Annotated in this window: 102 protein-coding genes and 1 pseudogene (1 of these 103 only partly in view); 45 read left to right on the top strand and 58 right to left on the bottom strand. The window is 64.5% G+C overall.

The features are described from left to right. The 4 genes and pseudogenes from Q0030_RS27755 to Q0030_RS27740 form a co-directional block, all read right to left on the bottom strand. Positions 1-333 (bottom strand): annotated as a pseudogene (locus tag Q0030_RS27755) (OmpA family protein); the annotation flags it as partial. Between the two features lie 361 nt (positions 334-694). Then, positions 695-1,081 carry a VOC family protein gene (locus Q0030_RS27750; protein ID WP_298374279.1) on the bottom strand — a complete coding sequence of 129 codons (387 nt, stop codon included), beginning with the start codon at positions 1,079-1,081 and terminating at the stop codon, positions 695-697. Positions 1,082-1,265: 184 nt separating this feature from the next. Then, positions 1,266-2,123, bottom strand: coding sequence for an FkbM family methyltransferase (locus Q0030_RS27745; protein WP_298374276.1), 858 nt, complete (start codon positions 2,121-2,123; stop codon positions 1,266-1,268). Positions 2,124-2,482: 359 nt separating this feature from the next. Then, positions 2,483-4,585: a hybrid sensor histidine kinase/response regulator gene (locus Q0030_RS27740; RefSeq protein ID WP_298374304.1), complete on the bottom strand. Its 2,103-nt coding sequence runs from the start codon at positions 4,583-4,585 to the stop codon at positions 2,483-2,485. A gap of 379 nt (positions 4,586-4,964) precedes the next feature. On the opposite strand from Q0030_RS27740, the gene Q0030_RS27735 reads away from it, so the two are divergent. The 3 genes from Q0030_RS27735 to Q0030_RS27725 all read left to right on the top strand — a co-directional run bounded on the left by Q0030_RS27735 (position 4,965) and on the right by Q0030_RS27725 (position 9,993). After that, the gene (locus Q0030_RS27735; RefSeq protein WP_298374273.1) at positions 4,965-5,252 is read left to right on the top strand and encodes a FeoA family protein; all 288 of its coding nucleotides are present in this window, start codon (positions 4,965-4,967) and stop codon (positions 5,250-5,252) included. After that, positions 5,249-7,123, top strand: coding sequence for a ferrous iron transporter B (locus Q0030_RS27730; RefSeq protein WP_298374270.1), 1,875 nt, complete (start codon positions 5,249-5,251; stop codon positions 7,121-7,123). The genes Q0030_RS27735 and Q0030_RS27730 overlap by 4 nt, the downstream gene beginning before the upstream one ends. 113 nt (positions 7,124-7,236) lie before the next feature. Next, positions 7,237-9,993, top strand: a complete 2,757-nt coding sequence (locus tag Q0030_RS27725) for a bifunctional acetate--CoA ligase family protein/GNAT family N-acetyltransferase (RefSeq protein ID WP_298374267.1) — start codon at positions 7,237-7,239, stop codon at positions 9,991-9,993. A 22-nt stretch (positions 9,994-10,015) separates the two neighbouring features. Here the strand turns inward: Q0030_RS27725 and Q0030_RS27720 are convergent, their stop codons facing one another. From Q0030_RS27720 to Q0030_RS27700, 5 genes are all read right to left on the bottom strand, one after another. Beyond that, positions 10,016-10,801, bottom strand: coding sequence for a succinate dehydrogenase iron-sulfur subunit (locus Q0030_RS27720; protein ID WP_050402509.1), 786 nt, complete (start codon positions 10,799-10,801; stop codon positions 10,016-10,018). Positions 10,802-10,819: 18 nt separating this feature from the next. Then, positions 10,820-12,661 (bottom strand): succinate dehydrogenase flavoprotein subunit, encoded by a 1,842-nt coding sequence (sdhA, locus tag Q0030_RS27715; protein ID WP_298374265.1) that lies wholly within the window; start codon positions 12,659-12,661, stop codon positions 10,820-10,822. A gap of 3 nt (positions 12,662-12,664) precedes the next feature. Next, on the bottom strand, positions 12,665-13,039 hold the full coding sequence (sdhD, locus tag Q0030_RS27710; protein ID WP_298374301.1) for a succinate dehydrogenase, hydrophobic membrane anchor protein: 375 nt from the start codon (positions 13,037-13,039) through the stop codon (positions 12,665-12,667). A gap of 14 nt (positions 13,040-13,053) precedes the next feature. Next, positions 13,054-13,452: a succinate dehydrogenase, cytochrome b556 subunit gene (sdhC, locus tag Q0030_RS27705; protein ID WP_298374263.1), complete on the bottom strand. Its 399-nt coding sequence runs from the start codon at positions 13,450-13,452 to the stop codon at positions 13,054-13,056. Positions 13,453-13,681: 229 nt separating this feature from the next. Continuing rightward, positions 13,682-14,602 (bottom strand): LysR family transcriptional regulator, encoded by a 921-nt coding sequence (locus Q0030_RS27700; protein WP_298374261.1) that lies wholly within the window; start codon positions 14,600-14,602, stop codon positions 13,682-13,684. A 134-nt stretch (positions 14,603-14,736) separates the two neighbouring features. Between Q0030_RS27700 and Q0030_RS27695 the strand changes: the two genes are divergently transcribed. Beyond that, positions 14,737-15,597, top strand: a complete 861-nt coding sequence (locus Q0030_RS27695; RefSeq protein WP_298374299.1) for a sulfite exporter TauE/SafE family protein — start codon at positions 14,737-14,739, stop codon at positions 15,595-15,597. A 6-nt stretch (positions 15,598-15,603) separates the two neighbouring features. Here Q0030_RS27695 and Q0030_RS27690 read toward each other — a convergent pair whose 3' ends face one another. The 3 genes from Q0030_RS27690 to Q0030_RS27680 form a co-directional block, all read right to left on the bottom strand. Continuing rightward, positions 15,604-16,092: a hypothetical protein gene (locus Q0030_RS27690; RefSeq protein ID WP_298374258.1), complete on the bottom strand. Its 489-nt coding sequence runs from the start codon at positions 16,090-16,092 to the stop codon at positions 15,604-15,606. Positions 16,093-16,241: 149 nt separating this feature from the next. After that, positions 16,242-16,745 carry a hypothetical protein gene (locus Q0030_RS27685; protein ID WP_298374256.1) on the bottom strand — a complete coding sequence of 168 codons (504 nt, stop codon included), beginning with the start codon at positions 16,743-16,745 and terminating at the stop codon, positions 16,242-16,244. A 26-nt stretch (positions 16,746-16,771) separates the two neighbouring features. Next, entirely contained in the window at positions 16,772-18,301 is a 1,530-nt protein-coding gene (locus Q0030_RS27680; RefSeq protein ID WP_298374254.1) for a malonyl-CoA synthase, read from the bottom strand. A gap of 87 nt (positions 18,302-18,388) precedes the next feature. On the opposite strand from Q0030_RS27680, the gene Q0030_RS27675 reads away from it, so the two are divergent. Beyond that, positions 18,389-19,150, top strand: coding sequence for an SDR family oxidoreductase (locus Q0030_RS27675; RefSeq protein ID WP_298374252.1), 762 nt, complete (start codon positions 18,389-18,391; stop codon positions 19,148-19,150). A 168-nt stretch (positions 19,151-19,318) separates the two neighbouring features. On the opposite strand, the gene Q0030_RS27670 is transcribed toward Q0030_RS27675, so the two are convergent. Continuing rightward, on the bottom strand, positions 19,319-20,719 hold the full coding sequence (locus Q0030_RS27670; RefSeq protein ID WP_298374250.1) for an MFS transporter: 1,401 nt from the start codon (positions 20,717-20,719) through the stop codon (positions 19,319-19,321). A 326-nt stretch (positions 20,720-21,045) separates the two neighbouring features. On the opposite strand from Q0030_RS27670, the gene Q0030_RS27665 reads away from it, so the two are divergent. The 3 genes from Q0030_RS27665 to Q0030_RS27655 all read left to right on the top strand — a co-directional run bounded on the left by Q0030_RS27665 (position 21,046) and on the right by Q0030_RS27655 (position 23,209). After that, positions 21,046-21,600, top strand: coding sequence for a fasciclin domain-containing protein (locus tag Q0030_RS27665; protein ID WP_097676955.1), 555 nt, complete (start codon positions 21,046-21,048; stop codon positions 21,598-21,600). Between the two features lie 179 nt (positions 21,601-21,779). Continuing rightward, positions 21,780-22,412, top strand: a complete 633-nt coding sequence (locus tag Q0030_RS27660) for a cytochrome b/b6 domain-containing protein (RefSeq protein WP_298374248.1) — start codon at positions 21,780-21,782, stop codon at positions 22,410-22,412. A gap of 11 nt (positions 22,413-22,423) precedes the next feature. Then, positions 22,424-23,209 carry a molybdopterin-binding protein gene (locus Q0030_RS27655; protein ID WP_298374247.1) on the top strand — a complete coding sequence of 262 codons (786 nt, stop codon included), beginning with the start codon at positions 22,424-22,426 and terminating at the stop codon, positions 23,207-23,209. 38 nt (positions 23,210-23,247) lie between these two features. Here Q0030_RS27655 and Q0030_RS27650 read toward each other — a convergent pair whose 3' ends face one another. After that, positions 23,248-24,426, bottom strand: coding sequence for a YbfB/YjiJ family MFS transporter (locus tag Q0030_RS27650; protein WP_298374246.1), 1,179 nt, complete (start codon positions 24,424-24,426; stop codon positions 23,248-23,250). 89 nt (positions 24,427-24,515) lie between these two features. After that, positions 24,516-25,379 (bottom strand): EamA family transporter, encoded by an 864-nt coding sequence (locus Q0030_RS27645; protein WP_298374245.1) that lies wholly within the window; start codon positions 25,377-25,379, stop codon positions 24,516-24,518. Between the two features lie 151 nt (positions 25,380-25,530). On the opposite strand from Q0030_RS27645, the gene leuB reads away from it, so the two are divergent. Further along, a complete protein-coding gene (gene leuB / locus Q0030_RS27640) occupies positions 25,531-26,643 on the top strand; it encodes a 3-isopropylmalate dehydrogenase (RefSeq protein WP_298374242.1) in 1,113 nt (370 codons plus the stop codon). Positions 26,644-26,828: 185 nt separating this feature from the next. Here leuB and Q0030_RS27635 read toward each other — a convergent pair whose 3' ends face one another. The 3 genes from Q0030_RS27635 to Q0030_RS27630 form a co-directional block, all read right to left on the bottom strand. Continuing rightward, positions 26,829-27,236, bottom strand: coding sequence for a hypothetical protein (locus Q0030_RS27635; RefSeq protein ID WP_106326721.1), 408 nt, complete (start codon positions 27,234-27,236; stop codon positions 26,829-26,831). A 177-nt stretch (positions 27,237-27,413) separates the two neighbouring features. Further along, the gene (locus tag Q0030_RS40625) at positions 27,414-27,581 is read right to left on the bottom strand and encodes a hypothetical protein (RefSeq protein ID WP_363323500.1); all 168 of its coding nucleotides are present in this window, start codon (positions 27,579-27,581) and stop codon (positions 27,414-27,416) included. Further along, the gene (locus tag Q0030_RS27630) at positions 27,575-28,207 is read right to left on the bottom strand and encodes a hypothetical protein (protein WP_363323499.1); all 633 of its coding nucleotides are present in this window, start codon (positions 28,205-28,207) and stop codon (positions 27,575-27,577) included. Before Q0030_RS27630 ends, Q0030_RS40625 begins: the two co-directional genes overlap by 7 nt. Before the next feature lie 116 nt (positions 28,208-28,323). Here Q0030_RS27630 and Q0030_RS27625 point away from each other — a divergent pair, with 116 nt between their 5' ends. Both Q0030_RS27625 and Q0030_RS27620 read left to right on the top strand, forming a co-directional pair. Next, complete coding sequence (locus tag Q0030_RS27625; RefSeq protein WP_298374236.1) at positions 28,324-29,358, top strand: aspartate-semialdehyde dehydrogenase; 1,035 nt, start codon at positions 28,324-28,326, stop codon at positions 29,356-29,358. Positions 29,359-29,385: 27 nt separating this feature from the next. Then, the gene (locus tag Q0030_RS27620) at positions 29,386-29,937 is read left to right on the top strand and encodes a TIGR00645 family protein (protein WP_050402526.1); all 552 of its coding nucleotides are present in this window, start codon (positions 29,386-29,388) and stop codon (positions 29,935-29,937) included. A gap of 108 nt (positions 29,938-30,045) precedes the next feature. Here Q0030_RS27620 and Q0030_RS27615 read toward each other — a convergent pair whose 3' ends face one another. Continuing rightward, a complete protein-coding gene (locus Q0030_RS27615) occupies positions 30,046-30,702 on the bottom strand; it encodes a carbonic anhydrase (RefSeq protein ID WP_298374233.1) in 657 nt (218 codons plus the stop codon). Between the two features lie 143 nt (positions 30,703-30,845). On the opposite strand from Q0030_RS27615, the gene Q0030_RS27610 reads away from it, so the two are divergent. Next, the gene (locus tag Q0030_RS27610; protein ID WP_298374230.1) at positions 30,846-31,724 is read left to right on the top strand and encodes a CoA ester lyase; all 879 of its coding nucleotides are present in this window, start codon (positions 30,846-30,848) and stop codon (positions 31,722-31,724) included. 174 nt (positions 31,725-31,898) lie between these two features. Here Q0030_RS27610 and Q0030_RS27605 read toward each other — a convergent pair whose 3' ends face one another. The 3 genes from Q0030_RS27605 to Q0030_RS27595 form a co-directional block, all read right to left on the bottom strand. Continuing rightward, positions 31,899-32,687: a hypothetical protein gene (locus Q0030_RS27605; protein ID WP_298374227.1), complete on the bottom strand. Its 789-nt coding sequence runs from the start codon at positions 32,685-32,687 to the stop codon at positions 31,899-31,901. 93 nt (positions 32,688-32,780) lie between these two features. After that, positions 32,781-33,383, bottom strand: coding sequence for a 3-isopropylmalate dehydratase small subunit (leuD, locus tag Q0030_RS27600; RefSeq protein ID WP_298374225.1), 603 nt, complete (start codon positions 33,381-33,383; stop codon positions 32,781-32,783). Between the two features lie 212 nt (positions 33,384-33,595). Further along, positions 33,596-33,994 (bottom strand): metallopeptidase family protein, encoded by a 399-nt coding sequence (locus Q0030_RS27595; protein ID WP_050402532.1) that lies wholly within the window; start codon positions 33,992-33,994, stop codon positions 33,596-33,598. 114 nt (positions 33,995-34,108) lie between these two features. On the opposite strand from Q0030_RS27595, the gene Q0030_RS27590 reads away from it, so the two are divergent. Next, the gene (locus tag Q0030_RS27590) at positions 34,109-34,435 is read left to right on the top strand and encodes a hypothetical protein (protein ID WP_298374221.1); all 327 of its coding nucleotides are present in this window, start codon (positions 34,109-34,111) and stop codon (positions 34,433-34,435) included. A 22-nt stretch (positions 34,436-34,457) separates the two neighbouring features. On the opposite strand, the gene Q0030_RS27585 is transcribed toward Q0030_RS27590, so the two are convergent. Further along, positions 34,458-34,679 carry a hypothetical protein gene (locus Q0030_RS27585; protein WP_298374218.1) on the bottom strand — a complete coding sequence of 74 codons (222 nt, stop codon included), beginning with the start codon at positions 34,677-34,679 and terminating at the stop codon, positions 34,458-34,460. A 318-nt stretch (positions 34,680-34,997) separates the two neighbouring features. Between Q0030_RS27585 and Q0030_RS27580 the strand changes: the two genes are divergently transcribed. Both Q0030_RS27580 and Q0030_RS27575 read left to right on the top strand, forming a co-directional pair. Next, a complete protein-coding gene (locus Q0030_RS27580; RefSeq protein WP_298374216.1) occupies positions 34,998-35,240 on the top strand; it encodes a hypothetical protein in 243 nt (80 codons plus the stop codon). Positions 35,241-35,367: 127 nt separating this feature from the next. Continuing rightward, on the top strand, positions 35,368-35,691 hold the full coding sequence (locus Q0030_RS27575) for a hypothetical protein (protein ID WP_298374213.1): 324 nt from the start codon (positions 35,368-35,370) through the stop codon (positions 35,689-35,691). Between the two features lie 134 nt (positions 35,692-35,825). On the opposite strand, the gene Q0030_RS27570 is transcribed toward Q0030_RS27575, so the two are convergent. Continuing rightward, positions 35,826-36,035, bottom strand: a complete 210-nt coding sequence (locus Q0030_RS27570) for a hypothetical protein (protein WP_298374211.1) — start codon at positions 36,033-36,035, stop codon at positions 35,826-35,828. 199 nt (positions 36,036-36,234) lie between these two features. On the opposite strand from Q0030_RS27570, the gene Q0030_RS27565 reads away from it, so the two are divergent. Together Q0030_RS27565 and Q0030_RS27560 are read left to right on the top strand one after the other, a co-directional pair. Next, the gene (locus Q0030_RS27565) at positions 36,235-37,437 is read left to right on the top strand and encodes an SIR2 family protein (RefSeq protein WP_298374209.1); all 1,203 of its coding nucleotides are present in this window, start codon (positions 36,235-36,237) and stop codon (positions 37,435-37,437) included. Next, positions 37,434-38,624: a hypothetical protein gene (locus Q0030_RS27560; protein WP_298374206.1), complete on the top strand. Its 1,191-nt coding sequence runs from the start codon at positions 37,434-37,436 to the stop codon at positions 38,622-38,624. Before Q0030_RS27565 ends, Q0030_RS27560 begins: the two co-directional genes overlap by 4 nt. A 6-nt stretch (positions 38,625-38,630) precedes the next feature. Here the strand turns inward: Q0030_RS27560 and leuC are convergent, their stop codons facing one another. From leuC to Q0030_RS27525, 7 genes are all read right to left on the bottom strand, one after another. Then, entirely contained in the window at positions 38,631-40,037 is a 1,407-nt protein-coding gene (gene leuC / locus Q0030_RS27555; protein WP_298374203.1) for a 3-isopropylmalate dehydratase large subunit, read from the bottom strand. 359 nt (positions 40,038-40,396) lie between these two features. After that, entirely contained in the window at positions 40,397-40,777 is a 381-nt protein-coding gene (gene rplS, locus Q0030_RS27550) for a 50S ribosomal protein L19 (protein ID WP_092126446.1), read from the bottom strand. Positions 40,778-40,885: 108 nt separating this feature from the next. Next, positions 40,886-41,632, bottom strand: a complete 747-nt coding sequence (trmD, locus tag Q0030_RS27545; RefSeq protein WP_298374197.1) for a tRNA (guanosine(37)-N1)-methyltransferase TrmD — start codon at positions 41,630-41,632, stop codon at positions 40,886-40,888. A 147-nt stretch (positions 41,633-41,779) separates the two neighbouring features. Further along, positions 41,780-42,466, bottom strand: a complete 687-nt coding sequence (locus Q0030_RS27540) for a hypothetical protein (RefSeq protein ID WP_298374194.1) — start codon at positions 42,464-42,466, stop codon at positions 41,780-41,782. 67 nt (positions 42,467-42,533) lie between these two features. After that, positions 42,534-43,226, bottom strand: coding sequence for a hypothetical protein (locus tag Q0030_RS27535; RefSeq protein ID WP_298374191.1), 693 nt, complete (start codon positions 43,224-43,226; stop codon positions 42,534-42,536). A gap of 173 nt (positions 43,227-43,399) precedes the next feature. After that, positions 43,400-44,482 (bottom strand): zinc-binding dehydrogenase, encoded by a 1,083-nt coding sequence (locus Q0030_RS27530; protein WP_298374188.1) that lies wholly within the window; start codon positions 44,480-44,482, stop codon positions 43,400-43,402. A 380-nt stretch (positions 44,483-44,862) separates the two neighbouring features. After that, positions 44,863-46,062, bottom strand: a complete 1,200-nt coding sequence (locus Q0030_RS27525) for an MFS transporter (RefSeq protein WP_298374186.1) — start codon at positions 46,060-46,062, stop codon at positions 44,863-44,865. 171 nt (positions 46,063-46,233) lie between these two features. Between Q0030_RS27525 and gcvA the strand changes: the two genes are divergently transcribed. Continuing rightward, positions 46,234-47,145, top strand: a complete 912-nt coding sequence (gene gcvA, locus Q0030_RS27520; RefSeq protein WP_298374183.1) for a transcriptional regulator GcvA — start codon at positions 46,234-46,236, stop codon at positions 47,143-47,145. 10 nt (positions 47,146-47,155) lie between these two features. Here the strand turns inward: gcvA and rimM are convergent, their stop codons facing one another. The 3 genes from rimM to ffh all read right to left on the bottom strand — a co-directional run bounded on the left by rimM (position 47,156) and on the right by ffh (position 49,660). Beyond that, a complete protein-coding gene (rimM, locus tag Q0030_RS27515) occupies positions 47,156-47,677 on the bottom strand; it encodes a ribosome maturation factor RimM (protein WP_298374181.1) in 522 nt (173 codons plus the stop codon). A 17-nt stretch (positions 47,678-47,694) separates the two neighbouring features. Beyond that, a complete protein-coding gene (gene rpsP, locus Q0030_RS27510; protein ID WP_050402543.1) occupies positions 47,695-48,027 on the bottom strand; it encodes a 30S ribosomal protein S16 in 333 nt (110 codons plus the stop codon). Between the two features lie 85 nt (positions 48,028-48,112). Further along, positions 48,113-49,660 carry a signal recognition particle protein gene (ffh, locus tag Q0030_RS27505; protein WP_298374173.1) on the bottom strand — a complete coding sequence of 516 codons (1,548 nt, stop codon included), beginning with the start codon at positions 49,658-49,660 and terminating at the stop codon, positions 48,113-48,115. A 450-nt stretch (positions 49,661-50,110) separates the two neighbouring features. Between ffh and Q0030_RS27500 the strand changes: the two genes are divergently transcribed. After that, on the top strand, positions 50,111-51,178 hold the full coding sequence (locus Q0030_RS27500) for an MBL fold metallo-hydrolase (protein WP_298374170.1): 1,068 nt from the start codon (positions 50,111-50,113) through the stop codon (positions 51,176-51,178). 142 nt (positions 51,179-51,320) lie between these two features. Here Q0030_RS27500 and Q0030_RS27495 read toward each other — a convergent pair whose 3' ends face one another. After that, a complete protein-coding gene (locus tag Q0030_RS27495; RefSeq protein WP_298374168.1) occupies positions 51,321-52,049 on the bottom strand; it encodes an SIMPL domain-containing protein in 729 nt (242 codons plus the stop codon). Positions 52,050-52,054: 5 nt separating this feature from the next. Beyond that, positions 52,055-52,777, bottom strand: a complete 723-nt coding sequence (locus Q0030_RS27490) for a GyrI-like domain-containing protein (protein ID WP_298374166.1) — start codon at positions 52,775-52,777, stop codon at positions 52,055-52,057. Between the two features lie 185 nt (positions 52,778-52,962). Here Q0030_RS27490 and dapF point away from each other — a divergent pair, with 185 nt between their 5' ends. Both dapF and mtaB read left to right on the top strand, forming a co-directional pair. Then, the gene (dapF, locus tag Q0030_RS27485; RefSeq protein WP_298374164.1) at positions 52,963-53,838 is read left to right on the top strand and encodes a diaminopimelate epimerase; all 876 of its coding nucleotides are present in this window, start codon (positions 52,963-52,965) and stop codon (positions 53,836-53,838) included. Positions 53,839-53,843: 5 nt separating this feature from the next. Continuing rightward, positions 53,844-55,127 (top strand): tRNA (N(6)-L-threonylcarbamoyladenosine(37)-C(2))-methylthiotransferase MtaB, encoded by a 1,284-nt coding sequence (gene mtaB / locus Q0030_RS27480; RefSeq protein ID WP_298374161.1) that lies wholly within the window; start codon positions 53,844-53,846, stop codon positions 55,125-55,127. Positions 55,128-55,704: 577 nt separating this feature from the next. Here the strand turns inward: mtaB and Q0030_RS27475 are convergent. Next, a complete protein-coding gene (locus Q0030_RS27475) occupies positions 55,705-56,844 on the bottom strand; it encodes a DUF2336 domain-containing protein (RefSeq protein WP_298374159.1) in 1,140 nt (379 codons plus the stop codon). Positions 56,845-57,035: 191 nt separating this feature from the next. Beyond that, entirely contained in the window at positions 57,036-57,737 is a 702-nt protein-coding gene (locus Q0030_RS27470) for an RNA pseudouridine synthase (protein ID WP_298374156.1), read from the bottom strand. A 49-nt stretch (positions 57,738-57,786) separates the two neighbouring features. On the opposite strand from Q0030_RS27470, the gene ftsY reads away from it, so the two are divergent. Further along, positions 57,787-58,734, top strand: a complete 948-nt coding sequence (ftsY, locus tag Q0030_RS27465; protein ID WP_298374153.1) for a signal recognition particle-docking protein FtsY — start codon at positions 57,787-57,789, stop codon at positions 58,732-58,734. Next, on the top strand, positions 58,734-59,333 hold the full coding sequence (locus tag Q0030_RS27460; protein ID WP_298374150.1) for a septation protein A: 600 nt from the start codon (positions 58,734-58,736) through the stop codon (positions 59,331-59,333). The genes ftsY and Q0030_RS27460 overlap by 1 nt, the downstream gene beginning before the upstream one ends. Positions 59,334-59,400: 67 nt before the next feature. Here Q0030_RS27460 and Q0030_RS27455 read toward each other — a convergent pair whose 3' ends face one another. The 6 genes from Q0030_RS27455 to ccmA all read right to left on the bottom strand — a co-directional run bounded on the left by Q0030_RS27455 (position 59,401) and on the right by ccmA (position 63,142). Continuing rightward, complete coding sequence (locus Q0030_RS27455; RefSeq protein WP_298374147.1) at positions 59,401-59,775, bottom strand: helix-hairpin-helix domain-containing protein; 375 nt, start codon at positions 59,773-59,775, stop codon at positions 59,401-59,403. A 174-nt stretch (positions 59,776-59,949) separates the two neighbouring features. Beyond that, complete coding sequence (locus Q0030_RS27450; RefSeq protein WP_298374145.1) at positions 59,950-60,543, bottom strand: DsbE family thiol:disulfide interchange protein; 594 nt, start codon at positions 60,541-60,543, stop codon at positions 59,950-59,952. Then, the gene (gene ccmD / locus Q0030_RS27445; RefSeq protein WP_298374142.1) at positions 60,540-60,719 is read right to left on the bottom strand and encodes a heme exporter protein CcmD; all 180 of its coding nucleotides are present in this window, start codon (positions 60,717-60,719) and stop codon (positions 60,540-60,542) included. The genes Q0030_RS27450 and ccmD overlap by 4 nt, the downstream gene beginning before the upstream one ends. Before the next feature lie 4 nt (positions 60,720-60,723). After that, positions 60,724-61,527, bottom strand: a complete 804-nt coding sequence (locus Q0030_RS27440) for a heme ABC transporter permease (RefSeq protein WP_298374141.1) — start codon at positions 61,525-61,527, stop codon at positions 60,724-60,726. Between the two features lie 75 nt (positions 61,528-61,602). Beyond that, positions 61,603-62,271 (bottom strand): heme exporter protein CcmB, encoded by a 669-nt coding sequence (gene ccmB / locus Q0030_RS27435; RefSeq protein WP_163150816.1) that lies wholly within the window; start codon positions 62,269-62,271, stop codon positions 61,603-61,605. A 268-nt stretch (positions 62,272-62,539) separates the two neighbouring features. Further along, positions 62,540-63,142 (bottom strand): heme ABC exporter ATP-binding protein CcmA, encoded by a 603-nt coding sequence (gene ccmA, locus Q0030_RS27430; RefSeq protein WP_298374136.1) that lies wholly within the window; start codon positions 63,140-63,142, stop codon positions 62,540-62,542. 240 nt (positions 63,143-63,382) lie between these two features. On the opposite strand from ccmA, the gene acnA reads away from it, so the two are divergent. From acnA to Q0030_RS27415, 3 genes are all read left to right on the top strand, one after another. Next, the gene (gene acnA, locus Q0030_RS27425) at positions 63,383-66,103 is read left to right on the top strand and encodes an aconitate hydratase AcnA (protein WP_298374133.1); all 2,721 of its coding nucleotides are present in this window, start codon (positions 63,383-63,385) and stop codon (positions 66,101-66,103) included. A 224-nt stretch (positions 66,104-66,327) separates the two neighbouring features. After that, a complete protein-coding gene (locus Q0030_RS27420; RefSeq protein WP_298374130.1) occupies positions 66,328-67,089 on the top strand; it encodes a DUF1223 domain-containing protein in 762 nt (253 codons plus the stop codon). A gap of 521 nt (positions 67,090-67,610) precedes the next feature. Next, complete coding sequence (locus Q0030_RS27415) at positions 67,611-67,982, top strand: DUF2794 domain-containing protein (RefSeq protein ID WP_298374127.1); 372 nt, start codon at positions 67,611-67,613, stop codon at positions 67,980-67,982. Between the two features lie 149 nt (positions 67,983-68,131). Here Q0030_RS27415 and Q0030_RS27410 read toward each other — a convergent pair whose 3' ends face one another. From Q0030_RS27410 to Q0030_RS27395, 4 genes are all read right to left on the bottom strand, one after another. Then, entirely contained in the window at positions 68,132-68,677 is a 546-nt protein-coding gene (locus Q0030_RS27410; RefSeq protein ID WP_298374125.1) for a GNAT family N-acetyltransferase, read from the bottom strand. A gap of 99 nt (positions 68,678-68,776) precedes the next feature. After that, positions 68,777-69,568 (bottom strand): Bax inhibitor-1/YccA family protein, encoded by a 792-nt coding sequence (locus Q0030_RS27405; protein ID WP_021078796.1) that lies wholly within the window; start codon positions 69,566-69,568, stop codon positions 68,777-68,779. A 234-nt stretch (positions 69,569-69,802) separates the two neighbouring features. After that, the gene (locus tag Q0030_RS27400; RefSeq protein ID WP_298374119.1) at positions 69,803-72,373 is read right to left on the bottom strand and encodes an ABC transporter permease; all 2,571 of its coding nucleotides are present in this window, start codon (positions 72,371-72,373) and stop codon (positions 69,803-69,805) included. Next, positions 72,370-73,089 (bottom strand): ABC transporter ATP-binding protein, encoded by a 720-nt coding sequence (locus Q0030_RS27395; RefSeq protein ID WP_074125617.1) that lies wholly within the window; start codon positions 73,087-73,089, stop codon positions 72,370-72,372. The genes Q0030_RS27400 and Q0030_RS27395 overlap by 4 nt, the downstream gene beginning before the upstream one ends. A gap of 85 nt (positions 73,090-73,174) precedes the next feature. Here Q0030_RS27395 and Q0030_RS27390 point away from each other — a divergent pair, with 85 nt between their 5' ends. The 12 genes from Q0030_RS27390 to Q0030_RS27335 all read left to right on the top strand — a co-directional run bounded on the left by Q0030_RS27390 (position 73,175) and on the right by Q0030_RS27335 (position 87,306). Continuing rightward, positions 73,175-73,804: an arylesterase gene (locus Q0030_RS27390; RefSeq protein ID WP_298374296.1), complete on the top strand. Its 630-nt coding sequence runs from the start codon at positions 73,175-73,177 to the stop codon at positions 73,802-73,804. A gap of 166 nt (positions 73,805-73,970) precedes the next feature. Continuing rightward, a complete protein-coding gene (gene thpR, locus Q0030_RS27385; RefSeq protein WP_223977720.1) occupies positions 73,971-74,507 on the top strand; it encodes an RNA 2',3'-cyclic phosphodiesterase in 537 nt (178 codons plus the stop codon). A 152-nt stretch (positions 74,508-74,659) separates the two neighbouring features. After that, entirely contained in the window at positions 74,660-75,847 is a 1,188-nt protein-coding gene (gene zapE / locus Q0030_RS27380; RefSeq protein ID WP_298374111.1) for a cell division protein ZapE, read from the top strand. Between the two features lie 221 nt (positions 75,848-76,068). Continuing rightward, a complete protein-coding gene (gene mdh, locus Q0030_RS27375; RefSeq protein ID WP_207833986.1) occupies positions 76,069-77,037 on the top strand; it encodes a malate dehydrogenase in 969 nt (322 codons plus the stop codon). Between the two features lie 161 nt (positions 77,038-77,198). Further along, complete coding sequence (gene sucC / locus Q0030_RS27370) at positions 77,199-78,395, top strand: ADP-forming succinate--CoA ligase subunit beta (protein ID WP_173639635.1); 1,197 nt, start codon at positions 77,199-77,201, stop codon at positions 78,393-78,395. A gap of 2 nt (positions 78,396-78,397) precedes the next feature. After that, positions 78,398-78,874 carry a DUF1579 family protein gene (locus Q0030_RS27365; RefSeq protein ID WP_298374103.1) on the top strand — a complete coding sequence of 159 codons (477 nt, stop codon included), beginning with the start codon at positions 78,398-78,400 and terminating at the stop codon, positions 78,872-78,874. A gap of 36 nt (positions 78,875-78,910) precedes the next feature. Continuing rightward, positions 78,911-79,792 carry a succinate--CoA ligase subunit alpha gene (gene sucD, locus Q0030_RS27360; protein WP_212318915.1) on the top strand — a complete coding sequence of 294 codons (882 nt, stop codon included), beginning with the start codon at positions 78,911-78,913 and terminating at the stop codon, positions 79,790-79,792. A gap of 252 nt (positions 79,793-80,044) precedes the next feature. Continuing rightward, positions 80,045-83,005 (top strand): 2-oxoglutarate dehydrogenase E1 component, encoded by a 2,961-nt coding sequence (locus Q0030_RS27355; RefSeq protein ID WP_298374098.1) that lies wholly within the window; start codon positions 80,045-80,047, stop codon positions 83,003-83,005. Between the two features lie 187 nt (positions 83,006-83,192). Continuing rightward, complete coding sequence (gene odhB, locus Q0030_RS27350) at positions 83,193-84,425, top strand: 2-oxoglutarate dehydrogenase complex dihydrolipoyllysine-residue succinyltransferase (RefSeq protein WP_298374095.1); 1,233 nt, start codon at positions 83,193-83,195, stop codon at positions 84,423-84,425. Positions 84,426-84,497: 72 nt separating this feature from the next. Then, positions 84,498-85,247: an SDR family oxidoreductase gene (locus Q0030_RS27345; RefSeq protein WP_298374092.1), complete on the top strand. Its 750-nt coding sequence runs from the start codon at positions 84,498-84,500 to the stop codon at positions 85,245-85,247. A gap of 81 nt (positions 85,248-85,328) precedes the next feature. Further along, on the top strand, positions 85,329-86,729 hold the full coding sequence (lpdA, locus tag Q0030_RS27340; RefSeq protein ID WP_298374089.1) for a dihydrolipoyl dehydrogenase: 1,401 nt from the start codon (positions 85,329-85,331) through the stop codon (positions 86,727-86,729). Between the two features lie 37 nt (positions 86,730-86,766). Beyond that, positions 86,767-87,306 (top strand): hypothetical protein, encoded by a 540-nt coding sequence (locus Q0030_RS27335; protein WP_298374087.1) that lies wholly within the window; start codon positions 86,767-86,769, stop codon positions 87,304-87,306. A 257-nt stretch (positions 87,307-87,563) separates the two neighbouring features. On the opposite strand, the gene Q0030_RS27330 is transcribed toward Q0030_RS27335, so the two are convergent. Both Q0030_RS27330 and Q0030_RS27325 read right to left on the bottom strand, forming a co-directional pair. Beyond that, positions 87,564-88,154, bottom strand: a complete 591-nt coding sequence (locus Q0030_RS27330; protein WP_298374084.1) for a DUF4337 domain-containing protein — start codon at positions 88,152-88,154, stop codon at positions 87,564-87,566. Between the two features lie 156 nt (positions 88,155-88,310). Further along, on the bottom strand, positions 88,311-89,282 hold the full coding sequence (locus tag Q0030_RS27325; RefSeq protein ID WP_298374294.1) for a tyrosine recombinase XerC: 972 nt from the start codon (positions 89,280-89,282) through the stop codon (positions 88,311-88,313). Between the two features lie 140 nt (positions 89,283-89,422). Here Q0030_RS27325 and Q0030_RS27320 point away from each other — a divergent pair, with 140 nt between their 5' ends. Then, positions 89,423-91,633, top strand: coding sequence for a primosomal protein N' (locus Q0030_RS27320; RefSeq protein ID WP_298374081.1), 2,211 nt, complete (start codon positions 89,423-89,425; stop codon positions 91,631-91,633). A 101-nt stretch (positions 91,634-91,734) separates the two neighbouring features. Here Q0030_RS27320 and Q0030_RS27315 read toward each other — a convergent pair whose 3' ends face one another. Further along, a complete protein-coding gene (locus Q0030_RS27315; RefSeq protein ID WP_298374079.1) occupies positions 91,735-92,226 on the bottom strand; it encodes a septal ring lytic transglycosylase RlpA family protein in 492 nt (163 codons plus the stop codon). 631 nt (positions 92,227-92,857) lie between these two features. On the opposite strand from Q0030_RS27315, the gene Q0030_RS27310 reads away from it, so the two are divergent. The 6 genes from Q0030_RS27310 (at position 92,858) to Q0030_RS27285 (ending at position 99,362) form a co-directional block, all read left to right on the top strand. After that, the gene (locus tag Q0030_RS27310) at positions 92,858-93,418 is read left to right on the top strand and encodes a F0F1 ATP synthase subunit delta (protein ID WP_050400899.1); all 561 of its coding nucleotides are present in this window, start codon (positions 92,858-92,860) and stop codon (positions 93,416-93,418) included. Beyond that, entirely contained in the window at positions 93,418-94,947 is a 1,530-nt protein-coding gene (gene atpA / locus Q0030_RS27305) for a F0F1 ATP synthase subunit alpha (protein WP_298374076.1), read from the top strand. Before Q0030_RS27310 ends, atpA begins: the two co-directional genes overlap by 1 nt. Before the next feature lie 91 nt (positions 94,948-95,038). Continuing rightward, positions 95,039-95,917 carry a F0F1 ATP synthase subunit gamma gene (locus Q0030_RS27300; protein ID WP_298374073.1) on the top strand — a complete coding sequence of 293 codons (879 nt, stop codon included), beginning with the start codon at positions 95,039-95,041 and terminating at the stop codon, positions 95,915-95,917. Positions 95,918-95,943: 26 nt separating this feature from the next. Beyond that, positions 95,944-97,386, top strand: coding sequence for a F0F1 ATP synthase subunit beta (gene atpD, locus Q0030_RS27295; RefSeq protein WP_163150765.1), 1,443 nt, complete (start codon positions 95,944-95,946; stop codon positions 97,384-97,386). 116 nt (positions 97,387-97,502) lie between these two features. Then, positions 97,503-97,910: a F0F1 ATP synthase subunit epsilon gene (locus Q0030_RS27290; protein WP_298374069.1), complete on the top strand. Its 408-nt coding sequence runs from the start codon at positions 97,503-97,505 to the stop codon at positions 97,908-97,910. Between the two features lie 456 nt (positions 97,911-98,366). Further along, a complete protein-coding gene (locus Q0030_RS27285; RefSeq protein ID WP_298374066.1) occupies positions 98,367-99,362 on the top strand; it encodes an AraC family transcriptional regulator in 996 nt (331 codons plus the stop codon). On the opposite strand, the gene Q0030_RS27280 is transcribed toward Q0030_RS27285, so the two are convergent. From Q0030_RS27280 to rsfS, 7 genes are all read right to left on the bottom strand, one after another. Beyond that, positions 99,320-99,820 carry an RNA pyrophosphohydrolase gene (locus Q0030_RS27280; RefSeq protein WP_298374064.1) on the bottom strand — a complete coding sequence of 167 codons (501 nt, stop codon included), beginning with the start codon at positions 99,818-99,820 and terminating at the stop codon, positions 99,320-99,322. The two genes, Q0030_RS27285 and Q0030_RS27280, sit on opposite strands and share 43 nt — an antisense overlap. Positions 99,821-99,865: 45 nt before the next feature. Next, positions 99,866-100,369 carry an RNA pyrophosphohydrolase gene (locus Q0030_RS27275; protein WP_298374062.1) on the bottom strand — a complete coding sequence of 168 codons (504 nt, stop codon included), beginning with the start codon at positions 100,367-100,369 and terminating at the stop codon, positions 99,866-99,868. An 83-nt stretch (positions 100,370-100,452) separates the two neighbouring features. Next, positions 100,453-101,679, bottom strand: a complete 1,227-nt coding sequence (locus Q0030_RS27270; RefSeq protein ID WP_298374059.1) for a divergent polysaccharide deacetylase family protein — start codon at positions 101,677-101,679, stop codon at positions 100,453-100,455. A 150-nt stretch (positions 101,680-101,829) separates the two neighbouring features. Next, the gene (locus tag Q0030_RS27265) at positions 101,830-103,200 is read right to left on the bottom strand and encodes a S41 family peptidase (protein WP_298374055.1); all 1,371 of its coding nucleotides are present in this window, start codon (positions 103,198-103,200) and stop codon (positions 101,830-101,832) included. After that, positions 103,197-104,597: a peptidoglycan DD-metalloendopeptidase family protein gene (locus tag Q0030_RS27260; protein ID WP_298374051.1), complete on the bottom strand. Its 1,401-nt coding sequence runs from the start codon at positions 104,595-104,597 to the stop codon at positions 103,197-103,199. The genes Q0030_RS27265 and Q0030_RS27260 overlap by 4 nt, the downstream gene beginning before the upstream one ends. A gap of 40 nt (positions 104,598-104,637) precedes the next feature. Beyond that, positions 104,638-105,120: a 23S rRNA (pseudouridine(1915)-N(3))-methyltransferase RlmH gene (gene rlmH / locus Q0030_RS27255; RefSeq protein ID WP_298374048.1), complete on the bottom strand. Its 483-nt coding sequence runs from the start codon at positions 105,118-105,120 to the stop codon at positions 104,638-104,640. A gap of 50 nt (positions 105,121-105,170) precedes the next feature. Continuing rightward, positions 105,171-105,453, bottom strand: the 3' portion of a protein-coding gene (gene rsfS / locus Q0030_RS27250; protein WP_173640701.1) for a ribosome silencing factor. Its footprint extends 86 nt past the window's final position; only the last 283 of its 369 coding nucleotides appear in the window; its start codon lies beyond the right edge, outside the window; its stop codon occupies positions 105,171-105,173.

Genomic DNA, 105,453 nt, shown 5'->3' with positions numbered 1-105,453 from the left:
CGTCGGATGCGGCGGAGCGGCGGCAGGGGGCGGAGGTGGTGGTGTCGGACGCGCAGGCGCTGCGGCCGGTGGCGGAGCCGGATGCGGCGCGGCTGCCGGAGGTGGCGCTTGCGGATGCGGTGCGGCGGCGGGCGGTGCAGCTGCGGGCGGTGCCGGATGCGCCGGCGCGCCCGGCGCTGGCCGTGGCTTCGGCTTTCCGTCAGGTCCGAGCTCTTCCTTTGGCTGCGCCTGTGCGACGACCAGCGGAGAAGTTTGTGCATGCGACGCTGAGGTGGCGAACTGCATCACCGTCAGCGCAGTCGTGGCAAGCAGCACGAGACGAAGCTTTGTCATGGTCTTGGAGTCCCCGGCGGAAAGTCTGGGCAGGAAGGAAAGAAAGGAAGTCAGAACCGAACAATTCGGCAGGACGATGAATTGCCAGCCGTTAGGCCGGATTGTGGCGAGCGCCGAATCATCGGCGAAGTTTATTTCGACATTATAACGGGTTGCATGTGCGCTTGTTCACCGCGCGTTCAGAAGAAACGCTCGGACACACGCGCAATCGACGTGGAACTGCGGCGCTGCGGCGAATCACCGGACCGCGGGTCGATCTGTCGCAGGCTGCGGGCCGGTTGGTCCCGGGGGTCCGCGCACCAGTGATTCGCCGGTTCTTGCCGGACGGCTCGTCCGGTCGCGGCGGCGTTTCCCGCGCGGCTCATCCGGGCGTGTGGCAGACCGCCTCGATGTTGTGGCCGTCGGGATCGAGCACGAACGCGCCATAATAGTTCGGGTGATAATGCGCGCGAATGCCGGGCGCGCCGTTGTCGCGGCCGCCAGCCGCCATCGCGGCCTGGTAGAAGGCGTCGACGGTGGCGCGGTCCTTGGCTGTGATCGCGATATGCACCGGCTTGTTCATCGCGCCTTCGCCGCCGATCCAGAAATCAGGCTTGCCGTCAGTGCCGAAGCCCGCCGCAGGTGCGTGCCCGGTCACTTCTGCGGGCACTTCCATGATCAGGCCGTAACCGAGCGGCGCCAGCGCGGTCTGGTAGAACGCCTTCGCGCGTTCGTAGTCGGAGACCGAAAAGCCGATATGGTCGATCATTGCGAGCTTCCCTTTTTGTGCCGCATTGGCATCCGCGCTTTCGTTTCACCTTCCCTTGGAAAGGGGAGGTCGCTTCGCTCGCAAGAGCAAAGCGGGTGGGGATCTGCTCTCTCCGCAGCGAGCGTTGCCTGCGGCTTGACCCCCATCCCGACCTTCCCCCGTTCAGGGGGAAGGAGAAAATCTGTCATTCCCGCACAAGCAGCGTGTTGCTTCGCGTCCGGCCCTGATCGACGTAACCGCGCGTATGCATGTCCGCAATGCAATCGTCGGTCCATTCGTCCTTTGACAGATGCTCGATCACGACCGCGCGGGGCCACAGCTGTTCCGGCGCGTCGCGGAAGAAGCCGGTGAGCACGCGGTCCTCGAATCCTTCGACGTCGATCTTCAGCGCATCGACGCTGGTCGCGCCGGCCTCCTCGAGGATGCGTTGCAGCCGCAGCGATGGCACCTTGAACGCCTTGCCCGTGGGCGCGCCGGTGACGATGTGGCTGGCGCCGAGATTGTCGCCGTCGGTCTCGATCATCAACTCGCCATCGGTCGGACCTGCGGCGGCTGCAACCAGGCGCACCTGCGGATAGCCGGAGGCCTGCGTGTTGAATTTGAGCCGCGCATGCGTCATCGGATGCGGCTCGATCGCGATCACCTTGCCATTGGGCCCGACATCGCGCGCCAGCGCCAGCGCATAGGTGCCGACATTGGCGCCGAGATCGACGAAGGTGCCGCCGGTGCCGACATGCGCCCGCAGGAAGGCGAGCTCTTCAAGATTGTAATCGGGATTGAACAGCGCGCCGCGCTCGGTCGCGCTCGCCTGATGATAGAAGCGGAACGACGCGCCCTGATAGGTCACATCAAGCGGTCCTGAACCGAACAGATTGACCAGCCGCGACAGCCATGGCCGGAACGCGCCGCGCTTCAATCCGCTGCCATGCGCAAGCCGGATGATGGCGGCCTGCGCCGCATTGGGCGCCAGGGCGCCGAATGGCGGCGGCGAAATGTCGTTGCTCGGGATCACGCATTGCCTCATCAAAAGCGCGGCATGCATAACCGGTTTTGGCGGAAGCGCCAACGGTTGCATCGGCCGCTTATGAAAGCAGCCAGTCCCGCAGCCTGGGGGACAGCAATCCATAGGCGCCCTGCGCCTGAATGCGCCGCACTGCCGCGGGATCGTGCCGAGCGGTAAACAGCAGTCCGCTCCAGACGAGGATTGTCCACACGAAATGACTCAATGGCTGAGCCACAAACTCGGTGTCGTCCCTGCGAAAGCAGGGACCCATAACCACCCATGCTGATCATCGCGCGATGCTGTTACGACGAGTCCCCGCCAGCAACCTCCGCCGCGGCGTATGGGTCCCTGCTTTCGCAGGGACGACAGCGAATGTGTGGTGCGCGCAAGCAATCACTTCACGACGCCGGCGCCTGGTCCCGCTTCAGCCTGCGCGAGCGCGTGGCCTTGTGCAGCACGCGCGCCAGCTGCTCGGCCGAATACGGCTTCTGTAACAGCTCGAAGCCGCCGCTGCCCTGCTGCGACAGCACCTGGCTGTAGCCGGAAGCCAGCACGATCGGCAGATCGAGCCGCTGCCGGCGGATCTCCTCCGCAAGCTCGATGCCGCTCATACCGGGCATCACGACATCGGTGAACACGAGGTCGAATCTGTCGGGGTCGACGGTCAGCTCCTCCAGCGCGTGGGTGGCGTTCTCCACCAGCACGCAGGTGCAACCGAGCTGGGTCAGCGTGTCGGCGGCGAACTTTCCGACCTCGGCATTGTCCTCGACGATCAGGACCGACGCGCTGGTCGGATCGACCGAAGGCGCATCCTCCGTGAGCCGCGCTTGCGCGTTGTGTCTACCGACGACACGCGGGAGATACAGCGTGAATGTCGAGCCCTTGCCGACTTCGCTGGTCACGGTGACCTCGCCGCCGGATTGCTTGGCGAAGCCGAACACCTGCGACAGGCCAAGGCCGGTGCCGTGACCGACCTCCTTGGTGGTGTAGAACGGCTCGAAGATGCGGCCGAACAATTCCTGCGGAATTCCGACGCCGGTATCGGCCACCGAGACCGCGACGTGGCCGTGCGGGCTCGGCGGCGTGATCGCCTCGGCCGGCAGCTTGTTCACGGCGCGGACCGCGATCGTGAGCCGGCCGACGCCGTCCATCGCGTCACGTGCATTGACCGCCATATTGATAATCGCTGTCTCGAACTGGCCGGCGTCGGCGTTGACGAGGCAGGTCTCGTCCGGCACCTGCGCCGTGATCTCGATCCGCGAGCCGATCAGCGTGGCGATCATCTCGCTCAGGGTGCGGACGTTCTGGCAGGCGTCGAACACCTCGGGCTTCAGGGTTTGCCGGCGCGCGAACGCAAGCAGCTGGTTGGTCAGCTTGGCGGCGCGGTTCACGGTGTTGGAGATCGCATCGATGTAGCGCTGACGCCTCGCCTCCGGCAGGTCCGGCCGCCGCAACATGTCGACCGACGCGCGGATCACGGTGAGCAGATTGTTGAAGTCATGCGCGACGCCGCCGGTGAGTTGCCCGAGCGCCTCCAGCCGCTGGCCATGCCGTAACGCGTCCTCGGCTTCGATGCGCCGGTCGGCCTCCTCCTGCAGGCGCTGGGTTCGCCGGAAGGCGAGCGCGAGCAGGCCGAACAGCAGCGCGGTGGCGGGTATGCCGAAGATCAGGTGCTGCGCCATGGTCGAGATCCAGCGCGCGTGGATCGCCGAGGTCTCGAGCCCGGCGCTGACATAGATCGGGTATTCGGACAGCCGCTGATAGCGCATGCGCCGTTCGATGCCGTCGGCCGGGGAGCGGATCGTCATGCCGCCTGTCTCGGGATTGGCGACGATCTGTCGCCCCAGCGGCCCGCTCGGCTCGAACCTGGCGTCGTGGTCGATGACAGGGAAATGCGCCAGTATCGAGCCATCGGTCCGGATCAGCGCCAGGAAGCTGCCGGGCTCGCGGCCGATCTTGGCGTAGAAATTCTCGAAATACTCCGGAAGCACGGAGGCCTGGATCACCCCGCCAAAGCTGCCGTCCTCGTTGTTGCGGCGGCGGCCGACGCTGAAGAACCGCGCACCCTGATAGGGTGGCCGCGGCGTCAGCACCTCGCCGATATAGGTGCCGATGTCGCGCTCGGCGTGGATGCGGAAGTAGTCCCGATCCGAGAAATCGATGTCGGGGGCCGGTTCCACCAGGCTGTTGACCAGGGCATGGCCGTTGGCATCGAACACCCAGATCGATTTCACCTGGGGGAGTGTGTCCGCGACCCGGCGCAGCCGCTCGTGCAGGCTCTTCTCGCGCGCGACGATATCGGCGTCGCTCATGCCGCGGACGACCTCGGTCACCTCGGCCAGGCTGCGGTCGATGGTCTCGAACACCTTGAGCGCGTGCTCATGGGCGACGTCAAGCGTGCGCTGGATTTCCTGGTCGGCGGCCTCGCTGGTCGACATCCGGGACATCGCGGAAGCAAACATGAACAGCGCCAGCGGAAGGGCCAGCGAGGCGGCCATCATCCATTGCAGCAGTCTCAGCGAATTGCGTTGTGCAGCGGTCGGCACGGGCACTCCGGCTCCGTAGCGAGCTTAACGCAAACCGTCGCGCCGGAGGAAGCGAAACCCCCGCCTGGCGCCCGGCGCAGCGGCTGCCGCGTCATCCAGCCCGCCGGTCAAGGTTACCGGAGGCCAACCCGGATCGATCAATTGGGAGCCGGCACTCGTCCGGGGCGACGCGGGGCGTATGCCGCACGGCGTCATCACGACCCCGTTAGCGCCACGCCGGCAGTCAAGCGGAAAATCGGCCGGGATGACGAGTCCGGGCGCTGTTTTTAGGAGTTCTAAAACCTCTCACGGGCAAATGCTTGACCCTGTGACTACCTGCTGAAAAACAGGCCGCATGACAGGCGATCCAAACTCCTCCAAGGATAATCTACAGGACATCCGGCTCGGACATGCGGATCGCGGTTTTGTCGGAAAAATCATCAGGCTCGATGCGCTCGTGACGGGTTCATCGCTCTCGTCGCAGGAGCTCGAGCAGCGCTTGGTGGAGATGGGATTTGTCGAGGGCGCGCGCGTGGAAATCCTGCATGAAGGCACGATCCGGCGGGATCCGATCGCGGTGCGCGTCGACAACATCACGATCGCGCTGCGCCGGAGCGAAGCCATGGCCGTGATCGTCGAATGACAACTGCATCCCTGCGCCTGGCGCTGGTCGGCGCGCCGAACACCGGCAAGACGTCGCTGTTCAACCGGTTGACCGGCAGCAGCCAGAAGGTCGCCAATTATCCCGGCGTCACGGTCGAGCGCAAATCCGGCGGCTTCGTCACGCCGGAGGGCCGCAGCGTGACGGTGCTCGACCTGCCCGGCACCTATTCGCTGCGCGGCCGCAGCCCGGACGAGGAAATCACCCGCGACATCGTGCTCGGCCGCTTCGACGGCGAGGCGGTGCCCGATCTCGTGCTCTGCGTTGCGGACGCCACTAATCTGCGGTTGACCTTGCGGCTCGTGCTCGAGCTGAAGCGCGTCGGCCGGCCGATGATGCTCGTGCTCAACATGATCGATATCGCGAGGCGCCGCGGCGTGACGATCGATCTCGATCGCATGTCGCAGGAGCTCGGCCTGCCGATCGTGACCTCGGTCGCGGTCCGCAAGGGCGGCGTCGACGAGCTCTTGAAGCGGACCGACGAATTCCTGGCCCGGTCGCATGAGGCGGCGGCCAGCGAGTGGGCGACGCCGACGATTGCCGACCTCAAGGCGGCGCAGCGCGAGGCCGACCGCATCATCGCCGCGGCGGTGACGCTGCCGACCAAGCCCGACACGCAGACCAACCGGATCGATTCGGTCGTGCTGCATCCGGTCTGGGGTCTCGTGATCCTGGCCGTGATCCTGTTCGTGATGTTCCAGGCGGTGTTCACCTGGGCGCAGCCGGCGATGGAATTGCTCTCGGACGGCTTCTCTGCGCTTGGGCAGCTGATCCACGATTTGCTGCCGGAAAGCTGGGGCCTGTTGCAGAGCTTCCTGCAGAACGGCCTCATCTCGGGCGTCGGCAGCGTCATCGTGTTCCTGCCGCAGATCATCATCATCTTCCTGTTCATCCTGCTGCTGGAAGATTTCGGCTACATGGCGCGAGCCGCATTCCTGATGGACCGCATCATGGGCGGCGCCGGGCTGCATGGCCGCGCCTTCATTCCGCTGCTGTCGAGCTTTGCCTGTGCGATTCCCGGCATCATGGCGACGCGAGTGATCGACAACCGGCGTGATCGCCTGACCACGATCCTGATCGCGCCGCTGATGACCTGCTCGGCGCGGATTCCGGTCTATACGCTGATCATCTCGGCCTTTGTTCCGGCGACCAAGCTGTGGGGCTTCGTCAATCTGCAGGGGCTCGTGATGTTCGGCCTCTACGCCGCCGGCATCACCAGCGCGCTGACGGTCTCGGCGATCGCAAAGTTCTTCCTGTGGCGCGACCATGCGCCGGCACCGTTCATGCTGGAATTGCCCGACTACAAGGTGCCGCGGCTGCGCAGCATCGCGATCGGCGTGCTCAATCGCGCCAAGATGTTCCTGTATCGCGCCGGCACCACGATCCTCTCGATGATGGTGCTGATCTGGTTCCTGGCCTCGTTCCCGACCGCGCCCGCCGGCGCCGAGGGGCCGGCGATCAACTACAGCTTCGCGGCGATGATCGGCCACGCGCTCGAGCCGCTGCTGCGGCCGATCGGCTTCAACTGGCAGATCGCGGTGGCGCTGATCCCGGGCATGGCGGCGCGCGAAGTCGCGGTCGCGGCGCTCGGCACCGTCTATTCGATCGAGGGCGGCAAGGAGGCGGCGGAACAGATCGGCCAGGTGCTGGCGCAGAAATGGACGCTGGCGACCGCGCTGTCGATGCTGGTCTGGTACATCTTCGCCCCGCAATGCGCCTCGACGCTCGCGGTAATCCGCCGCGAGACCGGCGGCGCGAAGTGGATGGTGGTGACGTTCCTGTACATGCTCGCGCTGGCCTATGTCGCGAGCTTCCTGACTTTCAATCTGGCGCAGGCGCTGGGGCTGCATTAGCCGGGCCGTCGCGTTCTGTCGCGGCGGCAATGGGTGCAACCGGGCGTGCGACGCAGTAGAGTTCGTTCGGGGGCGCCTCTCGCGCATCCACGGGTTCCCTGCGAGACCACGCAATGTCGACGTTCGGCCTGGAGCGGGTATTTTCGCCTCGAAGCATCGCGGTGGTCGGCGGTAGCCCGCGGCCGTCGTCGCTCGGCGCGGCGGTGCTCCGAAACCTCAAAGCGAGCGGCTTCTCCGGCAGGCTGGGCGTCGTCAACCGGCACTATGCGGATGTTGATGGCGAGCCGACCGTTGCCGACCTGAAGTCGCTTCCGTTCGTTCCGGACCTCGTCGTCATCAGCGCACCGCCGGCGGCAATCCCGGAGATCGTGGTGGAGGCCGGGCTTGCCGGGGTTGCCGGTGCCGCGATCCTGTCGGCCGGTCTCGGTCATGGCGCAGGCTCGCTCGCGGAGATCGTGGAGCAGACGGCGCGGCGGCACGGCATGCGCCTGGTCGGGCCGAACTGCCTCGGCGTCATGGTGCCGCGCGCGAAGCTCAATGCGAGCTTCGCCTCGCATCAGCCGTCCGACGGCCATGTCGCGCTGATCTCGCAGTCCGGCGCGGTCGCGTCGGCGATGATCGAGTGGGCGGCGGAGCGGCGGCTCGGCTTCTCCGGCATCGCCTCGATCGGCGACCAGCTCGATGTCGACGTCGCCGACCTCCTGGATTATTTCGCGCTCGACGATCATACGAACGCGATCCTGATCTACCTCGAAGCGGTCAAGGATGCGCGCAAGTTCATGTCGGCGGCGCGCGCCGCGGCGCGCATGAAGCCGGTCATCATCGTGAAATCGGGGCGGATGGCCGAGGGGGCAAAGGCCGCCGCGACCCACACTGGCGCGCTGGCCGGCTCCGATGCGGTCTATGACGCCGCGTTCCGCCGCGCCGGCATGCTGCGGGTCTACGACCTTCGCCAATTGTTCGACTGCGCCGAGCTGCTCGGCCGCGGCTTCGTCCCGCGCGGCAACCGCCTCGCGATCCTGACCAATGGCGGGGGGCTCGGCATCCTCGCCACCGATCGGCTGGCCGAGCTCGGCGGCGTTCCCGCGACGCTGACGGTGGAGACGATCGAACGGCTCGACAAGATGCTGCCGCCGGGCTGGTCATGCGCCAATCCCGTCGACATCGCGGGCGATGCCGATGCCGCCCGCTACGTGGTGGCGCTCAACGCGCTGCTCGATGATGCCAACAACGATGCCGTCCTGGTCGCGAATGTGGAAACGGCGGTGGCGCCAGCCGAGGGCATTGCCGAGGCGGTGGCGCAATGCCTTCGTGACCGCAGGACCAAACGAAGTGCGGTCGCGGCACTGGTGCTTGCGGCGTGGGTCGGCGCCGACGAGCGCACCGGCGCGATCTTCGAGGCGGCCCGCATCCCGCACTTCCCGACCGAGGACGATGCGGTGCGCGCCTTCATGTATCTGGTGCGCTATCGCGAGGCCTCCACGGCGCTCGCCGCGACCCCGCCGGGCGTCGCATCGGTGTTCACGCCGGAGACGGCCGCGGCGCGGCATGTGATCGTGAAGGCGTTGTCGGAAGGGCGCGCCTGGCTCGATCCGGCCGAGATCGTCGCCCTGTTCGAGGCCTATCGCATTCCGATCGTGACGACGGTCGTGGCTGACAGTGCGGAGGACGCCGCCGAGAAGGCGGTGCCGTTCCTCGCCGCGGGGCATGCGATCGTGGTCCGGGTGTTCTCGCGTGACATCAGGCGCGCATCCGATGTCGGCGGCGTGATCCTCGACCTGCGCACCAAGGACAGCGTCATTGAGGCCGCCAGGACGGTGCTGGAACGCGCGCGAAACGCGCGGCCGGATGCGACGCTGCAAGGCGTGACGATCCAGCCGATGATCGTGCGGCGCGCGGCGCGCGAACTGATCCTCGGCATCGCCGACGATCCGACCTTCGGCCCGGTGATCGTGTTCGGCCGCGGCGGCCCCGCGGTCGAGGTGATCAACGACAAGGCGCTGGCGCTGCCGCCGCTCGACATGAATCTCGCTCGCGAGCTGGTCGGACGCACGCGTGTTTCGCGGCTGCTCGGCGGCTATGGCGATGTGCCGGCCGTGCCGGCTGATGTGGTACCGCTCACCCTGGTCAAGCTGGCGCAGATGGCCGCCGACATTCCCGAGGTTGCCGGGCTCGATATCAATCCGATGCTGGCAGACCAGACCGGCGTGCTCGCACTCGACGCGCGCGTGGCGATCCGCAAGCCGGCGCGGCTGTTCGCCGGTCAAACCAGACTGGCGGTCAGGCCCTATCCGTCGCAATGGGAAGGCGAGCTGGCGCTACGCGACGGCTCGCACGTCACGGTGCGCCCGATGCGGCCCGAGGACGAGCCGATGGTCGCCGCGTTCTTCAAGCGTGTCACCGCCGAGGATCTCAGGCTGCGCTTCTTCCACGCGATGAAGGAATTCTCGCACGCCTTCATCGCGCGCCTGACCCAGCTCGACTATGCGCGCGCGATGGCGTTTGTGGCGCTCGATCCGACGACCGGCGAGATGATGGGAGCGGTCCGGCTGCATTCGGACTCGCTATACCAGAACGCCGAATATGCGATCCTGCTGCAGTCCGATCTCAAGGGCAAAGGGCTCGGCTGGGCGCTGATGCAGCTCCTGATCCACTATGCGCGGTCGGAGGGATTGAATCGGCTGTCCGGCCAGGTGCTGACCGAGAACACCACGATGATCGGAATGTGCCGCGATCTCGGCTTCACCGCCACGATGGATCCGGAGGATCACAGCATCGTCGATGTCGTGCTCGACCTCGATCGATCCGCGGTCGATGCGGTCGGTTCCGATATCCTGATCCGGCCCGCGGCGGCTGGCCGCTTATCATAGCGCCAGCCGCGGCTGCGTCCGATCAGATCTGGCGTTCGACCATCTTGAACTTGAGCTCGGCGATCGCTTCCGAGGGGTTGAGGCCCTTCGGACACGCCTTGGCGCAGTTCATGATGGTGTGGCAGCGATAGAGGCGGAACGGATCCTCGAGATTGTCGAGCCGCTCGCCGGTCGCTTCATCGCGGGAATCGGTGACCCAGCGCGTTGCCTGCAGCAGCGCGGCGGGACCGAGGAAGCGTTCGCTGTTCCACCAATAGCTCGGGCACGAGGTCGAGCAGCAGGCGCACAGGATGCACTCGTACAGGCCGTCGAGCTTCTCGCGGTCCTCGTGGCTCTGCCTCCACTCCTTCTGCGGCGTCGGCGTCGTGGTCTTCAGCCACGGCTCGATCGAGGCATACTGGGCGTAGAAATTGGTGAGGTCGGGGACCAGGTCCTTGACGACCGGCTGGTGCGGCAGCGGATTGACCTTCACCGCGCCGCCTGCGCCGACGTCGTGCATCGACTTGGTGCAGGCCAGCGTGTTCTGCCCGTCGATGTTCATCGCGCAGGAGCCGCAGACGCCTTCGCGGCAGGAGCGGCGGAAGGTCAGCGTCGGGTCGATGTGGTTCTTGATCCAGATCAGGCCGTCCAGCACCATCGGACCGCAATCATGGGTGTCGACGTAATAGGTGTCGACGCTCGGATTCTTGCCGTCGTCAGGGTTCCAGCGATAGACCCGAAATTCGCGGGTTTCGGTGGCGCCGGCCGGTTTCGGCCAGGTCTTGCCGCCGGAAATCTTCGAATTCTTCGGAAGTGCGAATTCAACCATGCTTGCTCGCCTTCGTTCTCAGTAGACCCGCGCCTTCGGCGGGATGTACTGCACGTCATTGGTCATCGTGTAGTCGTGGACGGGACGATAATCGATCGCGGTCTTGCCAGCCGGATCGATCCAGGTCAGCGTGTGCTTCATCCAGTTCTTGTCGTCGCGAGCCGAGAAGTCTTCGCGTGCATGCGCGCCGCGGCTCTCGGTGCGGTTCGCCGCCGAATCCATCGTCACGATCGCCTGCACGATCAGATTGTCGAATTCCAGCGTCTCGACCAGGTCGGAATTCCACACCAGCGAGCGGTCCGAGACCGAGATGTCGCCGACGCCGCCATAGACCTTGTGGATCAGGTTCTGGCCTTCCTGCAGCACGTCGCCGGTGCGGAACACCGCGCAATTGTTCTGCATCACATGCTGCATGCTGTCGCGCAGCTTCGCGGTCGGCGTGCCGCCGGAGGCGTGGCGGAAGCGATCGAGCCGGCCGAGCGCGAGGTCGGCCGAATCCTTCGGCAGCTCCGGCTGCTTGGCGTTCGCCGTCAGCTTGTCGGCAAGGCGCAGCGCTGCGGCGCGGCCGAACACCACGAGGTCGATCAGCGAGTTGGAGCCGAGGCGGTTGGCGCCATGCACCGAGACGCAGGCCGCTTCGCCGATCGCCATCAGGCCCGGCACCACCGAATTGTCGTCGCCGTTGCGCTTGGTCAACACCTCGGCGTGATAGTTGGTGGCGATGCCGCCCATGTTGTAGTGCACGGTCGGCACGATCGGGATCGGCTCGCGGGTGACGTCGACATTGGCGAAGATCTTCGCCGATTCGGAGATGCCCGGCAGCCGCTCATGCAGCACCTTCGGATCAAGGTGATCGAGGTGCAGGAAGATGTGGTCCTTCTTCTTGCCGACGCCGCGGCCTTCGCGGATCTCGATCGTCATCGCGCGCGAGACGACGTCGCGCGAAGCGAGGTCCTTGGCCGACGGTGCGTAGCGCTCCATGAAGCGCTCGCCCTCGGAGTTGACGAGATAGCCGCCTTCGCCGCGGGCGCCTTCGGTGACGAGACAGCCCGAGCCGTAGATGCCGGTCGGATGGAACTGGACGAACTCCATGTCCTGCAACGGCAGCCCGGCGCGCAGCACCATGCCGCCGCCGTCGCCGGTACAGGTGTGTGCCGAGGTGCAGGACGCGTAGGCGCGGCCATAGCCACCGGTCGCCAGGATCGTGGTCTGGGCGCGGAAGCGATGCAGCGTACCGTCGTCGAGCTTGAGCGCAATCACGCCGCGGCAGACGCCCTGGTCGTCCATGATCAGGTCGATGGCGAAGAATTCGATGAAGAACTCGGCCGCGTGGCGCAGCGACTGGCCATACATCGTGTGCAGCATGGCGTGGCCGGTGCGGTCGGCCGCGGCGCAGGTGCGCTGGGCCTGACCCTTGCCGTAGTCCAGGGTCATGCCGCCGAACGGGCGCTGATAGATCTTGCCGTCCTCGGTGCGCGAGAACGGCACGCCCCAATGCTCAAGCTCGTAGACCGCGTCGGGCGCGTTGCGCACCATGTATTCGATCGCGTCCTGGTCGCCGAGCCAGTCCGACCCCTTCACGGTGTCGTACATGTGCCAGCGCCAGTCGTCCGGATGCATGTTGCCGAGCGAGGCCGAGATGCCGCCCTGCGCCGCAACGGTGTGCGAGCGGGTCGGGAACACCTTGGTGATGCAGGCGGTGCGCAGGCCCGCTTCCGAGCAGCCGACCACGGCGCGCAGGCCCGCGCCGCCGGCACCGACCACGACGACGTCGTAGGTGTGGTCCTGGATCGGATAGGCCTTGCCATTGGTGGCCGGGCCACTGCCATTGGTGGCCTTGCCGTTACCTTCAGCGGCCATGGGTCAAACTCCCGAGGACAATTTGAGGATTGCGTAGATCGAGGCCAATGCGACCGCGACGCAGAAGAAGTTGTTCGCCATCACGCAGGCGAGCTTCACCTTCTCGCTATGCACGTAGTCTTCGATCACGATCTGCATACCGATCTTCATGTGCCAGGTGCTGGCGACGATGAAGAGCAGCAGGATAATGGCGATCGGAATCGAGCCGAGGATCTGCGCCGCGCCGGCATGGTTGCGGCCGATCAGCATCAGGATCACCACCAGCACAGGCACGATCAGCAGCGTCATGGCGACGGCCGTCAGGCGCTGACGCCAGAAATCGGAGGTGCCGGTATGTGCGGAGCCAAGGCCGCGGACGCGCTCCAGCGGCGTGCGCATCGAAGAGGGGCCGCTCATCGTCCACCTCCAACAGCATAGGCGATGATCCAGACCAGCACGGTCAGGGAGATGCCTGCGATCAGAGCGCCCCAGGTCAGGGCCTCGCGCTCATTGGCCTTGAAGCCGTAGCCGAGGTCCCAGACGAAATAACGCATGCCACTGACCAGGTGGTGCAGCAGCGCCCACGTGTAGCCGAACAGAATCAGCTTGCCGATAATGCTACCCGTGAAGGCCTGGACGTTGGCGTAGGCGGTCGGGCCGGACGCTGCTGCGATCAGCCACCAGGCGAGCAGCAGCGTGCCGAAATACATCGCGATTCCAGTCGCCCGGTGGACGACGGAAAGCGCCATCGTCAGGGTCACGCGATAGGTTTGAATATGGGGTGAAAGCGGTCGTTCGATCCTGGCGGTCATCGGCGGGCTTTATGGTGTGAGGGACCGCGGCCGGCCCATCGGGGAACGCGGTAGAGGAGTTCTATTTACGGAGTCGGATCAGCCCGCGCAACGGCCAAATAGCCTTCGGTCGAACCGAAGTTCATTGTTAGAGTTGCCGAATTCTGGTTGATCCGCAGTGTGGTATACCAGATGCAAGACCGGGTGAACCAAAAAATGAATCCAAAAACCCATGGATCGACTGGCGCGTCTAACGACGCGCGGAGGGGGTCCGGAAGGCGTCGATTTTAGCCCATTGTTCCACTAGATAATCGACGAATGCCCTGATCTTAGGCGATGCCAGGCGTGACGGCTGGAGCATCAGATGCAGCGGCGTCGGCGCCGGCTCATGATCGATCAGCAGGCGTTGCAGGCGGCCGCTCGCCAGGTCCGACTGCACTTGCCACGACGGCACGCGGACGATGCCTGCGCCCTCCCGCGCTGCACTGACCAGCGCCTCGAGGCTATTCATCCAGAGCCGACCGGATATGCGGAATTTGCGACCCGTCTTCGTGCCGTCGGCAAAGCGCCACTCCGCGCTCCCAGGCGAATCGGAAAACACCAGGCAGTCGTGCCCTGCGAGATCGTCCGGCCTCCGCGGCTCACCGCGCTGCGCCAGATAGGCCGGCGCTGCGCACACGATCATCTGCAGATCGGTCAGCTTGCGCGTGACGAGCTGCGAGTCGCGCAGGCGGCCGATGCGGACCGCGAGTTGGATGTCCTCCTCGACCATATCGACGGCGCGGTCGATCAACAGCAGATCGACGGCAACAGCCGGATAGCGGCGCAGAAACTCGACCAGCAACGGTGCGATCACGAGCCGGCCGATCAGGCTCGGCGAACTCAACCGGATCCGGCCCGACGGCTGATGCGGGTTGCGTGCCAGCGCCGCCTCGATCTCCCTGACCTCGCCAAGAACCGATTTCGCGCGCTCGTAGAGAATGCGTCCGTCATCAGTCAGCGCGAGCTGCCGGGTGGTGCGCAACAGCAGGCGGGTGCCGAAATGCTCTTCAAGCGCACTGATCTGGCGGCTGACCGAGGTCAGCGAACTCGGCAGCGACCGCGCCGCCGCCGACAGGCTGCCGGTCTCGACCGCGCGGACAAAGGCCGCCATCGCTGCCAGCTGGTCCAAGCTCGATCCTTCCGCATTTCGCAACAGAGCCTGCTCAACAGCATAGATACTCCCGAATCCCAAAAGGGGCTATTGCTCTCCGTTAAGGCGGCGCCGGGCACGTGGTGCGGCCGTACGTTGACACTGCGAAGGACATCATGGCCGGCCTCGATCCCAAGGAACTGCTCGAGCTTGCGCTGCTGCTGATCGCTGTCGGCGCGCTGTCCGGCTTTCTCGCCGGCCTGTTCGGCATCGGCGGTGGCGCGATCCTGGTGCCCGTGTTCTACGAATGCTTTCGTCTTGCCGGCGTGCCGCTCGAAGTGCGGATGCCGCTCTGCATCGGCACCTCGCTCGCGATCATCATTCCAACTTCGCTGAGCTCGTTCCGCGCCCATTATCGCCGCGGCGCGGTCGACATGGAGATCCTGAAGCGCTGGTGGCTGCCGATCGTGATCGGCGTCGCCGCGGGCAGCGTCACCGCGCGGTTTGCGCCGGAACGGCTGTTCAAGATCGTGTTCGTGGTGGTGGCGTGGTCGGCGGCGGCGCGGCTGCTATTGGCGCGCGAGACCTGGAAGTTCGGCGACGACGTGCCGAAGGGCTTTCTGATGCGCGTTTATGGCTTCTTCGTCGGCCTGCTGTCGACGCTGATGGGCATCGGCGGCGGCCTGTTCGCCAACCTGCTGATGACCTTCTACGGCCGGCCGATCCATCAGGCGGTCGCGACCTCGTCCGCGCTCGCGGTGCTGATCTCGATCCCCGGCGCGCTCGGCTATCTCTATGCCGGCTGGCCCGCCGCCGCGCGCTTTCCCGACGTCGCTGCGTTGCAATTGCCGTTCGCGCTCGGCTACGTCTCGCTGATCGGCGCGCTGCTGGTGATGCCGACCACGCTGGTCACCGCGCCGCTCGGCGTGAAGGTCGCGCACGCGCTGTCGAAGCGCGCGCTGGAGATGGCGTTCGGGGCCTATCTCTTCATCGTCGGCGGACGGTTCGTGATCAGCCTGTTGGGCGGCGCATAGCCGGAGTCAGAGCTTCAACCGTACTTCGCTATTGCCCCAGTATCGCAGATCGCCGGCGCTCTCGATACGATCCAAATCAGAGAGCACCTGCAATCGGGCCGCCGTCGCCTCATAGGTGATGGTCCAACCGAGTTCCTTGAAGCGTTTTTCTGCATCGGTCACGAACGCCGCAACTTTCCGCCAGCGGGACTTCAAAAGCGAGAGGATCACGCCGTCCAGTTGATCTTCGGTCATTGATGACGGGAGAAGCGCCTCGCTCCATGCCATCTCGCTGAAGAGATGCGGGGGCCTGCGTGGAGGTTTTAGGTCCGGATGTTGAGCATAGATGCCCACCAGCAGCTTACGGTGGACGATTTCGTAGAGTTCGTTGAGATGCTCCCACAAGGCGTCGCGCTCGGCCTGGTCGATTTGCCCCATGGCCGTGACCGTACGATCGAGTGCTCGGCCCACGTTCAGTAGGCGTTTTTTCAATTCGGCCGCCTGCTCTCGATCCATTCTGGGTCCCGTCACCGCGTCCTGCAAGTATCCATTACGTATCCCGCAGCGCGTAGCCCGGATGGAGCGAAGCGCAATCCGGGGTTCTCGCAGCTAATTCGAGTGGTCCCGGATTTCGCTTCGCTCCATCCGGGCTACGAAACTACGCGCTAGTCCTGCAGCCGTACCTGGCTTTGGGTCGGAGTACGGAGGTGCCCCTCAGCTTCGATTCGACCCGTATCCCATAGATATCGCAGACGTGCTGCCATCATGCGATAGGTGAACGGCAATCCCAGCTCGTCGGAACGTACGATGCCTTTGCCCAGAACCAGCGCGACCTTCTGCCAATATGGCTCCAGCAGCGACATGAGGAAATCGTCGAGCGCTGCTGTGGTCGCAGCACGCGGCAATTTTACGTCGCTCCATGCCACGTCGGAGGTGGGGGCGGGGACAGGCAATTCCTCAAGAAGCGCGGATGGCAGCAAGTCGGGGAATTTTTCGTAAAGCGGCAGCATCACTTGCCATTGCAACTCAACCAGAAGCTCGAAGAGCGGGCCGTCGAATTCGAGCTGCTCCTCTTTTCCGAGTTCTGCAATGGCCGTTCGGGCTTTCATCATCGCCTCGTTGGCGATGATGAGCTGGTCACTCAACCGAATAGCCTCTTTGCGGTTCATCGGTTATCGCGACATCGTCGCGCCCCTTACCCTTTCGCGTAGATATCCTTATACGTATCCCGCAGGATATTCTTCTGCACCTTGCCCATCGCGTTGCGCGGCAATTCGTCGACGACGAAGACGCGCTTGGGCATCTTGAACTTGGCGAGCCGCCCGTCGAGCGCCTTCAGCACCGAGGCCTCGCTGATATCGGCGCCCTTGTTGCAGACGAGGACGGCGGTGACGCCTTCGCCGAAATCGGCATGCGGCACCCCGATCACGGCGGATTCGATCACGCCGGGCATGGCGTCGATCTCGCTCTCGATTTCCTTCGGGTAGACGTTGAAGCCGCCGGAGATCACGAGATCCTTGCCGCGGCCGAGGATGTGGACGTAACCCTTGCCGTCGATCTTGCCGAGGTCGCCGGTGATGAAGAAGCCGTCGTCGCGGAATTCGGCCTTGGTCTTCTCCGGCATCCGCCAGTAACCCCTAAACACGTTCGGGCCCTTGACCTCGATCATGCCGATGGTCTCGCGCGCCAGCTCCTTGCCGGTCTCGGGATCGGTGACGCGCACCGAGACGCCGGGCAGCGCGAAGCCCACCGCGCCGGGTACGCGATCGCCGTCATATGGGTTGCTTGTGTTCATGTTGGTCTCGGTCATGCCGTAGCGCTCGAGCACCGCGTGGCCGGTCCGTGCCGACCATTCACGATGGGTGTCGGCGAGCAGCGGCGCGGAGCCCGAGATGAACAGCCGCATATGTTTGGTCGCGTCCTTGTTCAGGCCGGGGTTCTGCAACAGGCGGGTGTAGAAGGTCGGCACGCCCATCATCACGGTAGCGCGGGCCATCAGTTTCAGGATCGCGTCCGGATCGAATTTCGGCAGGAAGATCATCGAGGCGCGCGAGAACAGCGTCACGTTGCTCGCCACGAACAGGCCGTGGGTGTGATAGATCGGCAGCGCGTGGATCAGCACGTCCTTGTCGGTGAAACGCCAGTAGTCGACCAGCGAATACGAGTTCGACGCCAGATTGTCGTGCGACAGCATCGCCCCCTTGGAGCGGCCGGTGGTGCCCGACGTGTAGAGGATCGCGGCGAGGTCGTCATTGCCGCGCGGCACCGTGGCGAATTCCTTCGGCGCGTTGTCGGCGGCCTCGGTCAGCGAGCCCTTGCCGCTGGAATCGAGCGTTTCGACCTTGGCGCCCACCTTGGCGGCGATCGCCTTGATGCCGTCCAGCTTGGAGGGATCGCAGACCACCAGCGACGGCTCGGCGTCGGTGATGAAGTATTCGAGCTCGTTCAGCGTATAGGCGGTGTTGAGCGGCAAATAGACGCCGCCGGCGCGCACGGTGGCGAGATAGAGCACGAGGGCCGAGACCGATTTCTCGGTCTGCGCCGCGACGCGGTCGCCCGGCTTGACGCCGCGTTCCACCAGCACGTTCGCCATCTGGCCCGCGCGTGCGATCAAATCGCCGTAGGAGATGCGGCTGCCGTCGAGCTGCTTGATCGCCAGCCGATTGGGGTCGTCGAGGCCATCGAACAGGCGGGAAAACAGGTTGGCGTTGGTCGTCGTATTCATGCAACATCCCCTGAGGGGCGAAAGCGCCGGTAAGAGTCCGGCTGGATTAGCAAAAACGCCCTTCGGAAAGCAACGGAGACAGTTTGCATGACAAATAATGGGAAACGCGTGGCCTGGGTCACCGGCGGCGGCACCGGAATCGGCGAATCCGGCGCGGAATTCCTGGCTGCGGACGGCTGGACGGTGGTGATCTCCGGCCGCCGCAAGGAAGAACTCGACCGCGTGGTGGCCAACATCACGAAAAAGGGCGGCAAGGCCGAGGCGATCCCGCTCGATGTCAGCAACAAGGCCGACGTCAACAAGGCGGCGGAGGCGATCGTCGGCAAGCACGGCCGCACCGACCTGTTGGTCAACAGCGCCGGCATCAACGTGCCGAAGCGCAGCTGGGCCGACATGGAACTGGAAGGCTGGGACAAGCTGGTCGAGGTCAACCTCAACGGCGTGCTCTACTGCATGCGCGCGGTGCTGCCGACGATGCGCAAGCAGAAGGACGGCTGCGTCATCAATGTCGCGTCCTGGGCCGGCCGCCACGTCTCGAAGATGCCGGGCCCAGCCTACACCACCACCAAGCACGCGGTGCTGGCGCTGACCCATTCCTTCAACATGGACGAATGCGTCAACGGCCTGCGCGCCTGCTGCCTGTCGCCGGGCGAGGTCGCAACGCCGATCCTGAAGCAGCGGCCGGTGGTGCCGAGCGAAGCCGAGCAGGCCAGGATGCTGCAGCCGGAGGATTGCGGCCGCACCATCGCCTTCGTCGCCAGCATGCCGGCGCGGGTCTGCATGAACGAGATCCTGATCAGCCCGACGCATAACCGGGGATTTATTCAGACCCCGTCGAACCGGGATTAGGCACAACTCTCTCAGCGGGTCGTCCCTGCGAAAGCAGGGACCCATAACCACCGGTGTTGGTTGTTCGCAAAGGCTGGAGCCCCAACCTTCGCAAAACGACCAGTCGTGGTTATGGGTCCCCTCCCGGCTTTCGCCGGGACGACGGCGTGGACGGTTCTGCGATCTGCCTCACTCGCTGATCTCGTTCAGCTCCTTGCCGGAATGCTCCGGCACGAACAGGTACACGCCGATCGCCATCGCGATCATCAGCCCGGGGATGCAGAGGAACGACAGCGCGAACGAGCCGGTGTGCTGCTGGAGGGCGATCGAGACGAACGGAAACAGGACGAAGCCGACGAAATAGGCGATCGCCCAGACCACGCCGTTGGCGGCGCCGCGGATCCGGGTCGGGAAGATTTCCGCCGTCAGCGTCGTGCTCGGGCCCCAGAAGCCGAGGAAGCCGAGACACCAGGCGAGCCCGAACGCCCACAGCAGCACGCGGTCCTCGGAATAGACCCAGAGCGTCATGAAGATCGCGCCCTCGATCAGGGTGATGATAAAGGTGCGGCGGCGGCCGATCTTGTCGATCAGCCAGCCGACCAGGCACAGGCCGAGGAAGCCGCACAGGCCGTAGAACACGTAGAACAGGCTGTATTCCGCTGTCGACCAATGCTTCTCGGTCGAGAGGTAAAGCGGCATCCAGGCGCCGACCGTGCCGTAGATGCAGGTCGAGGCGCAGGCCACGAACAGCGCGACCAATGTCGACGGCAGCACGTCGGGCATGAACACCTGGCGGATGCCGACCGACTTGGCCTTGCCGAACCAGGCGCTGTCCTCGTTGTTGACGGTGCCGCCGCGCGCCAGCGTCTCGGAGATGCGCCGCTTGCGGTCCTGCGCACGCACCCAATAGGGCGATTCAGGACAGGTGGAGCGGATGTAGATCGCGAGCAGTGCGATCACGCCGGGCACCATCACGCCGATACGCCAGCCGAAATTGGCGGCGACCAGCCCGGTGATCGCGCCGGCGAGCGTAGCGCCGAGGCACCAGGCCGAACGCGTGATGCTGATGACGCGGCCGCGCAGCCGGGCCGGCCAGGTCTCCGCCACCAGCATCGAGCCGAGCGACCATTCGCCGTTGAGCGCGAAGAACAACAGCGAGCGCGCGATCACGAACACCGTGAAGGTCGGCGACAGCGCCGCGACCGGCATCAGAAACGAGAACAGCGCGATGTTGACCGCGAGCAGCGTGCGGCGGCCGTAGCGGTCGGCGAGCCACGGCCAGAAATAGAGCCCGGCGATGCCGACGAACAGCGCGATCTGCATGCCGGAGCGGTATTCCGGCAAGCTGAGCTGGAATTCCTTGATCACCATCGGCGAGATCAGCGCGAAGATCACGCCGTCCATGCCGTCAAAACCCCAGCCGAGCGCGTTGGCGGTGGCGATGTGCCAATGGGTTTTCGTGAGCTCAGTGCTGCCGGCGACGGCGCGGTAGTTGGCGTATTGCAGGTGCTTCTGTTCGAGCGGGCCGATATCGCCGCCGGCATCGTTGACCACAGGCGCGGCGTGACCATCAGCCGTGATGCTGCTCATGATTGATCTCCCCGCTACCACCCGCTGCGAAACCGCGCCGCAATTTCAGGCTGAACCAATCGCACCATGGCGGCAAGCGAATTGCTCGCGGCGGCGCACCCGTCTATTCCGTTGAATGGAATGCGCGGGCGCGCTGCGCGAAGCGCCGCATGTACGAAGCGCGCCTCATCCGGTTTCAGGAATCACAAAGAGTTTTTTCCGGAAACCGCCCGGAAAACCTCCCGTAGCTCAGGCCAACGACGACGCAGACCAATCAACACGCGCCGTTGTTGCCCCTTCATCGCCGGCGAAAACTGGCCGGCCGGATTACCCATCGGGAGACGAACATGTCGAAGCGTATTGCCTATCTTGCCGCCGCCGCCTTCAGCGCGCTCGCGATCACCGCCACCGTCGTGGCGCCGGTCCGCGCCGAGGAAAAGACCGTGATGGTCGGCGGCGCCGCGATGTTCCCGTCGAAGAACATCATCCAGAACGCCGTCAATTCGAAGGATCACACCACCCTCGTCGCCGCGGTGAAGGCCGCCGGCCTGGTTGGCACGCTGGAAGGCAAGGGCCCGTTCACGGTGTTCGCGCCGACCAACGCCGCCTTCGGCAAGCTGCCGGCCGGAACCGTCGACAATCTGGTCAAGCCCGAGAACAAGGCGACGCTGACCAAGATCCTCACCTACCATGTGGTGCCAGGCAAGCTCGAGGCCTCCGACCTCACCGACGGCAAGAAGCTCAAGACCGCCGAGGGCGAGGAACTGACGGTGAAGAAGCAGGATGGCAAGGTCTGGATCGTCGATGCCAAGGGCGGCACCTCGATGGTGACGATCTCCAACGTCAACCAGTCGAACGGCGTCATCCATGTGGTCGACACCGTGCTGATGCCGGCGACCTAACACCCGGCGGCCCGATTTAGTCCTGAACGCCTTACGAAACAGCGAGCCGGAGCCTCGCCCCGGCTCGCATTTTTGTGACCATATGAGGTGGCGTATATCGAACTGATGATGCGCGTCCCCGTAACGGAACGCCGGTTCCCGGCGTATAAGCTGGTAACGACCACGAGCAGAGACATTCCATGACGAGCCTTGCCGTCAGCGACCACCAGGCAGAGACCGCGGCGCCCGCGAAGGTGATCCAGCCGGTCTGGGTGCGCATGGTGCACTGGATCAACGCCTTCGCGATGATCCTGATGATCATGTCCGGCTGGCAGATCTATAACGCTTCGCCGCTGTTCGGCTTCACCTTCTCGCGGAACATCACGCTCGGCGGCTGGCTCGGCGGCGCGCTGCTCTGGCACTTCGCCGCGATGTGGCTGCTGATGGTCAACGGCCTTGTCTATCTGGCGCTTGGCTTCGCCACCGGCCGCTTCCGCAAGAAGCTGCTGCCGCTCACCCCCGGCGGTGTGATTGCCGACACCAAGGCGGCGCTGACCTTCAAGCTGTCGCATGACGATCTCAGCAAGTACAATTCGGTGCAGAAGCTGCTCTACACCGGCATCATCATTGTCGGCGTGGTCATCGTGCTGTCCGGCCTGTCGATGTGGAAGCCGGTGCAGTTGCATTGGCTGGTCTCGCTGTTCGGCGGCTACGACTTCGCCCGCTATGTCCATTTCACCTGCATGGCGCTGATCGTCGCCTTCCTGGTGATCCATGTCGCGCTCGCGCTGCTGGTGCCGAAGAGCCTGCGCGCCATGATCATCGGGCGCTAAGGGAGGGTGTGATGGGTCGTCTCAGAAAACTCCTGATACCCGGTGTCGACAAGAAGCTGCTGGTGCGCGATGCGGTGAAGACGATGCCCGAACTGACGCGCCGGCGTTTCATCACGGCCGGCACCAGCCTCGGCGCGCTGACGCTGCTGACCGGCTGCGACGTGGTCGATTCGTCGTCGGCTGAAGAACTGCTGAAGCAGGTCTCGAAGTTCAACGACGCGGTGCAGGCCTGGATGTTCAATCCGGATGCGCTGGCGCCGACCTTCCCCGAGAGCATGATCACCAAGCCGTTTCCGTTCAATGCCTATTACGATCTCGACGATGCGCCGGAGATTGCGGCAGCGAACTGGAAGCTCGAGGTGCGCGGGCTGGTCGAGAACAAGAAGCCGTGGACGCTCGACGAATTGTACAAGCTGCCGCAGGTCAAGCAGGTGACGCGCCACATCTGCGTCGAAGGCTGGAGCGCGATCGGCAGCTGGACCGGCACGCCCTTGCGTGATTTCCTCAAGCTGGTGGGCGCCGACATGCGCGCCAAATATGTCTGGTTCCAGTGCGCCGACAAGGACGGCTACAACTCGCCGCTCGACATGCGCACGGCGCTGCATCCGCAGACCCAGATGACGTTCAAATTCGCCGACGAGATCCTGCCGCGCGCCTACGGCTTCCCGATGAAGATCCGGGTGCCGACCAAGCTCGGCTTCAAGAACCCGAAATACGTGCTCTCGATGGAAGTCACCAACGACTACAAGGGCGGCTACTGGGAAGATCAGGGCTACAATTCGTTCAGCGGGAGCTGACTTACTGTCGTCCCGGCCTGCGCCGGGACGACGAAGGATTAAGGCCCAACCTTCCTCTGAAACGCCGACAGCAGCGCGCCGAGCACGAGCATCGCCGCCGAGACATTCAACGCAAATGACAGGCTGCCAACCGCGTCGGTGATCGCGCCGACGACGATCGGGCCGAGCGTCTGGCCGATGCCGAAGGCGATGGTCATCGCGGCGATCGCGGTCGGCCAGGCTTCCGGCGGGTAGTTGAGGCGCACGAAGGCGGTGGTCGAGCCGACCACGGCGAAGAACGCGACGCCGAACACCAGCGCCGAGATCGCGAGCAGCAGCGGCGAATGCCCGAAGATCGGGAGAGCCGCGCCGAGCGCGTTGACGCCGAGGATGATGGTGGTGGCGAGCCCGCCGCGGTCGAGCGCTAAAACGCGCCGCCAGACCCAAGGGGTAACGAACGCGCTGACGCCGATCAGGCTCCAGAACGCGCTCTGTGCGACCGCGCCGCCGCCACCGTCGCGGACATAGGCGATCATGAAGGTCATGTAGGCGATGTAGCCGGCGCCGAACAGGAAATAGGCGGTGAGGTAGATCAGGACCGGCATGACCGCGAATTTGGTCCGCACGATGCCACCCGCGGCAGTATTGGCATGGAATGGCGCAAGCAGCAGCGGCACCGTCATGATCGCGGAGAGTAGGGTCATCGCCCACCACACGATCCACCATGAGCCGGCGCCAAAACGCTGCAACACGAAGGGCGCGATCAGGCCGGATGCCAGGATGCCGACGCCCGGCCCGGCATAGAACAGGCTGAGCAGGAAGTTCGCTCGCTCCGGCCGTGATTGAGCGATCGTCGCCGCAAGCGCGCCGCCGCCGACGAAGCCGATCGCGGCGGCGAAGCCGACCAGGAGGCGGGCAAAACTCAGCACGGCGAAATTGCCCGAGAGGGCGCACAGCGCCAGCGACAGCGCGCAGGCCAGCGTCGACCAGCGCACCGATGTGGCCAGCCCGAAGCGCTGGATCAGGCGCGAGGCGAACAGCGCCCCGACCAGGTAGCCGGCAGCATTGATCGTGTTCATGAAGCCGGCGGCCGAATACGACCAGGCCAGCGAGTCGCGCATGTCCGGCAGCACCAGCGAATAGGCGAAACGGCCGATGCCGAGACCGACCGTCGGTGCGAGCGATAAAATGAGGATCAGCCGCGCGGGATGCGGGTAGGACGGGGAGGGGGCTCTCACAATTCACTCCGGCAATGCGGCCATTGTGGCAGGCCGCGCCGGTCCTGCCCAGCGCCACAGGCAGCAACACTGTCTTGCGTATCGGGCAATCAGGCGATCAGGACCAGCGCGACGCCGATCACGGTCAGCAGGGTTCCGGCGACGATCCGCGCGGTGATCTCGACATGCTTGAGGAACATCGCGCTCATCGCCACGGTCACCAGCGGGTAGATCGCTGCGAGTGGCGCCACCAGCGTGATCGGGCCGTTGCGGACCGCGGCGAACAGGCTGAGCGCGCTGAGCCCATTGCTGATCCCGGTCAATGCAAACCAGAACCGGCCGTCACGCGGCGCCTGCACCATGAAGCTGCCCTTGCGGATCCGCTGCACGGTCAGCACCACCAGCGAGGACATGATGTAACCGACCAGGCACGCCCACAGCGGGCTCGGCCAGATTGCCAGCCCGAGCTTGGCAATCGGGGGCACGATGCCGCGCACCAGCGCGCTGGCAAGCGGCAACAGCAGGGCCCAGCTGCGCCAATGACCGAGGTCGCGGGGCCGGGTCACGGTAATGATCGCGGCACCGGCCACCGCGACCACGAGGCCGATCTGCTGCTGCGGCGCGAGCGGCTCATGCAGCAGCACCACAGCGGCGGCGACCGCAAGCAGCGGCGCGAGATTGCCCAATGTCGAGGTGATGACAGGTCCGAGCGCCCGGTTCGAGGCGAAGATCAGCAGCGTCAGCGAGGCCGGGAAGAACAGGCCGATCGCCATGAAGATCGGCAGGCCGCGCCAGACCACCGGCTCGCCATGCAGGATCAGCGGCGAGAGCAGGAGAAACAACAGGGTGAAGGACGGCACGCTGATCGCGGCGCCCGACAGCGGCTCGACGGTGCGCAGGCCAAGCTGCGCCAGCACGACGCCGGCGCCAAGGAAAATGGCCGAGGCGAAGGCGTAGATAATGGCTGCGGTCATGAGGTCCGTCTTGTTGGCTTCTTTTGGGGGCGCGGTTGGCTCTTTGCCGGTCATTTTGGCCCGGTCCGGGGTGCCTTGCCAATCGGTGCGGGGCGTTTTAGCACTCGCGCGGAATGATGGCGGGCATGCCCGATTGAGCGAGGTAACGACCATGGCGACCCATAAACTGCTGCTTCTCCCCGGCGACGGCATCGGCCCCGAAGTGATGGCCGAGGTCCAGCGCCTGATCGACTGGCTGAATGCGCAGGGCATCGCGAAGTTCGAGACCGAGCAGGGCCTGGTCGGCGGCTCGGCCTATGACGCGCACAAGGTGTCGATCTCCGAAGGCGACATGGCCAAGGCCACCGCGGCCGACGCCGTGATCTTCGGTGCGGTCGGTGGTCCGAAGTGGGACTCGGTTCCCTACGAGGTGCGTCCGGAGGCCGGCCTGCTGCGGCTGCGCAAGGATCTCGAGCTGTTCGCCAACCTGCGTCCGGCGGTGTGCTATCCGGCGCTGGCGGATGCCTCGAGCCTCAAGCGCGAGGTGGTCGAGGGCCTCGACATCATGATCGTGCGCGAGCTCACCGGCGGCGTCTATTTCGGCGAGCCGAAGACCATCACCGACATCGGCAACGGCCAGAAGCGCGCGGTCGACACCCAGGTTTACGACACCTTCGAGATCGAGCGCATCGGCCGCGTCGCCTTCGAGCTGGCGCGCAAGCGCAAGAACAAGGTGACGTCGATGGAAAAGCGCAACGTCATGAAGTCGGGCGTGCTCTGGAACGAGGTCATGACCCAGGTCCATGCGCGCGAATACAAAGACGTCACGCTGGAGCATCAGCTCGCCGATTCCGGCGGCATGAACCTCGTCAAGACGCCGAAGCAGTTCGACGTCATCGTGACAGATAATCTCTTCGGCGACATGCTGTCGGACATCGCGGCGATGCTCACGGGCTCGCTCGGCCTGCTGCCGTCGGCCTCGCTCGGCAAGGAGGACGCCAAGACCAAGGAGCGCAAGGCATTGTATGAGCCGGTGCACGGCTCGGCGCCGGATATCGCCGGCAAAGGCCTCGCCAATCCGATCGCGATGATCGCCTCGTTCGGCATGGCGCTGCGCTATTCCTTCGGCATGGGCGATCTCGCCGACAAGGTCGATGCCGCGATCGCGGCCGTGCTCGCCAGCGGATTGCGTACCGCCGACATCAAGTCGGCCGGCACCACGTCCGTCAGCACGGCGCAGATGGGCGAGGCGATCCTGAAGGAATTGCAGAAGCTGCACGCGTAAGGCGCGCGACAACAAACAATGCGGCAACAAACAATGGTGTCGTCCCGGCCTTCGCCGGGACGACGCAGGACGTTGAATATCAGTAGGGTGGGCAAAGCGAAAACGTGCCCACCCTTTGCTTTGATCCAAACAAAAAATGCCCGGCCGAAGCCGGGCATTTTCGTATCGGCCGTTCGCCAAAATTCTCAGTACAGCGGGAAATTCCGCGGGTAGCCGCCGAGATCGGCCGGCGGGCTGAGCGGCTGGCGGTCGATCGGGCGGTTGTTGTTCTCGCGCGCGAACGAGGGATAGCCGACATCCGGCGGATAGGCGTAGTCGTTGAATTTGCGGTCGCCCGGCAGCACTTCGGTGCCGGCGTCGAGCCACGAGCGCGTGGTGACGTAAACGCGGGTGCGCGGACCCTGCTGATAGACCCGGTTCGGACCCTGCGCGCCGTAGTAGCGCCGGCCATCGCGGTCATACTGCTCTTGCTGCTTGCGCTTGCTCGGGCTCTGCTGCGCGCTGGCCGCGGTCATGCCGAACGCGGTTGCAGTGACGGCAGCCGCGGCAAGCAACACCACGAGCTTGTTCGCGGCAGGGAATTTCAAGGTCATCGCATCCTCGTCATTACGGCCCCATCGGGGGCTGGCGCATCAGCCAAAATCACTCGGAACACATTGTAGCCATGGAGGGTGGGGCGTCACTAGGTCAATTGCGCCACACCATCAGAGATAATGCGTGTCCAAGCGCAAAAGTTTCATGAAAACCAGTGCCTTGCCACGGTCTCGCCATCAAAGGGCGCCGCGCAGAAGCGGGTTCTCGCTGCCCATCACCCAGTCGGCCGACAGGGCGGGCGGGCCGGAGGTAACGCAGTCGGTGCGCCTCAGCTCGGCATGCGCGAACAGCGCGGCGAGCCGCAGGTCGTTGCCCGTAGCCAGCAGGGTCAGCCGGTTCAGCATGCAGACGATCGCGGCGCGCTGGGCCGGCAAGCGGCGCCCTGGCAGGTCCAGCCGGAGATGCGCAGGTCGGGGGCGTCGGCCTGCTTGAGGAAGCCGAGGCAGGCGCGGTTGCCGTCCTGGCGTGTGAGGCGCAGCAGGGTGACGCCGCCGAACTTGCTGTCGACGATGCCGGCGGCCTCGAGCTCGCGGACGCCGCCGGGGTCGAGCCGTCCGGCAATCTCGGTGACCGCGGGCCCCATGGCCTCGCCGCCGGGACGGTAGATTTCCAGCTCGGCTGCCGGCGCGCCATTGCCATCGGTCCAGCGGAAGACGTCCTTGCGGCCGCCTTCGGGATGCCGGAGGATTTCGTAAGCCTCTGTTTTGTCTCGCAGATCGATCTTGCTGATGGCGAAGGCGGGTCCTAAGCGGCTGGCTACGCTCCAGCCCGCGGCAGCGGGGGCCGCCGTCGCCGTTGCGTCGGGCAGTTGCCTCCATAGATGGATGCCGAAGGCGGCGAACAGCGCGAGCACGGCGGCATAGGCGAACAGCCGGGAGAGCGTGGCGTACACCTCGTCGACGAAACTCGTCAGGTCAGACGGATTTCTCGTATGATGGGGTGCGGCCGGATCGGCCCGAAATAAACGCATCAAAACGCTCAAAAGCTACGCAACGTTGTCTTGACGGGGTTTCTCGCATAGAAGCGCTGCCTCTTCCCTTTCCGCAGCTTGCGGGGGAACGGGCATTTTTCGTCGGAGAGTGAACGATGGGTTACAAAGTCGCGGTGGTCGGAGCGACCGGCAATGTCGGGCGCGAAATGCTCAACATTCTCGACGAGCGCAAATTCCCCGCCGACGAGGTCGTCGTGCTGGCCTCGCGCCGCAGCGTCGGCATCGAGGTCTCCTATGGCGACCGCACCCTGAAGGTGAAGGCGCTCGAGCACTATGATTTCTCCGACATCGACATCTGCCTGATGTCGGCCGGCGGTTCGGTCTCCAAGGAATGGTCACCCAAGATCGGCGCAGCCGGCGCGGTCGTGATCGACAATTCCTCGGCCTGGCGCATGGATCCGGACGTGCCGCTGATCGTGCCGGAGGTGAACGCGGACGCCGCCGCCGGCTTCACCAAGAAGAACATCATCGCCAACCCGAACTGCTCGACCGCGCAGCTCGTCGTGGCGCTGAAGCCGCTGCACGACAAGGCGACGATCACGCGCGTCGTGGTCGCGACCTATCAGTCGGTGTCGGGCGCCGGTAAGGACGCGATGGACGAATTGTTCTCGCAGACCAAGGCCGTCTACACCAATGACGAGCTGATCAATAAGAAGTTTCCCAAGCGCATCGCCTTCAACATCATTCCGCAGATCGACGTCTTCATGGAAGACGGCTTCACCAAGGAAGAGTGGAAGATGATGGCGGAGACCAAGAAGATCCTTGATCCCAAGATCAAGCTGACCGCGACCTGCGTGCGCGTGCCGGTCTTCGTCAGCCACTCCGAAGCCGTCAACGTCGAGTTCGCGAACCCGATCACGGCGGACGAGGCGCGCAACATCCTGCGCAACGCGCCGGGCTGTCTCGTGATCGACAAGCACGAGCCGGGCGGCTACGTCACGCCCTATGAGGCCGCCGGCGAGGACGCGACCTATATCAGCCGCATCCGCGAGGATGCGACCGTGGAGAACGGCCTGTCGTTCTGGTGCGTGTCGGACAATCTGCGCAAGGGCGCGGCGCTGAACGCGATCCAGATCGCGGAAGTCCTGATCAACCGCAAGCTGATCACCGCGAAGAAGAAGGCGGCCTAAAGGCGGGGACCAACGGGGGGCGCAACCATGTCGGAACAGCTGGCTCCCACCCCATCAAGCCCCCCGACGCCGCGCATCATGCGCGGCTTCGAGTATGTGCTGTTCAACAGCCGCTGGCTGATGGCGCCGTTCTATGTCGGCCTGGTGGTGGCGCTTGCCGTGCTGCTGCTGAAATTCGCGCGCATGCTGTGGGAGTTCGTGCTGCATGCGTCCGGCTACAAATCGACGGAAGTCATCCTCGATGCGCTGGCGCTGATCGACGTCACGCTGGTCGCCAATCTCATTCTGATCGTGGTCTTTTCGGGCTACGAGAACTTCGTCTCGCGCATCGACACGTCGGGCAACCCGAACTGGCCGATCTGGATCACCAAGATCGATTTTGCCGGGCTGAAGCAGAAGCTGCTGGCGTCGATCGTCGCGATCTCCGCGATCCACGTGCTGGAAGCGTTCCTGAACATCGATGCCGCGTTCGACGCAACGCGGATGACCTGGCTCGTCGCCGTGCACCTGGTGTTCGTGATCTCAGCGCTGTTGCTCGCGCTCTCGGATCGCTGGGGCGGCTATCACGGTGATGAGTAGCCGCTAGCTAGAGCATGATCCGGAAAAGTGTGAAGCGGTTTTCCGAGAAGATCATGCTCAAACAAAAAGCTAAAGCGCGATGACGATCCAACTCAAACTCATCGCGCTTCACTCGCCGGCCTTCACGGCATCGGTGACGCTGATGAATTCCTTCGCGACCCGATCGAGCACGAACAGCGAGCCCTCGGCGACGCCGAAATAGGCGCCGTGCAGCTGCGTCTCGCCGCTCTCGACCCGCTCGCGCACGAACGGGAAGGTCATCAGGTTCTCCAGCGAGCGGAACACCGCGGCCTTCTCGATGCGGGTGACGAAGTCCTGCATGCTCTCATGATCGCGCTGCTCGACGATCTCGCCCGGCTTGATGAACATCTGCATCCATTTGCCGATGAAGTCGCCGGGCGTGAGCGGCTTGATCTTGTCGACGAAGGCGCGGATGCCGCCGCACTGGGCATGGCCCAGCACCACGATGTTCTTCACCTTCAGCACGGTCACGGCGTATTCCAGCGCGGCCGATACGCCGTGGGCGTTGCTGTCGGGCTGATAGACCGGAACCAAATTGGCGATGTTGCGGACCACGAACAACTCGCCGGGGCCGGCATCGAAGATCACTTCCGGCGAGACGCGGGAATCGCAGCAGCCGATCACCATGGTCTCGGGAAACTGGCCGCGTTCCGACAGATCCCGGTATCGCGACTGTTCAGTCGGCAACCGCTGGGTCGCGAAGGTCCGGTAGCCGTCGATCAACTGCTTCGGAAAGAATTCCATGGCCTCTGGCTAACCACATGCCGATGACGGGAACAAGACTTTCGGCGCGCAGCCTGAGATGATACGGCAGCGTTGAAGGATGGTTCCTGCCCGATGCCCAAACAATGGACAGCGGCGGAGCCCAAGCCCCCAGGAGAATGCCGATGACCCGTCCGCGCCGCAGCCTGTTGTTCATGCCGGGATCGAATGTGCGGGCGCTGGAGAAGGCCCGCACGCTGGCGGCGGATGGCATCATCCTCGACCTGGAGGATTCCGTTGCCCCCGACGCCAAGGCGGTGGCCCGCGAGCAGATCGCCAAGGCGGTCGCCGCCAAGGGCTTTGGCAAGCGCGAGGTCCTGATCCGCATCAACGCGCTCGACTCGCCCTGGTGGGTCGACGACATCGGCATGGCCGGCAAGGCGCAGCCGGACGGAATCCTGGTTCCCAAGATTTCCACCGTCGACGATCTCAACGCGGTGGCCGATCGCCTCAGCGACATCAATGCGCCTGCCTCGATCCGGGTCTGGGCCATGATCGAGACTGCGCGTGCCGTGCTCGATGCCGACAAGCTTGCGGCTGCCTCGAAGGATTCCGAAATCCGGCTCGCCGGCTTCGTGTTCGGGCCTAACGACATTGCGCGCGAAACCCGGATCCGGATGAAGCCGGGCCGTGCGGCGATGATCCCAATGATCACGCATTGCATCCTGGCGACCCGCGCGCACGGGCTCGAGATCCTCGACGGCCCCTATGGCGACATCAGCAACATCGACGGCTTCGCCGAGGAATGCGCGCAGGGCCGCGATCTCGGCTTCGACGGCAAGACGCTGATTCATCCGAGCCACATCGATGCCTGCAACGCGATCTTCACGCCGCCGGAGGCCGAGGTCGCCGAGGCACGCAAGATCATCGCCGCGTTTGAACAGCCGGAGAACGCCTCGCGCGGTGCGATCCAGCTTGATGGCCGCATGGTGGAGCGCCTGCACGCCGAGATGGCCAAGCGCACGATCGCGATCGCGGACGCGATCGCCGCGATGGGGCATTGATCTTACCCTCCCCTGGAGGGGGAGGGTCGGATCACATTGAGCGTAGCGAAAATGTGAGACGGGGTGGGGTGATCTCTCAACACGGGAAGCGCCCGAGCGGAGAGATCACCCCACCCCGCTGCGCATTTCGCTGCGCTGCATGCGCAACGACCCTCCCCCTCCAGGGGAGGGTGACTACGCCCCAAATTTCTCCGCCGCCCAGGCATAGAGGCTGCCCGGGATCGGCGCCTCCTTGCCGCGTCCTTTCGGCGAGATGTGCAGGCCGATGATTTCGGGATCGTTCAGGTAGCGCGAAAAATCCGACGGCTCGAAGAACAGTCTTGGCTCGGCGTGCACCGCGTAGAACGCCCGCTTTGGCAGCGCGTGCTGCAACTCGCCTTCGCGGCGCGCGAGCGCGGTGAGCGCTGCGGGGCCGTAGATCGCGATGCGGATGTCGGAGAGGCGATTGGATTTGCCGCGCAGCTTGCGCATCGCGAATGTAAGGCGGTGGCGCAGCGCCAGCCAGTCCGGCGTCAGCTCGTCCTGCTTCATCAGCGCTTCGAATGCGCGCACGATCGGATCATCTTGCGGCAGATACAGCACGGAGTTGCCGAGCTGCCGCGGCCGCTCCCAGGCAAAATAGGGCTTGGCCTGATCGATCTCGACCGGCTTCAGCAACAGCACGTCGGCGTCGAGCCAGAGCCCGGCGCGCTGTGCCATCAGCCGCATGCGGAAGAAGTCGCTGAATTGCAGGATAGTCCAGTCGCGCCACGACCCGTCACGCTCGGCCGGACGCAGCCTCTCGGCGAACGAATGCGGCAGCACGGCCTCGGCCTCGGCATTGCCGATGCCATCGGGCAGGCCGGGAATGGGATCGAAACTGTAGACGGTGACCTTGTGACCGGCGGCCAGCTGCGAGTGCAGACAGGTCCGGCGCAGCGCGTCCATCGAGCCGTGCCAGAAGGTGACGATGTCAGGCAGCATGCGCGTCAGCCATCAGCAGGTTCGTGAGAAGACAATTTCGCAAAGAAAAGCCCCGGCGCCTGAAGGCACCGGGGCGCGACGAATGGATGCGCCTCAAGCCCAGGCGCGTTCCTTGAGCTTGGCCTCGTAGGTGTCGATCGACGATTTCTTCTCCATCGTCAGGCCGATGTCGTCGAGGCCGTTGATCAGGCAGTGCTTGCGGAACGGATCGATCTCGAATTTCACCGTGCCGCCGTCGGGGCCGCGGATCTGCTGGTTGGGAAGATCGATGGTCAGCGTCGCATTGGCGCCGCGCTCGGCATCGTCGAACAGCTTGTCGAGGTCCTCCTGCGACACGCGGATCGGCAGGATGCCGTTCTTGAAGCAGTTGTTGTAGAAGATGTCGCCGAACGAGGTCGAGATCACGCAGCGGATGCCGAAGTCGAGCAGCGCCCAAGGTGCGTGCTCGCGGCTCGAGCCGCAGCCGAAATTGTCACCGGCGACCAGCACCTTCGCGTTGCGATAGGCGGACTGGTTGAGGACGAAATCGGGGTTCTCGCTGCCGTCATCCTTGTAGCGCTGCTCGGAGAAAAGCCCCTTGCCAAGGCCGGTGCGCTTGATGGTCTTGAGGTACTGCTTCGGAATGATCATGTCGGTGTCGACATTGATGATCTTCAGCGGTGCCGCGACGCCTTCCAGCGTGGTGAACTTGTCCATCGGTGCTCTTCCCGGGCAAAATTGGGGGATAGGGGCCGGATGTTTATCGCGAATGTGACAGCGGTAAAAGGGCCATTTCTGCAAAGCTGGAGCCCCCGTTCCGATTGGATCGGCAACGGGGGCTCCAGCTTCCTTGTTTTGACGCGTTTTCTTCACGCGAACCGGGGTCCATCCCGGATCAAGTCCGGGACAGGCCTTCGCTCGAAAACGCTTTATCCCGCATCGGCCTCAATCGCCTCCATATCGGCGTCGGAGAGGCCGAAATGGTGCCCAATCTCGTGGATCAGCACGTGGCGGACGATGTGGCCGAGGGTTTCGTCGTGCTCCGCCCAGTAGTCCAGGATCGGCCGCCGGTAGAGCCAGATCAGGTTGGGTAGCCGGGCTACGTCGCCATGGCTCTGCTGCGGCAGGCCGATGCCGTGAAACAGCCCGAGCAGGTCGAACTCGCTCTCGGCCTGCATCTCGTCGAGCACCTCGTCGGTCGGGAAGTCGTCGACACGGATGATCAGGCCCTCGCAGAGGGCCCGGAACGTCGGAGGCAGGCGCTCGAAAATTTCGTGCGCCACGGCCTCCATCTCGGCGAGCGATGGGGCTTTTTCTGTGGTCCACATGACACTCCTTTAGCGCGAGTGCCTCAGGCGGCGCCAGCGCAGTTGACCTTGGCGGTGCAATGGGAGACCGTGCGGCCCAAGATTGAGGCTCAAGAATGGGGCTTGGGTGGCGTGATGAAACGGATCGTGGCGGCAACGCTGTTGGCGGTAGCAGTCGGGCTCGCGCTTCCGGCGGGAGAGGCGCGGGCACAGAGCGCGGCGGCCGAAGCGCGCATCGGTGAGATGGCGCCGGTCGTGCGCCAGCGGGTCGTCGAGCACCGCCGGCTAAAGCGTGTGCCGATCTACCGGTCGCGGCCCGATCATTGGGAACCGGATGTCATCCCGCGCTACAATCCCGGTCCGAACGCCGTGCGCGATTGCACCGCGACCTATGTGCAGGAACACCGGCCGAGCGGCACCGTGATCACGCCGCGCATGAACTGCTTCTGGCGGCCGGGCTAGAGCATTTTCGAGCGAAGCGAATCTAGAGCAAATGTCGGCGCGCTGCGCCGATCAGTCCGGCCGTGACGATCACTCCCGTCGTTCCATAGACCGCGAGCGCCATCAGCATTTGCGTGAGATGGCTCGCCGTTCCCATGCCGCCGCCCGGCCCTTGCGAAGCGAGCGCGACATCAATCGAAATCATGGAACCCGCGAGCGTGGCCGCGCCAAGCGCGAACCATTTGCGCGAATCTTGTCGTGTCATCGGCGATCTCCTGCGAGAGCCACCTTGGAAGATACGACCATTGTCTATGCCGGTTTTACGCGCCGACATGAAAATTCCGGTGGCTGTGCCGGAACCTGACCGCGCCAGCGGCATTCACCATCGCGGCGCAGTCATTCACATCCCATTCACGTCGTCCGCATTCTGCTTGCGATCTGCGTCGCGGCAACGGGGGTCGATTCGAATGCCGGCGCGTTTTCAAGCGAAGCGGATACCGGTTCGCATGAAGAAAACGCGTCGAGGCAAGAAGCTCGAATCGTCGTTGCAAGACGTGACATCAAGGGATCAAGGAGAAGACTCATGAAGGTGATGAAGGCTCTGGGGCTGGCGGCCGTCGGTGCCGTGCTGGTTTTGGCGGCGCCGGCCGAGCGCGCGAGCGCGATGTCGCTTGCGACTCCGGGCACTGCCGCAACGGTTCAGGACAACGCGAACCAGACGACCACGCAGGTGCGCTATGGTCATGGTCATGGCTGGCATCGTGGCTGGGGTCGCGGACATCACCGTGGCTGGGGCTGGGGCCATCGTCGCCACTGGCGCCGCTGATCGCGCGGCGTATCAGCGCAGTTGAGACACAGGCCTGTGAGCAGCGGGCCTGTTGTCGTTCTCAGCCATCAAACCGGCAGATTCGCGCGCGCGAGATGATATCAATCGCAATCTGCAGGAGTTGATCATGATGAGATGGATCGGTGTTGCCGCGGTCGCTTGTGCATTCGCGCTTACGGCGCCGGCATCGGCAACCGCCGCGGCATCAGCCAAGCCGCAGGCCGCGGCACAGCAGCGGCAGGCGGGCAAGGCGACCGACTTCAGCGCGCAGCGCCATCATCGCCATTACCACCGTCACCATTATCACCGCGGCTACCGGCCCTATTACCAGCCCTATTCCTACCGGCCGTACGGCTCCTACTATTACGGGCGGCCTTACTACTATCGGCCGTATCCATATGCTGTGCCGGCGCCGTTCACCTTTGGCTTCGGGTTCGGCCCGTTCTGGTGATGCAGTTCGTCGTGCTGCGATCGTCGCCGGCATTCCCGCTTGGACTTTTCGCACGGTTTCGCACGTTCATGTGGTAAGGTCTGAAACGACAGCGGGCGCCTCACGGCGCCCGTTTTGTCAGGCCGCCACGCAGCCTAGTCCCAGTTCTTCAGCTTCCAGGACTTTATCTTCCACGGCGTCAGGTTTTCCATCCGCCATTGCGTCCAGCGCTCCGGCGGCCAGTGGCTGAGGCGCGAGGTTTCCTTCACCTCGGGAAGCGGATCGATGATGCGTGGTGCGGCGCGGCGGCGCTTCTGCCGCGTCGCCTCACTGATCATGTCGACGAATTCGTTCTTGTCGGCCACGTCCGGCTCCCCACGAAGCATGTGTTCGCGAGGAGCCAGTGTGCGTACGTCACGTTAACAAGCCGTTTCCGAAATATCCACTGCTTGATCTAAAGGTGAGCTTTTCGACCGTGCGCGTGGCAGATAGGGACTGTAGCAGCTCCAGGGTGAAATTTTTGAAGGAACACCTAGGAATCGAAGCTTTAGAAAGCAGAGCCTTATGAGCGACCCCCGTTTTGACGTCTCGATCGCTGAAATTGCCCGAGCCCTCCGCTTCGCAAAAAAAGACGAAAGGGGCCGCAGAAACAATGTCGTCTTGGTCGGCGCAGGAGCTTCCATAAGTGCCGGAATTCCTGGTGCTGCGGACATAGGTAGGCGTCTCGTGAGGCTGGTTGCGGAACGCTTCGACATCGCTTGCACGGCCAACGCCGAGGCAAGCGAGGTGTACGCCATACTCGAATCTCAACACATGCTCGATGACTGCCGAATTGCAGCAGCCAGCAGATCAAAGGCTCCTGAAGATAGGGAAATTGATTGGTGGCGAGTGTATGATCAAGTTTTCAAGCGATACTATACTCAGCCGAATGACGTTCGTGACTTGTTTGGATCGCTCGTCGATGAAGCTGGTGGAGCGATTAATTGGGCGCATTTGGTGCTTGGAGAGCTAGTCGCGCGCGGAATAATTTCAACTGTCCTTACTACTAACTTCGATCAGCTTGCCCTGTCTGGCTTAGCTCGAGCTGGAATTATCCCCGTAGTGTGTGACGGTCTTGAGTCATTGAATAGAATCGCGGGCGCCCCGCGTCACCCTCAACTAATTGAAATACATGGCTCTCGTCATAGCTATCTGCTGCGCAATTCACCAGTTGATGTGAGCTCAGTTCGCGGAGCTTCTCCGGCAATCGCAGCGATTCGCTCGTTGATCCAGTACGCACACGCCCTAGTTGTCGTTGGATATGGCGGTCGTGAGGATGGCGTAATGGATTTGTTGGTAGAAGCGGCGGAGGCATATCCCTACAAGCACCTTTACTGGGTGTTGCACGGCAGCAATATCGATACTCTTTCCGAGAAGGCCAGAAAGCTTCTTTCAACCACTCATAACGGGGGTGTGTTGGTCAACTATGATGCCGACAAACTTTTTCTAGAGTTGTCTAGGGAATTGGGAGTCGGTGGTCCACGCGTGATAAGTGATCCCCTTGCTATGGTCGAGGCGTATCTAAAGGCGGCGGGAAGCGCTCGAATAAATCATGCCGACATTCAAGCGCAGCTAGATGAAGCGTTTCGTCGACTGGCCACTTTGAGAAGTGCTGCTTCGTTGGAGAGCGATCACGCTACCGCGGCGGCAAATGAAATTCGGAGATTACGTCTCTCCGGAGACCTAAAGGGAGCATATGAACTCGCATCTCGGGAGCTTCACAAATGAGCTCATTAGAGAAGATCGATCGGCGGCTGGTGGAAGAGGCTGCTCTTGCTGGTTATGAATATGGCGTTCAAGTCGCCGACAAGAAGCTCATCGAAGAAGCGATTGAAAGGTTTCTCTTTCTTCGAGATAGCGGCGTCGACAAGTCGGATCGTGATCGTTGGTCGCTCACGCTCAGCTCGGCCTATGCCCAACTGGCTGCCATGAGTTCAACAACGGAGGCGCCGCAGGTCGAATTATCGACGCAAGGCGGCATGGGTCAGGACCTAGCAGCTTCCGAAGCCGCTTTGTCAGATTCTGAGACCGTGCCCGTTCAACCTACTATAGGCAGTAGCAGTTCGACGACGCTCGAAAAAGCAGTCATGGTGCACCGAGAAGCACTCTCACGTTTGGCGCGCGAGACTGTGCCACTCGAGTGGGCAAAGATGCACCACGTGCTCGGTGATGCCCTATGGGAGCTCGGCGAGCGGGAAAATGGGACCGCGCGATTAGAAGAGGCTGTTGCGAGCTATCAAGAAGCTCTTAAGGAACGAAGGCGCGAGATCGCCCCGCTCGAGTGGGCGACGACACAAACCAGCTTAGGGAAGGCATTTGCCGCTATCGGGCGGCGTGAGCAGGAACCGTCTAACCTTGAGAACGCAGTCCGGTGCTACCGCGAGGCGCTAAAGGAGCGTACGCGTGAACGCGTTCCGCTTTTGTGGGCGCGTACTCAGATGAATCTGGGGAATGCATTTCTGGGATTAGCGCGGCATGAGGCTGGGATTCTAAGACTCGAGGATGCCATCGCCACCTTTCGGGAAGTGCTCAAGGAATTCACCAGAGATCGCGCTCCTTTGGAATGGGCGAGGACTCAAATGAATCTTGGGAATGCTTTGCTGCAGCTGGGCCGGCGTGAGGGAAATCCGGAACGCATCAACGACGCCATCGGAGCCTACCAAGCTGCCCTTAAGGAGCGCACGCGTGAGCGCGTCCCCGTAAATTGGGCAGCCACAAGCATGAACCTTGCGAATGCTCTTGTTGAGCTCGGCGTCCAACAGCGCGACGCAAACAAGCTCGAAGAGGCGATCGAGGTGTATGGTACAGCGCTAAGCGGAATTAAGGAAGAAACTCACCCTCGCCTCCATGAACTCATTCTGAAGAATCGCTCGAATGCCCAGAATGAGTTCGAAAAGCTTAGCAAGCAGGCTTAGTGCGCCTTACCGCCAGTCGCGGACGTCGACGAAGTGGCCGGCGATCGCAGCGGCTGCGGCCATCGCGGGCGACACCAGATGGGTGCGGCCCTTGAAGCCCTGGCGGCCCTCGAAGTTGCGGTTCGAGGTCGAGGCGCAGCGCTCTTCCGGCTTCAGCTTGTCCGGGTTCATGGCGAGGCACATCGAGCAGCCCGGCTCGCGCCATTCGAAGCCGGCCGCAATGAAGATCTTGTCGAGGCCTTCGGCTTCCGCCTGCTCCTTCACGATGCCCGAGCCCGGCACGATCATCGCGTTGACGTTGGCGTTGACGGTCTTGCCCTCGGCGACCTTGGCGGCGGCGCGCAGGTCTTCGATGCGGCCGTTGGTGCAGGAGCCAATGAAGACGCGGTCGAGCTTGATGTCGGTGATCTTGGTGCCGGCTGTCAGCCCCATATATTTCAGCGCGCGGTGCTTGGAGAGCCGCTTCGCCTCATCCGCGATCTTGTCGGGATCGGGCACGAAGCCGGTCACCGAGATGACGTCCTCCGGGCTCGTGCCCCAGGTGACGATCGGCGGCAGTTTCGCAGCGTCCAACCGCAGCTCGTGGTCGAAATGCGCGCCCTCGTCGGAGCGCAGCGTCTCCCAGTAGCGCATCGCGGCATCCCAGGCGGCGCCCTTCGGCGCCTTCGGGCGGTCGCGCAGGAAGTCGAACGCCTTCTGGTCGGGCGCAACCAGGCCGGCGCGCGCGCCGCCTTCGATCGACATGTTGCAGACCGTCATGCGGCCTTCCATCGAAAGCGCACGGATCGCCTCGCCGGCATATTCCAGCACATAGCCAGTGCCGCCGGCGGTGCCGATCTCGCCGATGATCGCCAGGATGATGTCCTTGCCGGTCACGCCGTCGGGCAATTTGCCGTCGACGATCGCGCGCATATTCTTGGCCTTCTTCTGGATCAGCGTCTGCGTCGCCAGCACGTGCTCGACCTCGGAGGTGCCGATGCCGTGCGCGAGCGCACCGAACGCGCCATGCGTCGAGGTGTGGCTGTCACCGCAGACGATGGTGGTGCCGGGCAGCGTGAAACCCTGCTCCGGCCCGATGACGTGGACGATGCCCTGACGCTTGTCGAACTCGTTGTAATATTCGATGCCGAATTCCTTGGCGTTCTCCGCCATCACCCGCATCTGCTCGATGCTTTCAGGGTCGGGGTTCGGCTTGGAGCGATCGGTGGTCGGGATGTTGTGGTCGACGACGGCGAGCGTCTTCTCGGGCGCGTGCACCTTGCGGCCGGCGGCGCGCAGGCCTTCGAACGCCTGCGGCGAGGTTACCTCGTGCACCAGGTGGCGATCGATATAGAGCAGGCAGGTGCCGTCCTCGGCCTCGTGGACCAGATGGTCGTTCCAGATCTTGTCGTACAGCGTGGTCGGTTTGGACATGAGCTTCAGCTCCAGAAGAAATTCGGTGGTGAATGGCGTTAGGTGCGCCTCGGCGCGCGAGCAGGCGAAGGCGTCCAGGCAGCGTTACGCTGCGCGCGTAAGCTCTGACGTTGCCGACGTCGCAAAGCGTCCGAAGAAGCGGCCGGGCAGCCGCGAGCGATCGTCGATCACGACGCGCTGGCAGGTCTGACTTAGGCAGGTCTGACTTGCTTGATCCGGAACCATTCTAAATTTCTAACACAGGGCTCGTGGCCGCGACAATCGATCGATGCGCGGGCCTGTCCACCAGATAGGTATGCCGCAACAAAAAAGCGCGGGGCAGGCCCCGCGCTTTCGACCACATTCCCTGAAGGGAAGAGTTACTCGCCGACGGCGGTCTGGCGGTCCTGCTTCTCGACGATGCGGGCCGACTTGCCGCGCAGGCTGCGCAGGTAATAGAGCTTGGCGCGACGAACCTTGCCGCGACGCACGACCTTGATCGAGTCGATCATCGGCGACATCACCGGGAAAACGCGCTCGACGCCCTCGCCGTACGAAATCTTGCGCACGGTGAAGCTCTCGTTGAGGCCGTGGCCGGAACGGCCGATGCAGACGCCTTCATAGGCCTGCACGCGGGTGCGCTCGCCTTCGACCACCTTCACGTTGACGATGACGGTATCGCCGGGGCCGAATTCCGGAATGGTCTTGGTGGCGGCGAGCTTGTCGAACTGCTCTTTTTCGAGCTGCTGAATCAGGTTCATCGAAATCTCCATCGGCGGCGCGCCCAGCCTGTGCGGGCTGCGCAAACGTCCATCTATCCTGCGCGTGTGCGGATTAGGCCGTGCCTATAAGGCAAAGCGCAGGGTTTGTCACCCGTCTGTCGTGTTTTTTGTCCCTCGCCGGGCGGCTTTTTGACCGGCCCTCCGGGCCCAGAGATCGGGCCGCCGGGCCGCCGTCAGGGCCTCGGACTGGGCCAGCCGCCAGGCCGCGACCTTGGCGTGGTCGCCGGAAATCAGGATTTCCGGGATTTGGCGGCCCTCGAACTCCTGCGGACGGGTGTATTGGGGGTATTCCAGTAGTCCTTCGGAAAAGCTCTCCTCGGTTCCCGAGGCCAGCTTCCCCATCACCCCCGGCAACAGGCGGACGCAGGCGTCGATCAGGGCCATCGCGGCGATTTCACCGCCGGACAGCACATAATCGCCGATCGAGACTTCTTCGAGCCCCCGCGCCTCGATCACCCGCTGGTCGATGCCTTCGAAGCGGCCGCAGACGATCAGGGGGCCGGGCCCGGCCGCGAGCTCCGCGACGTGGGTCTGGGTCAATGGCCGACCCCGCGGGCTCATCAAGAGGCGCGGGCGGTCCGGCGCAATATCAGCGGCATCGATTGCCGCCGCCAGCACATCGGCCCGCAGCACCATGCCCGGGCCGCCGCCGGCCGGCGTGTCGTCGACGCTGCGGTGCCTGTCGGTCGCCGACGCCCTGATGTCGCGCGCCTCCAGCGCCCAGAGACCCGTGGCCAGCGCCTTGCCGGCCAGGCTCACGCCGAGCGGTCCCGGGAACATGTCCGGGAACAGGGTCAGCACGGTGGCGCGCCAGATCGTCGGCTGGGAGGGCATCGCGTTCCAATGACGTGTCCGGCCGATGCCGTCAAATGGCAACCGTCACGATGCCGGACCAGCTGTGAACGCCTCCGGGCGGGGCAGAGCGGTCAGCGCGATGAAAACGGGCGTCGGTTCTGACTCAATCAGAACCGAAGACGCCGCCTACTGCTTCCGGCCATATGCGATGAGTTCGAGCGTGTTGTTGGTCTGCAGACGCTTGTCGACGCGAATGACCTCGGTTCGCTTGACCCAATGATCGATCGCAGGCGCGTACCAGGTTTCCGACGTCAGCTCGCTGCTCCTGGTCGGATCCTTGACGCTGCGGCTCAAAAACTTGGCTTCGATCTTGAACGTATCGAACGTGCCGGCCTTCGTCGTCACGCTTTCCTGTCCGACGACTTTTGCATTGCCCGTTCGGGTCCAGGCGAAGCCGCTTCCGGCGTTGAGGCTGTTGGTCCGAGAGCTCCAGGTCTTGCCGATCGCAAGCGGCGTCTGGATGCCCGTGCCATCGTGGGGCGTGTACTTCCAGTCCCCGGAGGTGAGCAAATTCCACGACCGGTCATAAACGATGGGCATCGTCTTGGAGGAAATCAGATCCTTGGATCGCGCACTAATGTCGGCCGGCGTGATCTCGGTGACGACGATTTCGCGGGTCGCGCTGATCTTTCCGGTGATCTCGTCCCGCACTTCGTAGGTCCAATTGTCGCCCACCGACGGCTGCTCCATTGCAACGATCGGTTTTGCGGTCGAAGACGGCGGAGGCGCCGCTTCAGTGCCCCCCGATGCTTGTTGCGCGCTGGCCTGGCTGGCGAACAGGCCCAGCATCGCAATTGCGGCGTAGCGAAGCATATTCACCCCTTGCGGAAGCTGTTGTCGATCGGCGCGGTCTGCGTGGCGCATGGTCTTATCGGTTGATCTAGCGGCGGCCATACTCGACCAGCTCCATCGTGCTCTTGTCCCGGATGCGTCCGTCGGAACGCGTCACCGAACTGCGCTTCACCCAGTGATCGATGGCCGGTGCGTACCAGGTCTGCTGCTCAAACTGCAGCTTCTTGGTCGCATCGGCGGCGTTGTCTTCCTGAACGGTGGTTTCGATCTTGAAAGTGTCAAACGTGCCCGCACTGGTCGTGACGCTTTCCTGTGCGACAACCTTGGCGGTCCCCGAACGCTTCAGACTGTTGCCGGCCTTGGTGTTGAGAGCGGTATTCTTGAACGACCAGGTCTTGCCCACCGTGAGCGGCGGCCGAATGCCGGTGCCGTCATTGGGCGCAAATTTCCAAACGCCGTTATTGGTCAGATTCCAGGTTCGGTCGAATGTCTGGTAGCCGAAGGTCGGATTCCCGAGCAACGAAAACCGCATGTTGATCTCGGAAGCCGAGGCGTCGGTGACGGTATTGGTGATGGTCGATTTGATGTCGCCGGTAATGTCGTCCCGCACCTGGTAGGTCCAGTGATCGCCGGTCTGGACGTCTTCCATCGGCTCCGGCGCGTTCGGTGTTTCGGCGGCCGGTGGTGGAGCGGCTGGTGGTGATTGGGCTGGTGTCTGGGCGGAAACGAAACCGACCGTGGCAAGGAGGCCGACGGTCGCGACGACAGTGCTGCGCCACATGGAATGTCTCTGATGCCTGGAAATCAACGATGGAGGAAATCCAGCGTTGTGTAAGGTTGGTGTAAGGTTGCTCAAACAACCGTAACGTGCCTGACCCCCAAAAGAGGTGCAAGCACTTGTCTGCAACCCGGCGGCGACCTTGCCTAAATTTAATGTTGATCTCCGACTGCGGGTTACGGCGCCACGGCCGTGAGGTCGAGGCTCTGCATCATCGCGGCCGCGTCCACCGCGCTGCGGAAGTCGGCGAGCTTGAACGTCGCGACGTTGATCTTGCGCAGATCCAGCAGGCCTTCGGCCGCAAGGCCGGCGAGTTGGCCCGGCGCGGTGCGGTCGTACATGAACTGCCCGACCACTTCCCAGTCGTTGGCCAGCATCTCGCGGAACGACAGTTCGAGCGGCGCCTCGGCGCTGCCCATCAGCACCATCCGGCCGCCGCGCCTGAGCGCGCGCAGGGCGGACAGCGTTGTCGAGGTGCTCTTGGCGGCGCCGAGCAAATCGAGCGCGACATCGGCGCTGCCGGCGGCGGCGCGGCGGATGATCTGAAGGTCAGCGGAGGCATCGCCGGTGACGACGGCGGGAATGACGCGCGGGCCGAATGCATCGCGCAATTGATCGAGCGCGGCCTCTTTGCGTCCGACTGCGACGACGCGGCCCGCGCCCATCGCGACCGCGAGCATCACGCCGCCGGAGCCGAAATAGCCGGTCGCACCGTTGACAATGATGGTCTGTCCGCCGCGCAGGCCGGTGCGCTGCAATCCGCCGAACGGCACGATCAGTTTTGCCAGCCCGATCAGCTCGGTCGCCGGCTTGTCGTCGAGATTGGCAAGTGGCGTGACGCAGGCGGCAGGCCAATGCGCGATCTCCGCAAACACGCCGTCGCGCCAACGCACCTGCAGTGCGAGCGCCTCCGGCGTCGTCACCGTGGCGGTGAGGCCGATCAGGATCTGCGGCGGATCGCGATCCGGCACGTCGCCGCGCAGATGCGGGCTGAGGAATACGCGGTCGCCGCTCCGCACATGCGTGACGTTCTCGCCGGTGGCGACGATTCGCGCGATCGCGTTGGTGCCCGGCACGAACGGCATCGGCGGCAGGCTGTAGGGCAGCGCGCCGGACAAGAGCTTGTTGGTATAGGACAGCACCATGCCGGCTTCGATCCGGACGACGACGCCATCAGGCGCGGGCCCGGGCGTTGCGACATCCTCGAAGCGAAGATCATTGTGGGCGTGCAGCCGCCAGGCCTTGTGCGTGCTTGTCATTGGGATGCTCCGTGAGACCATTGCTTAAGTAGCCCGGATGGCGCGAAGCGCAATCCGGGAATCATGCAAGCAACGCGTCTCCTCGGAAGGCCGCCCCAGAATACGGTTCGCTCTATCTGGGCTATCGCTCCAACCTCCCCTTGAAAAGGGGAGGTTGCTTTGCTCGCAAGAGCAAAGTGGGTGGGGATCTGCTCTCTCCGCTTGCAGCGTCGCCCGCGGCTGCTCCCCCATCCCGACTTTCCCCCTTTCAGGGGGAAGGAGAAGTGAGGACCTGTAGCCCGGATGAAGCGCAGCGTAATCCGGGAACGGGCTATCCGCGGTGAGAGCGGCCCCGGATTGCGCTGCGCTTCATCCGGGCTACGAGCTAGGTTCGTTTTACGTCACGCCGTCGTTGGATCGTCGGCAAGATGACGCGCCAGCGCGACGGCAAGCAGGCAAATCGCCAGTGCCGTGAGCGCGGTCGCCGTGGTGGCGAGCGTCGGACCGAGCGCGTCGCCAAGCAGACCATAGAGCACCGGCGCGATCGCGCCCGATCCGATGGTCCCGGTATAGAACAGCGCGAAGGCGCGCTCGGTCTGATGCGGCGGCGTGAGCTCGGGCACCGTGCCATAGAGCACCGAGGACGTGCCGTTGAGCATCACGCCGAGCAGCGGCAGCAGCATGATGGTGGGCGCCAGCGGCAATACCAGCACCGCAAGGATCAGCACTGCCGTGCCGCCTTCGGTGATGAGCACGGTGCGCAACGTGCCGACGCGCTCGCCGAGCCAGCCGCAGGTGAATTTTCCCGCAGCGCCGCCGATGAAGACCAGCGCCAGTGCGAGGCCGTTGGTCGGCAGCGAGGCGCCCTTATCGCGCAACAGGAACGGCAGGAAGGTGAGAAAACCCATCCTGACCGCGGTGTCGAGAATTCCGATCGCGAGCAGCCAGTGAAAGCCGCCGTCTGAGCTTGCGCGGCGCGACGCGGCGGCCATCTTGTGCTCGGCACGCTTGCCGACCGACGGCATCCAGAGTGCGATGCAGATCGCGACGAGCAGGCCTGCAAACGCGAGCACGAGCAGCGTGTGCCGCCACGACATGATCACAAGCAGGATCGAGGTCAGCGCCGGGATCGCCGCCTTGCCGAGATCGCCTGAGAAATTGTAGATGCCGAGCGGACCGCGCGCGGCCGTGCCATAGGCGCGAGACACCGCTGATGATGCGATCGGATGCTGCGTGCTCGAGCCCGCGCCGGAGAGCGCGAGCGCCAGGCCAAGCCCAATGACGCCGCCGGAGAATCCGGCGAACACGTAGCCGAGCGCCGACAGTGCCGTGCCTGCGATCAGGATGATCTTGCCGTCGATCCGCTCTGCGATGCGTCCGACCGGAATCTGCAGCCCGGCCATGGCGCCGGCATAGAGCCCGCGCAGCAGCGCCAGCAGCCCGTAGCTCAGTGCGAACTCCGCCTGCCAGACCGGCAGCAGCACGTAGATCAGGTCGGTGTAGCCGTCATGGAGGGCGTGGTTGAGCCCGGTCACCGTGAGTGTGCGCGTCGCCTGGGTCTGGCCGGGACGGGATGTGCCGGCTTCCATGGACACGCTCATCGCCGCCACCCAAAGCAAGAAAAACTAAAGATACGGCAGCTGCGCATCGGAGGGAATCTTCGAAAAGGAGAGATACATGAGTAGCTTGCTACGCAATATGCGCCCGAACAGCCGTTGTCACAAATCAGTAATAATCAGATCATGCGTTAGAAAATCTGGTATTGAGGGATCATGTTCGTCCCACGCCGCAGCCTGCCGCCGCTCAATGCGGTTCGCGCCTTCGAGGCCGCCGCGCGGCTCGGCAGCTTCAAGGAAGCCGCCGCCGAGCTCAGCGTCACCCATGGCGCCGTCAGTCAGCAGATCCGGCTGCTCGAGGAGTGGCTGGGCGCGCCGGCGCTGTTCCGTCGATCGGTGCGGCGCGTGGTGCTGACGCCGGCGGGCGCGGCGCTGTTGGCGGAGTTCGCGCCTGCGCTCGACCGGATATCGGCCGCCGTGCAGCAGCATCGCGAGCGGCGCGGCGACGCCGCGGTGGCGGTGTTGCGCGTCAATGCGCTCGCGACCTTCAGCCTGCGCTGGCTGCTGCCGCGGATGAGCCGGTTTCGCGCCGAGCACCCGGATATCGAGGTGCGCTTGAGCACGTCGAACGATCCGGTGGATGCGCTGCCTGACACATTCGACGTCGTGATCCGCGGCGGTCCGGATACGTTTCATGGCTTCTCGTCGCGCTTCCTGGTGTCGGAGCGGAGATTGCCGGTGTGCAGCCCGTCGCTGCTCGAACGACTACCGCTGCATGAGATCGCGGATCTCTCCAGGCATACGCTGCTGCATGTCACGTCGATGCCGCGGCTGTGGCGCGACTGGTTGACCGAGGCCGGGCATTCCGCGCTGGAGCCGGCGGCCGCGCTGACCTTCGATCATTTCTATCTGACCATCCAGGCTGCGCTCGATGGCCTCGGCGTTGCGATGGGGCCGACCGCGCTGATCTCGGACGATCTTGCGGCCGGGCGTCTGGTGACGCCCTTTCCGGCTATTAGCCTGCCGGCGCGGAGCTACTTCGCGTATTTTCCCGCAGGCCGCAGCAACGATCCGCACAGCGCGGTGTTCTGCGACTGGCTCGAGCAGCAGGGCCGGACGACGGGTTGATATTTTCGGTTCAAGCTGCCGACGGATCGTCGCCGTCGATTTCCTGCGGCAGGTCGATCACGACGCGGCCGCCGGCGAGATCGACTGTCGGCACCACGGCATTGGTGAAGGGCAGCAGCATCGTCGCGCCTTGCGGCGGGGCGATCTCGATGATGTCGCCGGCGCCGAAATTATGGATCGCGATCACCTTGCCGAGCGGCTGCTCTGTCGTCGTCACCGCGGCGAGCCCGATCAAATCGGTGTGGTAATATTCGTTGTCGTCGGTTTCCGGCAACCGGTCGCGCGGAACGTAGAGCTCGAGACCGTTGAGCCGTTCGGCGTCATCGCGGCTGGCGACGCCCTTCAGCGTCACCACCAGATGATCTTTGGCCTCGCGCGCATGCGTGACCTCGAACTGGCGCGTGCCGTCCTTGGTCATCAGCGGGCCATAGTCCTTCACGGCCAGCGGATCTTCGGTGAAGGTCCACAGCCGGACGGCGCCGCGCACGCCATGCGCAGCGCCGATACGGGCGACACAGACCGGTGCAGTCACCGTGGTCGCCGTTCAGCTTAAGCCTTGGCGGCGGCTTCGGCCTGCGCCTTGCGCTCCTTGCGCGGCACGGCCTTTTCCGGGTTGTTGCGCGCGGCGCGCTTGACGACGCCGGCGGCGTCGAGGAAGCGGGTGACGCGATCCGACGGCTGCGCGCCCTTGGCGAGCCAGGCCTTCACCTTGTCCATGTCGAGCTTCAGGCGGGCTTCGTTGTCCTTCGGCAGCAGCGGGTTGAAATGGCCGAGACGCTCGATGAAGCGGCCATCGCGCGGGAAGCGCGAGTCGGCGACGACGACGTGATAGACCGGACGCTTCTTGGTGCCTGCGCGAGCGAGGCGGATAACAACGGACATTTAGTTCTCCTTCAAAGGTCGATGTGTTCGATTGATTGGCATTCCGCGTCGCGCCGGCTGCATGTGAGCCATCGCGACGAATTCCTCATTTCTTCTTGCCCGGGAAACCGCCGAGGCCCGGCAGCATCGGCTTGCCGGAAAGGCCGGTCAGGCCCGGTACATTCGGCAGGCCGCCGCGCAGCCCGGCCGGCAAATCCTTCGGCAGATTGGGCAGACCGCCGCCGGCGCCACCCTGCATCTTCTCGGCGAGCGCCTTCATCTCCTCGGGCGAAGGCGGCTTCATGCCGCCGCCAAAGCCCATCGCCTGCGCGATGCCGGCGAGCGGGCCGCGCTTGCCGCTTCCCATGGCCTTCATCATGTCGGCCATGTTCCGGTGCATCTTCAGCAGCTTGTTGACCTGCTCGACGCTCTGGCCGGCGCCGGCCGCGATGCGCTTCTTGCGACTCGCCTTCAGGATGTCCGGATTCTTGCGCTCCTGCCGCGTCATCGAATCGATCACCGCGACCTGGCGCTTGATGATCTTGTCGTCGATGCCGGCCGCCGCGATCTGGTTCTTCATCTTGGCGATGCCGGGCATCATGCCCATCAGGCCGCCGATGCCGCCCATATTCGCCATCTGCTGCAGTTGTTCGCGCATGTCGTTGAGGTCGAACTGACCCTTGCGCATGCGCTCGGCGGTGCGCGCAGCCTTCTCGGCGTCGATGTTCGCCGCGGCCTTCTCGACCAGCGAGACGACGTCGCCCATGCCGAGGATGCGGCCGGCGATGCGGTTCGGATGGAAGTCTTCCAGCGCGTCGGTCTTTTCGCCGGTGCCGAGCAGCTTGATCGGCTTGCCGGTGACCGCGCGCATCGACAGCGCGGCGCCGCCACGACCGTCGCCGTCGACGCGCGTCAGCACGATGCCGGTGAGGCCGACGCGTTCGTCGAACGCGCGTGCGAGGTTGACCGCGTCCTGGCCGGTGAGAGAGTCCGCGACCAGCAGCACTTCATGCGGATTGGCGGCGGCCTTGATCTCGGCCGCCTCCTTCATCATGTCTTCGTCGAGCGTGGTGCGGCCGGCCGTGTCGAGCAGCACGACGTCGTAGCCGCCGAGCTTGCCGGCCTCCAACGCGCGCCGGGCGATCTGCGGCGGCATCTGGCCGGCGACGATCGGCAAGGTCGGAATGTCGAGGTCGCGGCCGAGCACCGCGAGCTGCTCCATCGCCGCCGGGCGGTAGACGTCGAGCGAGGCCATCAGCACCTTGCGCTTGTCGCGCTGGACCATCCGGCGCGCGAGCTTGGCGGTGGTGGTGGTCTTGCCGGAACCTTGCAGGCCGACCATCATGATCGGCACTGGCGGCACGGAGTTGATGTCGATGGTCTGGCCGTCGGAGCCGAGCGTGGCGACGAGCTCGTCATGGACGATCTTCACCACCATCTGGCCCGGCGTCACCGACTTGACGACGGTGGCGCCGATCGCCTGCTCGCGGACCCGGTCGATGAAACTGCGGACGACCTCGAGCGCGACGTCGGCTTCGAGCAGCGCGCGGCGCACCTCGCGCATCGCGGCATCGACGTCCTTTTCGGTCAGCGCACCGCGCCCCGTCAGACGATCGAGAATGCCACCAAGCCGTTCCGACAGATTGTCGAACAATGCCGTTGTCCTTCGTTGCGCCCGTGAGCGCGCTTCACTCGCCTCTCGTCATACTCCGCCAAAGCGGGGCATCCAGTACGCTGCGGCGTCCCGGTTCAATCCGAGCTGCCTCTGGGATACCGGATCACCTGCTTCGCGGGTGATGACCAGATAGTTTGCCTCGGCACCCTGCCAAGAAGATGGTCCAAACACTTTCGCGCCCGAGGGCGCATCGCGCTGTCGGGCGTTGGCCTCTGGCCTCCAGGACCAGTCGGCGGGTCGAAAAGACGGATCTTTCCGAGAAAGTCGCGGCGTTAAACGCTGCCGGGGCGGCAAAGTCAAGGAAAGTTTCGCCGCAATTCGCCCAGCTTAGACCATAATGCATTGAAATTGCTTCAGTTTTCCTTGCTGGTTCCGAATTCGGCATCGTCACCCATATAAGCGGAGCCTGCCTCCTGTTTGGGAACCCGCTTGCCGCTCATCACCCGCCGCCGCGTTCTCGCTAGCCTGACCGGAGCCGCCGCGGCAGTCGGCGTGCCCTCGATCTGGATGTCCCTGATGAAAACCTATGACGGCCCCGTCTCCGATCATTTCGACGGCCTGCACTTCTTCGATCCGGACGGCGCGCCGCCGAAATCGCTCGGCGAGGTGCTGCGCTGGCAGTTCGGCGGCGGCCGGCAGCGCGCGGTCTGGCCGGAATGGGCGCCGAGCCCCTATGCCGATACGCCGCCGGCCCGGATCGACGGCGACAAGGTGCGGCTTTGCTTCGTCGGCCACGCCAGCTGGCTGGTCCAAACCAGCGGGCTCAACATCCTGGTCGATCCGGTCTGGTCGATGCGGGCCTCGCCGTTCAGCTTGGCAGGGCCGAAGCGGCACAACGATCCCGGCATAGCTTTCGAGAAGCTGCCCAGGATCGACGTCGTGCTGGTGTCGCACGGCCATTACGATCATCTCGACGTTGCGACGCTGTCGAAGCTGACGACAGCGTTTGCGCCGCGCGTGATCACGCCGCTCGGCAACGACGTCACGATGCGCGCCTCCGATGCCGCGATCAAGGCCGAGGCGTTCGACTGGCATCAGCGTGTCGAGCTCGGTGGCGGCCTTGCCGTGACGCTGGTGCCGACGCGACACTGGTCCGCGCGCGGCCTGTTCGACCGCAACAAGGCGCTGTGGGCGAGCTTCGTGCTGGAGACGCCGGCCGGCAAGCTCTACATCGTCTGCGATTCCGGCTACGGCGACGGCCGGTATTTCCGCCGGGTTGCCGAGGCGCATGGTCCGCTCCGGCTCGCGATCCTGCCGATCGGCGCCTACGAGCCGCGCTGGTTCATGCAAGACCAGCACATGAACCCCGAGGATGCGGTGCAGGCGCTGGCCGATTGCGGCGCCGCCCAGGCGCTGGCGCATCACCACGGCACGTTCCAATTGACCGACGAGGCGATCGATGCGCCGGCGATCGCACTCACTGAGGCGCTCGACGCGGCCAAGGTGCCGCGCGAGAGGTTTGTGGCGTTGAAGCCCGGGCAGGTATTCGAGATTTGATCGTCGTCCCGGCGAAGGCCGGGACCCATTACCCCAACTATTGATTGCTGGGCGACGCTGGGGCCACGATTCCGTTCACAACTAAACTCAGTGGTAATGGGTCCCGGCCTTCGCCGGGACGACGTTAATTGGATGCCTTGAATTACTTCTCCTTGATCGCCCAGGAAACGGTCACATTCACCGTGAGCGTTTCCTCGCCCTGCGCGACCGGCGTGGGGGCGGCGAATCCTGCCGTCGCCATCTTGGCGCGGAACATCGGCACCGGCGCCGAGCCGACTTCCGCGATGTTCACGGGCGCGCCGAGCGTGACGCCGGCGGCCTTGGCGTAGATCTCCGCCTTGCGGCGGGCGTCGGCGATCGCCCGCTCGCGTGCGTCGTCGAGCAGCTTCGAGGCCTGCGACACCGAGAAATTGAGCCCGCCGATATCGTTGGCGCCGGCGCCCACCAGCACGTCGATGACGCCAGCGACCTTGCTCACATCGTGCAGCTTGATCGCGACGCGATTGCTCGCGTGGTAACCGACGATGCTGGGCGGGGCGTTCGGCGACGACGGCGGGCGGTTGGCGAATTGCGGCTGCAGCGACAGCCGCGAGGTCTGATAGTCCTTCTCCGCGATGCCGGCGCCCTTCAGCGCGGCCAGCACCTTGCCCATCGTCACGTTGTTGGCTTCGGTGGCCTCGCGTGCGGTCTTGCCGTCGGTAGTGACGCCGGCGTCGAGCTGCGCCTGGTCGGGCGCCGCCGACACGGTCGCCTCGCCGGTGACCGAGATCGCCGGCGGAAAGTCGCTGTCGGCGAGTGCGGGCGCAGCCAGCAGCGTGGTCGCGATGAGGGAGGCAGCTAAGGGGAGGCCGAGGGGGAGGCGATAGGTCATCTGGCTCACTTCAGGGGTACGTAGACGTTGATCACAAGCTTGTCTTCGGCGGTCTTCAGCGGATCGGTGATGTATTCCTCGATAAAGGTGTCCTTGGCTTCGAGCTTCTTGTCGTCGAGGTGATTGGTGATCGCCTCATAGGTGTTGTCCATGTTGTCGTAGGAACCGCGATGGACGAATTTCAGCGCCTTGCCATCGGGCGAATTGCCCATGCTCATGTTCTTGCCGAGGTTCTTGACGTCCTGGTCGACCGGGATTTCGGCGATGAAGGTGAAGCCGGTGTCGTCGGTCGAGGTGTAGACGATCATCGGATTGCCCGCTGCCTTGACGCCGTCCTTGTCGAGCAGCGCGGTGAGCTGCTTGAACGCCTCGATCAGCGCGTCGAAGGCCGAATCCCAGTTGGCCGTGCCCTTCAGCATCACGACCTTCTTCGGTTCCAGCGTGAACGGCTCGCCGAACGGGTCGGCGGTCTGCACCGGGGCGGCCGGCGGCGGCGTCGGGGACTGTGATGCGGCGGGGCCGTCGGCCGGCGACTTGGTCTCGGCCGGCGGGGGCACCGGCGTTGCCGATGGCGCAGGCGCAGGCGCAGGCGCGGGCGTTGGGCTCGGGCTTGCCGCCGGAGCGGGCGAGGCAGCCGGCGACTGGGCAGGCGCCGGGCTTGTCAGGGCGATCGCGGCCAAAGGGAGCAGCGCGACCAGGGCCGCGCGGAGCGTGTTGATACGGTTCATTCGGTATTCTCCATCCCCTTCCTCAAACGGCCGCTCGATCTGTCCCGGCGCGCGCGGTCCCTGAGGTGCGATATTCCTAACACGCGAGTTCTGCATTCGTCCCATGACAGATGTGTCATAGGGCTATTCAGACTGGCTAAGGGGCCACCACTCGCCATATAACCGGGCAGAATTTAGGAAAATCGATGAGCGCGCTCGCCAATCACGCATTCGCCAAGATGAATGGCATCGGCAACGAGATCGTCGTCGTGGACCTGCGCGATTCCAAAGCGCAGGTTTCGGCTGATGAGGCGCGCGCCGTGGCGTCGCCGGCCGGCGGCGTGCCCTATGACCAGCTGATGGTGCTGCAGCCGCCGCGGCTCGACGGCACGGAAGCGTTCATCTCGATCTACAACAATGACGGCTCGGAGGCCGGTGCCTGCGGCAACGGCATGCGCTGCGTGGTGCGGCGGATCTTCGAGAAGACCGGCCAGACCGCGGCGACGTTCCAGACCCGCGCCGGCCTGCTCAATTGCTGGCAGGGGCCGGCGCCCGATCTCTACACCGTCGACATGGGCGCGCCGAAGTTTGGCTGGCAGGACATTCCGCTGGCTGAGGAATTTCGCGACACCCGCTACATCGAGCTGCAGGTCGGGCCGATCGACAATCCGGTGCTGCATTCGCCTTCGGTGGTCTCGATGGGCAATCCGCACGCGGTGTTCTGGGTCGACGACGTCAATGCCTACGACCTCGAACGTTTCGGGCCGCTGCTGGAAAACCATCCGATCTTTCCGGAGCGCGCCAACATCACGCTCGCCCATATCGTCGATCGCGACCACATCACGATCCGCACCTGGGAGCGCGGCGCCGGCCTCACCAGGGCCTGCGGCTCGGCGGCCTGCGCGACCGCGGTTGCGGCGGCGCGGCTGAAGCGCGCTAACCGAATTGTCGAGATCACGCTGCCCGGCGGCAAGCTCGGCATCGAGTGGCGCGAGCGCGACGATCACGTGCTGATGACCGGCACCGCCGATTTCGAATATGAGGGCCGCTTCGATCCGGCGCTGTTCGCCAGCGTCGCCTAACCGTCATGGCCGTCGACGTCGTCACCTTTGGCTGCCGCCTCAACGCGTTCGAATCCGAAGTGATTCGTCGCGAGGCCGAGCAGGCGGGGCTTACCGACACCATCGTCATCAACAGCTGCGCCGTCACCAATGAGGCGGTGGCGCAGGCCCGGCAGTCGATCCGCAAACTGAAACGTGAACGCCCCGCCGCGCGCATCGTCGTCACCGGCTGCGCGGCGCAGACGCAAGCCGATATGTTCGCTGAGATGGCCGAGGTCGATCGCGTCGTCGGCAATGACGAGAAGATGCGAGGTAGCGCCTGGCAGGCGACGCGCGCGGCTTTCGATGCGCCGTTTGGTATCGATGCGAGCGAGAAGGTCGCGGTTGCCGACATCATGGCGGTGACGGAGATGGCGCCGCATCTGCTCGACGGCTTCGAGCGCGGCCTACCGCGAGTATTCGTGCAGGTGCAGAACGGCTGCGATCATCGCTGCACCTTTTGCATCATCCCCTACGGCCGCGGCAATTCGCGTTCGGTGCCGATGGGCGCGGTGGTCGATCAGATCCGGACGCTGGTCGAACGCGGTCACGCCGAGATCGTGCTGACCGGCGTCGATCTCACGAGCTATGGCGCCGATTTGCCGGGCGCGCCGAAGCTCGGCCAGTTGACCCGGCAGATCCTGCGCCACGTGCCCGAGCTGAAGCGGCTGCGCATCTCGTCGATCGACTCGATCGAGGCCGACCGCGACCTGCTCGATGTCATTGCCGACGACGCGCGGCTGATGCCGCATCTGCATCTGTCGTTGCAATCCGGCGACGACATGATCCTGAAGCGGATGAAGCGCCGGCATTCACGCCGGGACGCGATCGATTTCTGCGCGCAGCTGCGCCGGCTGCGGCCGGACATCGCGCTCGGCGCCGACATCATCGCGGGCTTCCCGACCGAGACCGAAGAGATGTTTGTGCGCTCACTCGATCTGGTCGCGGAATGCGATCTCACCTTCCTGCATGTGTTTCCCTATTCGCGACGTCCGGGCACGCCGGCGGCGCGGATGCCGCAGGTCGAGGGCGGGACGATCAGGGAACGCGCCAAGCGACTGCGCGCAGCCGGCGAAGCTGCGCTGCGGCGGCGGCTGGCCGCGGAGATCGGCGCGACGCGCGAGGTGCTGATCGAGAGCGACAGGCAGGGCCGCACCGAGCATTTCCTGCCCGTCGCGATCGATGGTGACGTGCCGGGCATGGTGCGTGCGATGTCCATCAGCGGACATGACGGCGTGCGTCTCACTGCATCGGTCGGCGACGTTCGTTGAGACGACGCTCTCCGCGTTATTTCGGGACGACGCGCCTCACCATTCTCTCGTCATTCCGGGGCGGTGCGCAGCACCGAACCCGGAATCCATTGAGCCGCATAACTCGTGGAAGAATGGATTCCGGGCTCTCCTTGGCGAGCCCCGGAATGACGGGGAGAGAATGTGGCCCTGCGGCAAATTAGCCCGACGGGCAAATTTCCGCTTCGCGTTTCACCCAACTCAGATGTTCAACATGTCCGTCTCACCGGATCGAGGGCGGATAGAAAGTTTGACCCACCGTCGCGCCAACAACCTCGATGTCATCCCTGCGAAAGCAGGGATCCATAACCACGAATGGTTGTTGTCGGGCGATGCCGGATCGACGAGTCCCGTTGACAATATCCGCTGCGGAGTATGGGTCCCTGCTCCCGTGCGCAATTGCGCACTAGGCAGGGACGACGACGGGAGAGGCCGCGGCCTCTCGGCTCAAGCACCGACGCCGCTAAGTACTGGATCAGCCACATGCGCGGGTGATGACACCGAGCCAGCTGTTTGACAGGTTAAATCGCTTCCAGTCGCGTCATTGCGCATGACGCCATCAGTGAGCGCGTCCGCCCGGCTTTGGCGGCTGCGACGCGCGAACTTGCCAGAATCGCAGCAGGCGATCGGCGTCTCCGCGGGTCATTTTCGTGAACTGGCTCTTCGCATGGGCGAGCTCGACAGGTCCCATCGACCCGGTCGCATAGCGGCATTCCATCACCGCGGCGGTGGTCTCCCAGCTCAGGCCGGCCGCCCGGCACGGCACCAGCAAGCCTTCGCTGCGCAGGCTTTGCATCAGGGAGCGGATCACCTCGATGCTCGATTGCGCAAGATCCGCCAGCGCAACAACGGTCTCTTCATATTTACGCTGCCTGGCGAAGCCGAGCAGCGCGGCCTGGTCGAGCTCGCCGCTGTCCTTCAGTCTTGCGACGTGGCGCTTGGCTGCAGTGAAATCGCGGACCTGCGACATGTCGCGCTCGACGCCGGCGGCGACCGCGGCGATCGCGTGCCGGATTTCCTCGTACAGATACGGCGGGGCGCGCTCCAGCAAACGGCCGCGGACCTCTTCCGTTGCCCGGCGCAGGAGCTGAAGCCGGAGCTCCGCCGGCAGGTCCGCGCGGATGCCGGTCTCGACTGCGAGGGTCGGATCGTGCTCGGCCTGCGCGAGGATGACGGCAAATCCGTCCGGCGATACCTTGGCGCCGGGATTGGTGACGAGGCGGTGGCTCACGCTTGCAAAGCGACGGGCCAGCAGCGCGTCGGTGACGACTTCCTTTAGCCACCAGCGGCCGGCGACGGCGAGCAGATGCTGCTCGCTCTTGGTCTGCGCGATCTCGACCAGATCCTCGGCACTGAGGCGTGAGGATTCCTGCAGCATCGGCCGCGCGATCCGGATCTCGTCGTTGCTGGCGAGGCGGCGAACGATCGCGGGCGGTGCCTGCGCGACCGGGGCGAGCTGCTCGCTGATCTCGGCAAGCGCCATCCGGGCGCTGATCTCGGCGAGCGCGCGCAGCTCGATGGTCTTGACCAGCCGTTCGAGCACATTGTCGAACAGTTCGATCTGCTCGCTGTTGAAGCTGCCGGCGGAGTGAAGGAAGAGATCAGTGACGCGCTTCGCCGTGGCGATGCATTTTTCGGCGGAGCCGGCGCGTATCGCAGCCTCGACCTGGTCGACAATTGCCTGCCCGGCAGTCAGCATTGCTCGTCCTGAGCCCGTCCCGATGTGCTTGTTCTAAGCCAGCTTGCAGCTCTATCGGGCGGACCTGAACGTTTCGTAAGGATAATGATCAGTAGAATCCCGGAGGAAGCTCTACACTTTGACGCGTTTTCTTTGCGCGAACCGGTATCCATCCCGCATCAAGTGCGGGACAGGCTTCGCTGGAAAACGCTCTACTCGCCGTTCCAGCCGCAGGCCTTGAGCCGCTCCTGCATGTGCGCCGGCGCCGGCGCGACGACGTGCACCGGGTCCTTGTTGCGGGAAATCGGGATGCCGATTTCGCGGGAATGCAGATGCAGGGTCGGCTCGCCGAAGCGCGGACCGTTGCCATAGATATTGTCGCCGACGATCGGCCAGCCCATCGCCGACGAATGCACCCGGAGTTGATGGGTGCGGCCGGTGACCGGCTCCATCGCGAGCCAGGTGAGGCCGTCGCCGCGTCCCAGCACCTTCCAGTTGGTGACGGCCTTCTGGCCATCCGGATCCGGCTTCTGCCACCAGCCGCGCTCGGCGTTGAGCCGGCCGAGCGGCATGTCGATGGTGCCTTCGTTCTCGGTGGGGCCGCCCTCGACCACGGTCCAGTAGGTCTTTGCGATCTTGCTGTGCTTGAACAGCAGCCCGAGCGAGGCGGTCGCCTTGCGGTGGCGTCCCAGGACGAGGCAGCCGGAGGTGTCCTTGTCCAGCCGATGCGCCAGCACCGGCGGCCGCGGCAGGCCGAACCGTAACGCGTCGAACGAGGCCTCCAGATTGGGGCCGCCCTTGGGCCCGCGATGCACCGGCAGGCCCGCCGGCTTGTCAATGACCAGCATCAGTCCGTCGCGGTGGAGCACCCGGCCTAGGATTTCTTCCGCGGTCAATTGGGGAACATCGATCAATTCGTCGAGACTTTCGTTTGTGGGCCGAAACGGCTAACACGTCCGCGTCATGAACGATACCACTGCGGGAACTCCCAAACAGAGCTGGTGGCAGCGGCTGAAAGGCGGCCTGAAGCGGACCTCGAGTTCGATCGGGACCGCGGTCGCCGACCTCGTCACCAAGCGCAAGCTCGATTCTGCCATGCTTGATGAAATCGAGGATGTGCTGCTGCGCGCCGACCTCGGCACCGATGTCGCGGTCCGCATTGCGGAGGCGGTCGGCAAGGGCCGCTACGACAAGGCGATCTCGGCCGACGAGGTCAAGGACGTCGTTGCGACCGAGGTCGAGAAGGTGCTGGCGCCGGTGGCCAAGCCGCTCGAGATCGATGCGACGCTGAAGCCGTTCGTGATCCTGGTCGTCGGCGTCAACGGCTCCGGCAAGACCACGACGATCGGCAAGCTGGCCGCGAAATTCTCCACCGAGGGCCGCAAGGTGATGCTGGCCGCTGGCGACACCTTCCGCGCCGCGGCGATCGAGCAGCTCAAGGTCTGGGGCGAGCGCACCAAGTCTCCGGTGATCGCCGGGGCCCAGGGCTCCGATTCGGCAAGCCTCGCCTTCAGCGCGCTGACCGCGGCAAAGGAGCAGGCGCGCGACGTGCTGCTGATCGACACCGCCGGCCGGCTGCAGAACAAGTCCGAGCTGATGAACGAGCTCGAAAAGGTCGTGCGCGTCATCAAGAAGGTCGATGCGTCGGCGCCGCATGCGGTGCTGCTCGTGCTCGACGCCACGGTGGGACAAAATGCGCTGTCGCAGGTCGAGGCATTCCATCGTACGGCAGGCGTCACCGGCCTCGTGATGACCAAGCTTGACGGGACGGCGCGCGGCGGCATCCTTGTCGCGCTGTCGGAAAAGCACAAGCTGCCGGTGCATTTCATCGGCGTCGGCGAAGGCGTCGAGGACCTCGCGCCCTTCACGGCGAAGGATTTTGCCAAGGCGATTGCCGGGATCGAGAATTAATGGACAAGACCCAGCCACATCCGCTGTTCAAGCTTGCGACCGAGCTCGGCCCGCTGCTCGTGTTCTTTGTCGCGAACGCCAAGTACCATCTGTTTGTGGCTACGGCTGCGTTCATGGTCGCGATCGTGGCGGCGATGATCGCGTCCTATGTGGTGACCAAACACGTGCCGATCATGGCGCTGGTGACCGGCGCGATCGTGCTGGTGTTCGGCACCCTGACCTTGGTGCTGCACGACGAGACCTTCATCAAGGTCAAACCGACCATCATCTACGGCCTGTTCGCGGCCGTGCTCGGCGGCGGGCTGCTGTTCGGCCGTTCCTTCATCGCCGTGATGTTCGACCAGATGTTCAATCTGACGCCGCAGGGCTGGCGTATCCTCACCATGCGCTGGGCGCTGTTCTTCGCCGGCATGGCCATCCTCAACGAGATCGTCTGGCGGACGCAGACCACGGATTTCTGGGTGAACTTCAAGGTGTTCGGCGTGACGCCGCTGACCATGGTCTTCGCCATCGCCCAGATGCCGCTGACCAAGCGCTATCATCTGGAGCCGGTCTCGCTGGAAACCAGCGAGGCGGAAGCCGGCGACCTGCGAAAGTAAATCCGAACGCAGCGCGGGCGATTGCGCCGCGCTGCGTCCGACGCTTCGGAGATCAAGCCTTCAGAGCTCAGCTCTTCTGCTTGGCGACGATCTTGTCCTTGATCTTGTCGTAGGTCGCCTGCGGCAGGATGTTCTTCTGCACCAGTTCATCCTTGCCCTTGTAGGGGCGACCCTTGATGATCGCGGCCGAATAGGCCTTGCCGACACCAGGCAGTGCGTCGAGCTGGTCGGGGCTGGCGCTGTTGATGTCGAGCAGGTCGTCCTTCGCCATTCCCGTCGTCTTCAGATCAGGGGCCGCCGCTTTCGGCGCTGGCGCCATGTGGCTCTCGGACTTGGCGGCTGGCGCGGCCGGCTGCGGCGACTGGGCCATCGACGGCGTGGCCGTCATCAGGCCGAGCGTGAGTGCGGTAGCAAGAAGTGAAGCGAGCGTGGTCTTGCGCATATGTCCTCTCCGAGGAATGAGTGAAGTCACGCCATGGAGTTAGGGTTGCGTTCGTGGCGTCGCCGTGGCCGTGAAATGAACCGCAGATAAACCCGTCGAAGTATTATGCCGCAGGTGTTTTCTCGCGTCGTTCATGCTCGATTCATGTTCGCGAGTCGCGGCGTGCCGATGCGGTTACGGTCTCGCGCGCAGCGCCTTCTCGATCTCGGCCTTGAGCACGGTGTTGACGTTGTCCGGCGTCACCGGGCCGACCAGCTTGTAGACGATCGTGCCTTCGCGTCCGACCAGGAAGGTCTCGGGCACGCCATAGACGCCCCACTCGATGGAGGCGCGGCCGTTGCCGTCGACGCCGACGATGCCGAACGGATTGCCATAGCGGCCGAGGAAGCGCCGCGCATTCTCGGGCGAGTCCTTGTAATTGATGCCGATGATCTGGAAGCGCTTGTCCTTGCCGAGCTCGGTCAGCAGCGGCGCCTCGTCATGACACGGCACGCACCAGGACGCCCAGACGTTGACGATGCTGACCTTGCCCTTGAAGGCCACGGGATCAAGGCCGGGGACGGGCGCGCCGTCCTTCACGAGGCCGTCGAGCGCGGGCAGGGCGGTCTGCGGTGCCGGCCGGCCGATCAGTGCCGACGGGATTTTCGAGGGATCGCCGCCATAGAGCCGCAGCAGGAACAGCCCGGCAAGCCCGAGGAAAACCACCAGCGGCAGCACCACCAGCAGGCGGCGGGCTTGCGGCGGACTGTTGGTCGCCTGATCGCTCATCGAATATCCGCCGCGCTGCGGCCGGAGCGGCGCGTGATGCCGCTGGCCTCGATCTCCTTCAGGCGCGCCTGTTGCCGGCGATAGTCGGCGACGATCCAGACGATCAACAGCAGCACGACCACTGCGACCAGCGCATAGGACGTCACGATGAAAGAGGCGTAGGGACCAAGCGACATCGTGTCACGCCGCCCCAATTGGTTTTGACGCGTTTTCTTCACGCGAACCGGTGCCCACTTCGCTCGAAAACGCGATGCGGTTGGCTTGCATCATCTGCAGGCTGCGCACGCGCCGGCGCAGGATCTCGTTGCGCATCGCCGCCAGATGCAAGGTGATGAAGAGCAGCGAAAACGCGATCGCCATCACCAGCAGTGGCCACAGGAACGCCTTGTCGAGCGTCGATCCGCCCATGCGGAGCACGGAGGCCGGCTGGTGCAGTGTGTTCCACCAGTCGACCGAGAACTTGATGATCGGGATGTTGATCGCGCCGACGAGGGTCAGGACCGCCGCCGCCCGTGCCGCGCGTGAAGGGTCCTCGACCGCGCGCCACAACGCCATCAGGCCGAGATACATCAGGAACAGGATCAGCACCGAGGTCAGCCGCGCGTCCCACTCCCAATAGGTGCCCCACATCGGCCGGCCCCACAGCGAGCCGGTGACCAGCGCAAGGAAGGTGAAGGCGGCGCCGATCGGGGCGGCGGCCTTCGCAGCGACGTCGGCGAGCGGATGCCGCCACACCAGCGTTCCGAGCGCGGCCACGCTCATGACGCCCCAGACGAACATCGACAGCCACGCATTCGGCACGTGGATGAACATGATCTTGACCGTGGCGCCCTGCTGGTAGTCGTCGGGCGCCATCGCCGACTGGTAGAGCCCGATCGCGAGCAGGACCGCGGTCACGCCCGCGAGCCACGGCAGGATGCGCGCGGTCAGCGCCAGAAACTTGGTCGGATTGGCGAGGTCGGTCAGCGTCTCAGTCAGCTTCATGGCACCCTGATAATCGTCCGCTGTGAGCGAGGCAATTGGTCGAATTCCCCTCGGCGAGATTTGATCGGGTCCATCTCAGTCCAGCCCGTGCCGCAGGCTCGCGGCGGCGGCAAACGGGCCGATCACGAGGCTGGCAAGCGACAGCGCGCAAAGGATCGAGAACGGTGTTCCAAAGGGCAGGGGTCCCGATATCGCCGCCTGCGAGGCCGCAACGCCGAAGATCAGCACCGGGATCGACAGCGGCAGCACCAGCACCGCCAGCAGCAGCCCGCCGCGATGCAGCGTCACCGCCAATGCCGCGCCGATCATGCCGGTAAAGGTTAATGCCGGTGTTCCCGCCAGCAAGGTCGCCGCAACCGCAAGCGTCGCCGTGCCGTCGAGATTGAGCAGCAGGCCGAGTACCGGGGTCGCGATGATCAGCGGCAGGCCGGCGGCGAGCCAATGTGCCAGCGCTTTGGCCGCGCAGGCCAGTTCCAGCGGCGTCCGGCTCATCACGATGAGGTCGAGCGAGCCGTCCTCGTGGTCAGCCGTGAACAGCCGGTCGAGGGTGAGCAGGCTCGCCAGCAGCGCACCCAGCCAGAGGATGGCGGGGCCGAGCCGCGACAGCAGCGCCAGATCCGGCCCGACCGCGAACGGCATCAGCACCGTGACGGTGAGGAAGAACAGCACCCCGATCAGCGCCCCGCCGCCAACGCGCAGCGCGATGCGGATGTCGCGGCGGATCAAGGCGGCCAGCGCGCTCATGCCGCGCCTCTGCTGTAGTTGCCGTGTGAGTCGCTGTCTTGCCACGCAAACGGTGCGCTCCCTCCCCCCTTGTGGGGGAGGGTTGGGGAGGGGGGTGGCCCCGGGCGAGATGTTCGAGGGGGATGTCGCTTTTGCAATCTCGGTCTTATGTCGTGGAGAGATTGTTGGAGAGCGCACGCCGTGTGGCACCCCCCTCCCTGACCCTCCCCCACAAGGGGGGAGGGAACGGAGAGAGCTGCGCACGGCGGCGAGTGATAGAACAGCGCGCTCATGCCGCGCCTCCCATCCGCAAATCGCGCGCGTCGATGCCGAGCGGCAGATGGGTCGCAGCGACGATCAGGCCGCCGCTTGCGAGATGGTCGCGCATCAGCCCGACGAACAGCGCCTGTCCGGCCGCATCGAGCGCCGATGTCGGCTCGTCCAGCAGCCACACCGGCCGCCGCACCGAGAGCAGGCGCGCGATCGAGAGGCGGCGGCGCTGGCCGGCGGACAGGTAGGCGGCCGGCAGATGCGCGGCGTGGTCGAGCGCCACGGCGGCAAGGCAGCGGCCGGCATGCTCCGTCTCGCCGCCGAGGAATTCCCGCCAGAAGGAAAGATTTTCCGCGACACTCAGCGCCGGCTTCAGAGCGTCGCGATGGCCAAGATAGTGGGCCTGTTCGGGCAGGCTGAGCTCGGCGTCGCCGCCATCGAGCGTGATCGAGCCCTCGGCGGGAACCAGGAGCCCGGCGAGGACGCGCAGCAGCGAGGTCTTGCCCGCGCCGTTCGGGCCGGTGACGGCAAGCGCCTCACCAGCCGTGGCCGACAGATCGAGGCCAGAAAACACCTCGCGTCCGCCGCGCACGCATTTCAGATTTCGTCCCGAGAGCCGCATGGTTCGTCTTGTCACAGCCCTCTGAAATCTTTCGCTACCGCGTGAGAATTTTTGGGTCGCGCAACGTTGTCGCACGCTTGTCGGTGTGGCAGTGCTTCTAGAAAGGTTCTATAAGCCCGGAACTTGATGCAGCACACACAACCGGCGGCCGCAAGCCACCCAGGCCATCCCCTCGGCCAGTGTCGATCGCCGGTGTTTAGTTACCCTTGCCGGGTATAACTGAGAATTGGGATCCTCCGCATGACCTCACTCGACAGCTTCAAATGCCGCAAGACCATGAAGGTCGGCGCCAAGTCCTACGTCTATTACAGCCTGCCCCAGGCAGAGAAGAACGGACTGAAGGGTATTTCGAAGCTGCCGTATTCGATGAAGGTTCTGCTCGAGAACCTGCTGCGCAACGAGGACGGCCGCACCGTCAAGAAGGAAGACATCGTTGCGGTGTCGAAGTGGCTCAGGAAGCGCCAGCTCGAGCACGAAATCGCGTTCCGCCCGGCGCGCGTCCTGATGCAGGATTTCACCGGCGTTCCGGCCGTGGTCGATCTCGCGGCGATGCGCAACGCGATGCAGAACCTCGGCGGCGATGCCGAGAAGATCAACCCGCTGGTGCCGGTCGATCTCGTCATCGACCACTCGGTGATCGTCAACTTCTTCGGTGACAACAAGGCATTCGCGAAGAACGTCACCGAGGAGTACAAGCAGAACCAGGAGCGCTACGAGTTCCTGAAGTGGGGCCAGAAGGCGTTCTCGAACTTCTCGGTGGTGCCGCCCGGCACCGGCATCTGCCACCAGGTCAATCTCGAGTATCTCGCCCAGACGGTCTGGACCAAGAAGGAGAAGATGACGGTCGGCAAGAAGACCGGCACCTTCGAGGTCGCCTATCCCGACTCGCTCGTCGGCACCGACTCGCACACCACCATGGTCAACGGCCTCGCCGTGCTCGGCTGGGGCGTCGGCGGCATCGAGGCGGAAGCCTGCATGCTCGGCCAGCCGCTGTCGATGCTGCTGCCGGAGGTGGTCGGCTTCAAGCTCAAGGGCCAGCTCAAGGAAGGCGTCACCGCGACCGACCTCGTGCTGACAGTCACCCAGATGCTGCGCAAGCTCGGCGTGGTCGGCAAGTTCGTCGAGTTCTTCGGCCCGGGCCTCGATTTCCTGTCGGTCGCTGACAAGGCGACCATCGGCAACATGGCGCCCGAATACGGCGCGACCTGCGGCTTCTTCCCGGTCGATGCCGCGACCATCGATTACCTCAAGACCTCGGGCCGCAAGGCCGATCGCGTCAAGCTGGTGCAGGCCTATGCCAAGGCGCAGGGCCTGTTCCGCACCGCCAAGTCGACTGACCCGGTGTTCACCACCACGCTGACGCTCGATCTCGCCGACGTTGTGCCGTCGATGGCCGGACCGAAGCGGCCCGAAGGCCGCATCGCGCTGCCGGCGGTGTCGACCGGTTTCGCCACCGCGCTGGTCAACGAATACAAGAAGCCCGACGGTGAAGCGAAGCGCTTCGCGGTCGAGGGCCGCAATTTCGATCTCGGCCATGGCGACGTCGTGATCGCCGCGATCACCTCCTGCACCAACACCTCGAACCCGAGCGTGCTGATCGGTGCCGGCCTCCTGGCGCGCAAGGCGGCCGCCAAGGGCCTGAAGGCCAAGCCGTGGGTGAAGACCTCGCTCGCGCCGGGCAGCCAGGTGGTGGCGGAATATCTCGCCAATTCCGGCCTGCAGGCCGATCTCGACAAGGTCGGCTTCAACCTGGTCGGCTTCGGCTGCACCACCTGCATCGGCAACTCCGGCCCGCTGCCGGAAGATATCTCGAAGTCGATCAACGAAAACGGCATCGTCGCCGCCGCTGTGCTCTCGGGCAACCGCAACTTCGAAGGCCGCGTCTCGCCCGACGTGCAGGCGAACTACCTCGCCTCGCCGCCGCTGGTGGTCGCGCATGCGCTCGCCGGCACCGTGACCAAGGATCTCGCGGTCGAGCCGATCGGCATCGGCAAGGACGGCAAGCCGGTGTTCCTGAAGGACATCTGGCCGACCGCCAAGGAGATCAACACCTTCATGAAGAAGTACGTCACCGCGACGATCTTCAAGAAGAAGTACGCCGACGTGTTCAAGGGCGACACCAACTGGCGCAAGATCAAGACCACGGAAAGCGAGACCTATCGCTGGAACATGAGCTCGACCTATGTGCAGAACCCGCCCTACTTCGAAGGCATGAAGAAGCAGCCGGACCCCGTCGTCGACGTGGTCGACGCGCGGATCCTCGCGATGTTCGGCGACAAGATCACCACCGACCACATCTCGCCGGCCGGTTCGATCAAGCTGACCTCGCCCGCGGGCAAGTTCCTCAGCGAGCACCAGGTGCGCCCCGCCGACTTCAACCAGTACGGCACGCGGCGCGGCAACCATGAAGTCATGATGCGCGGCACCTTCGCCAACATCCGCATCAAGAACTTCATGCTGAAGGGCGCCGACGGCAATATTCCGGAAGGCGGTCTGACCAAGCACTGGCCCGACGGCGCGCAGATGTCGATCTACGACGCGGCGATGAAGTACCAGCAGGAGAACGTGCCGCTGGTGGTGTTCGCCGGCGCCGAATACGGTAACGGCTCGTCGCGCGACTGGGCCGCGAAGGGCACCCGCCTGCTCGGCGTGCGCGCGGTGATCTGCCAGAGCTTCGAGCGCATCCATCGCTCCAACCTGGTCGGCATGGGTGTGCTTCCGCTCACCTTCCAGGACGGCACCTCGTGGTCCTCGCTCGGCCTCAAGGGCGATGAGAAGGTCACGATCCGCGGATTGCAGGGCGATTTGAAGCCGCGCCAGACGCTGACGGCCGAGATCGTCTCCGCCGACGGCGGCAAGCGGGATGTCCCGCTGCTCTGCCGCATCGATACGCTGGACGAGCTCGACTACTACCGCAACGGCGGCATCCTGCATTACGTGCTGCGCAAGCTCGCGGCCTAGGCCCTTTGTTTGAGCATGGTCTGCCCGGAAAACCGCTTCACACTTTTCCGGACCATGCTCTTGCGCGGATTTGTGATCGGTGCCTCACTGCTTAGTGAGTAGCGGCTAAAATGAAGGCGGCCTATGACAAGGCCGCTTTCTCGCGTTTTGGGGCACGCAAGTTCAGGGACAGACTTCATGCTCCGTACAATTACGGATAGAAATCATCACGACTGGTTCGCAGTATGACAGCGATGATGGCCTATAATTCTATCTCGCGATGGTCCAGCGCCCTTGGTTTCTGCGCGATCGTCGCAATCATCCGCCCCGCTCACGCCGACCCGCGTGCTGTCGTCGAACTCTTCACCTCGCAGGGATGCTCGTCCTGTCCGCCCGCGGACAAGATCATCGGTGACCTCGCGAAGGACCCCAACGTCATCGCGCTGAGCATGCCGATCGACTATTGGGACTATCTCGGCTGGAAGGACACGCTGGCCGATTCCCGTTTCAGCGCGCGCCAGAAAGCCTATTCGCACATGCGCGGCGATCGCGACGTCTACACGCCGCAGGCGGTCATCAACGGCTCCGCCCATGTGATCGGCAGCGACCGCGCCAGCATCGAGAGCGCGATCAGGGACACCGAGAAGGGCGGCAGCGTGATGTCGGTGCCGGTGACGATGACGCTGACCGGCAAGCAGATCAACGTGTCGGTGGCCGCATCGAAATCGCCTGCGGTGTCGCGCGGCGAAGTCTGGATCTGCTCGATCTCGAAATCGGTGCCGATCTCGATCGCGCGCGGCGAGAACCGCGGCCGCGAGATCACCTACCACAACGTGGTGCGCAATCTCCTGAAGGTCGGTGACTGGAACGGCTCGTCCGGGAGCTGGACCGTGCCGCTGGAGAACATCGCGCGCGATGGTGTCGATGCCGCGGCCGTTTACGTCCAGGACGGCAATCGCGACAAGCCGGGCCCGATGCTGGGCGCCGCCTTCACCTCGCTTCACTAGCTTGCGTCAGTTGCGTCGTTAGGCCGCGCGGATGTTGCCGCGCAGTCTCGGCATGGTTGCAAACGTGCATCCAGAAATGCGCTGAAACGAGAGCGATGAGCGCGCGGCGCTCGTGTGTGATTGAGCAGGGCCCCAAAAACAAAAAGGACCAACTTTCGTTGGCCCAGTGTTGGGATTTAACTCCCCTGCGAACAGGCCCGATCCCGACGGCCCCGGGGGGCTGGGGGCTGAGGAATCCGGAACCGAAAGGACCGGGCCAACGCAGGATTATCTTTTCGCAGGGCAGCGGGGCGGGCGATGGGCGGAAGTGGGGCAGCAATATGATTCCTCTAACGTTCCCGTGACTCTTCGGTTTTCCGGACAATCCGTCGCGCCTGACCGTGGTTAAGGGCTGGTTGCATTGCGAATGGCCCCTTGCAGGCTCCGTCGCTTAGCGCAATCATGTCACTCTCGTGACGATCCCGAAGTGGGGGCACCGGCCTTCGGAACCCGATCGTCACCGGGATGACAGGAGGCGCTCGATGAGTTTGATCTCGGAGGACACTGATCCGAGTGGGAATCGTGCCGCGGCGCGTCCCGCCGCCGCGACCCCTCAGCCCAACCGCGTGACATTCAATCGACTTGAGCTCAACCGCATTCTCAATCTCTACGGCCGCATGGTCGCCGATGGCGAGTGGCGCGATTATGCGATCGACTTCCTGAAGGACCGTGCCGTGTTCTCGGTGTTCCGGCGCGCATCCGAAGTGCCGATCTACCGGATCGAGAAAGATCCCCGGCTTGCGCGCAAGCAGGGCATGTACAGCGTGATCTCGGCGACCGGCCTGATCCTGCGCCGCGGCCACGACCTCGAACGGGTGCTGTTCGTGATCGATCGCAAGCTGTCGCTGGTGTAGGCGGGCAGATTCAGACAGTAGCCCGGATGGAGCCAACGGGTCGCGCGAACGCGCGCCGATGACAGGCTCCGCGCAATCCGGGACAAGTTCATCCGCGGTTTCGGCGGCCCCGGATTACGCTGCGCTCCATCCGGGCTACGGACTGTCGCTCAATCCGCCGGCACTGTCGCCGCGCCCTCGCCGAGCGCGCGCTGCATCAGCACGGTATCGAGCCAGCGGCCGAATTTCAGGCCGACATTCGGGAGCGTTCCGATCATCTGAAAGCCGCAACGGCGGTGCAGCCCGATCGAGCCTGCATTGGCCGAGTCCCCGATCACCGCGATCATCTGCCGGAAGCCGCGTCCGTCGCATTCGGCGATCAGGCGCTCCATCAGCCTGAGGCCGATGCCGCGGCGATGGACCGCGGGGTCCAGATAGACCGAGTTATCGACCGTGAAGCGATAGGCCGGCCGCGGCCGGTAGGGGCCGGCATAGGCATAGCCGGCGACGCGGCCGTCCAGCACCGCGACGAAATGGGGAAAGCCGCCATCGATCAGCGCCCGGTAGCGGCGGGTCATCTCGACAAGGTTGGGCGGGATCAGCTCGAAGGTCGCGGTGCCGAAGCGCACCGCGTGCTCATAGATCGCGGTGATGGAGGGCAAGTCCGCCTCGGCGGTAGGCCTGATTTCCGAACTGGATTCCGCGGGATTGGACATGGGCGCGACAGTATTTTTGCCCCGCGCGAAAGAAAAGCCCCGGCCGCAAGGCCGGGGCTTGGATTGCAAGGCTTGGATCGATCAGCTCGCTCGAGGCGCTCAGTCGCGCTGGCCGAGCAGCTGCAGCAGCAGCGTGAACAGGTTGATGAAGTTCAGGTAGAGCGACAGCGCACCAGTGATTGCCGCACGCTCTGCCATCACACCGCCCTGGGAGGCGTAGCCATAGATGTAGTCGTTCTTCAGCCGCTGGGTGTCCCAGGCGGTGAGGCCCGCAAACACCAGCACGCCGACCACCGAGACGATGAACTGCAGCGCCGAGCTCGCCAGGAACAGGTTGACCAGGCTCGCGATGATGATGCCGATCAGGCCCATGAACAGGAACGAACCCATGCCGCTCATGTCACGCTTGGTCGTGTAGCCGTAGAGGCTCAGCGCACCGAACGTCGCCGCGGTGATGAAGAACACGCGCACGATCGAGGTGTGCGTGTACACCAGGAAGATCGACGACAGCGACAGGCCCATCAGCGCCGAGAACACCCAGAACAGCAGCTGGGCGGTCGCAGGCTGCAGGCGGTTGATGCCGGCCGAGATGACGAACACCATCGCCAGAGGAGCGAGGATGAACAGCCACTTCAGCGGGCTCACGAACATCGCGTAGCCGAACTGCGTCAGATAGGCGTTGCCAAACTTGGCGACGGCGGCGGACTGATCAGTGGTCACCGCGCCCATGTAGACGCCGAGCGCGGCAAGGCCGGTGATGGCTAGGCCGATGCTCATGTAGTTGTAGATGCGCAGCATGTAGGCGCGCAGACCGGCGTCGACGGCCGCAGCGTCAATGCGCCCGGCGGCCCGGCCGAAAGGAGAAGCGTAGTTGCGGTCTAGGTCCGACATGGTCGAATTCCCGTGGTTGGTCCCGGTGGAGCGCAAGGGATTTGCGGCGCCGGTTCTAAATCTATCTCAGATGGCTCGGTTTGCGGAACATTAATTGCGTGTCATTCAAACCGACTATCCGACCCGAGTGGTATGTGGGAAATTAACACATCCGACGCAAGCTTCCACGCGCGGCCGAATGTCGCTCTAGCCTAGCATTTGTAGGCAAAACGGCGCTGCCGCCGCTACAAATTGTCACAAATTCCTCAGCACCGAGGCCGGCTTCTGGTTCAGCGCGAGCAGCGTTCCCGCCAGCCCCAATCCGACGGTGACGACAAGCGCGGCGACGACGACCAGCGCGGCGCTGCCGGCCTGCCAGATGAAACTCAGCGTCATCAGCCGCGTCACGATCAACCAGGCCGCGACCGAGCCGGCGATCACCCCGAATATTGCGGTTGCAAAGCCGATCATCAGATACTCCAGCGCGTAGGCGCCGAGCAGTCGCACCCGGGTGGCGCCGAGCGTCTTGAGGATCACGGCGTCATAGACGCGGTGGCGGTGCCCGGCGGCGAGCGCGCCGCCCAGCACCAGGATCGCCGAGATCAGCGTCACGGCGCTGGCGCCGCGGATCGCCAGCACCAGATTGCTGACGACGGTGCCGACCGTCTCCAGCGCCTCGCGGACCCGGACGCTGGTCACCATCGGGAATGCGTCGGCGACCTGCTTGATGATGCGCGCATCATCGGTGGTGCCGGCATGGGGTTCCGTCAGGGTCGCGACGTGGCTGTGCGGCGCGCCCTTGAACGCATTCGGCGAGAATACCAGCACGAAATTGATGCCGAGGCCCTGCCAGTCGATGTTGCGCAGGTTGGCGATCTTCGCCGGCACATCGCGGCCGAGCACGTTGACCACGATCTCGTCGCTGATCTTCAAGGAAAGGCCGTCGGCGATCTTCTTCTCCATCGAGACCAGCGGAGGTCCGCTGTAGTCCGGTCCCCACCATTCGCCCTCGACGATCTTCGAGCCCTTGGGAATTTCGCCGGTGTAGGTCAGGCCGCGGTCGCTCTGCAGCACCCACTCCGAATCGACCGACGGCTTGAGCTGGTCGGCCTTGACGCCGCGCGCGGCGACGATGCGCCCGCGCAGCATCGGCACGTCCTCGACGGTCGAGCCGGCAGCGATCTGCGCCAGGAAGGCGGCAAAGCGGTCGGCTTCGGTGGAGGGAATGTCGATGAAGAAGAACGACGGGGCCCGTTCCGGCAATGCGGCCAGGAATTGCCGGCGCAGATTGCCGTCGATCTGCGTGATGGTGACGAGCACCGCGAGGCCAAGGCCCAGCGACAGCACGACCGACGGCGTCAGCGCGCCCGGCCGGTGGATGTTGGCGATTGCCAGCCGCAGCATGGTCATGCGGCTGCGCGGCAGCCGGCGCGCCACCGCCATCAGGATCTCCGCGATTCCGCGCAGCAGGAGGAACACCGCGATCGACGAGGCAACGAATACGGCGGCGACTCGCTTGTCATAGGCGAGCCCGACCGCGACCCCGATCAGGAGCGCGACCACCACCGCCATCAGCGCGAGATAGCTCCAGCGCGGGCGATGCCACTCGCTGGCGACGGTCTCGCGGAACAGCGCGGCGACCGGCACGTCGTGGACCCGGCCGAGCGGCCACAGCCCGAACGCCAGCGCGGTCAGCTGGCCGTAGAGGAAGGAGAGCGCGAGCTCGTCGGGATGCAGGGCCGGCACCACCGGCAGCGGCAGCACCTTGCCGAACAGGCCGACGATGACGAAAGGCAGCGCGGCGCCGAGCACGAGCCCGATCACCGAACCGATCCCGGCCAGCACCACCACCTGCGTGCAGTAGATCGTGAAGACGTCGCGGCCGGTGGCGCCGAGCGCCTTGAACGAGGCGATGACGTCGCGGCGGCGGTCGATGTGGCTCTTCACCGCGTTGGCAACGCCGACGCCGCCGACCAGCAGCGCGGCGAGGCCGACCAGGGTCAGGAACTGGGTGAAGCGGTTGATGGTGCGTTCAAGTTGCGGCGAGGCGTTGTTGCGGCTGCGGACTTCCCAGCCGGCCTCCGGCGCAGCAGCCCGCGCGCCGTCGATCAGCGCGGTGGTGGCGCGATCGTCGTTGGCGCCGTCGGGCAGCTTCACCCGGTAGATCCAGCGCACCAGGCTGCCCGGCTGCAACAGGTCGGTGGCGCGCAGGCTGGCTTCGCTGATCAGGAAGCGCGGGCCGAGGCCGACGCCGCCGGCAAGCTTGTCGGGCTCGGCCGCCACCACGCTGCGGATCTGGTAGGTCGCGCTGCCGATGGTGACGCGGTCGCCGAGCTTCAGGTCGAGCCGCGCGAGCAGCGTTGAATCGGCGGCTGCGCCATAGACGCCGTCGCGTTCGGCGAGCAGGTCGGCGACCGGCATGTTCGGCTCGAGCGTCAGCTCGCCGAGCATCGGATATCTGCCGTCGACCGCCTTGAGCTCGACCAGCGCCAGCTTGCCGTCGCCGCTGCGGGCCATTGCGCGCAGCGTGGCTGCAACCGAAACCTCGCCGCGGGTGCGCAGGTACGCGACCTCGTCGGGCTTGGCCTCGCGCGAGATCAGCGAGAATGCGACGTCGCCGCCGAGCAGCGTGCGGCCCTCGCGCGACAGGCCGTCGCCGAGGCTCGCGGCGACCGAGCCGACGCCGGCAATCGCCATTACGCCGAGCGCGATGCAGGCGATGAACACGTAGAACCCGCGCAGGCCGCCGCGCAGTTCGCGCAGCGCGTAACGGAAAGCAAGCGACGACGCGCGGCCTTGCACCGCGACTTCGGACGCAATGCTCATGTCGTGGATTGCCCGTCGATGCGGCCGGAGCGCAGCCGCACCACACGATCGCAGCGCTGCGCGAGCGCGAGATCATGCGTCACCAGCACCAGCGTCATGCCGCGTTCGGCGTGCTTGGTGAAGAGCAGATCGACGATCTGCTTTCCCGTCGTCTCGTCGAGATTTCCGGTCGGTTCGTCGGCAACCAGGATCGCGGGATCGGGTGCGAGCGCACGCGCGATCGCGACGCGCTGCTGCTCGCCGCCGGAAAGCTGCGTCGGATAGTGATGCAGCCGTTCGCCGAGCCCGACCGATTGCAGCTCCTGCGCAGCTCGCGCGGCGGCATCGGGATTGCCGGCGAGCTCGAGCGGCACGGCGACGTTCTCCAGCGCCGTCATGGTCGGGATCAGATGGAACGACTGGAACACGATGCCGACCTGACGGCCGCGGAAGCGCGCCAGCGCATCTTCATCGAGGGCATTGAACGACGTGCCGTCGACGACCACTTCTCCACTGTCAGGACGTTCAAGCCCCGCCATCACCATCAGCAAGGTCGACTTGCCCGAGCCCGACGGGCCGATCAGGCCGATGGCCTCACCCGCTGCCACACGAAGGCTGATATCTTTGAGGATATGAACCCGTGCCGCGCCGGTGCCGAGCGAGAGATTGACGTTCCTGACGGCAATGGTGTCCGGCTCAACGTCGGTCAATGAAGAGGATTCGATGAGACTGTCCATGGCTCGGTCATATGGCACTTCCGCAGCTGCGGTCGAGGGCCGGTTGAGAATCTTCGTGCACATACTCGTGTTGCTTATGGGCTTGATGACGGCGGCAAGTGCGCAGTCGCCAGCACCGGAGAATGCCCCGGCGCAAGGTTCGGCGAAACCGATCAAAATGGTGGTTCTGGGCGATTCCCTGAGTGCCGGTTACGGCCTTCCGGCCGCGGCGGCATTTCCGGTCCGGCTGCAAAAAGCCTTGGAAGCCAAGGGGATAAAGGTCGAGATGACCAATGCCGGGGTGTCCGGCGATACCGCCTCAGGGGGCCGCGAGCGGCTCGACTGGTCGGTGGCTGACGGAACCGCCGCCGTGATCGTCGAGCTCGGCGCCAACGATGCGCTGCGCGGCATCGATCCCGCGGTGACGCGTGCCGCACTCTCCGACATCATCACAAAGTTGCAGGCGCGCAAGATCGCCGTGCTCTTGTGCGGCATGCTCGCGCCACCGAACTATGGCAGCGAGTATGCAGCGAAGTTCAACGCGATCTATCCGGATCTCTCGAAGTCCCTTGGCGTGCCGCTCTATCCGTTCTTCCTCGATGGCGTGGCTGCCGATGCCAAGCTCAATCAAGCCGACGGCATGCATCCGACGGCGGAAGGTGTGGACATCGTCGTCAAGCACATGCTGCCCACAGTGGAGGCATTTCTCGGTGCATTATCAGGGCAACGCAGTTGATACGCAGGCAGCGAGCCGTGTTGTGCCCGTAGGTTTACGAGCTGTTAACGGGTCATGCTTCGCAGAGTCACATATCTCGGGTACAAATAGGCATCGGTGATTCGTCGCCGGGCTGTTACACGGTGCGGGCTCCCAAAACCCGCGCCAAGCATCGAGGATTAATGCGATGCCGCGTCTGTTCACTGGACTGGAAATTCCGGCCGAGATCGGCCAGACACTTTCCAATTTGCGTGGCGGCCTTCCAGGCGCACGCTGGATCGATCCCGAAAATTATCACGTCACTCTGCGCTTCATCGGCGACATCGATGGCCTCTGGGCCAACGAGATCGCGACGATGCTGTTTCGGGTGAACCGAAAACCGTTCGAGGTCAAATTGCAGGGCCTGTCGAGCTTCGGTGGACGCAAGCCGCGCGCGGTGGTTGCCGCCGTCGAGCCCAGTCGGCCGCTGATCGAACTGCAAGCCGAGCTCGAGCGGATGATGCAGCGGATGGGGCTCAATCCCGAGGGCAGGAAATTCACGCCCCATGTCACGCTCGCGCGTCTGCATGACGCCTCGAGCCAGGACGTCGCGGATTATCTGTCGGTGCGCGGCTACTTCCCGAGCCGCAGCTTCATGGCGGACCGCTTCGTGCTGTTCTCGTCGCGCGCGTCGACTGGCGGCGGCCCCTACGTGGTCGAGGATGCCTACGCGCTCTGCGCGTGAGGTTTCTTAGGATCCCGGCTTGAGGTGTCAGGCAGCGGCCGGTGTGGTCGGCCGTGGTATGCACGGGCTTGCGCCTGCATAGCTACTTGCATACCCACTGGCACAATTCACGGCTTGCAATTTTCCGCGCACTAGGGCCGTAAGGTGGGCCCATGCTGTCCGCCTCGCCGAGTTCCTTTCTCGAACACTACAACGCCCTGGTCGCCTCCGGCGCGATCGAGGCCGATCCTGCGCAAGCCCGCGCCGCCGATGCGTTCGGCGCGCTGGACGAGCGGCTCACGAGCTACAAGCCGCAGCGCAAGCAGAGCCTGCTCGGACGGCTGTTCGGCGGCGACAAGGATGACAAGCCGCCGCGCGGCCTCTACGTCCATGGCGAGGTCGGCCGCGGCAAGACCATGCTGATGGACCTGTTCTTCCAGCAGAGCCCGGTCGAGCACAAGCGCCGCGCGCATTTCCACGAGTTCATGGCCGAGGCGCATGAGCGCATCTACGGCTACCGCCAGCAGATCGCACGCGGCGAGATCGCCGACGGCGACGTGATCGCGCTCACCGCGCAGGCGATCTTCGACGAAGCGTGGTTGCTCTGCTTCGACGAATTCCATGTCACCGACATCGCGGATGCGATGATCCTCGGGCGGCTGTTCGCAAAGCTGTTCGATCTCGGCACCGTGGTGGTCGCGACCTCGAACGTCGCGCCTGACGATCTCTACAAGGGCGGCCTCAATCGCGCGCTGTTCCTGCCGTTCATCGCGCAGATCTCCGACCACATGGATGTGCTGCGGCTCGATGCACGCACCGACTTCCGGCTCGAGAAGCTCGTCGGCGTGAAGATGTGGCTGGTGCCCGCGGATGACGCGGCTCGCGATGTGCTCAATGCGGCGTGGCGCAAGATGACGGGCAACGCGCCGTGCAAGGCGCGCCTTATCGAGATCAAGAAGCGTTTGCTGACTGTGCCGTGCTCGTCGCATGGCGTCGCGCGCTTCAGCTTCGCCGATCTCTGCGAGAAGCCGCTTGCCGCGTCCGATTACCTCAGGCTGGCGCACGACTACCACACGATCCTGATCGACCATATTCCGGTGATGGATTACGCCGAGCGCAACGCCGCCAAGCGCTTCATCTCGCTGATCGACACGCTCTATGACAATGCGGTGAAGCTGATGGCCTCGGCCGAGGCCGATCCGGTGTCGCTGTACCTTGCGACCGACGGCATCGAGGCGATGGAGTTCAAGCGCACGGCCTCGCGCCTGATCGAGATGAGCTCGGAATCCTATTTGGCGCTGCCGCACGGCCGGAAGGACTCCTCGGCCAGCGGCGCGTCGACCGGCCTGGTCGAGACCTGAAATTCAGCCTCGAAATTCGGTCTCGAAATTCGGTCTTGCGCGCGGTCCGGTTCGGAGCAACTTTTCGTGTCTCCGGGTGGATGTTGCTGGCATGCCTGACCGAATTGCAGGCACGGCCCGCAATCGGGCAGACCGCGACTTGAATGGATCATTCGAAAGGGATAACCACCCTTGCAACCGACTTCCCTCCCTCCTGCACCAGTTCAAAGGACTGATTTCCCATGGCACGCGACAAGATTGCTCTGATTGGCTCCGGACAGATCGGCGGAACGCTGGCGCACCTCGTTGGCCTCAAGGAACTCGGAGACGTCGTGCTGTTCGATATCGCCGAGGGCGTGCCGCAGGGTAAAGCGCTCGACATCGCGCAGTCGTCGCCGGTCGACGGCTTCGACTCCAATCTGGTCGGCGCCAACTCCTATGAAGCGCTCGACGGCGCCAAGGTCTGCATCGTCACCGCCGGCGTGCCGCGCAAGCCCGGCATGAGCCGCGACGATCTGCTGTCGATCAACCTCAAGGTCATGGAGCAGGTCGGCGCCGGCATCAAGAAGTACGCGCCCGACGCCTTCGTCATCTGCATCACCAACCCGCTGGACGCGATGGTCTGGGCGCTGCAGAAGGCCTCGGGCCTGCCGCACAAGAAGGTGGTCGGCATGGCCGGCGTGCTCGACTCCGCGCGCTTCCGCTATTTCCTGGCCGACGAATTCAACGTCTCCGTCGAAGACGTCACCGCCTTCGTGCTCGGCGGCCACGGCGACACCATGGTGCCGCTGACCCGTTACTCGACCGTCGCCGGCATTCCGCTGCCCGACCTCGTCAAGATGGGCTGGACCTCGCAGACCCGCATCGACGAGATCGTCGACCGCACCCGCAACGGCGGCGCCGAGATCGTCAACCTGCTCAAGACCGGCTCGGCCTTCTACGCGCCGGCGGCGTCGGCGATCCAGATGGCCGAGAGCTATCTGAGGGACAAGAAGCGCGTGCTGCCCTGCGCCGCCTATCTCAACGGCGAGTACGGCGTGAAGGACATGTATGTCGGCGTGCCGACCGTGATCGGCTCCAAGGGTGTCGAGCGCATCGTCGAGATCGAGCTCGCCGGCAAGGACCGTGAAGCCTTCGACAAGTCGGTCGGCGCGGTGCAGGGCCTGGTCGACGCCTGCAAGAAGATCGCGCCCGATCTGCTCGGCAAGTAATCTCAATCGGCAATGGCCCGATAGGCGATTTCAATCGCCTGTCGGGCGCAAGATGATGAAATTCCGGCGGATTTTGTAGTTGCGCGAGCTTTGGTATATGGTATGCCAGTCTCAAGGCTGACGTAAAAGGTCGCCGCACGAGGGTTTGGGAGCGTCTTTCCATGAATATCCACGAATACCAGGCCAAGGCACTGCTGCATGAATTCGGCGTGCCGATCTCGCGCGGCGTGCCGGTGCTGAAGCCGGAAGATGCCGATGCGGCGGCCAAGCAGCTCCCGGGCCCGATCTGGGTGGTGAAGAGCCAGATTCATGCTGGCGGTCGCGGCAAGGGCAAGTTCAAGGAAGCATCCGCCGGCGACAAGGGCGGTGTCCGCATCGCCAAGTCGGTTGCCGAAGTCGACGAGTTCGCCAAGCAGATGCTCGGCGCGACGCTGGTGACGGTGCAGACCGGCCCGCACGGCAAGCAGGTCAACCGCCTCTACATCGAGGAAGGCTCCGACATCGACAAGGAGTTCTACCTCTCGATCCTGGTCAATCGCGAGACCTCCGAGATTTCCTTCGTGGTGTCGACCGAAGGCGGCGTCAACATCGAGGACGTCGCGCATTCGACCCCGGAAAAGATCGTCTCGTTCTCGGTCGATCCCGCCACCGGCATCATGCCGCACCACGGCCGCACGGTTGCCGAGGCGCTGAAGCTGAAGGGCGATCTCGCCAAGCAGGCCGAGAAGCTGACCGGTCAGCTCTATGCCGCGTTCGCCGCCAAGGACATGGCGATGCTCGAGATCAATCCGCTCGTCGTCACCAAGCAGGGCCAGCTTCGCGTGCTCGACGCCAAGGTGTCGTTCGACAGCAATGCGCTCTACCGTCACCCGGACGTGGTCGCGCTGCGCGACGAGTCCGAGGAGGACGCCAAGGAGATCGAGGCGTCGAAATACGACCTCAACTATGTCGCGCTCGACGGCACGATCGGCTGCATGGTCAACGGCGCCGGCCTCGCCATGGCGACGATGGACATCATCAAGCTGTACGGCATGGAGCCGGCGAACTTCCTCGACGTCGGCGGCGGCGCCAGCGTGGAGAAGGTCGCGGCTGCGTTCAAGATCATCACCGCCGATCCGAACGTGAAGGGCATCCTGGTCAACATCTTCGGCGGCATCATGAAGTGCGACGTGATCGCCGAGGGCGTGGTCGCCGCGGTGAAGCAGGTCGGCCTCAAGGTGCCGTTGGTGGTGCGCCTCGAAGGCACCAATGTCGAGCAGGGCAAGAAGATCATCCGCGACAGCGGCCTCAACGTCGTGCCGGCCGACAATCTCGATGACGCCGCACAGAAGATCGTGAAAGCCGTCAAGGGAGGCTAACGATGGCCGATCATCTCGACGCTCCGACCCCGCTGGACGAACACCGCAAGCTCGCGGTTTTCGCGGGCGAGTGGAACGGCGAAGAGGTGGTCTATCCTTCGCGCTGGACCGCGGGCGGTCCGGCGACCTCGCATGTCGTCGCGCGCATCGCACTGAACGGTTTCTACCTGATCCAGGACAGCGTGCAGACCCGCGAGGGCAAGGAGAGCTTCGCCACCCACGGCGTCTTCACCTACGACCGCGACGATCGGGCCTACAAATTGTTCTGGCACGATTCGCTCGGCTACTACCCGCCGTCGCCGGCCTCCGGCGGCTGGGCCGGCAAGTCGCTGATCCTGGTGCGCGGCTCGCTGCGCGGCAATGCCCGTCACGTCTACGAGGTCGTCGACGACAACACCTACAACATGAAGATCCAATTCTCGCCTGACGCGGAAGGGTGGGCCGACGTGCTCACCGGCGTGTACCGGCGTATCCACTAACCCTTCACCGATCGTCTCGCGAAAGCATCTCGAACCATGTCCATTCTGATCGACAAGAACACCAAGGTCATCTGCCAGGGCTTCACCGGCAAGAACGGCACGTTCCATTCGGAAGCGGCGATCGCTTACGGGACCAAGATGGTCGGCGGCGTGGCGCCGGGCAAAGGCGGCTCAACCCATCTCAACCTGCCGGTGTTCGACACCGTCGCGGACGCGCGCGCGAAGACCGGCGCCGACGCCAGCGTGGTCTATGTCCCGCCGCCGGGCGCGGCGGACGCGATCTGCGAGGCGATCGATGCCGAGATCCCGCTGATCGTCTGCATCACCGAGGGCATTCCGGTGCTCGACATGGTGCGCGTCAAGCGCTCGCTGTCGGGTTCGAAGTCGCGTCTGATCGGGCCGAATTGCCCCGGCGTGATGACTGCCGGCGAGTGCAAGATCGGCATCATGCCGGCCAACATCTTCAAGCCCGGCTCGGTCGGCATCGTCTCCCGCTCCGGCACCCTGACCTATGAAGCGGTGTTCCAGACCACCCAGGAGGGCCTCGGCCAGACCACCGCGGTCGGCATCGGCGGCGATCCGGTCAAGGGCACCGAGTTCATCGACGTGCTGGAGATGTTCCTGGCCGACGAGAAGACCAAATCGATCGTCATGATCGGCGAAATCGGCGGCTCCGCCGAGGAAGACGCCGCCCAGTTCCTCAAGGACGAGGCCAAGCGCGGCCGCAAGAAGCCGATGGTCGGCTTCATCGCCGGTGTTACCGCACCTCCCGGCCGCCGCATGGGTCATGCCGGCGCGATCATCTCCGGCGGCAAGGGCGATGCCGGTTCCAAGACCGCGGCGATGGAAGCCGCCGGCATCAGGGTGTCGCCGTCGCCGGCGCGCCTCGGGCACACGCTCGCCGAGATGTTGAAGTAACCGCCGTCAGGTTCCCTACGAGGTTTGGCGTTGTTTTGGGCGGGTTCTCCTTGGGGAACCCGCCTTTTTATTGCGTTTTGCCACCAGAACGCCGATCAATAAAATATGAAAATAAGTTCATTTCTTGGTTCTTTTAGGCAGGAATATCTGTCCTAGATAGGGTAAAGGGTATCAATCCAGCCGGCGCACTTCCAGACCGGCACCAGCGCCGTCTCCCTACGCGCGAACCGAAAAAATCACCAGGACTGCCCCATGTCTCGCCAAGACGCGAATGCTGCTTTTGCTCTCTCATCATTCCTGCAGGGCACCAACGCCGCCTACATCGACGATCTCTATGCCCGCTACGAGCAGGATCCGTCGTCGGTCGACGCAGAATGGCAGGATTTCTTCAAAAGCCTGAAGGACGCCCCGGCCGACGTCCAGAAGAACGCCGAGGGTGCCTCGTGGGGCCGCGCCAACTGGCCGGTGACGCCGCGTGACGATCTGACCTCGGCGCTCGACGGCAATTGGGCCCAGGTCGAGAAGGCGGTCGGCACCAAGCTCGCCGCCAAGGCGCAGGCCAAGGGCGCCGAGCTGTCCGACGCCGACGTACATCAGGCCACTCGCGATTCGGTTCGCGCGCTGATGCTGATCCGCGCCTACCGCATGCGCGGTCATTTTCACGCCAAGCTCGATCCGCTTGGCATCGAGGCGCCGCGCGACCGTGAGGAGCTCGATCCGCGGTCCTACGGCTTCAGCGAGGCCGACTTCGACCGCAAGATCTTCCTCGACCATGTGCTCGGCCTCGAATACGGCACGCTGCGCGAGATCGTCCAGATCTGCGAGCGCACCTACTGCCAGACGCTCGGCGTCGAGTTCATGCACATCTCCAATGCCGCGCAGAAGGCGTGGATCCAGGAGCGCATCGAAGGTCCGGACAAGGAGATCAGCTTCACGCCCGAGGGACGCCGCGCAATCCTCAACAAGCTGATCGAGGCCGACGGCTTCGAGAAGTTCTGCGACACCAAGTTCACCGGCACCAAGCGCTTCGGCCTCGACGGCGGCGAATCGCTGATCCCGGCGCTCGAGCAGATCATCAAGCGCGGCGGCAATCTCGGCGTGAAGGAGATCGTCTTCGGCATGCCGCATCGCGGCCGCCTCAACGTGCTGACCCAGGTGATGGGCAAGTCGCACCGCGCGCTGTTCCATGAGTTCAAGGGCGGCTCGGCCAATCCCGACGATGTCGAGGGCTCCGGTGACGTCAAGTATCACCTCGGCGCGTCCTCGGACCGCGAGTTCGACGGCAACAACATCCATCTGTCGCTGACCGCCAACCCGTCGCATCTCGAGATCGTCGATCCCGTCGTGATGGGCAAGGTGCGCGCCAAGCAGGACCAGCACGGCGATCCCCCGGATATGCGGATTTCGGTGCTGCCGCTGCTGATGCACGGCGACGCGGCGTTCGCAGGCCAGGGCGTGGTGGCGGAATGCTTCAGCCTGTCCGACCTGAAGGGCTACCGCACCGGCGGCTCGCTGCACTTCATCGTCAACAACCAGATCGGCTTCACCACCTATCCGCGCTACTCGCGTTCGTCGCCCTATCCGTCCGACGTGGCGAAGATGATCGATGCGCCGATCTTCCACGTCAATGGCGACGATCCGGAGGCCGTGGTGTTCGCGGCCAAGGTCGCGATCGAATTCCGGCAGAAATTCCACAAGCCGGTCGTGATCGACATGTTCTGCTACCGTCGCCACGGCCATAACGAGGGCGACGAGCCGGCGTTCACCCAGCCGGTGATGTACAAGCGGATCGCCTCGCATCCGTCGACGCTGGAGATCTACGCCAAGCGGCTGGTCGCCGACGGCGTGCTGACCGAGGGCGAGGTCGAGAAGGCCAAGGCCGATTGGCGCGCACGGCTCGATGCCGAGCTCGAAGCCGGCTCGGGCTACAAGCCGAACAAGGCCGACTGGCTCGACGGCAAATGGGCCGGCTTCAAGTCGGCCGATCAGGAAGAAGACGCGCGCCGCGGCGTCACCGGTGTCGATGTCGCCGTGCTCAAGGAGATCGGCCGCAAGATCACCAAGGTGCCGGACGGCTTCCGCGCCCACCGGACCATTCAGCGCTTCCTCGACAATCGCGCCAAGGCCATCGACACCGGCGTCGGCATCGACTGGGCGACCGGCGAGGCGCTGGCGTTCTGCACGCTGCTGCAGGAGGGCCATCATGTCCGCCTGTCCGGCCAGGATTCCGAGCGCGGCACCTTCTCGCAGCGTCATTCGGTCCTGATCGATCAGGAGGACGAGAGCCGCTACACGCCGTTCAACCATCTCGGCGGCGAGGACACCGGTCATTACGAGGTCATCAACTCGCTGCTGTCGGAAGAGGCGGTGCTCGGCTTCGAGTACGGCTACTCGCTGGCCGAGCCGAATGCGCTGGCGCTCTGGGAAGCCCAGTTCGGCGACTTCGCCAATGGTGCGCAGGTGGTGTTCGACCAGTTCATCTCCTCGGGCGAACGCAAATGGCTGCGCATGTCGGGCCTCGTCTGCCTGCTGCCGCATGGCTACGAGGGGCAGGGGCCGGAGCACTCCTCCGCGCGCCTCGAGCGTTATTTGCAGATGTGCGCCGAGGACAACATGCAGGTGGTCAATCCGACCACGCCGGCAAACTACTTCCACGTGCTGCGGCGCCAGCTGCATCGCGAGATCCGCAAGCCGCTGATCCTGATGACGCCGAAGTCGCTGCTGCGTCACAAGCGCGCCGTGTCGCGGCTCGACGAGCTCGGCAAGAACGCCACCTTCCACCGCATCCTGTACGATGACGCGCAGATGCTGCCGGACGAGAAGATCAAGCTGGTGCCCGACGACAAGATCCGTCGCGTCGTGCTGTGCTCCGGCAAGGTCTACTACGACCTGTACGAGGAGCGCGAGAAGCGCGGCATCGACGACATCTATCTGATGCGCATCGAGCAGCTGTATCCGGTGCCGCTGAAGGCGCTGGTGCAGGAGCTCACCCGCTTCAAGGGTGCCGAGGTGGTCTGGTGCCAGGAAGAGCCCCGCAACATGGGCTCCTGGCACTTCATCGAGCCCTATCTGGAATGGGTGCTGAACCAGTCCCACGCCGCCAACAAGCGTCCGCGCTATGCCGGCCGTCCGGCATCGGCGGCGACCGCCACCGGTTTGATGTCGAAACATCTGGCGCAGCTCAAGGCGCTGCTCGACGACGCACTGAACTAACGGCTTTCACTGAAGCCATGCCCCGCCTTGTGCGCAATTGCGCACTGGAGCGGGGCATCCGGTATCCCGCGTCATCCAGCCTCACCGCTGTCGTCACGGAGTACCGGGTCGTTCGCTTTGGCGGACGGTGGCGGACAAGGTTTGCGACTGCCAAATTTGCGACCGCAAGGTTATCGAGGAAAAGATCATGACTGAAATTCGCGTTCCAACGCTCGGCGAATCCGTGACTGAGGCCACGATCGGCCGCTGGTTCAAGAAGGCCGGTGAGGCCGTCGCGGTGGATGAGCCGTTGGTGGAGCTGGAGACCGACAAGGTCACCATCGAGGTGCCCGCGCCGGTCGCCGGCACGCTGGGCGAGATCATCGCCAAGGATGGCGAGACCGTCGCCGTCGGCGCGCTGCTCGGTCAGATCAATGACGGCGCTGCCCCGGCCAAGCCGGCTGCGGCCGCCGCACCGGCCAAGGCAGCGGCCGCCGCGCCTGCCGCCGCCCCTGCCGCGCCGAGGGTCCCGCCGGCGGACGCGCCGCTCGCGCCTTCGGTGCGCAAGCTGTCGGCCGAAAGCGGCGTCGACGCCTCCACCGTTCCGGGCTCGGGCAAGGACGGCCGCGTGACCAAGGGCGACATGCTGGCCGCGATCGAGAAGGCCGCCTCGGCGCCGACCCCGGTCAACCAGCCGGCCGCCGCCGTGCAGGTTCGTGCGCCGTCGCCGGCGGACGATGCCGCGCGCGAGGAGCGCGTGAAGATGACCCGGCTGCGCCAGACCATCGCGCGCCGCCTCAAGGACGTGCAGAACACCGCCGCGATGCTGACAACCTTCAACGAGGTCGACATGACCGAGGTGATGAAGCTGCGCGCCCTTTACAAGGATACGTTCGAGAAGAAGCACGGCTCGAAGCTCGGCTTCATGGGCTTCTTCACCAAGGCGGTGGTGCAGGGGCTGAAGGACATTCCGGCTGTCAACGCCGAGATCGACGGCTCCGACCTGATCTACAAGAACTACTACCACATCGGCGTTGCGGTCGGCACCGACCGCGGCTTGGTGGTGCCTGTGGTGCGCGACTGCGACCACAAGTCGATCGCCGAAATCGAGAAGTCGATCGCCGATTACGGCCGCCGCGCCCGCGACGGCCAGCTCAAGATCGACGAGATGCAGGGCGGCACCTTCACCATCACCAATGGCGGCATCTACGGCTCGCTGATGTCGACCCCGATCCTCAACGCGCCGCAGTCCGGCATCCTCGGCATGCACAAGATCCAGGAGCGGCCGATGGTGGTCGGCGGCAAGATCGAGGTGCGCCCGATGATGTATCTGGCGCTGTCCTACGATCACCGCGTCATCGACGGCAAGGAAGCGGTCACCTTCCTGGTGCGCGTCAAGGAGAGCCTGGAAGATCCGGCCCGGCTTGTGCTGGATCTCTGAGGTCATGTCGCGCGCGGCGCCCGATCGGTTCGGGCGTCGCGTTTCGTTGGGTGCTCACCTTTGGGGATCAATGTGACGGACAAGGTCGTTGTCATCACCGGCGGCAGCCGCGGCATCGGCCGCGCTACCGCGCTCGCTGCTGCGGCGCGCGGCTATCGCGTGGTGGTCGGGTATGTGTCAAACCAGGCTGCGGCCATCGAAGTTGTCGCGGCGATCGAGGCGAAGAACGGCAAGGCGATCGCGGTGAAGTGCGACGTCGGCAGCGAGCAGGACATCCTGGCGCTGTTCAAGGCGGCAGATAGCTTCGGAACGCTCGGCGCGCTCGTCAACAATGCCGGCATCGTCGGCAAGAGCGGCGTGCGCGTCGACGAGATGTCGGCCGAACGCATCCAGCAGATGATGGCGGTCAACGTCACCGGCAGCATCCTGTGCGCGCGCGAGGCGGTGAAGCGGATGTCGACCAAGCACGGCGGCCAGGGCGGCGTCATCGTCAACCTCTCCTCGGTCGCGGCAAAGCTCGGCGCGCCTAACACCTATGTCGACTATGCCGCCTCGAAGGGGGCGATCGATTCCTTCACGATCGGCCTCGGCTACGAAGTCGCAGCTGAAGGCATCCGCGTCGCCGGCATCCGGCCAGGGCTGATCGATACCGACATCCACGCCGCGGGCGGCGAGCCCGATCGCGCCCATCGGCTGGCCCATCTGGTGCCGATGAAGCGCGTAGGCACCGCGGACGAGATCGCCAACGCCATCGTCTGGCTGATCTCGGACGAAGCCTCCTACGTCACCAGCGCGATCCTCGACGTGTCGGGCGGTCGCTAGAACACGATCAGCGGGAGCGGTCTTCCGACAAGATCGCGCGCCCGCCTAACTGTCACCGAGTTTAGCTACAGGACCTCAATCATGGCTTCTTACGATCTCGTCGTCATCGGCACTGGCCCCGGCGGTTACGTCTGCGCGATCCGCGCGGCGCAGCTCGGCATGAAGGTTGCCGTCGTCGAGAAGAACGCGACGCTGGGCGGCACCTGCCTCAATGTCGGCTGCATGCCGTCGAAGGCGCTGCTGCACGCCTCCGAGATGTTCGAGGAAGCCGCGCACTCCTTCGCCAAGATGGGCGTCAGCGTCTCCGCGCCGAAGCTCGATTTGCCCGCGATGATGAACTTCAAGCAGCAAGGCATCGACGGCAACGTCAAGGGCGTCGAGTTCCTGATGAAGAAGAACAAGATCGACGTGCTCAAGGGCACCGGCAAGATCATCAGTGCCGGCAAGGTCGAGGTCTCCGGCGACGGCAAGTCCGAGACCGTCGAGACCAAGAATATCGTGATCGCCACCGGCTCCGACATCGCGCGGCTGAAGGGCATCGACATCGACGAGAAGCGCATCGTGTCGTCGACCGGCGCGCTGTCACTCGAGAAAGTGCCCTCAAGCCTCCTGATCGTCGGCGCCGGCGTGATCGGGCTCGAGCTCGGTTCGGTCTGGCATCGTCTCGGTGCCAAGGTCACCGTGGTGGAATTCCTCGACCGCATCCTGCCCGGCATGGACGGCGAAGTGGCGAAGCAATTCCAGCGCCTCCTGGAAAAGCAGGGTTTTGCCTTCAAGCTGGGCGCCAAGGTCACCGCGGTCGACACCTCGGGCAAGACGCTCCAGGCCAAGGTCGAGCCGGCCGCGGGCGGTGCTGCGGAGACCATCGAGGCCGACGTTGTGCTCGTGTGCATCGGCCGCGTGCCCTACACCGAGGGCCTCGGGCTGAAGGAAGCCGGCGTTGCGCTCGATAATCGCGGCCGCGTCGAGATCGACGCGCACTTCTCGACCAATGTGAAAGGCATCTACGCGATCGGCGACGTCGTGGCCGGGCCGATGCTGGCGCACAAGGCGGAAGACGAGGGCGTTGCCTGCGCGGAGATCATCGCGGGCCAGGCTGGCCATGTGAACTACGACGTCATTCCAGGTGTTGTGTATACCACGCCGGAAGTGTCGTCGGTCGGCAAGACCGAGGAAGATCTCAAGCAAGCCGGCGTCGCTTATACCGTCGGCAAATTCCCGTTCACCGCGAACGGCCGCTCCAAGGTCAACCAGACCACCGACGGCTTCGTCAAGGTTCTCGCAGATGCGAAGACCGATCGGGTGCTCGGCGTGCACATTGTCGGCCGGGAAGCCGGCGAAATGATCCACGAAGCCTGCGTCCTGATGGAATTCGGCGGTTCGGCGGAGGATCTCGCGCGCACCTGCCACGCCCATCCGACCCGCTCCGAAGCCATCAAGGAAGCCGCGCTTGCGGTGGGCAAGCGCACCATCCATATGTGATCGAACGTCCGGCGCAAGCCGGGTAGAGATCATAGTGATGTTGCGCCGTCTGCTTCAGCCGTTCTGGGTCCTGCTTGCGATCATCTTCCTGATCGAGGCTTGGCTATGGGATCACGTCGAGCCGATCGTGGCCCGGGTGGTCGCATGGATCCCGCTGCACGCGCTCAAGCAATGGCTAGCCGACCGGGTCGATGCGCTGTCGCCGGCGATGACGCTGATCGTTTTCGTCGTGCCGCTGATCCCGCTGTTTCCGCTCAAACTGGTCGGTCTCTGGCTGTTGGCGAACCAATACTGGTTCAGCGCGGTTTCGCTGATCCTGTTCGCCAAGATCGTCGGCGTCGGCGTCACGGCGTTCCTGTTCGACGTGACACGGTCGAAATTGCTGGAGATGCCCTGGTTCGAGGCGCTCTATAATTTCGTGATGGCACTGCGCGCCAAGGCCACCGAGCTGGTCGAGCCGGTCAAGCGGCGCATCCTCGAGATGATCAGTGGCGACGGTGACGGCTGGACCGCGCGCACGCTGCGCCTGATCGCGCGCTTCCGCAAAAGCGTCCACCAGACCAGCAAGGTTCTCTAAGCAACGCATCCTGAGAGGATGTCTATACCTAGTCCACCGCTGTCATCGCCCGGCTCGACCGGGCGATCCAGTACGCCGCAGCCTCTCGGCTCAAGCACTGCGGTCTCTGGAATACTGGATCACCCGCATGCGCGCATGCGGGTGATGACACTGAGCAAGCTGAGCAATCACCCCGTCATCCCCGCGCAACGGCTCCGCCGTTGTCGCTGGAGACGCGCTACGCGCTCTTCAGGATGACGGCGCCGGAGCTGTGCATCTCAATGCAGATGCAGCAGATGCGGCTGGAACAGGCCGAGCAAGGTCATCACGACGCCGGCGAGCGTCACCAGGCCGGACACCCAGGCCAGCGCGGCGATGCCGGTGATGATGGTCGCGGACGCCAGCACGATGGCGATCTGGAAGGCGGCGGAGGCAAGCTCGAAGTGATGATATTTCGCGGTGGCCTCGTCGCGCTCGTGCTCGGCGTGCTTGGCGCGTTCGGAGAGTTGCTCTGAACCTTCGCCGGTCTCCGGCTCCGAGCGGTAGCGTGCCGCGGTCTTCTGCCAGTCGTCGATCTGCTTCTGCAGCGCGGCCTTGGCCGCCTCGTCGGTGGTGGTCGCGAGGTTCAGCTTGCCCTGCTCGGCTGCGGTCTGCACCGCGGTGCGGCGGATGCTCTTGGCCTGGAAGAAGGCCCAGAGGTTGGAGGCTTCGACGTTCTTGCTGATCGATTCGGTCTGGGCGCCCTTGCCGAGCGTTTCCGACAGCGCTAGGCAGAGCGCGATCACGGCGATCAGGAGGGCGATCTTCCTGTTCTCGCCCGACGCATGTTCGGCATGCTCCGCCTGCTCCATACTTTCATGTGCGCTCATGATTCCCCCTCCGGATGAGACCGCGCCACGATTGCTGAATGCGGCGCACAAGGCAAGTGCCGAGCGATTTGTGGCAGCCGTATGAATATGAACGGCGCAAGATGAACGGCGCATTGTGCCGGCCCCGCGCCTTACTTTGAACTCAGGTCCGCGCGCTCAGCCGCGCGGGTGCGCGGAGCGATAGACTTCGAGCAGGCGCTCGCTGTCGATGCCGGTGTAGATCTGCGTGGTCGACAGCGATGCGTGGCCGAGCAATTCCTGGATCGCACGCAAATCGCCGCCGCGGCTGAGCAGATGCGTGGCGAAGGAGTGCCGCAACGCATGCGGCGTGGCGCTGTCGGGCAGGCCGAGCGCGCCGCGCAGCCGCTCCATGGTGAGCTGGATGATGCGCGGGCTGAGCGGGCCACCGCGCGCACCGACGAACATCGGCCCAGTCGGGCTCAGCTGATGCGGACAGATTGCCGCATAGTCCGCGATCAATTGCAGCACGTTGTGCAGCACCGGCACCATGCGGGTCTTGTTGCCCTTGCCGGTGACGACAAGCACGTCGCCTTCGCCCGGCTTCGGCACGTCACGGCGCTTCAGCCCCAGCGCCTCGGAGATGCGCAGACCCGAACCATAGAGCAGCGCCATCACGGCGGCGTCACGTACCAGAACCCAGGTCTCGCGGGTTTCGCCGGCGCGCTCGTCGGCATCGGCAAAGCGTTTCGCCGCTTCCATATGGATCGGCTTCGGCAGGCTCTTCGCCACCTTGGGGGCGCGGATCGCCGACAGCGCGCCGACCTTGCCCTTGCCTTCGCGTTCCAGGAAGCGTCCGAACGAGCGCAGGCCCGCCAGCGCCCGCATCAGCGATCGCCCACCGATTTCGTCGGCGCGGCGCATCGCCATGAAGGCGCGGACGTCACTGGCCTCGAGCGCGGAGAATTGCGAAAGCGTCACGCGCGCGCCCCAGTGCTCGGCCAGGAAGGCCAGGCATTGACGCACATCGCGGGCGTAGGCTTCGAGCGTTTTCGGCGACAGCCGCCGTTCGGCGCGCAGATGCGACAGCCAGCGCGTCATCTCCTGCGTGACTGACATGTCGGCGCAGTCGAGCTCGAGCGGTTGCATGGGCTGGTCGGTCCGGGCCATGTCTTGAGCGGTCATGTCTTGAACGGGCAAGTCCTTAAGGGCTATTGGCGCTGCTAATCTCCTGATTATATCGCACTGCCTTCGTTTACCGTTCGCTAAGACCGCGCAGCGGTGCTAGCCCGGTTCAAAGCTCTGATTCCATGGACCACACCACGCGCTCCAGCCCAGCCCCTGCATCGACGACACGCGTCGTCGACGTGCTGGTGCCCGTCGCGCTGAACCAGACCTATTCCTACCGCGTGCCGCGCGGCATGGAGCTTATGCCCGGCGATGTGATCTGTGTTCCGCTCGGGCCGCGCGAGGTCGTAGCCGTTGTGTGGGCCGAGAATGCCAAGCCCGATCCACGGCTGCACAACCGGCTCAAGGACGTCAGCGAGAAGCTCGATGTTCCGCCGCTCAGAGCGGAGCTGCGCCAACTCGTCGACTGGGTCTCCACTTACACTTTGTCGGCCCGCGGCATGGTGCTGCGGATGACGCTGCGGATGGGCGAGAACCTCGGGCCGGAGCGGACGCGGCTCGGGGTCCGGTTGGTCGGCGAGCCGCCGCGGCGCCTGACACCGGCGCGTCGGCGGCTGATCGAGGTACTGTCGGATGGCCTGTTGCACAGCAAGTCAGAGGCGGCGCGGGAGGCCGGCGTCAGCTCGGGCGTTGTCGATGGCCTGGTCGATGAGGGCACGCTGACGGTCGAGGCGATGCCGCCGCCCGCACCGCCACCGATTCCTGATCCTGCCTTTGCACAGCCGGATTTCTCGCGCGAGCAGCGCAGTGCGGTCGATGTGATGCGGACGCTGGCGGCGAGCGGCAGCTTTCACGTCGCATTGCTCGACGGCGTCACCGGTTCCGGCAAGACCGAGGTCTATTTCGAGGCGATCGCCGAGAATATCCGCCGCGGCAAGCAGACCCTGATCCTGATGCCGGAAATCGCGCTGACCGGCCAGTTCCTCGACCGCTTCGCGCAGCGCTTCGGCGTGCGGCCGCTGGAATGGCATTCGGAGCTCACGCCGCGCACGCGGGCGCGAAACTGGGCCGCGATCTCCGAGGGCAAGGCGCCGGTCGTGGTCGGCGCCCGCTCGGCGCTGTTCCTGCCCTATGCCGACCTCGGCCTGATCATCGTCGATGAGGAGCACGACCAGGCCTACAAGCAGGATGACGGCGCGCATTATCACGCCCGCGACATGGCGGTGGTCCGCGCCCATATCGCAAAAATCCCGATCGTGCTGGCGTCGGCGACGCCCTCGGTCGAGAGCGAGGTCAATGCGCGCAAGGGGCGCTACCAGCGCGTCGCGCTGCCGTCGCGGTTCGGCGGCCAGCACATGCCGCATATCGAGGCGATCGACATGCGCCGCGCGCCGCCGCCGCGTGGCCGCTTCATTTCGCCTGTTCTGGCCGAGCAAATTCGTCATGCGATCGAGCGCCGCGAGCAGGCGCTGCTGTTCTTGAACCGTCGCGGCTATGCGCCGCTGACGCTCTGCCGCGCCTGCGGCCATCGCTTTGCCTGCACGATCTGCGACGCATGGCTGGTCGATCATCGCTTCCGTCAGCGGCTGGTTTGCCATCACTGCGGCTTCTCGATGCCGCGCCCGAACATCTGCCCGCATTGCGCGGCCGAGGAATCGCTGGTCGCCGTCGGCCCCGGCGTTGAGCGCCTGCAGGAGGAGGCCGCCAGCATTTTTCCCGAGGCCCGAACCATGGTGCTGTCGAGCGACCTCATCACCTCGATCGAGACCATGCGCAGCGAGCTCAACGAGATCGCCGAGGGCCGCGTCGACATCATCATCGGCACCCAGCTGGTGGCCAAGGGGCACAACTTCCCGCGGCTCAACCTGGTCGGCGTCATCGATGCCGATCTCGGCTTGAGCAACGGCGACCCGCGCGCCGCCGAGCGGACATTCCAGTTGCTGAACCAGGTGGTCGGCCGTGCCGGCCGCGAGCAGGGCCGTGGCGTCGGCTATCTGCAGACCCACCAGCCGGAACATCCGGTCATCAAGGCCCTGATCGCGAACGACCGCGAGGCGTTCTACGCCAGCGAGATCGATATCCGCGAGCGCACCGGCTATCCGCCATTCGGCCGGCTGGCGAGCCTGATCGTTTCCGCCGGCGACCGTCCGACAGCGGAGGGGTTTGCCCGCAAGCTCGCCGCGGTGGCGCCGCTCGATGAGCGAATCCAGGTGCTCGGCCCCGCCGAGGCGCCGCTTGCCGTCATCAAGGGCCGCTACCGCTTCCGCCTGCTGGTGAAGTCGCTGCGCAATGTCGACCTGTCGCAATATCTGCGCGAATGGCTCGAGGTCGGTCCGAAGACCAAGGGCAATCTGAAGCTCGAGGTCGATGTCGATCCGCAGAGCTTCCTGTAGGCGAGCGCCAAAGAAAAAGCCTGCCGTCATTTGCGACGGCAGGCCCTTTGGCGCGAGGCAGGCCTCGCGGCCGATACGCAACGCAACGCTTACTGAAGCGCTTAAGAGACGACCTCGGCGGTGACGCGGCCGACGCCGGCACCGGTCAGGCCGATGGCGCGGGCTGCGCCGGTCGAGAGGTCGAGCACACGGCCGCGGATGAACGGGCCACGATCGTTGATGGTGACGACGACGCTGCGGCCGCCATGGGTGACGCGGAGCTTGGTGCCGAACGGCAGCGAGCGATGGGCGGCGGTCAGGGCATTCTGGTTGAAGCGCTGGCCGGAAGCGGTGCGGCTGCCCGACTCATTGCCGTAGAAGGAGGCCATCCCCGAGAACGTGTGGCCGCCGGACGGCTGGATCGATGCATTGGCGTCGCGCCAGGACGAACCTTCGGCGCGGGCGTGGTGATGATGGTGATGACGCTGATGATGGTGCCTGGACTTCGCGGACGCCTCCGTCACGCTGCCCCCGACCAGAATAGTTGCGGCTACAAACGCAAGCGCCGTACGCGAGCGGGTTATATTGCCCGCCGCCTTCTTGATATTCAGCATTGATAAGACCCTCAGACAGTATTGCCACTAACGCGGCAAGTGGAACCCCCGTCCCTTCGTTGACCAAAGCCGTTTGGTTTCGCAATGAGGCACGAATTGGGCAGTAAATCCTGATTGTCTCGGGCTGAAATATCTTGTTACCGCTTTAGGGTATTCAATCGAGGTTCTGTAATCTTGGCCTTTAACGAATTGTTAACCAATAATATACTCACGAATACTGATTAATGGGCGAGCGGTAAGTTTTCCGTAAGTAATCGCCAAATGAAACGATGGCGCGTCTCGGGTTCCTTGCACGCTCGGCCATGGGCCCATGCAAAATTCGATGGAACAAATCCGCGGCGACGCGAATCGGGGGTCTCGCGCTGAATTTCCGCGCGCCGAATTTTTCCGATTCGACCACTGGCCGCGGTCGCCAAAAAACCGCATGCGACAAGGCGGCTCGCACGATGCCGTCATGTTGCACCTGCGCGATTGCTATGTTAGCAAAGCCGCGATTTTAACGGTCCCGGCACGTCCTGTGCCGGTCGAAAATCGAAGTCCCGCTTGAATTCCAAGGGCTTGGATCGCTAGGCGCTGCTTTGGTGGCGACGGTTTTTCCCTTGCGAATTTGACAGCAAAAAAGAGCGAGCTCGTGGCTGCTGAAGATCCGTCCGTTTCGGGAGTGTCCGGTCGTTACGCAACGGCCCTGTTCGAGTTGGCGCGCGACGAGCAATCCGTCGATCAAGTCCGGGCCGACCTCGACAAATTCGAGGCCATGCTCAACGAGAGCGCTGATCTCAAGCGCCTCGTCCGCAGCCCGGTGTTTGCCGCGGACGCCCAGCTGAAGGCGCTGACCGCGGTGCTCGACAAGGCCGGCATCGCCGGCACGTCGGCAAAATTCCTCAAGGTGCTCACCGCCAATCGCCGGCTGTTTGCCGTGGCCGATGTGATCCGCGCCTATCGCGCGCTGGTGGCGAAGTTCAAGGGCGAGGCGACTGCGGAAGTCACCGTCGCCGAGCAGCTCAGTGACAAGAATCTCGACGGGCTGAAGGCCGCACTGAAATCAGTGACGGGCAAGGACGTCGCGCTCAACGTGAAGGTCGATCCCTCCATTATTGGTGGCCTGGTTGTCAAGCTCGGCAGCCGCATGGTGGATAGTTCGCTTCGCACCAAACTCAATTCGATCAAGAACGCGATGAAAGAGGCAGGCTGATGGACATCCGCGCCGCAGAAATTTCTGCGATCCTCAAGGACCAGATCAAGAATTTCGGCCAGGAAGCCGAAGTCACCGAAGTTGGCCAGGTGCTGTCGGTCGGTGACGGTATCGCTCGCGTCTACGGTCTCGACAACGTTCAGGCCGGTGAAATGGTCGAGTTCGAGAACGGCACGCGCGGCATGGCGCTCAACCTCGAAACCGACAACGTCGGTATCGTGATTTTCGGCGCCGACCGTGAGATCAAGGAAGGCCAGACCGTCAAGCGCACCCGCGCGATCGTGGACGCGCCCGTCGGCAAGGGCCTGCTCGGCCGCGTCGTCGACGCGCTCGGCAATCCGATCGACGGCAAGGGCCCGATCCAGGCCACCGAACGCAAGCGCGTCGACGTCAAGGCGCCCGGCATCATTCCGCGCAAGTCGGTGAACGAGCCGATGGCGACCGGCCTGAAGGCGATCGATGCGCTGATTCCGATCGGCCGCGGCCAGCGCGAGCTGATCATCGGCGACCGTCAGACCGGCAAGACCGCGATCGCGCTCGACACCATCCTGAACCAGAAGCCGCTGAACGCCCAGCCGGACGAGAGCCAGAAGCTGTACTGCGTCTACGTCGCGGTCGGCCAGAAGCGCTCCACGGTTGCGCAGTTCGTGAAGGTGCTCGAAGAGCAGGGTGCGCTGGAATACTCGATCGTCGTCGCGGCCACCGCGTCCGATCCGGCGCCGATGCAGTACATCGCGCCGTTCACCGGCTGCACGATGGGCGAATACTTCCGCGACAACGGCATGCACGCCGTGATCATCTATGACGATCTGTCCAAGCAGGCCGTCGCCTACCGCCAGATGTCGCTGCTGCTGCGCCGCCCGCCGGGCCGCGAAGCCTACCCGGGCGACGTGTTCTATCTGCACTCCCGCCTGCTCGAGCGCGCCGCCAAGCTCGGCAAGGACCATGGTTTGGGTTCGCTCACGGCGCTGCCGGTCATCGAAACCCAGGCCAACGACGTGTCGGCCTACATCCCGACCAACGTGATCTCGATCACCGACGGTCAGATCTTCCTGGAAACCGATCTGTTCTTCCAGGGCATCCGTCCCGCGGTGAACGTCGGTCTGTCGGTGTCGCGCGTCGGTTCGTCGGCGCAGACCAAGGCCACCAAGAAGGTCGCCGGCAAGATCAAGGGCGAGCTCGCGCAGTACCGCGAAATGGCGGCGTTCGCGCAGTTCGGCTCCGATCTCGACGCCTCGACGCAGCGTTTGCTCAACCGCGGCTCGCGCCTGACCGAGCTCTTGAAGCAGCCGCAGTTCTCGCCGCTGAAGATGGAAGAACAGGTCTGCGTGATCTGGGCCGGCACCAACGGCTATCTCGATGCGCTTCCGCTCAACAAGGTGAAGGCTTTCGAGGATGGCTTGTTGTCGCTGCTGCGCGGCAAGCACGTCGAAATCCTCAACGCGATTCGCGACAGCCGCGACCTCTCCGACGACAGTGCTGCCAAGCTGAAGTCGGCGGTCGACGGCTTCGCCAAGACGTTTGCATAACGAATGGGGCGTCGCCCGGCTCGCAGCCGGGCGTGACGAACGGAGGCTTGCGATCTGACCATTGTGGTCGGATCGCCGGGGTGAACGAAGAATGGCGTCACTAAAAGACATGCGGGTCCGCATCGCCTCGACCAAGGCGACGCAGAAGATCACCAAGGCCATGCAGATGGTCGCAGCCTCGAAGCTGCGCCGCGCGCAGAACGCTGCCGAAGCGGCGCGGCCCTATGCCACCAAGATGGATGCGGTGATTTCCAACATCGCCGCCGCAGCCAACGGCTCGCCCGGCGCGCCGGCGCTGCTCGCAGGCACCGGCAACGACCAGGTGCACCTGCTTCTGGTCTGCACCGGCGAGCGCGGCCTGTCCGGCGCTTTCAACTCCGCCATCGTGCGTCTGGCGCGCGAGCGGGCGAACGCGCTGCTCGCGCAGGGCAAGGAAGTCAAATTCTTCTGCGTCGGCCGCAAGGGCTACGAGCAGCTGCGGCGGACGTTCGAGAAGCGGATCGTCGAGCACCTCGACCTGCGTTCGGTGCGGCAGATCGGCTTCGTCAACGCCGAGGACATCGCCAACAAGGTGCTGGCGCGGTTCGAGGCCGGCGAGTTCGATGTCTGCACACTGTTCTATTCGCGCTTCCAGTCGGTGATCGCGCAGATTCCGACCGCGCAGCAGATCATTCCGCTCGAGGTGGCTGCACCCGCGGCCGGTGCGGCTCCCGCGACCTCGTACGAATACGAGCCGGAAGAGGACCAGATTCTCGGCAGCCTGCTGCCGCGCAACCTCGCGGTACAGATCTTCCGCGCGCTGCTGGAGAACAACGCCTCGTTCTACGGCGCGCAGATGAGCGCGATGGACAGCGCGACGCGCAACGCCGGCGAGATGATCCGCAAGCAAACCCTGATTTACAACCGAACCCGTCAGGCCCAGATCACGAAGGAGCTGATCGAGATCATCTCCGGCGCTGAGGCGGTCTAAGGCAGATTTTCGAAGGAGAACAGTTCATGGCTACAGCAGCCAATCAGATCGGTCGCGTTACCCAGGTCACGGGCGCCGTGGTCGACGTGCAGTTCGAAGGCCACCTTCCGGCGATTCTGAATGCGCTCGAGACCAAGAACGGCGGCAACCGCCTGGTGCTCGAAGTCGCGCAGCATCTCGGTGAATCGACCGTCCGCACCATCGCGATGGATATCACCGAAGGTCTGGTGCGCGGTCAGGAAGTGACCGACACCGGCGAGCCGATCCGGGTGCCGGTCGGCGAAGGCACGCTCGGCCGCATCATCAACGTCATCGGCGAGCCGATCGACGAAGCCGGCCCGATCAAGTCCGAAGGCCTGCGCGCCATCCACCAGGAAGCGCCGTCCTACACCGACCAGTCGACCGAAGCGGAAATCCTCGTCACCGGCATCAAGGTCGTCGACCTTCTTGCTCCATACGCGAAGGGCGGCAAGATTGGCCTGTTCGGCGGCGCCGGCGTCGGCAAGACCGTGCTGATTCAGGAACTGATCAACAACGTCGCGAAGGCGCACGGTGGTTACTCCGTGTTCGCCGGCGTCGGCGAGCGGACCCGTGAAGGCAACGACCTCTATCACGAGTTCATCGAATCGAAGGTCAACGCCGATCCGCACAATCCGGATCCGAGCGTGAAGTCGAAGTGCGCGCTGGTGTTCGGCCAGATGAACGAACCGCCGGGCGCCCGCGCCCGCGTCGGTCTGACCGGTCTGACGGTCGCCGAGCACTTCCGCGATCAGGGCCAGGACGTGCTGTTCTTCGTCGACAACATCTTCCGCTTCACCCAGGCGGGTTCGGAAGTGTCGGCGCTGCTCGGCCGTATTCCTTCGGCGGTGGGTTATCAGCCGACGCTCGCGACCGACATGGGCGCGCTGCAGGAGCGCATCACCACCACCCAGAAGGGCTCGATCACCTCGGTGCAGGCGATCTACGTGCCGGCCGACGACTTGACCGACCCGGCGCCCGCCACCTCGTTCGCCCACTTGGACGCCACCACGGTGCTGTCGCGCGCGATCTCGGAAAAGGGCATCTATCCGGCGGTGGACCCGCTTGACTCGACCTCGCGCATGCTGTCGGCGCTGGTCGTCGGTGAAGAGCACTACAACACCGCGCGTCTCGTCCAGCAGATCCTCCAGCGCTACAAGTCGCTGCAGGACATCATCGCCATTCTCGGCATGGACGAACTGTCGGAAGAGGACAAGCTGACGGTCGCCCGCGCCCGCAAGGTCGAGCGCTTCCTGTCGCAGCCGTTCCACGTCGCCGAAATCTTCACCGGCTCGCCGGGTAAGTTCGTCGACCTCGCCGACACCATCAAGGGTTTCCGCGATCTCTGCCAGGGCAAGTACGACCATCTGCCGGAAGCGGCGTTCTACATGGTCGGCACGATCGAAGAAGCCGTCGAGAAGGGCAAGAAGCTCGCCGCCGAGGCGGCCTAAGCTTCAGGATGTCGTCATCGCCGGACTTGATCCGGCGATCCATCGAACGAGAAGTGTTTTGACTGATGGACCCGCGGGTCGAGCCCGCGGGTGACAGCGCAAAGAACGGAAAGACCATGGCCACCTTCCACTTCGATCTCGTCTCTCCCGAAAAGCTCGCCTTCTCCGGTGAGGTCGATCAGGTTGACGTCCCCGGTGTGGAGGGTGATTTCGGTGTACTCGCGGGACATGCTCCGGTCGTCGCCACGGTTCGCCCGGGCATCCTGACGATCACGACCACAGGCAAGCGCGAGAAGGTGATCGTGCTCGGCGGCCTCGCCGAGGTGTCGGACAAGGGCCTCACCGTGCTCGCCGACGTCGCGACCACGATTGCCGAGCTCGATCGTGCGAAGTTCGCCGAGACCATCAAGGAGATGGAAGAGAAGCTCGCCGAGAAGGAAGGCTCCGAGCTCGATCACGCGATCGAGCGGCTTGACCACTTCAAGAGCATCCAGCACGAGCTCAACACGACGGCTATGCACTGAGGCGCGATTGCTGACCAGCGATCGCGCCCTAGCGTCGAGTGAGCCGGCTCCCTCGTGAAATCGCTCACACTTTTCCAGTCATCGTCTGCCAAGACTTGAAGCATTCAACGCTCGCCGTACCGCGGCGGGCGTTGAATGCTTGTTGCGCCCGGAAGCGTCTGGCGGCATTCTGCCCGGCATATTTGGGTTCCGGGGCTGGTCCTCATGAAGCGCAAGATCGCAGCGATGTTTGCGGCTGATGTTCATGTGGCATGGTCCGCTCCACGCGATGTCTGCGCCGATCGCGACAGCCATTGCCAATGCGATCGGTCCACGGTCGGTCCGAACCAGGCGGCAACCCGGAACATGTGAAGCAGCTAACAGCAGGCATCGGGCACACATGACAAGCTGCGGCGCGATGACGAATTGACTCGATTGCATCGCGATTTCATCCCCCGACGTCACGGACAAGAAACTGTGCTGACTTTCTCCACCGATGCTCTTCGCCCGCAGGACCGCTTTGAGCACTGGTGCGACGTACGCGGCAAAAACCTGTTCGGGGTTACTATCGAGCTCGATCGCGACAGACGGCCCGATTTCCACGGACGTTTTTCCGCGACGCCGGTCGGCGGCGCCGTGCTGGCGGAAATGTCGGCGTCGTCCTACCGCGTCAGCCGGACGTCATCCGACATCGGACGTGTTCCGAGCAACAGCCTGCATCTCGGCTGGCAGGTGCGCGGCCCCGGCCACATGAATATCGGTCGCGATCGCATCCAATGGGTAGGCAACGGAGATATGGTGTTCGGCCATTCCAATCTTCCGTTTGCGTCGACGCCCGATCGGACCGACGGCTTTCGCTTCTTCAGCCTCAAGATTCCCGTCACCGACGAGCTCGTGCTCGGTGCGCGGATCGAGGACGTGCCGCTGGTCGCGCTGGCGCGTGATGCGAGCCTGACCCGGCTTGTCGGCGCCATGTTCCGCTCCATGACGCGCGATCCGCCGCAAGCCGGGCGGTTCGCCGGCGAGGTCACGCATATGGTGCGCCTGGCGCTGCTTGCGCGCGGACGCTTGCGGCCGCGCCAGGATGAGATCCGTGCCGCGCTGCATGCGGGCTACCTCCATGCCGCACGAGAAATCCTGCTGCGCGATCTGCATCGCGCCTCGCTCACGCCGGCCGCGGTCGCCACCGAGCTCGGCATTTCACTCCGGCAATTGCACGCGCTGTTCGAGCCGACCGGCCTGTCGTTCGCGCGAACGCTGACGGCGACGAGGTTGAAGGAAGCGAGGCGGCTTCTCTCCTTGATGAAGGAACGCGGCATCGACGAGATCGCGTTCTCGTGCGGCTTCGACAGTATCGCGACCTTCTATCGCGTGTTCCGCGCGACCTACGGCATGACGCCGGGTGATGCGCGGCGCCTTCCGCCGCACGATCAGCCGACGAATTCCGCGAACCGGATCGCGACCGCGCGATAAACCTCGCGGCGGAACGGCACCACCAGATCGGCGACGCGATCGAGACGCTCCCAGCGCCATTTGTCGAACTCGGCGGGCTGGCCGTTGCGCGGCGTCAATGGATCGATCTGCTCGTCGCGTCCGGTAAAGCGCAGCGCGAACCATTTCTGTCGCTGGCCGCGGAATTTGGCCAGCCGATGCGATGCCGGCCCGTCATAGGCCGGGAATTCGTAGGTCATCCAGTCGGTCTCGCCGAGATAGTCGGCGTTGACCGCTCCAGTTTCTTCCCACAATTCGCGCATCACGGCCTGGCGCGGGTCCTCGCCGTCGTCGATGCCGCCTTGCGGCATCTGCCATTCGAGGCCGGGCAGCACGATCTCCGGACCGTCGTCCTTGATCCGGTGGCCGATCAGCACGCGTCCGTCGCCGTTGAACAGCGCGATGCCCACATTGGGGCGATAGGGCTTATCTGATGACATCTCGACCGGTGCGCCGCGCGTTGATCTGGCCGATCATCCGGCCAATTACTTGGCCGCCAGACCGGCGAATTCCTTCACGACGCGCTCATAGACCGGACGCTTGAACGGCACAATCAGCTCCGGCAGATTCTTCATCGGCTCCCAGCGCCAGGTGACGAACTCGGCCTTGTGGCCGCCGCCGGGGTGGGCGACGTTGATCTCGTTCTCGTCGCCGGTGAAGCGCAGCGCGAACCACTTCTGCCGCTGGCCGCGATAGCGGCCCTTCCAGGCGCGGCCGGCGACGGTGCGCGGGATATCATAGATCAGCCACTCCGAGACCTCGCCGAGCTTCTCCACCGACTTGACGCTGGTCTCTTCATAGAGCTCGCGCCGCGCGGCCTGGAACGTATCCTCGCCGGGATCGACGCCGCCTTGCGGCATCTGCCAGACATGCGCGTCATCGACATGCTCGATGCCGCCGGCGCGGCGTCCGATGAAGACTAGCCCGGCCGTATTGAGCAGCATGATGCCGACGCAGGTTCGATAGGGCAGGTCCTCATAACGTGCCATGCTGCCGCTACCTCGCACAGTTCCTGGCGCCACCCGACCCGGCCCCCCGGCAAGATCTTAGGTTGCACCAACAGATTGATCTTCTAGCCCGATTTTGATTTCAGCATCGCCGTTGTCAATGGCACAAGCATGATGCCCTTGGAGTCCAGTGTCTTGAGCCAGGCGCCGAGCCGCTCGATCGAGACCGGCAGCGCCGAGGCGACGCCCACGGCCGTGCCGCGTTCCTTGGCGATCGTTTCCAGCTTGACCAGCGCGCGGTCGATTTCCGCCGATGTCGGCACCACGTCGATGGCGAAATCGGCCTTGGCGAACGGCAACGATTGGCCGGCCGAGAGGCTCTGCGCGACGCTGCGCGGGGTGGAACCGTCGTCGAAAAAGCTCAGGCCGCGCTTGGCCGCTTCGCGCACGATGGGCTGCATCACAGGATCGGTCGCGACGAACCGGGCTCCCATGAAATTGGCGATCCCGGCATAGCCCTGCAGGCGGCTGAGGTGCCAATAGAGACGGTCGAGGTTCTGCTCGCTGCTCAATGTGGTCAGCAGGGTCTGCGGGCCCGGATCGTTGTCGGGATAGTCGAACGGCTCCATCGGGATCTGCAGCAGGATCTCGTGGCGCTGCGCCCTCGCGCGTTCCGCGAGCTTGCCAGGGTCGGCGCCATACGGCGTGAAGGCCAGCGTCACGGCCGGCGGCAGCTTCATGATGGCGTCAGTGGTCTTGGCGGCGCCGACGCCGAGGCCTGAGACCACGATGGCGACCACGGGCATCCGGGCCGCCTTGGCGCGGTCGGCTTCGGCCGCATAGACCGTGAACGGCTTCAGGCCGTCGGCGACCACCGGGATCATGCCGTAGCGCGACTTTTCCAGCAGGCGCGGGTCGATCCCGGTCATCGCGAGCGGCGGCGCGTCGGCATCCATCGTCTTTTCGGCTGGATCGCCGGCGCCGATCACGACGTCCTGGCGCTTGCCGCTGGAGCCGTCGATGATGGTGACAGTCTTGGCGTCGTTCTTGGCGTCGCTGGCTGCGGCCGGCGCCTTGGCGGCGGATTTGACCGCCGGTTCGGCCGCCTGCCCGGACGCGGCGTGCTTATCGTCGGCGGCTGCGGGCGGGGGATTGCGGAGCGTGATGCGGGCAATCGGCTCGCCGCCGAGCGGATTGTCGTTGAACAGAGCGACGCCGGCGAAACCGACGAGCACGAGGCCCAGCAGCACGGCGAGCGCCTGCATCGCCGTGAACGGCAGCCGGAAACGGCGCGTCCTGCCCACGGTGCTCTGCCCAAGCGGCGTGCTCAGTTCGTCGGCCGCTTCTGCCATGACCCTCCCCGAATCAACAGCGCGAACGATAGCACGATGCGGTGCATTCCCGCGCGCCGGCCTCCCCGTCAAAGCACGGCTGGCGGTGGATGGCGAAAGCAGAAAGGGCGGCCCGAGGGCCGCCCTTTTCGCCTAAACGATTGGATGGGATCAGTTCGCGGCCTTGTTGCCGGGCTTGTCGACAGCGGCCTTGTCGCCTGGGGCTGCGGCTGGTGCCGGCGTTGCGCTCGAGGTCGACTTGATGCCGTGCAGCAGGTCATCCGCCATCTTCAGCGCCTTGTCGTCCTTGGCGTCCGGCGGGACGTAGGACTGCGAGCCGGTCTTCTCGTCGCCGTCGTTCTTCAGATGGCCGCGCAGCGAGGCCTCGCCCTTGGTGTCGGTACGCGCCTTCAACTCGTCCGGCACGTCCTGCAGCACCTCGATGTCGGGCACGATGCCCTTGGCCTGGATCGACTTGCCCGACGGCGTGTAGTAGCGCGCGGTGGTCAGGCGCAGCGCGCCGTTGCCCGAGCCGAGCGGGATGATGGTCTGCACCGAACCCTTGCCGAACGAGCGCGTGCCGACCAGCGTCGCACGCTTGTGGTCCTGCAGCGCGCCGGCGACGATTTCGGAGGCCGACGCCGAGCCGCCATTGATCAGCACGATGACCGGCTTGCCCTTGGTCAGGTCGCCGGGGTGAGCAGCGCGGCGCTGGGTTTCCTCGGCATTGCGTCCGCGGGTCGAGACGATCTCGCCGCGCTCCAGGAAGGCGTCGGACACGGTGACGGCTTCTTCGAGCAGGCCGCCGGGGTTGTTTCGGAGGTCGATGATGTAGCCCTTCAGCTTGTCGCCGATCTGGCCCTGCAGATTGGCAACCTCTTTCTTCAGGCCTTCGGTGGTCTGCTCGTTGAAGGTGGTGATGCGGATGTAGGCGATGTCGTCGGCCTCGACGCGCGCACGCACCGAACGGACGCGGATGTTGTCGCGCACCAGTGTGACGTCGATCGGATTGTCCTGGCCCTTGCGGATGATCTTGAGCTTGATCTTGGTGTTGACCGGACCACGCATCTTCTCGACGGCCTGGTTCAGCGTCAGGCCCTGCACGGCCTCGTCGTCGAGGTTGGTGATGATGTCGTTGGCCATGATGCCGGCCTTCGAGGCCGGGGTGTCGTCGATCGGCGAGACCACCTTGATCAGGCCGTCTTCCATCGTGACCTCGATGCCGAGGCCGCCGAACTCGCCGCGGGTCTGCACCTGCATGTCGCGGAAGCTCTTGGCATCCATGTAGCTCGAGTGCGGGTCGAGGCCGGACAGCATGCCCGAAATGGCGGACTCGACGAGCTTGCTGTCATCCGGCTTCTCGACGTAGTCGCTGCGCACTCGCTCGAACACGTCGCCGAACAAATTGAGCTGGCGGTAGGTGTCCGACGTCGCGGCGCGCGCGCTCGATCCCATCAGCACAGCGCGGGGCTGCGTGACGAAAAGCGTCAGGGCCGCGCCGGTGGCGGCGCTAAGGAGAATTACCGAAGTCTTGCGCATCATCCGCGAACCTTTTCGCCTTCATTTGCGGTCCACCATGGACCTGGATCGATTGGAGTGCCGTCTTTCCGGAACTCGACATAGAGCACTGGCTGGCTCGCATTGGTCGCGAGAATGGATGCAACCTGGGACGTCGACCCCATGGTCGCAACCGGCTCCCCCGTTAGCACAAACTGGCCGATGTTTACCGAAATACGCTCCATCCCGGCGATCAGGACATGATACCCGCCCCCGGCATTGAGGATCAAGAGTTGTCCATAGCTGCGGAAAGGACCAGCGTAAACAACCCAGCCGTCACACGGGGTTGTGACCTGCGCACCCGGTTTGGCGGCCAAAGAAATGCCTTTTTGTACGCCGCCCGCGCCGTCGGAACCGCCAAATTCGCGAATCTTGGTGCCATTCACCGGATAGGAAAACAGGCCTTTGGCGGAGGCGAAGGCGACCGCCGGGCTCATGCGGGCCGGGTCGTTGAGAGCTCCCAGATTCGGCTTGCCGTTAACGGTCGCCGGGGCCCCCTGGAGGCTGGCCGTGGCGGCGGCCTTGGCCGCGCTCTTGAGGTCCTGCTCCATCTTGGCGATCAGGCTCTGCAAATCGGCGGCCTGCTTCGACAGCGCGATGGCGCGGGCGCCTTCGGCCTCCATGTCCTTTTCGGCCGCGCTTTGCTGCCGCTGCCGTTCGTCGACCAGTGCGGCCAGGCGGGTCTGGTCTTCTTTCAGCTTGTCGCGGTCGGCTGCCTGCGCATCGCGCTCGGTCGAGATGGTCTTGCGCAACGCGACCAGTTCGCCGAGATCGGCTGCTAGCTTTTCGGCGCGGACGCGCAATTCCGGCACCACCGCGCCGAGCAGCATCGCGGTGCGCAGCGATTGCAGCGCGTCCTCCGGCCGCACCAGAAGCGCCGGCGGCGTGCGCCGCCCGGCGCGCTGCAAAGCGGCCAGCACCTCGATCACCTCGGAGCGGCGTGAATCGAGCGAGCTGCGGATGTCGCGCTCGCGGCCGTCGAGCGGCTGCAGGCGCGCCTCGGCGTCGGCGATCCGCGTCTCGACGCTGCGCACCTGGCCGGCAATGTCGATCAGCTGCTGATTGAGCTTGCTGCGGTCCTGGCCGATCGTGGCGATGTCGGCCTTCAGCTTCTCCTGCAACTCGGTGGCCTTGCGCTGCTGCTCGCGCGCGGCCTCGAGCTCCTGCTCGCGCTGCTTGATGGCGTCGGGCGATGTCTCCGCGGTCGCGGCCTGCTGTGCCGGCGGGGCGGGCTGTTGTGCGGGTGGTGTCGCTTGCGCATGTACTAGTGCCAGCGGAGCGGCGGCGAACATGACGATCGACAGGGGCAGGGACGCCGGCAACCAGCGGCGGCGCGCGGTGCCGTGATGCGAATCCGAAGCTGTGTCCCGCTTGTGCTGCATTCGCGTGCGTTCAGCGCTTTCGACTGTCCGTCACCGCGCCTCAGGCGCGATGATAGGGGTGGCCGGCCAAAATGGTCGCGGCCCGATAAATCTGTTCCAGAAGCATGACGCGGACCATTTGATGCGGCCAGGTCGCGGAGCCGAATGCAATACGCAACGAAGCCTTGCGCTGCAATTCAGGCGAAAGTCCGTCGGCACCGCCGATCACGAAGACAGTATGTGCCGCCCCTTCGTCGCGCCAGCGGCCAAGCTGCTGCGCAAAGCTTGCGCTGTCGATGCTCTTGCCGCGTTCGTCGAGCGCGACCAGCATGTGCTTTTCAGGCAGTAGCGCCGCGATCGCCGCGGCCTCTTCAGTGATGCGCGCTCCCGTGTCGCGCGCGCGGCTTTCCGCAATCTCATGGATGTCGAGGCCGCGGAAGCCGAGCTTGCGGCCGATATCTTCGAAGCGCTCGCGGTAACGCTCGGCGAGCTCCCGTTCAGGGCCCTGTTTCAGGCGGCCGATGCAGATGACGACAAGGCGCATCAGCGCAAGCTATATGCGCTGCAGCCGATTCGCATCGGCTTCGATACGCCTTAGACCGCCGCGACCGCCGGGTTCTGAGTCCACAACCGCTCGAGGTTGTAGAACTCGCGCACCTCAGGCCTGAACACGTGCACGATCACCTCGCCGGAATCGATCAGCACCCAGTCGCAATTGGGCAAGCCCTCGACATGGATGTTCTTGACCCCGTTTTCCTTGAGGCTCTTCGTCACATTTTCCGCGATCGCGCCAACGTGCCGGTTAACCCGGCCGGTGGTGACGATCATGTAGTCGGAATATGCGGATTTGCCCCGAAGGTCGATGGTGACCGTCTCT

The sequence above is a fragment of the uncultured Bradyrhizobium sp. genome (genome assembly GCF_947648125.1).
Classification (GTDB): Bacteria; Pseudomonadota; Alphaproteobacteria; order Rhizobiales; family Xanthobacteraceae; genus Bradyrhizobium.
The sequence above is the reverse complement of the archived record's forward strand: the minus strand, read 5'-3'. Positions and strand labels throughout refer to the sequence as shown.

What these genes read in the sequence shown, in the direction of transcription:
- ccmD (WP_298374142.1), bottom strand. Translation starts at nt 60,719, where the DNA reads ATGTCGCTTGGTCCCTACGCCTCTTTCATCGTGACGTCCTATGCGCTG.
- Q0030_RS27405 (WP_021078796.1), bottom strand. Translation starts at nt 69,568, where the DNA reads ATGTCGGACCTAGACCGCAACTACGCTTCTCCTTTCGGCCGGGCCGCC.
- ftsY (WP_298374153.1), top strand. Translation starts at nt 57,787, where the DNA reads ATGAACGATACCACTGCGGGAACTCCCAAACAGAGCTGGTGGCAGCGG.
- Q0030_RS27290 (WP_298374069.1), top strand. Translation starts at nt 97,503, where the DNA reads ATGGCCACCTTCCACTTCGATCTCGTCTCTCCCGAAAAGCTCGCCTTC.
- leuC (WP_298374203.1), bottom strand. Translation starts at nt 40,037, where the DNA reads ATGTCCAAACCGACCACGCTGTACGACAAGATCTGGAACGACCATCTG.
- leuD (WP_298374225.1), bottom strand. Translation starts at nt 33,383, where the DNA reads ATGGACAAGTTCACCACGCTGGAAGGCGTCGCGGCACCGCTGAAGATC.
- Q0030_RS27620 (WP_050402526.1), top strand. Translation starts at nt 29,386, where the DNA reads ATGTCGGAACAGCTGGCTCCCACCCCATCAAGCCCCCCGACGCCGCGC.
- Q0030_RS27740 (WP_298374304.1), bottom strand. Translation starts at nt 4,585, where the DNA reads ATGATGGCCGCCTCGCTGGCCCTTCCGCTGGCGCTGTTCATGTTTGCT.
- Q0030_RS27325 (WP_298374294.1), bottom strand. Translation starts at nt 89,282, where the DNA reads ATGGCCCGGACCGACCAGCCCATGCAACCGCTCGAGCTCGACTGCGCC.
- Q0030_RS27415 (WP_298374127.1), top strand. Translation starts at nt 67,611, where the DNA reads ATGAGTTTGATCTCGGAGGACACTGATCCGAGTGGGAATCGTGCCGCG.
- Q0030_RS27590 (WP_298374221.1), top strand. Translation starts at nt 34,109, where the DNA reads ATGAAACGGATCGTGGCGGCAACGCTGTTGGCGGTAGCAGTCGGGCTC.
- Q0030_RS27685 (WP_298374256.1), bottom strand. Translation starts at nt 16,745, where the DNA reads ATGAACCGCAAAGAGGCTATTCGGTTGAGTGACCAGCTCATCATCGCC.
- Q0030_RS27365 (WP_298374103.1), top strand. Translation starts at nt 78,398, where the DNA reads ATGGCCGATCATCTCGACGCTCCGACCCCGCTGGACGAACACCGCAAG.
- Q0030_RS27540 (WP_298374194.1), bottom strand. Translation starts at nt 42,466, where the DNA reads ATGCTTCGCTACGCCGCAATTGCGATGCTGGGCCTGTTCGCCAGCCAG.
- odhB (WP_298374095.1), top strand. Translation starts at nt 83,193, where the DNA reads ATGACTGAAATTCGCGTTCCAACGCTCGGCGAATCCGTGACTGAGGCC.
- Q0030_RS40625 (WP_363323500.1), bottom strand. Translation starts at nt 27,581, where the DNA reads ATGCTGAACCGGCTGACCCTGCTGGCTACGGGCAACGACCTGCGGCTC.
- Q0030_RS27330 (WP_298374084.1), bottom strand. Translation starts at nt 88,154, where the DNA reads ATGAGCGCACATGAAAGTATGGAGCAGGCGGAGCATGCCGAACATGCG.
- Q0030_RS27335 (WP_298374087.1), top strand. Translation starts at nt 86,767, where the DNA reads ATGTTGCGCCGTCTGCTTCAGCCGTTCTGGGTCCTGCTTGCGATCATC.
- Q0030_RS27395 (WP_074125617.1), bottom strand. Translation starts at nt 73,089, where the DNA reads ATGGACAGTCTCATCGAATCCTCTTCATTGACCGACGTTGAGCCGGAC.
- Q0030_RS27355 (WP_298374098.1), top strand. Translation starts at nt 80,045, where the DNA reads ATGTCTCGCCAAGACGCGAATGCTGCTTTTGCTCTCTCATCATTCCTG.
- zapE (WP_298374111.1), top strand. Translation starts at nt 74,660, where the DNA reads ATGCTGTCCGCCTCGCCGAGTTCCTTTCTCGAACACTACAACGCCCTG.
- Q0030_RS27495 (WP_298374168.1), bottom strand. Translation starts at nt 52,049, where the DNA reads ATGACCTATCGCCTCCCCCTCGGCCTCCCCTTAGCTGCCTCCCTCATC.
- Q0030_RS27610 (WP_298374230.1), top strand. Translation starts at nt 30,846, where the DNA reads ATGACCCGTCCGCGCCGCAGCCTGTTGTTCATGCCGGGATCGAATGTG.
- Q0030_RS27725 (WP_298374267.1), top strand. Translation starts at nt 7,237, where the DNA reads ATGTCGACGTTCGGCCTGGAGCGGGTATTTTCGCCTCGAAGCATCGCG.
- lpdA (WP_298374089.1), top strand. Translation starts at nt 85,329, where the DNA reads ATGGCTTCTTACGATCTCGTCGTCATCGGCACTGGCCCCGGCGGTTAC.
- Q0030_RS27605 (WP_298374227.1), bottom strand. Translation starts at nt 32,687, where the DNA reads ATGCTGCCTGACATCGTCACCTTCTGGCACGGCTCGATGGACGCGCTG.
- Q0030_RS27420 (WP_298374130.1), top strand. Translation starts at nt 66,328, where the DNA reads ATGACAGCGATGATGGCCTATAATTCTATCTCGCGATGGTCCAGCGCC.
- Q0030_RS27655 (WP_298374247.1), top strand. Translation starts at nt 22,424, where the DNA reads ATGGGTCGTCTCAGAAAACTCCTGATACCCGGTGTCGACAAGAAGCTG.
- Q0030_RS27400 (WP_298374119.1), bottom strand. Translation starts at nt 72,373, where the DNA reads ATGAGCATTGCGTCCGAAGTCGCGGTGCAAGGCCGCGCGTCGTCGCTT.
- Q0030_RS27410 (WP_298374125.1), bottom strand. Translation starts at nt 68,677, where the DNA reads ATGTCCAATCCCGCGGAATCCAGTTCGGAAATCAGGCCTACCGCCGAG.
- Q0030_RS27670 (WP_298374250.1), bottom strand. Translation starts at nt 20,719, where the DNA reads ATGAGCAGCATCACGGCTGATGGTCACGCCGCGCCTGTGGTCAACGAT.
- Q0030_RS27490 (WP_298374166.1), bottom strand. Translation starts at nt 52,777, where the DNA reads ATGAACCGTATCAACACGCTCCGCGCGGCCCTGGTCGCGCTGCTCCCT.
- Q0030_RS27530 (WP_298374188.1), bottom strand. Translation starts at nt 44,482, where the DNA reads ATGACAAGCACGCACAAGGCCTGGCGGCTGCACGCCCACAATGATCTT.
- gcvA (WP_298374183.1), top strand. Translation starts at nt 46,234, where the DNA reads ATGTTCGTCCCACGCCGCAGCCTGCCGCCGCTCAATGCGGTTCGCGCC.
- sdhC (WP_298374263.1), bottom strand. Translation starts at nt 13,452, where the DNA reads ATGACCGCCAGGATCGAACGACCGCTTTCACCCCATATTCAAACCTAT.
- Q0030_RS27315 (WP_298374079.1), bottom strand. Translation starts at nt 92,226, where the DNA reads ATGCTGAATATCAAGAAGGCGGCGGGCAATATAACCCGCTCGCGTACG.
- Q0030_RS27525 (WP_298374186.1), bottom strand. Translation starts at nt 46,062, where the DNA reads ATGAGCGTGTCCATGGAAGCCGGCACATCCCGTCCCGGCCAGACCCAG.
- atpA (WP_298374076.1), top strand. Translation starts at nt 93,418, where the DNA reads ATGGACATCCGCGCCGCAGAAATTTCTGCGATCCTCAAGGACCAGATC.
- Q0030_RS27675 (WP_298374252.1), top strand. Translation starts at nt 18,389, where the DNA reads ATGACAAATAATGGGAAACGCGTGGCCTGGGTCACCGGCGGCGGCACC.
- Q0030_RS27680 (WP_298374254.1), bottom strand. Translation starts at nt 18,301, where the DNA reads ATGAATACGACGACCAACGCCAACCTGTTTTCCCGCCTGTTCGATGGC.
- Q0030_RS27270 (WP_298374059.1), bottom strand. Translation starts at nt 101,679, where the DNA reads ATGGCAGAAGCGGCCGACGAACTGAGCACGCCGCTTGGGCAGAGCACC.
- dapF (WP_298374164.1), top strand. Translation starts at nt 52,963, where the DNA reads ATGAGCGCGCTCGCCAATCACGCATTCGCCAAGATGAATGGCATCGGC.
- Q0030_RS27585 (WP_298374218.1), bottom strand. Translation starts at nt 34,679, where the DNA reads ATGACACGACAAGATTCGCGCAAATGGTTCGCGCTTGGCGCGGCCACG.
- Q0030_RS27260 (WP_298374051.1), bottom strand. Translation starts at nt 104,597, where the DNA reads ATGCAGCACAAGCGGGACACAGCTTCGGATTCGCATCACGGCACCGCG.
- Q0030_RS27565 (WP_298374209.1), top strand. Translation starts at nt 36,235, where the DNA reads ATGAGCGACCCCCGTTTTGACGTCTCGATCGCTGAAATTGCCCGAGCC.
- Q0030_RS27275 (WP_298374062.1), bottom strand. Translation starts at nt 100,369, where the DNA reads ATGGCACGTTATGAGGACCTGCCCTATCGAACCTGCGTCGGCATCATG.
- acnA (WP_298374133.1), top strand. Translation starts at nt 63,383, where the DNA reads ATGACCTCACTCGACAGCTTCAAATGCCGCAAGACCATGAAGGTCGGC.
- Q0030_RS27460 (WP_298374150.1), top strand. Translation starts at nt 58,734, where the DNA reads ATGGACAAGACCCAGCCACATCCGCTGTTCAAGCTTGCGACCGAGCTC.
- Q0030_RS27450 (WP_298374145.1), bottom strand. Translation starts at nt 60,543, where the DNA reads ATGAGCGATCAGGCGACCAACAGTCCGCCGCAAGCCCGCCGCCTGCTG.
- Q0030_RS27475 (WP_298374159.1), bottom strand. Translation starts at nt 56,844, where the DNA reads ATGCTGACTGCCGGGCAGGCAATTGTCGACCAGGTCGAGGCTGCGATA.
- Q0030_RS27645 (WP_298374245.1), bottom strand. Translation starts at nt 25,379, where the DNA reads ATGACCGCAGCCATTATCTACGCCTTCGCCTCGGCCATTTTCCTTGGC.
- Q0030_RS27265 (WP_298374055.1), bottom strand. Translation starts at nt 103,200, where the DNA reads ATGATGCGCAAGACTTCGGTAATTCTCCTTAGCGCCGCCACCGGCGCG.
- trmD (WP_298374197.1), bottom strand. Translation starts at nt 41,632, where the DNA reads ATGCCCTCCCAGCCGACGATCTGGCGCGCCACCGTGCTGACCCTGTTC.
- Q0030_RS27535 (WP_298374191.1), bottom strand. Translation starts at nt 43,226, where the DNA reads ATGTGGCGCAGCACTGTCGTCGCGACCGTCGGCCTCCTTGCCACGGTC.
- thpR (WP_223977720.1), top strand. Translation starts at nt 73,971, where the DNA reads ATGCCGCGTCTGTTCACTGGACTGGAAATTCCGGCCGAGATCGGCCAG.
- atpD (WP_163150765.1), top strand. Translation starts at nt 95,944, where the DNA reads ATGGCTACAGCAGCCAATCAGATCGGTCGCGTTACCCAGGTCACGGGC.
- mtaB (WP_298374161.1), top strand. Translation starts at nt 53,844, where the DNA reads ATGGCCGTCGACGTCGTCACCTTTGGCTGCCGCCTCAACGCGTTCGAA.
- sucD (WP_212318915.1), top strand. Translation starts at nt 78,911, where the DNA reads ATGTCCATTCTGATCGACAAGAACACCAAGGTCATCTGCCAGGGCTTC.
- Q0030_RS27440 (WP_298374141.1), bottom strand. Translation starts at nt 61,527, where the DNA reads ATGAAGCTGACTGAGACGCTGACCGACCTCGCCAATCCGACCAAGTTT.
- sdhA (WP_298374265.1), bottom strand. Translation starts at nt 12,661, where the DNA reads ATGGCCGCTGAAGGTAACGGCAAGGCCACCAATGGCAGTGGCCCGGCC.
- Q0030_RS27615 (WP_298374233.1), bottom strand. Translation starts at nt 30,702, where the DNA reads ATGGAATTCTTTCCGAAGCAGTTGATCGACGGCTACCGGACCTTCGCG.
- Q0030_RS27390 (WP_298374296.1), top strand. Translation starts at nt 73,175, where the DNA reads ATGACGGCGGCAAGTGCGCAGTCGCCAGCACCGGAGAATGCCCCGGCG.
- Q0030_RS27280 (WP_298374064.1), bottom strand. Translation starts at nt 99,820, where the DNA reads ATGTCATCAGATAAGCCCTATCGCCCCAATGTGGGCATCGCGCTGTTC.
- Q0030_RS27560 (WP_298374206.1), top strand. Translation starts at nt 37,434, where the DNA reads ATGAGCTCATTAGAGAAGATCGATCGGCGGCTGGTGGAAGAGGCTGCT.
- rlmH (WP_298374048.1), bottom strand. Translation starts at nt 105,120, where the DNA reads ATGCGCCTTGTCGTCATCTGCATCGGCCGCCTGAAACAGGGCCCTGAA.
- Q0030_RS27635 (WP_106326721.1), bottom strand. Translation starts at nt 27,236, where the DNA reads ATGACCTTGAAATTCCCTGCCGCGAACAAGCTCGTGGTGTTGCTTGCC.
- Q0030_RS27690 (WP_298374258.1), bottom strand. Translation starts at nt 16,092, where the DNA reads ATGGATCGAGAGCAGGCGGCCGAATTGAAAAAACGCCTACTGAACGTG.
- ccmB (WP_163150816.1), bottom strand. Translation starts at nt 62,271, where the DNA reads ATGAGCGCGCTGGCCGCCTTGATCCGCCGCGACATCCGCATCGCGCTG.
- rpsP (WP_050402543.1), bottom strand. Translation starts at nt 48,027, where the DNA reads ATGTCCGTTGTTATCCGCCTCGCTCGCGCAGGCACCAAGAAGCGTCCG.
- Q0030_RS27720 (WP_050402509.1), bottom strand. Translation starts at nt 10,801, where the DNA reads ATGGTTGAATTCGCACTTCCGAAGAATTCGAAGATTTCCGGCGGCAAG.
- sucC (WP_173639635.1), top strand. Translation starts at nt 77,199, where the DNA reads ATGAATATCCACGAATACCAGGCCAAGGCACTGCTGCATGAATTCGGC.
- Q0030_RS27660 (WP_298374248.1), top strand. Translation starts at nt 21,780, where the DNA reads ATGACGAGCCTTGCCGTCAGCGACCACCAGGCAGAGACCGCGGCGCCC.
- Q0030_RS27750 (WP_298374279.1), bottom strand. Translation starts at nt 1,081, where the DNA reads ATGATCGACCATATCGGCTTTTCGGTCTCCGACTACGAACGCGCGAAG.
- Q0030_RS27455 (WP_298374147.1), bottom strand. Translation starts at nt 59,775, where the DNA reads ATGCGCAAGACCACGCTCGCTTCACTTCTTGCTACCGCACTCACGCTC.
- ccmA (WP_298374136.1), bottom strand. Translation starts at nt 63,142, where the DNA reads ATGCGGCTCTCGGGACGAAATCTGAAATGCGTGCGCGGCGGACGCGAG.
- rplS (WP_092126446.1), bottom strand. Translation starts at nt 40,777, where the DNA reads ATGAACCTGATTCAGCAGCTCGAAAAAGAGCAGTTCGACAAGCTCGCC.
- mdh (WP_207833986.1), top strand. Translation starts at nt 76,069, where the DNA reads ATGGCACGCGACAAGATTGCTCTGATTGGCTCCGGACAGATCGGCGGA.
- Q0030_RS27735 (WP_298374273.1), top strand. Translation starts at nt 4,965, where the DNA reads ATGACAGGCGATCCAAACTCCTCCAAGGATAATCTACAGGACATCCGG.
- sdhD (WP_298374301.1), bottom strand. Translation starts at nt 13,039, where the DNA reads ATGCGCACGCCGCTGGAGCGCGTCCGCGGCCTTGGCTCCGCACATACC.
- leuB (WP_298374242.1), top strand. Translation starts at nt 25,531, where the DNA reads ATGGCGACCCATAAACTGCTGCTTCTCCCCGGCGACGGCATCGGCCCC.
- Q0030_RS27595 (WP_050402532.1), bottom strand. Translation starts at nt 33,994, where the DNA reads ATGTGGACCACAGAAAAAGCCCCATCGCTCGCCGAGATGGAGGCCGTG.
- Q0030_RS27580 (WP_298374216.1), top strand. Translation starts at nt 34,998, where the DNA reads ATGAAGGTGATGAAGGCTCTGGGGCTGGCGGCCGTCGGTGCCGTGCTG.
- Q0030_RS27630 (WP_363323499.1), bottom strand. Translation starts at nt 28,207, where the DNA reads ATGCGTTTATTTCGGGCCGATCCGGCCGCACCCCATCATACGAGAAAT.
- Q0030_RS27320 (WP_298374081.1), top strand. Translation starts at nt 89,423, where the DNA reads ATGGACCACACCACGCGCTCCAGCCCAGCCCCTGCATCGACGACACGC.
- Q0030_RS27730 (WP_298374270.1), top strand. Translation starts at nt 5,249, where the DNA reads ATGACAACTGCATCCCTGCGCCTGGCGCTGGTCGGCGCGCCGAACACC.
- Q0030_RS27625 (WP_298374236.1), top strand. Translation starts at nt 28,324, where the DNA reads ATGGGTTACAAAGTCGCGGTGGTCGGAGCGACCGGCAATGTCGGGCGC.
- Q0030_RS27300 (WP_298374073.1), top strand. Translation starts at nt 95,039, where the DNA reads ATGGCGTCACTAAAAGACATGCGGGTCCGCATCGCCTCGACCAAGGCG.
- Q0030_RS27575 (WP_298374213.1), top strand. Translation starts at nt 35,368, where the DNA reads ATGATGAGATGGATCGGTGTTGCCGCGGTCGCTTGTGCATTCGCGCTT.
- Q0030_RS27745 (WP_298374276.1), bottom strand. Translation starts at nt 2,123, where the DNA reads ATGCATGCCGCGCTTTTGATGAGGCAATGCGTGATCCCGAGCAACGAC.
- Q0030_RS27665 (WP_097676955.1), top strand. Translation starts at nt 21,046, where the DNA reads ATGTCGAAGCGTATTGCCTATCTTGCCGCCGCCGCCTTCAGCGCGCTC.